This window comes from Herbaspirillum huttiense (assembly GCF_047300815.1).
GTDB classification, from domain to species: domain Bacteria; phylum Pseudomonadota; class Gammaproteobacteria; order Burkholderiales; family Burkholderiaceae_D; genus Herbaspirillum; species Herbaspirillum huttiense_A.
Genome location: NZ_CP178608.1, coordinates 3470719 through 3584213, shown reverse-complemented (window position 1 = coordinate 3584213; position 113495 = coordinate 3470719). Strand labels below are relative to the sequence as shown.

The following is a 113495-nucleotide window of genomic DNA, read 5'->3' as shown; positions in this document are numbered from 1 at the left end:
CGGCAAATTCCAGGAGTCGGCGGCAGCCAACCGGATCTTCTTCGTCGAGGGTATTTCCGGCGATGCTTCCAAGGTGCGCAACATCTTCGTCAACACCATCAGCGCCGATGGCAAGAACAGCGTGGTGGTCGCCAAGGAAGGCGAAACCACGGTCGATGCCGATGGCGAGAAGTTCGTCGTGATGGACAAGGGCCGTCGTTACGATGGCGCGCCCAGCCTGCCCGATTTCCAGATCGTCGATTTCGAGCGTTATGGCCTGCTCATCGGCAACCAGTCCCAGACTGCGGCCGGTGAGCGTTCGGCGCGTGCACTGCAGATGCGCGAACTGCTGGCCAAGCAGGACGGCTTTGCCCGCGGCGAACTGCTCTGGCGCATTGCGCTGCCGCTCATGTCGCTGGCGCTGATGCTGCTGGCCATTCCGCTGTCGTTCGTGAATCCGCGCGCGGGGCGCTCGCTGGGGCTGCTGGTGGCCTTGCTGCTGTTCGTGGTGTACAGCAACACGGTCAGCGTGTTCCAGGCCTCGGTGGCGCAGCAGCGCATGACCTTCATGATGGCCTGGTGGCCGGTGCACGTGATCGTGGCGCTGCTGGTGGTGGGCATGTTCGCCCTGCGCCTGAACATCAACCATCCCTATCACCCATCCCGGTTGTGGAGCCGAGTGCGCCGCGCCATGACGTTCCAGCGCGAGGCCTGAGATGAGAGTCATCCAACGTTACTTCACCTCCGAGATCACCCGCTCGGTGCTCTTTGCGCTGGCGGCCTTCCTGGCGCTGTTCGCCTTCTTCGAAATGATGGGCCAGCTGGAGCAGGTCGGCCGCAATGGCTACCAGCTGCAGCAGGCGGTGTTCTATGTGCTCATGGGGCTGCCCGGCAATGTCTATGAACTGATGCCTACGGCGGTGCTGATCGGCACCATCTACACGCTTTCGCAACTGGCGGCACGCTCCGAATTCACCATCATGCGCGTCTCCAGCATGTCTACCGGCATGGCGGCCAAGGTGCTCTTGCGCATCGGTGTGGGCTTTGCGGTGCTGACCATCGTGTTTGGCGAGCTGATCGCGCCCAAGGCCTCCGAATGGGCCGAGAAGCTCAAGCTGCAGGCACAGGGAGCATCGATGTCCTCGCAGTTCCGCTCGGGCATGTGGGCCAAGGACGTGATCAAGGACAAGGGGCTGGAAGGCAATGTCACCGGCAGCCGCTTCATCAACATCCAGACCGTGCAGCCGGATGGCCGCATCGAAGGCGTCAAGCTCTATGAGCTCGATACTGATTTCCACATGGCGCGCATGGTCACGGCCAAGAACGGCATGTACGAGGGCAATCACCAGTGGGTGCTCAACGATGTGGTGCAGTCGGATTTTACCGGCGGCCGTGACCGCAAGATCACCGAACCGGTCAAGAGCGTCAAGATTGCGCAGATGAAGCTGGTCTCGGAGGTGACACCGGAAATCCTCTCGGTGCTCTTCGCCGATCCGGACCGCATGTCGGCCTATGACCTGCTGGCCTACACCAAGCACCTGGAAGCCAACAACCAGCGTACTGACCGTTACGAGATCGCCTTCTGGAAGAAGATCGTCTATCCGCTGTCGATCTTCGTGATGCTGGCGCTGGCCTTGCCGTTTGCCTACCTGCATTTCCGCGCCGGTGGCGTGAGCCTGAAGATTTTCACCGGCATCATGATCGGCGTGTGCTTCCAGCTCATCAACAGCCTGTTTTCCCACCTGGGCCTGCTCAATACCTGGCCAGCCTTCATGACGGCGGCTTTGCCCAGTTTGCTGTTCATGGTGCTGGCCATTGGCGCGCTGTGGTGGGTGGAGCGGACCTGAGTGTTCGTTTTGCGATCCCGTTCATTTAGCCTGAAAGACTGTTGCACATCATGAGCCAAGCCACTTCCCAAAGCCTGATCCTGTTCGCCCACGGCGCTCGCGACCCCGCTTGGGCCGCGCCTTTCGAACGCCTGCGTGCGCTGACACAGGCAGCCATGCCGGGGACCAGCGTGGAGCTGGCCTTCCTGGAACTGATGCAGCCGGACCTGCCGACCGTGGCGGCGCGGCAGATCGCCGCCGGCAGCCGGCGCGTGACTGTCATTCCGGTGTTCCTGGGGCAGGGCGGGCACGTGCGCCGTGATTTGCCGGAATTGCTGGAGCAATTGCGCCAGGCGCATCCGGGTGTGGAAGTGCGCACCGTCGCTGCGGTTGGCGAGGATGAGGCGGTATTGCAGGCCATTGCGGCGTATTGCGTGGGGACGGTCAATAGCTGATCCGGCGGTCAGCAATCCTGGATGCGACGATGGCCCGGAAACGGGCCATTTTTTTTGCGTGGGCGTGAGCCCTTCAGAACAGGCGGGCGCCGTTAGGCACGGCCTGGTCGGGCTTGAACAACACTACCTCGCCCAGGGCGTCAGGAAAGCCCAGCGTCAGGACTTCCGACATGAACTTGCCGATCTGGCGCGGCGGGAAATTCACTACCGCCGCCACCTGGCGGCCGACCAGCTGCTCCAGCGTGTAGTGGGTGGTGATCTGGGCGCTGCTCTGGCGCACACCGATGCCCGGGCCGAAATCGATCTTCAGTTTGAACGCGGGCTTGCGTGCTTCAGGGAAGGCATCTGCAGCGATGATGGTGCCGATGCGGATATCGACCTTGAGGAAGGTCTCGAAATCGATGGCAGCAGCAGCAGGGGCCGCGGGGTCGTGGAGCAGGTGCATGAGCTTCAGTCCCGATCCGCCAGCGCCGGGCCGATCATCACCAGCACCGGCCCGCTGCAGGCCTGCAGCCCGGCTTCAAGACCAGCCAGTTGCAGATGGTAGATGTGCTGGTCAGGACGGCTGCAGTTCTCCACCACCACCACCGGCGTATCGGGCGCATGGCCCAGCGCCAGCAGGCGTTGCGCGGTGGCCGTGGCTTCGCGCCCGCCCATGTACTGCACCAGCGTATCGCCATTGGGCATGCGCACTTCATCCGGCTCGTCCACACCCGTGCTGGAGGTGAACAGCGAGACGCTGCGCGCAATGCCGCGCCGCGTGAGCGGACGCTTGGCGGCCGAGGCGGCTGCCAGTGCGGCCGTAATGCCGGGGACGATTTCGTAGGGGATGTTATTGGCTTCAAGCGCCCGCATCTCTTCATCGGCACGGCCGAAGAGCATGGGGTCGCCGCCTTTGAGGCGCACCACGCGGCGATACTGCTGCGCAGCTTCGACCAGCTTCTGGTTGATGACGGGCTGGGCCGTGGAACGCTGGCCGCTGCGCTTGCCGACCGACACCTGCATGGCTTGCGGGCACAGGGCCAGGATCTCTTCGGTGACCAGGGCATCGTGCAGCACGATGTCGGCCTGCGCCAGCAGGCGCGCAGCGCGTACCGTCAACAGGTCAGCGGCCCCGGGACCGGAGCCGATCAGCCACACCATGCCCGGGTGTTCCGGGCTGGGGGCGGGTGTATCGGGAGAAGGTGAAGTCGCTGCCTGTTGGGTGGCCATGGCCTGGTCGAAGAGACGATTGCGGATCGAAGGAAATTCAGTCGATCCGAATCATACCAGCGGCCACCGTCTGGTGGCTCACTTCGTCGATCAGGATGAAGGCACCGGTGGCGCGGATGTCCTGATAGGCATCGGCCGCGATGGGCTGCTGCACGTTCACGCTGATGCGGGCGATGTCGTTGAGCTTGAGCGTGTCGGCAGGACGGCGTTCCTGGGTGTTGATGTCCAAGAGCGTATCGACCTTGGCCACGCGCGCGGCTACCTGCTTGGTGGTGTGCTTGAGCCAGTACTTGCGGCGCAGGTCCAGCGGTTCTTCGGAGAGCCAGCACACATCCGCGTTGATGGTCTTCAGGATGGTGGACGGCTGTGCCTCGGCGGCCAGCAGGTCGCCGCGCGAGATGTCCAGGTATTCGTCCAGCAGGAGGGTCACTGACTGGCCGGCCGTGGCCGATTCCAGCGAACCGTCCAGGGTCTGGATGTCCTTGACGGTGGCGCTCTGGCCGCTGGGCAGCACCACCAGCTTGTCGCCCTTGGCCACCTTGCCGGCCTCGATGCGGCCCATGTAGCCACGGAAGTCATTGGCTTCATGGCCGTTGTGGCGTGCTACCAGCTGTACCGGGAAGCGGAAGGCTTCCTCGTGCGCATCTTCATAGACCGACAGCGACTCCAGCAGGGTGATCAGCGTCGGACCCTGGTACCAGGGCATGCGCGCGCTGGCCTCCACCACGTTGTCGCCGGCCAGCGCCGACAGCGGAATGGCGTGCACATCCTTCAAGCCCAGCTGCTGGGCGAACTGCTGGTAAGCGCCGACGATGCGGTCATAGACGGTCTGGTCGTAATCCACCAGGTCCATCTTGTTGACGGCCACGATCACATGCTGGATCTGCAGCAGGTGGGCGATGGTGGAGTGGCGCTTGGTCTGGGTCAGCAGCTCCACGCTGCCATTCTCGCCCAGCTTCACCTTGGACACGTCCACCAGGATGATCACCGCGTCAGCGGTCGAGGCACCAGTCACCATGTTGCGGGTGTACTGCTCATGGCCCGGGGTATCGGCGATGATGAACTTGCGCTTGGGGGTGGCGAAGTAGCGATAGGCCACGTCGATGGTGATGCCTTGCTCGCGCTCGGCTTCCAGGCCATCGGTGAGCAGCGACAGGTCCACCGTGTCGCCCACGGTGCGCTTGTGTTTGGCGCGCGAGATGGCGTCGAGCTGGTCGGCGAAGATGCCCTTGCTGTCGAACAGCAGGCGGCCGATCAGGGTGCTCTTGCCATCGTCCACGGAACCGGCGGTGATGAAGCGCAGCAGGCCGCGTTCGTGCGGTTGCGCGGAGGCCTGGGCCAGTTGTGCTTGGGTTGCGGCGGCGTTCATCAGAAATATCCTTCCTTCTTGCGTTTTTCCATCGAGGCTTCGGACGTCTGGTCGTCCATGCGGGTCGCGCCGCGCTCGGTAATCTGGGTCACTGCGGTCTCGGCGATGATGGCTTCCACCGAAGCGGCATCGGAAGACACCGGGCAGGTGCAGGAGATGTCGCCCACGGTGCGGAAGCGCACGACCTGCTTCTCCACAGTCTCGCCTTCGCGCGCCGGGGTGAGGTCGGTCAGCGGCACCAGCAGGCCATTGCGCGGGATCACCTCGCGCTCATGGGCAAAGTAGATCGAGGGCAGGGCCAGCTTTTCACGGGCGATGTACTGCCACACGTCCAGCTCGGTCCAGTTCGAGATGGGGAAGACGCGCATGTTCTCGCCCGGATGCACGCGGGTGTTATACAGGTCCCACAGCTCGGGGCGCTGGGCCTTGGGGTTCCATTGGCCGAATTCGTCGCGGAAGGAAAAGATGCGTTCCTTGGCGCGGGCCTTTTCTTCATCACGGCGTGCGCCGCCGATACAGGCGTCGAACTTGAATTCTTCGATGGTTTCCAGGAGCGTCACGGCTTGCGCAGCGTTGCGCGAATCGGTTTGCGGATTGCGCAGGCGCACGGTGCCGCGCTTGATCGAATCTTCCACCGAACGCACCACCAGGCGCTCGCCCAGTTCAGCGGCGCGGCGGTCACGGAATTCGATGACTTCCGGGAAGTTGTGGCCGGTGTCGATGTGCACCAGCGGGAAGGGGAATTTGCCGGGGCGGAAGGCCTTCTCGGCGATGCGCAGCAGCACCACCGAATCCTTGCCGCCGGAGAACAGCAGCGCCGGGTTGCTGCACTCGGCCGCGACCTCGCGCATGATGTGGATGGCTTCCGATTCCAGCCAGTCGAGGTGACGGTTGCTGGCGTTGTCCAAAAAGAGGGTGTCTACCGCAGTGTTCATGCCGGACCTTCCGATGCGTTGCTTGTTTTGCTTTGATTGAATCCTGGTTCAGTTGGCCGCATGCGCCTTGATGCGCACCAATTTGCCGTCGACCACGTGCAGGCCGCATTCCTTGGAGTCGGGATTCTCCCACCACCAGCGGCCGGCGCGAATATCTTCACCGGGCTGGATGGCCCGGGTACAGGGCTCGCAGCCGATGGAAGGGTAGCCTTGGTCGTGCAGAGGATTGTAGGGCACGTCGTTGGCGCGGATGTAGTCCCATACGTCCTGTTCGGACCAGTCGGCCAGGGGGTTGAACTTCTCCATGCCGTGGGCTTCGTCCCGTTCCTGCACGTGCAGTTCGGCCCGTGTGACCGATTGCGCGCGGCGCTGGCCGGTGACCCACGAAGCCTTGCCCTGCAGGGCGCGATTGAGCGGCTCCATCTTGCGGATGTGGCAGCACTCCTTGCGCAGTTCCACGCTGTCGTAGAAGGCGTTGGCGCCGTTCTTCTGCACGTAGGCTTCCACCGCTTCAGGCTGGGGGCGATAGGGCGCGACCTCGTAATGGTAGGTCTCGCGGATGCGGTCCAGCATGCCTACGGTTTCCTTGTGCAGGCGGCCGGTTTCCAAGGTGAAGATGCTGATCTTGTCCTGCAGCTTGCCGCGCAGGATCAGGTCGGTCAGCACCATGTCTTCGGCCGCCAGGCTGGAGGCCAGCGCCGCCGGGGCGTACTCGGCGGCGATGCGTTCCAGCGTGGCCTGGGTCTTGGCGATGAGGTCTTGCAAGCCTGGGGTAGCCATGGGCTGTCCTTCCTTCTTCACAATCTCGGTTCAGCGGTTCAGTCGGCGGTCTGCACGGTTTCGCGCTTGACGCGGCGGAACAGCGGGTTCTTCTCGTCCCAGGAGGTCTGGTACTTCTCGGAGAAGTCGGTCAGGCCCTTGACGGCATCGTGGATGTTCTTGTCGGCACGCACGGCGAAGGCGTCAAAGCCTACGCGCTGCATGTAGAACAGCTGGTCGCGCAGCACGTCGCCGATGGCGCGCAGTTCGCCCGTGTAGCCCAGGCGGGCACGCAGGTTGTAGGCGATGGAATAGCCACGGCCGTCGGCAAACTTGGGGAAGTCCACGGCCACGACCTTGAAGCTGTTCAACTGGCCCTTCAGTTCTTCGGCGCGCTCATCGCTGGCCAGCCAGACGCCAATCTCGGCGCGCGACTTCAGGGCATCGCCCTGGGCCTGCCATACCTTCAGCGGCACGATCACGCGGCCTTGCGGCACGGTCACGGTCTCTGCGGTGTCGCCTTCAGCCAGGCGCAGGACGGTCCAGTCGTCGCTGACGACGGTCTTGTTCTTGATGATTTCAGGCATTTGCGTCTTCTCCTGCGACATACTCGGCCGAACGGATCGGCGTTGCGTAAACGAATTCCTTGAACGGGGTCACACCGATGCGGCGCACGGTGTCGATGAAGCGTTCTTCTTCGGTGCGCTGCTTGACGTACACCTGCAGCAGGCGGTCGATCACGGTGGGCATCTGGGTGGCCGAGAACGAGGGGCCGATGATCTTGCCGATCGACGACTCGTTGCCCTGGGCACCGCCCAGCGACACCTGGTACCACTCGGAACCATCCTTGTCCACGCCCAGGATGCCGATGTTGCCCACGTGGTGGTGGCCGCAGGCGTTGATGCAACCGGAGATGTTCAGTTCGATGTCGCCGATGTCATGCTGGAAGTCGATGTTCTCGAACTTCTCGGCAATGGCCTGGGCGATCGGGATCGACTTGGCATTGGCCAGCGAGCAGAAGTCGCCGCCGGGGCAGCAGATGATGTCGGTCAAGAGGCCAATGTTGGGCGTAGCCAGGCCATGCGACTTGGCAGCCTTCCACAGCGCATACAGGTCGGATTGCTTGACGTCGGCCAGCACCAGGTTCTGTTCGTGGGTCACGCGCAGTTCGCCGAAGCTGTATTGATCGGCCAGGTCGGCCACGAAGTTCATCTGGTCGGCAGTGATGTCGCCCGGGGGCACGCCCGGTTTTTTGAGCGACAGGAGCACGGCGGCATAGCCGGCCTGCTTGTGCGCCTTGACGTTGCGCTTGATCCAGTTGGCGAAGCCACGGTCTTCGGCCTTCAGGCGTTCATATTCCGCATCTACCGCCGGCAGGGTGTCGTAGGCAGGGTCGGTGAAGAACTTGGCCACGCGCTGCAGTTCTTCTTCGGTCAGGGTGGAGGGGCCGTCCTTGATGTCGGCCCATTCGGCTTCGACCTGACGCGCGAATTCTTCAGGGCCGATGGCCTTGACCAGGATCTTGATACGGGCCTTGTACATGTTGTCACGGCGGCCGTGCTGGTTGTAGACGCGCAGGATCGCTTCGAGGTAGGACATGGCGTGCTTCCAGGGCAGGAAATCACGGATCACGCTGCCCAGGATGGGGGTGCGGCCCATGCCGCCGCCGACCAGCACGCGGAAGCCGACTTCGCCGGCTTCGTTCTTGATGACGTGCAGGCCGATGTCATGCACAGCAGTCGCGGCGCGGTCTTCGGCAGCGCCGCTGATGGCGATCTTGAACTTGCGCGGCAGGTAGGCGAACTCGGGGTGGAAGGTGCTCCACTCGCGGATCAGTTCGGCGTAGGGGCGCGGATCGACGATTTCGTCGGCGGCCACACCGGCCAGTTCGTCGGAGGTGGTGTTGCGGATGCAGTTGCCGGAGGTCTGGATGGCGTGCATTTCGACGCTGGCCAGCTGTTCCAGGATTTCAGGCGACTCTTCCAGCTTGATCCAGTTGAACTGGATGTTCTGGCGGGTGGTGAAGTGACCATAGCCGCGGTCGTACTTGACGGCGATCTCGGCAAACTTGCGCAGTTGATTGGAGGCCAGCATGCCGTAGGGAATGGCGATGCGCAGCATGTAGGCATGGCGTTGCAGGTAGAGCCCGTTCTGCAGACGCAGGATGCGGAATTCGTCTTCGGCCAGCTCATCGGACAGGCGACGGCGCACCTGGTCCCGGTATTGTGCAACTCGCTCTTTGACGATCAGGTGATCGTATTGGTCATAGCGGTACATCTTGTCTTCCCTGTTAACGTCTTATGGGCGACCGGATCAGGGTGCGCCCGATTGAAAATGAGCCTACCAAATCAGCTTGACTGCAACGCTCGTCAGCGTAATGGCCAGCAGGCCGCGCAAGAATTTCTCCGGCACCGCTCGCGCCGCGAGCGATCCGATGGTGATGCCCGGCACCGATCCCAGCAACAAGGTCACCAGCAGTTCCCAGTTGATCGAACCCAGCCACCAGTGGCCCAGCGCCGCAATCGCGGTCAGCGGCACGGCATAGGCAATGTCGGTACCGGCAATCTCCGCCGGAGACAGGCGAGGATACAGCAACACGAGCAAGGTCGCGCCCACGGCGCCGGCACCGATGGAAGAAATGGTCACCAGCGTGCCCAGCAGGGCACCGGCGGCGATGGTGGCGTTGGCCAGCGTGGCACCCTGCAGCTGGCGCTGCGGATGGGCATTGAGCCAGGCTTGCATGCGTGCGCGGAAGAGCAGGGCCACCACGGTCAGGAACACCGAGATCGCAATCGAATAGCGGATGGTCAGCGCAATGCCGTCACTGACGGCACCAAAATGCTTCAGAAGCAGGGTGGTCACGAGTGCAGCCGGCAGGGCGCCATAAGAGAGGCGGCGCACCACGTCCCAGCGTACCGTGCCCTTGAATCGGTGGGCCAGGGTGCCGGCAGTCTTGGTCGCGGACGCGAAAGCCAGGTCGGTGCCCACGGCTACCGACGGATGAATGCCGAACAGCAAGGTCAACAGCGGTGTCATGAGCGAGCCGCCACCGACCCCGGTCAGTCCGACCAGCAGTCCTACGGCAAATCCGCTTACTACATAAGAAACAGTCATAACACCTCGCCCATTAGTCTGCGAATCGTAATAAACTTATGTTTCAAACCAAACTACATAGTATTTATTTGCTTATATACGCCTTTGGCATATGGAAATGCGGCAAATGAAGCAGGCAGGGCAGGCGCCGGGCGCCGCCCGCTGACTACGTAGAAGCGAAGGAATTCCCACATGAATCTTCATCAGTTCCGTTTCGTTCGCGAAGCGGTAAGGCAGAACTTCAACCTCACCGAGGCCGCCAAGGCGCTCTACACCTCGCAGCCGGGGGTCTCCAAGGCCATCATCGAGCTGGAAGAAGAGCTCGGCGTGGACATCTTCACCCGCCACGGCAAGCGCATCCGTGGCCTGACCGAGCCGGGCCGGGCGGTGCTGCGCTCGGTGGAGCTGATCATGCAGGAAGTGGATGGCTTGAAGCGCATCGGCAAGGAATTTGCCGCCCATGACAGCGGCAGTTTCACCATCGCCACCACCCACACCCAGGCGCGCTATGCACTGCCCAAGGTGGTGCAGGCCTTCACCCAGAAGTATCCCAAAGTGCATCTTTCATTGCTGCAGGGTAACCCCAAGCAGATCACCGAGATGGTGCGCAACGACCAGGCGGACATTGCCATCGCTACTGAAGCGCTGGCGTCAGGCGAAGGCCTGGTCTCGCTGCCTTGTTATCAGTGGGAGCACGTGGTGGTGGTGCCGCCGGATCACCCCTTGCTGCAGTCCAAGAGCCTCACGCTCGAAGAGATCGCCGGCAATCCGCTCATTACCTATGACTCCGCCTTCAGCGGCCGCAGCAAGATCGACCACGCCTTCTCGCTGCGGCACCTGAAGCCCGACGTGGTGCTCGAAGCCATCGATGCCGACGTCATCAAGACCTACGTGGAGCTGGGCATGGGCGTGGGCATCATTGCCGGCATCGCCTTCGATGCCGAGCGCGACCGAGGCTTGCGTGCCATCCCTGCCGGCCACCTGTTCGGCACCAATGTCTCGCGCGTGGCCCTGAAGCAAGGCGCGTATTTGCGGGGATATGTCTATACCTTCATCGAATTGCTGGCCCCCACCCTCAATCGCAAGCTGATTGCGCAGGTCATGGAGGGGGAGAAGGACATGTATGAACTATAAGTCCCCGCGCTCATAAAGCGCACCAGCCGCAAGCAAAACGGCCGGATCCTTGCAGATCCGGCCGTTTGCGTTTGCAGCGCTCGGCGCAAGCCTTATGCCACCGCCGTGCGCTCCAGGTCGCGGCAGCCATCGAGCAGGAAGGACAAGCCCACCACCAGCACCAGTTCACCTTCGGCCGAACGGGCCGTGCCGGTGATGCCGGCGGTGTGGATGGCGGTCAGCGGCTTGATCACCAGGTCGGCCGTGCCTTCCACCGATTCCACGCCCAGGATGTAGGGATGGGGAACCGCCATGACGATACCCACGCGCTCATTGCCCGGCTCGTAGCCCAGCACGCCGGCCAGGGAGTTGACCGGCAGCGGACGGCCTTGGTCGCGCAGCACCGGGGCGCCGCCGACTTCGTCGAAGGTCTCTGGCAGTTCGACCACGCGCTCCACCACCGCCATCGGCAGGGCCAGCGGGGCACCGGCGCAGCGCACCAGCATGGTCGGGATGATCGACAGTTCGATGGGCAGGCGGATCGAGAACTTGGTCCCCTTGCCAATCGTGGATTCGATGCGGATGGTACCGCGGTGCTTTTCCACCGCCGTCTTGACCACGTCCATGCCCACGCCGCGTCCGGAGACGCTGGAAGCCACTTCCTTGGTCGAGAAACCTGGCAGGAACACCAGCTGCAAGGCTTCATCAGCGGTCAGCGCCTGGTGCTCGTTGATGAGGCCCTTGGCCAGCGCCTTGCTGCGCAGCATGTCGGGGTCCATGCCCTTGCCGTCATCGAAGACTTCGATCATGACGCTGCTGCCGGCCTGCCAGGCGTTGAGCGAGATGGTGGCCTTGTTGGGCTTGCCGGCGGCGGCGCGGTCCACTTCGATGCCGTGGTCCAGCGAGTTGCGCAGCATGTGCACCAGCGGGTCGTAGAGGCTGTCCACCACCACGCGGTCGACTTCGGTTTCGGCACCGGTGATGACCAGGTCCACGTCCTTGCCCAGGTCCTTGGCCAGTTCGCGCACCAGTCGGGGGAATTTCTGGAACAGGCGGCCCACCGGCTGCATGCGGGTCGAAAGCGTGGCGCGTTGCAGTTCGCTGGAGTAGCGCGAGGCGCGGCCCAGGGTTTCGGCCAGGGTCGACATGAGTGCCGCAGCGGTGCCTTCGAACTTGAACTGCTGCAGCTTTTCCAGCAGCACGGCCGCCTGGTTGGCCGCCTGCACCGATTCACCGGCCACTTCCAGCAGGGCATCCAGCTTGACGGCATCGATACGGATGCTTTCTTCCTTGGCTCCGCCTGGGGAGTCGGTGGAGCGGCGATTCTGCTGTGCCGGGGCGGCGGCTTTGGGCTCGCCATCGGCGGCAGCGGCCGGTGCGGCAGCAGTGGGAGCCGCCGCAGGCGCGGCCGGGGCGGCGCTGGCGCTGCTTTCGGCAGCCGCCGGGGCAGCCACGGCAGCACCGGGCACCAGCGCCTGGTACAGCGCGGGCCAGTCCAGTTCGCCATCCTTCATCACGCTGGCACTGCCATCGACGCTGGCCGCAGCAGCGGGAGCCGCCACAGGCGCGGCCGCGGGTGCCGCTGCCGCCGGGGCAGGCGCAGCTGCAGCCGCAGCGGGGGCCGGAGCTTCGCTCTTGCCTTCGATGGCCTGGGTCAGGATATCTTTGAGTTCAGCCGGCATCGAGGCCAGGCTGTCGGGTGCGGCGCCGTTGGACAATTCGTTCAACTGGTCGGCCACGAAGCCGCTGGCCTGCAGTGCCGCTTCGATGGCCAGGGGCGTGACCGGGGCCTTGCCGGTGCGCAGCGCATCGAACAGGTTTTCGGTCAGGTGGCAGGCCGACACCATGGCCGGCAGGTTCACGAACCCGGCGCCACCCTTGATGGTGTGGAATGCGCGGAAGACCGCGTTGAGGATTTCAAGGTCATCAGGATGTCGTTCCAGCGTCAGCAGGTGCTCTTCCACGTTGGTGGCGAGCTCCAACGCTTCAACGACAAAATCCTTGAGCATTTCGTCATCCATTAGAACCCCAGGCTATCGAGTAAGTCGTCCACATCGTCCTGACCCATGGCCGTGCCGCCGACGGACGGACCATTCATCAGGGTGACCGGTTTGTCGGCATCGATCTGAGCCTTGACTTCCGGCGGTGCATTGTCACGCAGCAACTGCGCCAGTTCGCGCTCGGCACTGGCGGTGATGGCCACGATCTTCTTGATCAGCTGGCCGGTGATGTCCTGGAAGTCCTGGGCCATCATGATTTCCAGCATGCGCGCCTTTTCGGCCTCGGTCGATTCCAGCACGGCGTTGGAAAACTTCTGTGAGTCGCCTGCCAGTGCCTTGAATTCGTCGATGCTCATCTGGCCGGCATAGAGTTTGGTCCAGCGGGCATTGATGTCCTTGGCTTGCTCCTGCAGGCGGTCCTGGGCGGGCATGCCCGAATCCAGGGCATTGAGCACCTTGTTGGCGGCCTGCTCGGTGAGGGTGGCGATGTGTTCCAGACGGCTCTGGGCATCCCCGATCTGTTCGGCCACGTCGGTCAGCGAACGGTCATAGCCCAGCTCGCGCATGGAGTCGTGCAGCAGGCGCACGATACCGCCCAGGCGTTCATACATGGGCTTGTCGCTCTGGTCCTCCTGTTCGCTTCCAGCCGCTTCCTCGGTGCCGGCGGCGGCCGCAGCCGCCGGTTCGGCGGTCATGCCCGGTAGCGTCTGCGAGGAAATTTCGTCAAACAATGCTTCCAGATCAACGTCGTCGCTCATGATTACTGATTCTCCCAACAAAGGTGTGCGCTCGTCGGCGCACTGCTGTGCAAAGTTGCCCGTAGGCGGATCTAATGCGTCGTTCCGGGAGGCACAGCCACCACCCCTGCCCCGATATCAGACAAATATCGGCAGCCAGAGGCAGTCTCTGAAGGCCCGCAGACCACGACAACGTTCAGGATGACAAGTAAGGCCGGCTGACTCGCAAAGGTCCACCGGTCGACGATGCCATGGCGCCGAGTATAGGACCGCTTGCGGCCATCTCATCGGCCAAACAGCGAGTGAAATCCCCCATTTGTTTCCATTTTTCGGCCCCAGCACGAAAAATGGATGAACACCACGATTCAAATGTTTTTCGATAGAAAAATCGAATTTGTTCTATATAACAGCACTGAGGATGAATTCTATCCGGCTTTTTCCTGAAAGCAATTGCACTTCCCCCGCTTGTGCTGATTTACATCATCCGGGGCATGCGGCTTGTGGCTGCCACGCTGCACGCCTACAATGGCGCGTTTTTGGTGCCCGCCGGCGTGTCCTCGCCGGCAGTTAAACGGGAAACACGCGCCGGTCCGCCTGTACAGAGCAGCAGGGCCGGCCAAGGTGTACTGCCCCCGCAACGGTAACCAGGTGCCGGTGACGATGCGCTGCGTCTCGCCGGCGAGACGCTCTTCCACGCCACTGTGTTTTTTGCGCGAAGCTTCACTTCGCCACATGGGAAGGCCGAGCGTCATGCCTGCAGTCCGGAGACCGGCCAGAACAGGAGGAGGCCGCACAGCCAATGCTGGTGCGGTTTTCCGTTGATTGCAGCTTGCGGGGAGGCAAGCCGCATTTATTCATTGCTTACTTTTTCATGCATATCGCTATTTTCCAGGCCCGCTGCGGCGGTCCGCGCCCCCGTTTTGCCCTGCGCACCGCCAGCGCGCTGATCCTCTCGGCCATTGCCGCCGCCGGCCATGCTGCCGATGCCAATACCCCATTGTCGGCCGTGGTCGTCTCGGCCTCGCGCTTTCCCAATGACCCGGCGTTTCCGCCGGTGGCGGCCACCGTGATTACCGCCGAGCAGATCCGCGAAGCCGGCATCGACAACGCCAATGAAGCCATCCGCAAGCTGGGTGGCGTCTACGGGCGCCAGAGCCTGTCCGGCCCGCGCGACTTCCCGCTGGACCTGCGCGGCTTTGGCACCAACGGCGATCAGAACATGGTAGTGCTGGTCGATGGCGTGCGCATTTCAGAGAATGAACTGGCCACGCCGCTGCTGTCGGCGATCCCCATCGAGACCATTGAACGCATTGAGATCGTGCGCGGCGGCAGCAGCGTGCTTTACGGCAGCGGCGCCACGGGCGGCACGATCCAGATCATCACGCGGCGTCCGCAGGCCAATGCGGTGCGCGGCACCCTGGTTGGCGAAGTCGGCAGCAACGGCCAGCGCGCCGGGCGGGCAGCGGTTTCGCGCGGCTGGGACAACATGTCCATCGACGCCAGCTATGCCAGGTCGCATGCCGACAACTGGCGCGACAACAGCAAGTCCAACCAGGAAAACCTCAGTACCACCGTGCAATGGTTCGCCAGCGACTGGCGTTTCGGCTTGCGCGCCAATCTCGCGCGCTCTGATTTCGGCCTGCCAGGCAGCCTGACGCAAGCGCAATATGAGGCCAATGCGCGCCAGACCAGCAAGCCGCTGGACCATGGCTCCTATGACAACGACAGCATCACGGCCTTCCTGGAGCGCCGCTTTGGTGCCTTCGACGTGGCGGCCGAGCTGTCGCATCGTGAGAAGATCTCGCGCTCTACCTATGTGAGCAGCGCTTCCACCGCGCAAGCCAATATCCGCACCACCCAGTTCTCGCCGCGCCTGCGCCACGTGCTCGACAGCGGCCGGTGGAAGAACGAGGCCATTGCCGGCGTGGACCTGGCCGAATGGAGTTCGGCCACCAATGCCAGCTATGGCAACAGCGATGCCTCCCAGCATTCGAAGGCGCTGTACCTGCGCGATGAAATCGAGTTCGACCGCAATGCCCGCCTTGCCGGCGGTGTGCGCCGCGAACAGTTCACCCAGCAGAGCGTTTCCGGTGCCTATGGCCGCAGCAGTGCGGTCAACGCCTGGGACTTGCAGGCCAGCTATGCGCCGCTGCCGCTGCTGCGCGGCTTCGTCAAGACCGGCCAGAGCTATCGCCTGGCCACCGCCGACGAGAACGGCTTTACGGCCTTGCCCAGCGGCGCGGTCCTGAAACCTCAGGTTTCGCATGACCTCGAACTGGGTGCGACCCTGGGCAATACGGCGCGCCAGGTGACGCTGCGCTGGTTCCGCCATCGCGTACGCGACGAGCTGTATTACGACCCCACCGCCAACGGCGGCTTCGGCGCCAACAGCAACCTGGCCCCGACCCGTCACCAGGGCGTGGAGCTGGAAGGGCGCGTGCAGCTGACTGAGACGCTCGCCTGGAATGCCACCTACCAGCACATCGACGCCCGTTTCGACCAGGGCGACAACAGCGGCAAGCAACTGGCGCTGGTGCCGGCCAATACGCTGTCGACCCGCCTGAACTGGAAGTCCGGACAGCAAAGCGCCGACATCGGCGCGCGCTGGGTGGACCGCCAGCGCATGGGCAACGACTTTGCCAACACCTGCGCGCGCATGCCGTCCTTCACGACGTTCGATGCCCGCTATGCGGTGCGGGTGAGCGCCTGGGAATTTGCCGTCACCGGCACCAACCTGGCTGATCGGAAGTATTACTCGCAGGCCTATGACTGCAGCGGCGGGTCGGTCTCCGGTATCTACCCGGAGGACGGACGGGCAGTAAAATTCACCGCCCGCTACGACTTCTGATGCTGACCTGACCCTGCCACCGATGCGACGTTACCTGCCCGTGCTGTGCGCCTTGCTGCTGCTGTCCCTGCTGGCCTTGTCGGCGGCAGTGCTGTGCGGCAGTACGGGCTGTTTGCGTCCTTCGGCTTCGGCCGACAATGTGGCGCTGCTGCTGTCGTTGCGCGTGCCGCGCGCGCTGACCGCCTTTGCGGTGGGCGGCGCGCTGGCCTTGTCGGGGGCGCTGATGCAGGTGCTGTTGCGCAATCCGCTGGCCGATCCCTACGTATTGGGCTTGTCGGGCGGCTCGGCGGCAGGAGCCTTGCTGGCCATGTTGGCAGCCCTGCGGCTGGGCTGGCCGGTGCAGGCCGTCACTGCGCCCGGGGCCTTGCTGGGCGCGGGTCTGGCGATGCTGCTGCTGTTCGGGCTGGTGCGTTCCTCGCTGCGGCATTTGGCGGTGTCGCCCTTGCTCTCCAGCCAGCGCCTGCTGTTGACCGGAGTGATGCTGGCCGCAGGGTTTGGCGCCGTCATTTCCCTGGCCTTGTCGATCGCACCGGATGCGCAGTTGCGCGGCATGGTGTTCTGGCTCATTGGCGACCTCGATGATGCGCGCCTGCTGCCGTTGGCAGCGCTGGTGCTGTTGCTGGCGCTGCTGTGGAGCTGGCGCCACGCGCCTTCGCTGAACTTGCTCGCGCGCGGCGACGCTTTTGCGCAATTGCTGGGCGTGCCGGTGCGGGGGCTGCGGGTGATGCTGCTGTGCGTGGCGGCGGCTTGTACTGCCTGCGCGGTGGCCATGGCGGGGACCATCGGCTTCGTCGGGCTGGTGGTGCCGCACGGCCTGCGGCTGCTGCTGGGCAATGACCAGCGCCTGCTGCTGCCGGCGTGCGTGCTGGCAGGCGGGGCGATGCTGGCCCTGGCCGACTTGCTGGCGCGCACGGTGGTGGCGCCTGTCCAGCTGCCGGTGGGCGTGGTCACGGCGCTGGTGGGGGTGCCTCTGTTCCTGTGGCTGCTGGCGAGGAGCCGCCCGTGATGCCCACTCCTCCTGTGCTCTTGCAGGCGCGCCAGCTGACTGTGCGTGCCGGGTCGCGGGCGCTTCTGCAAGGTTTGGATTGGCGTGTGCAGGCCGGAGAATTCTGGTGCGTGCTCGGGCGCAATGGCATTGGCAAGAGCACCCTGTTGCACTCGGTGGCCGGTTTGCATCCGTTTGAGGGTGAAGTGCTGCTGCAGGGGCAAGCCTTGTCGGCCTTCTCGCCATTGCAGCTGGCGCTGCAGCGCGGGCTGGTACTGCAGCACCAGCAGGATGCGTTTTCCCTGCCGGTGCTGGACGCCGTCATGGCGGGCCGCTTCGCCCACGGCGATGGTTGGGGTGGCCCCGGCGCCAACCTCAGCCTGGCGCGGGAAGCGCTGGAGCAGGTCGGCCTGGCCCATCTCGGCGCCCAGGATGTGCTGCGCCTCTCAGGCGGGGAGCGTCAACGCGTGGCGCTGGCGACCTTGCTGGTGCAGTCGCCGGAGATCTATCTGCTGGACGAACCGACCTCCCACCAGGACATCGCCGCGCAGTTGCAAGTCATGCAGTTGCTGCAAGGCCTGGCACAGCAGGGCAAGGCGGTGGTGGCGAGTTGTCATGACATTAATCTGGCACGGCGCTTTGCCTCTCACATTCTGCTGCTTGATGGCACGGATGCCCGGGCCGGCAGCGTGGACACCGTGATGCAGCCGGCCTTCCTGGCCGCGGCCTTCGGCTGCCGGTTTGATCTGCTCGCCAGCCAGCATGGGGTGGTCTTCGTGGCGAGGTAGCGGCGGCGCAAAGACGCAACGGTTGCAAACTGATTCATATTCTCGTACGGCAATATGTTGTATTTCAACAAAAAATCTGAAAAAGTCACCCGCAATCTCTTTACTGATATTTACGTATTCTCATCTCCCGATATAATTTCCCCCGGGGAAAACCCTGACGAAGTTCTGACAATTATTTAGGGAAATCAGGAATGAAAAAGAATATCGCAGCAGCAGTCGCAGCAATCGCAGCAATGATGGCCGCCGGTTCGGTGGCTGCACAGACCGTCGACAGCGGCGTGTACATCGGCCTGGAAGGCGGCATCGCCTCCATCAGCGCCATCGCCACCCCGACCAATGGCGTGAAGACCTCCGAAACCAATGAAGCCGCTGCCCTGCGCGCACTGGTTGGATATCAGATCAACAAGAACTTCGCTGTTGAACTGGGCTACTTCGCTACCGACGATTTCAAGCAAGACGGCACCAACCGCACCGGTACCGTGCGCTACAACGTCAAGGCTGACGTCAAGGGTGCCGATCTGTCCTTGATCTACAAGTTCACCGAATTCGTCCCGGGCCTGTACCTGAAGGCGGGTGCAACCCATTCCAAGGTCTCCGTGTCGTTGAACCAGCCGGCCGGCAACAGCAGCGGTTCGGTGACCGGTACCGGTTACCTGTTCGGCCTGGGCTATGAATTCGCCGTGGCACAGAACGTCGGCATCAACGTCGGCTACACCCGCTTCGAAAAGCTGGGTGGCGAAAGTGAAAACAAGATGAATCTGTACTCGGCTGGTGTGAAGTACAAGTTCTAAGCTTTGCCTGCAGGTTTGCGGGTCTTGAAATCCCTCCCTTGCGGAGGGATTTTTTTCGTCAAGACCCGATGAGTGCCGGTGCAGGGCTCAGGGCGCTGGCGCCGCAAGGCGTGCCTGCTCCAGCTTGCCGCAGACTTCTTGCGCAGCCTCCAGCACCCGGGGGCCGGCGCGGTTGAGCCAATCCGCATTGACCGTGTAGAGCTGTGCCTGGCGTACTGCGCGCAAGCGCGGGAATTGCTTCCAGCGCTCCAGCGGCTGGTCGCGCGCGTCGCCGGCCGTCAGGATCACCTGCGGATCGGCCGCCACGACGGCTTCCACGCTGACCGTGGGCGCCAGTTGCGGCAGGTCGGCAAAGATGTTGCGCCCGCCGCACAGGCGCAGCACGGACGACACCATGTGCGCTCCGTTGAGCGTCATCAGCGGCTGGCTCCAGATCTGATAGAACACGCTCACCGGGGCACGGCCGCGATACTGCGCTTCCAGCTGCTGCCAGCGCGCACGGAAGGCGGCCGCCGTCGCTTGTGCAGTGGCCTCGGTGCCGGCCAGCTGGCCCAGTCGTTCCAGCGACGTAGCGATCATGCCGAAATCGGCCGGCTGGCTCTCGAAGACGGGAATGCCCAGGCTGCGCAGGCGCGCCAGTTGCAGGGGTTTGTTGCCGCTGTGCCAGGCCACGACCAGATCGGGCTTGAGGCTGGCGATGCGCTCCAGGTCGAGCGCGTTGTAGCCGCCCAGGTTGGGCAGGCGGGCAGCTTGCGGGGGATAGTCGCTGTGATTGCTGGCACCGACGATCTGCTCGCCGGCGCCGGCCGCGTACAACAGTTCGGTGACATGTGGTGCCAGGCTGACGATGCGGCGCGCCGGCTGGGGCAGGGTGACGTTCTGTCCCAGGTCATCCTGGACGGTGATGCCGGCGTGGGCTGCGCCGGCCGCCAGCCATCCGGTGAGGGAGAGCAGCCAGGCCGCCAGCGCACGCATGGATCAGATTTCCAGGTTGTCGATCAGGCGCGTGGCACCCAGCTTGGCGGCCGACAGCACGACCAGCGGCGCGCCTTGTTCCATGTCGGCGGCCGTCGGCGGCTGCAGGTCGATGCGCTTGCGCACGGCCACATAATCTGGCTTCCAGCCACGGCCGGCCAGGCGTTCCATGGCCAGTTGCTCGACCAGGGCAACGTTGTGCTGGCCGCCGCGCACTTCATTGGCCACATCGTTGAGCACCTTGTAGAGCAGCGGCGCTTCGGCGCGTTCTTCAGCCGACAGGTAGCCGTTGCGCGAGGACAGGGCCAGGCCGTCGTCGGCGCGGTAGGTTTCGGCACCGACGATTTCGGTCGGCAGGGCGAACTGGCGCGCCATGTTGCGCACAATCATGAGCTGCTGGTAGTCCTTTTTGCCGAACACGGCCACGCGCGGCTGCACGCAGGAAAACAATTTCATCACCACGGTGGAGACCCCGGTGAAGAAGCCGGGACGGAATTCACCCTCCAGGATGTTGCCCAGGTCATTGGGCGGCTGCACGCGGTATTCCTGCGGTTCCGGGTACATGTCCTTTTCGGTGGGGGCGAAGAGGACATAGACGCCTTCCTTCTCCAGCTTTTCGACATCGGCCTGGAAGGTGCGGGGATACTTGTCGAAGTCCTCGTTGGGGCCGAACTGCAGGCGGTTCACGAAGATCGAGGCCACCACCGGGTCGCCGTGGGTACGCGCCAGGCGCATCAGGGACAGATGGCCTTCGTGCAGGTTGCCCATGGTCGCCACGAAGGCGGTGCGCAACTGGCCGCGCAGGTGGTCGCGGAGTTCTTCGATGGAGGAAATGATTTTCATGCGGATTCTCTGGTTACGGGCGGACCGTCGCGTGGCTTGTCGCTCAAGCCTGCGCAGTCCGGCCCCGGTTGCCGGTCGGCTGCGCCCGCTCAGCTGGGCGAGTACGACAGTCTGACATAGATGGGCGCGAAGGCTTCGGCCTGGGTGATTTCGATGAGCGTTTCCTTGGCCAGCTCAAGCAGGGCGATGAAGTTGACCACTACCACCGGTACCCCGCGCGAAGGATCGAAGAGGTCCGAGAACTCGACGAAACGCGCCGACTGCAAACGCCGCAAGATGCCCGTCATGTGCTCGCGCACGGACAGTTCTTCGCGGCTGATGTGGTGATGCTGGGTCAGTTTGGCGCGTTTGAGGATATCGGCCCAGACCGCTTTGAGGTCGTCGATGTCGACCTCGGGCCAGCGCGTGACCACGGTCTGCTCGATGTGGACCTGGGTGCGCACGTAGTCGCGGCCGACCTGCGGCAGCTGGTCCAGTTCCTGGGCGGCCAGCTTGATCTGTTCATATTCCAGCAGGCGGCGCACCAGCTCGGCGCGCGGATCTTCCGGCTCCTCGCCGGGCTCGGCCTTCTTGGCCGGCAGCAGCATGCGCGACTTGATTTCGATGAGCATGGCGGCCATCAGCAGGTACTCGGCAGCCAGTTCCAGGTTCTGCTTGCGGATCTGCTCGACGTATTCCAGGTATTGCGCGGTGACTTGCGCCAGCGGAATGTCGAGGATGTTGAAGTTCTGCTTGCGGATCAGGTACAGCAGCAGGTCCAGCGGACCCTGGAAGGCTTCCAGGAAGACTTCCAGCGCATCCGGCGGGATGTAGAGGTCATTGGGCAGCTGGAACAGCGGTTCGCCGTACAGGCGTGCCAATGCCACGCCGTCGATCACGTCGGGCGTGGTGTCCTGCTGGCCTGCGGGGGTGATGTCGATGGCGTCGGCGCTGGGTTCCGCGCCGGGCTGGCCGGCGGGGTCCAGGCCACCTGCTTGAACCGTCATGCGAACAGCTTAGTGGCTCTGGTAGACGTAGGGCTGCTGGGCCACGCGCGAAGCCTTGTCACGGGCGGACTTGTCCAGGTCCAGCGGTTCCTTGTCCCACAGCAGGGCGCGGCCGGCGCGTTGGGACTCTTCCAGCTTCGGGTTCTTCGTCTTCAGTTCGTCGATGAACTGGGTGATTTCAGATACGTAGGTGGTCTTTTTTCCGAAGAGCATGATATTTTCAGGCCAAATGTTACACAGAAGCCGTATTTTACCTTGTCTTCATCAGGGATAATCAATTACCTATGCGTGAACCCATCTTCACCCGCCTGCGTCGCCACGCCGGTCATTTCGGCGCTTTGCTGGCTGCTTTGGCCATGTTTGGCTGCGACCGCAACGGCAATCCCATTGAGGAGTTCGGTTTGGACAAGCTGCAAAAGGGTGTTTCCAGCGAAGCCGACGTGCGCGCCGTGATGGGCCAGCCCGATACCGTCTGGGAAGACGGTGGCGGGGCCAAAACCCTGGAATACCCCAAGGGACCGGAAGGCATCCGGACCTGGATGTTCCGTATCGGTGCTTCCGGCACCTTGATCGATTACACGCAGGTGCTGACGCAGGAACATTTCGACACCATTCGTCCCGGCATGAGTACCGAGCAGATCCGCCGCGAATTCGGCCGGCCGCGCACCGTGGTGCAGTTCACCCGCAAGAATGAGGAAGTGTGGGACTGGAAGTATCACTACGTGCACGAGGACCGGCTTTTCAACGTGCATTTCGACATCACCACCAAGCAGGTCGTGCGCACCTCGATTTCGGAAATCTCGGGCCACTGAACCCCTGCGGGTTCAGCGTATCCCCGCCCGCATGAACGACTGCACGAACTGCCGCTGGAACAGCAGGAACGCCAGCAGCAAAGGCGCAGAAGTCATCAGCGTGGCCGCCGTGATGATGGACCAGTCCACCCCCTGGTCGGTGGAGGAGAACACCTGCAGCCCCACCGTCAGCGGGCGCGATTCCACCGAATTGGTCACGATCAGCGGCCACAGGAAGTTGTTCCAGTGGGTACTGACCGAGACCAGCCCGAAGGCGATATAGATCGGCTTGGCCAGCGGCACATAGACCTGCATCAGGATCTGCCAGGCCGAGGCGCCTTCCACGGTTGCCGCTTCATCCAGCTCGCGCGGCACCGTCTTGAAGGTCTGGCGCAGCAGGAAGATGCCGAACGCCGAGGCGAAGTAGGGCAGGCCAATCGAGAGGATGGTGTCGCGCAGGCCCAGCAGGTTCATGGTCTGGTAGTTCTCCACGATCAGGATGTCGGGCATCACCATCAGTTGCAGCAGTACCAGCATGAACATCACATTGCTGCCCCGAAAAGTGAATCGGGCAAACGCATAGGCGGCCAGCGTGGCCAGCACCAGCTGCGCCGCCAGGATCATCGTCACCAGCAGGAAGGTGTTGAGGAAATAGCGCGGAAACGGCGCGGCATGCCAGGCGTTGGCAAAATTTTGCAGCGTCAGCGGTGCATCCGGCACGAAGCGGGTGGCGTAGGCGGCCGGATGGAAGGCCGTCCACAGCGCATACAGCAGCGGCAGCAGCCACAGCAGCGCCAGCACCCAGGCAGAGACGGTTTCCAGCGCGCGATGGCGCTCAGCGAAGGGTGAGGTAGGCGCGATCATTGGTAGTGGGTCCTGCGGTCAAGTACACGAAACTTCACCAGCGCAATCAGTCCCAGCAGGGCCAGCAGCACTACCGTCAGGGCTGCGGCGTAGGAAGAATCCCAGAAGGCGAAGCCAACTTCATAGATGTAGTACAGCAGCAGGGAGCTGGCATTGTCCGGCCCGCCCTTGGTCATTACCACGATGTGATCCACCAGGCGGAAGGCATTGATGAGCGCATTGATCAGCACGAACAGCGTGGTGGGCATGAGCAGCGGGAACTGCACGCGCCAGAAGTATTGCCAGCGCGATGCCCCTTCAAGTGCGGCGGCTTCGGCCAGCACCGGCGAGATCTGCTGCAGGGCGGCCAGGTAGAAGATCATGAAGAATCCCGCTTCCTTCCACACCGCCACCACCATCAGCGCACCCAGCACGGTTTGCGGATTGCCCAGCCAGTTGTGCGAGGGCAGGCCCAGCGCACCGGTGATCTGTTCCAGCAGGCCGTATTGCGGGGTATAGAAGAACAGCCAGATATTGGCCACCGCGATCATCGGCAGCACCGTCGGCGTGAAATAGGCCAGGCGCAGCACACCGCGCCCGGCCAGTTTCTCGTTGACCCACAGCGCCATCAGGATGGCCAGGGCGATGGCCAGCGGGATGGTGCCGAGGGCGAACCAGAGGTTGTTGCACAGGGCCTGCCAGAACACCGGGTCCTCCGCCATCAGCCGGTAATTCTCCAGCCCGACGAAGACCGACGGGCGGCCTCCCTTGGGCGTGGAGAAGAAGCTGTGCCAGAGCGTGGCCAGCGCCGGATAGTGCGTGAAGGCGATCAGCAGCACCATGGCCGGTGACAGCAGCAGCCAGGGCAGCACGGAGGAGGGCAGGCGTTTCATCGGCAGGCCTTGTGCAACGGACCGCGCTTAGCGGCCGTAGGCGCGCAGGATGCGCTCGGCTTCGCGCTGGGCATCCTTCAGGGCGGCCTCCGGTGTTTTGGTGCCGGACAGCGCTGCCTGCAGGTTGTCGTTCAGGGCCTTGGTTACGCGCTGGTTGTCGTGGGTGGACAGTTCAGCCACGCCATACTTCATCTGCTCGCGCGCCACGTCGGCGGCCGGGACGTCCTGCAAATATTTCTTCATTTCCGGGGTATCCCAGGCATCCTGGCGCGGGGCCACATAGCCGGTGGCAATGGACCACTGCGCCGCGCGCGCCGGTTCGGTGGCGAAGCGGATGAACTTCATGGCGGCCTGCTGCTCGGCCGGCGAGGTCTTGTTGAAGACGTAGAAGTTGCCGCCGCCGGTGGGGCTGCCAGGGTGCTTGATGCCCGGCAGCATGCCCACGCCGAAGGGGAAGCTGGCGTTGGTGCGGATGTTGGTCAGGTTGCCGGTGGTGGTCCAGACCATGGCAGCCTTCTGCTCCAGGAAGTCCTTGGGTGTGGTGCCCCACTCGATGGAGCCGGCCGGCATCACCTTGTCTTTGGTGGTCAGGTCGACCCAGTGCTGCAGGGCCTGCACGGCGCCCGGCTTGTCGAAGTAGGTCTTGGTGCCGGCGCTGTTCATGAGGATCGTGTCATTGGAAGCGGTCATGGCCTGGAACATCCAGTAGCCGAAGCCGGTGGAAGGAATCTTCACACCCCACTGGCTGACGTTGCCGGCGGCATCGCGCTTGGTCAGCTTCTTGGCGGCTTCCACCATCTCGGTCCAGTTGGCGGGGGCCTTGTCGGGGTTCAGGCCGGCTTCCTTGAACAGGTTCTTGTTGTAGTACATCACGATGGTCGAGCGCTGGAAGGGAATGCCCCAGGTCTTGCCTTCGGTCTGGCTGTTTTCCATGAAACCCTTGTAGAAGCCGTCGATCCACTTCTTGTCTTCGGCGCTGCTGGCCAGGCTGTCGATGGGGACGATGGCGTTCTCGTCGATCAGGGTGAAGAGGTCGGTCGAGAGCAGCACGGCCAGGGTCGGCGGGGTGCCGCCCTTGAAGGCGGTCAGTGCCTTGACGATGCTTTCCTGGTAGGTGCCGGCATAGATGGCCTTGACCTTGATGTCCGGGTTGGCCTTCTCGAAATCGGCCACCATGCTGTCGATGGTCTTGGTGACCGCACCGCCCACGGCGACCGGGTAATAGAAGCTGATCTCGACCGGATTGGCGGCCAGTACCGGTGCACAGAAGGTGGCCGAGACGGCCAGGGCGGCCAGGGACTTGAGGAAGGTTCTACGCATGATGCATCTCCATGAGGTGGAAGGTTGGCTTGCTGCGGAAATCGTCGTGGGGATCAGGAGCGGCGCAGGCCGCTCTCCTGGTCGAAGAAATACTGGTCGCGGGCGTCCCAGGCCAGGTGAACCGTTTCGCCCGGGTTGAACTGGTGTTGCCCCGGCGCGCGCACCAGCAGCGAGGCGTTGCCGATGCGGGCGCCGATGATGGTGTCGGCACCGAAGTATTCGACCGTCTCCACCAAGGCGGGCGCGGTGGCCTCGCTGGCCGCTGCCAGGCGGATGTGTTCGGGGCGCAGCCCGAGTTGCAGGGGTGTCTGGCCGGGCTCCTGCAACACCACGTTGCTACCGGCAATGGCCAGGCCTTGCGCATGCGCTTGCAGGGGCAGCAGGTTCATCGGCGGCGTGCCGATGAAGCGGGCGGCAAAGGCTGTGGCCGGCTGGGCGTAGAGATCGGCGGGCGCTGCGTCCTGTTCGATGCGGCCTTCACGCAGCAGGATCACCTGGTCGGCCATGCTCATGGCTTCGGTCTGGTCGTGGGTGACGTAGACCATGGTCATGTTGAGCTGCTGCTGCAGGGCGCGGATCTCGCGCCGCATTTCCTGGCGCAGCTGCGCATCGAGGTTGGAGAGCGGTTCATCCATCAGGCAGACCGGCGCATCGGCAATGATGGCGCGGCCCAGCGCCACGCGCTGCTGCTGGCCGCCGGAGAGCTGTGCCGGGCGGCGCTCCAGCAGGTGCGACAGGCCGAGAATGTCGGCCACGCGTTTCAGGCGCGACGCATGGCCTGCACGCGGCTCCTTGCGCACGCGCACGCCGAAGAGAATGTTGTCGCGCACGCTCAGGTGCGGGAACAGCGCATACGACTGGAACACCATGGAAATCTGGCGCTGGGCCGGGGGCAGTTGCGTGACATCGCGGCCGCCGATGTGGATGCTGCCGGAAGTGGGTTTGTCCAGTCCTGCGATCAGGCGCAGGGTGGTCGACTTGCCGCAGCCGGAAGGCCCCAGCAGGACGGTGAACTGCCCCGACTTGACCTCGAAATCGATGTTGCTCACCGCCTGGGCTTGACCCCAGTGCTTGCAGACGCCCTGCAAGGAGATGGCTGCCATGCTGGTTTCCTCGTGGAGATGCGATCACGCCGCCGCGCCGCTGCGGATCTGCTCCACCAGCAGGCGCGCGCTCGGTTCGTCGATGATCAGTTCGTTGATGAAGCCGCCGCGCAGTGCGGCCTTGAGGCCCGGCAGCTTGCCGGTGCCGGAGACCACGCACAGCGAATGCGCGGCGCGCGCAAAGCACGCCATGTCCGGGCCGCTGTTGCGGGCATTGAAGGCCACATCGCGCCAGGAGCCGTCGGCGCGGAAGAAGACGGTGGCGATGTCGCCGACCAGGCCTTCGTCGCGCAGGATCTGGCGTTCTTCTTCACCCAGATAGCCGGCGGTATGGATATAGCTGCCGGTGGCCTCGGCCCCGATGGAGAACAGCAGGATGGAGGCGCGTTCCTGCAGGTCGCGGATGGCCTTGATGCTCTTTTCTCGCCACAGCGCCGTGCGCGTTTCGGGATAGTCGAAGAAGGCCGGCACCGGCAGGTGATGGGCGCGTGCACCATAGTTCTGCGCAAAGCGCGAGACGATGGATTCGCTGAAGCTGTTGATGAAGCTGGCACCGCTGCCGGAACCATTCAAGGCGACCACGTCCACGTCATGCACGTGGCGCGGCAGCAGTTGGTCGGCGATCTGTGCCACGGTAGTGCCCCAGGCCAGGCCGATGACGGTGCCCGGCGTGACCAGGGAATTGACGTAGGCGGCGGCGTGGCAGGTGACCCGCTGCAGGGTTTCCTTGTCGGTGGCGGCGGCCGCCACCGGAACGACCTGGATCGACCGCAGCCGATAGTGATGGGCGATGGCCGCTTCCAGGCTGCCGGAGACCTGCTGCGGATCGTGCACGCGGATTTCCACCAGGCCACGGTCCAGTGCAAAGGACAGCAGGCGCGAGACGGTCGCGCGCGAAGTACCGATTTCGTCGGCAATCGCGGCGGTGGTCATGTTCTGGAAGTAGTAGAGCCGCGCTACGCGCACCGCCATGTAGGCAGTTTCCTGTCTATCCCCTTGGGCCATTGTTATTGTGCTTACCTGTGAATGTGAACTGATGGCGCATGCCCTTGGACTGCCCCCCGGCAGGCCAGGCCGGCTTGGCCTCCTGACAACGTTTTCACGATGGTAGCGAGCGATTGTTACCGCTTGATGAACAAACGTTCCAATTTGCCGAGGTGGCGGGGAGGCAAAAGAAAAGCGACGCACCAGGCGTCGCTTTCAAGGGGGATCACAGGAGGAGAAACATCAGTGCCGCATCACGCGCCGCATCACGATGGGCGGGGCTTCCTGCGGATTGGCGCGGGTGTATTCCAGTTCCGGCGCGATCTCGAAGCCGAAGGCGGCATACAGGTCCACCAGCTGCACCTGATCGGTGCGTACCGCCAGCCGCAATTCGCGCACATCGGCTGACTGGGCACGATGGATCAGGGCTTCCATCAGGTGCTGGGACAGGCGTTCACCCCGGAACGCCGGGGCGATGCCCATGCGGAGGATTTCCCAGACATCGCTTTCGGTGTCCAGGGGCAGCCAGCGCACCGAACCGGCAGGCGTCTCGCCACTGAGCAGGATGAAGGCGCCCCCATGCTGCAGGTCTTCCTGCACATGGTCGGGTGCTTCGCGGTGGCCCGAAGAACTGGGCGCAACCTTGTTGGCCCAGCTGTGACGGGTCAGTTCGGCGATCAGGCTGGCATCTTCCGAGGTGGCTTCGCGTATCACCAGGTTCATGACGTTCTTTCCTCCTGCACAGGCAAACGACAGCGATGGCCTTAGCGCACGCGCATGCCCGGCTCGGCACCCGGCCAGGGGTTGAGCACGTAGATGCCCGGATTGGCCTTCTCGTCCTTGGCGGAGGCGGCCAGCACCATGCCTTCGGAGACACCGAACTTCATCTTGCGCGGCGCCAGGTTGGCCACCATCACGGTCAGCTTGCCGACCAGTTCTTCCGGCTTGTAGGCCGAGGCGATGCCCGAGAAGACATTGCGGGTACGGCCTTCACCGGCGTCCAAGGTCAGGCGCAGCAGCTTGGTGGAGCCTTCCACGGCTTCGCAGTTGACGATCTTGGCGATGCGCAGGTCGACCTTGGCGAAGTCATCGATGGAGATTTCCGGCGCCAGTTCTTCGATGGCGCTTTCTGCCGCTGCGGGTGTGGCCGCAGGCGCTTCCGGCGCTTCGAACAGGGCATCGAGCATCTTGGGATCGACGCGCTGCATCAGGTGCGAATAGGCATTGATGACGTGGCCATCGGCCAGCGGCACGGCCACATCGTTCCACTGGAAGGGCTGGACCTGCAGGAAGGCTTCCACCTGGGCAGCCAGTTGCGGCAGCACCGGCTTCAGGTAGACGGTCAGGATGCGGAAGGCTTCGAGCAGGCGGCTGCAGACTTCGTGCAATTGCGCATCCTTGCTGCTGTCCTTGGCCAGTTCCCAAGGCTTGTTGGCGTCCACGTAGGCATTGATGGCGTCGGCTTGTTCCATCACCAGGCGCAGGGCCTTGCCGTATTCGCGCTGCTCGTAGAGGCTGCGGATCTCCTCGGCCACGCCGCGCAGCTTGGCCAGGAATGCGTCATCGGCAGTCGCCCACTGGGTGGAGACGCGGCCTTCGAAGCGCTTGGCGATGAAGCCGGCAGCGCGGCTGGCGATGTTGACGTACTTGCCGATCAGGTCGGCGTTGACGCGGGCGACGAAGTCGTCCGGGTTGAAGTCCACGTCTTCCACCTTCGCGTTCAACTTGGCGGCGATGTAGTAGCGCAGCCATTCCGGATTCATGCCGATATCCAGGTAGCGCAGCGGCGAGATGCCGGTGCCGCGCGACTTGGACATCTTCTCGCCGCTGACCGTAATGAAGCCGTGCGCGAACACGTTGGTCGGCGTCTTGCGGCCGGCGAACTTGAGCATGGCGGGCCAGAACAGGGTGTGGAAGTAGGTGATGTCCTTGCCGATGAAGTGATACTGCTCGGTCTTGTCATTGGCCATGAAGGCATCGAAGTCGCGGCCGGTCTTGACGAAGTAATTCTTCAGCGAAGCCAGGTAGCCGATGGGCGCGTCCAGCCAGACGTAGAAGTACTTGCCCGGTGCGTCCGGAATCTCGATGCCGAAGTAGGGCGCATCGCGGCTGATGTCCCAGTCGCCCAGGCCGCCTTCGCCGTCCAGCCATTCGCGGGCCTTGTTGGCCACTTCCGGTTGCAGGCGGTTGCTGTCCAGCGCCCATTCGCGCAGGAAGGCCACGCACTTCGGATCCGACAGCTTGAAGAAGAAATGTTCAGACGACTTCATCACGGGCGTGGCGCCCGAGAGGGTCGAGTAAGGATTCTTCAGGTCGGTCGGGGAATAGACCGCGCTGCAGTTCTCGCAGGAGTCGCCGTACTGGTCCTTGGTACCGCACTTGGGGCATTCGCCCTTGATGTAGCGGTCCGGCAGGAACATGTTCTTCACCGGATCGTAGAACTGGTCGATGGTCTTGGTGGAGATCAGCTTGGCCTCGTCGCGCAGGGCGCGGTAGATCTCCTGGGACAGTTCATGGTTCTCGGGGCTGTCGGTGGAGCTCCAGTTGTCGAAGGCGATGTGGAAGCCATCCAGGTACTGCTTGCGGCCGGCGGCGATGTTGGCCACGAACTGCTGCGGCGTGATGTTGGCCTTTTCGGCGGCGATCATGATGGGCGCGCCGTGGGCGTCGTCGGCACCGACGAAGTGCACCTCATTGCCCTGCATTCGCTGGAACCGGACCCAGATATCGGCCTGGATGTATTCCATGATGTGGCCGATGTGGAAAGCGCCGTTGGCGTAGGGGAGTGCGGTCGTGACGAAGAGTTGGCGAGGTGCGGAAGTGCTCATTGGCGATACGGACGATGCAAGTAGGTTAAGGCGCGTGCGCGCCGAAAAAGCAAGAAAGCTGCAAGAAAACTGCCATGAAAGAGGGGCATTCTATCAGCCACAGGGCCTTGGGCGCAGTAGTTGCTCCATTGCAATCAAAGTGAAGCTTAGTGCAAGGGTGGTTTGATTGCCGCACAGGGCGGGCCTGGCGCGATTGGTTTAGACTTGCGGGTTCTGAGCAAGGAGAACCAATGAGCATTACCGTGGAAGAGATCAAGGCGGCCCTGTTGCAGGTGATCGACCCCAATACCGGCAAGGACATGATCCGTGGCAAGGAAGCCCGCAACATCCGCGTCGAGGCTGGCCGCGTGCTGCTGGATGTGGAGCTGGGCTATCCGGCGGCCAGCCAGATTGCACCTATCCGCCAGCTGGTTGAAGAGGCGCTGGGCAAGCTGCCGGGCGTGACCGCAGTCGAGGCCAACGTCTACTTCAAGATCGTGGCGCACGCGGTGCAGCGCGGCATCAAGCTCAAGAGCAACGTCAAGAACATCATCGCCGTGGCCTCGGGCAAGGGCGGGGTGGGCAAGTCCACCACGGCGGTCAACCTGGCGCTGGCGCTGTCGGCCGAGGGCGCGCGCGTGGGTATCCTGGATGCCGATATCTATGGCCCTTCGCAGCCCATGATGATGGGCATCTCCGGCCAGCCCGAGACCAAGGATGGCAAGACCATGGAGCCGCTGGAAAACCACGGCCTGCAGGTCTCGTCCATCGGTTTCATGATCGATCCGGACGAGCCCATGGTCTGGCGCGGCCCCATCGTCACGCAAGCCCTGCAGCAACTGCTGGACCAGACCAACTGGCGCGACCTGGATTACCTGATCGTCGACATGCCGCCGGGCACTGGCGATGTGCAGCTGACCTTGTCGCAAAAGGTGCCGGTCACCGGTGCGGTCATCGTCACCACCCCGCAGGACATCGCTCTGCTGGATGCCCGCAAGGGTTTGCGCATGTTCGAGAAGGTTGGCATCCCCATCCTGGGGATCGTGGAAAACATGAGCATGCACGTCTGTTCCAACTGCGGCCATGCCGAGCCCATTTTCGGCGTGGGCGGTGGCGAGAAGATGTGTGCGGACTTCGGCGTGGACTTCCTGGGGGCCTTGCCGCTGACCATGGAGATCCGCCAGCAGACCGATTCCGGCAAGCCCACCGTGGTGGCCGATCCGGACGGCAAGGTGGCCGAGATCTACAAAGCCATCGCCCGCAAGGTGGCCGTGAAGGTGGCCGAGAAGGCGCGCGACATGACCAGCAAGTTCCCCAGCATCGTGGTGCAGAACGACTGATGTGCGCCCCGGGGCGGGCCGCCGGCATGGCGTGCCGCCCTGCAAAGGCGTTAAAATGACGCCTTTCCGAATTCCTTTGCTTGACCGATGGCCGGCCCTGGCATTCCAGGACCGGCCTGATTTTTACTCGCTATCATGACTGCCACTCAAGTTCGTACCCGTTTCGCTCCCAGTCCCACTGGCTACCTGCACCTGGGCGGCGCCCGCACGGCGCTGTTCTCCTGGGCCTACGCCCGTCGCTTCGGCGGCACGTTCGTGCTGCGCATCGAAGATACCGACGTCGAGCGTTCCACCCCGGAAGCGGTGCAGGCCATCATCGAGGGCATGCAGTGGCTGGGGCTGGAGCATGACGAAGGTCCGTTCTACCAGATGAAGCGCATGGATCGCTATCGCGAAGTGATCGGCCAGATGCTGGAGCAGGGCACGGCCTACTATTGCTACTGCACCCCGGAAGAAGTGGAAGCCATGCGCGAGCGCCAGCGTGCGGCCGGCGAGAAGCCGCGCTACGACGGCACCTGGCGTCCCGAGCCGGGCAAGACCTTGCCGGCGATCCCGGAAGGCCGCAAGCCGGTGGTGCGTTTCAAGAATCCGCAAGACGGGGAAGTCAGCTGGAATGATGTGGTCAAGGGCCCCATCACCATCTCCAACCGTGAGCTGGATGACCTGGTGATTGCTCGTCCGGACGGTACGCCGACCTACAACTTCTGTGTTGTGGTGGATGACTGGGACATGAAGATCACCCACGTCATCCGTGGCGATGACCATGTGAACAACACGCCGCGCCAGATCAATATCCTCAAGGCCCTGGGCGGCACGCTGCCCGAGTATGGCCACGTGCCGATGATCCTGGGTGCGGATGGCGAAAAGCTGTCCAAGCGCCACGGTGCGGTGAGCGTAATGGATTACCCGGCCCAGGGCTATCTGCCTGAGGCCATGCTGAACTATCTGGCGCGCCTGGGCTGGAGCCATGGTGACGACGAGATTTTCTCGATGCAGCAGTTCTGCGAATGGTTCGACCTGGATCACCTGACCAAGGCCCCGGCGCAATTCAATCCGGAAAAGCTGAACTGGCTCAACAACCATTACATCAAGCTGGCCGACAACGCTCGCCTGGCGGATCTGGTCCGTCCGTTGCTGCAGGCGCAGAGTGCGGTGTTCGAGGGCGCGCCTGATCTGGCGGCCGTGATTGCTCTGCTGAAGGATCGTGCCAATACCGTCAACGAGATTGCGGCTGCGGCGCTGATGTTCTATCGCCAGCCGGCCCCGGATGCGGCCCTGGTGGCCCAGCACATTACCGAGGCGATCAAGCCGGCGCTGGCTGACTTTGCCCAGCGCGTGGCGACGGTGGAGTGGAGCAAGGAAGCGATTGCGCCGATGATCAAGGAAGTGCTGGCTGCGCACGGCATCAAGATGCCGCAGCTGGCGATGCCGTTGCGGTTGATCGTGGCGGGGCAATTGCAGACGCCGGCCATTGACGCCGTGCTGCAATTGTTTGGCCGTGAGGCTGTAGAGGCACGTTTGGCGGCATATCTTTGAAAAAAAGAAATTATTTTTCAAAAATCTGTTGTCTTTTGAAAAGAGGTATTGCATAATCTCGCTTCTTCGCAACGGGGGTATAGCTCAGCTGGGAGAGCGCTTGCATGGCATGCAAGAGGTCAGCGGTTCGATCCCGCTTACCTCCACCAGCGACCCGCAGATGTTTGGCGGTGATATTTCAGGCGAAGCTTGAAGTGTAGAAGTAAGAAGTAATGTGAAGTACCTGCTTGTCCCCTTCGTCTAGAGGCCTAGGACATCACCCTTTCACGGTGAGTACGGGGGTTCGAATCCCCCAGGGGACGCCAGATTTCGATATCTGCGCTGTCACCCAGCAGGCAGCGCAGGTATGTAGCGGTACAGTGTCCCCTTCGTCTAGAGGCCTAGGACATCACCCTTTCACGGTGAGTACGGGGGTTCGAATCCCCCAGGGGACGCCAGGTTGTGAGGCAGTCCGGTTGCCGCCGGATTGTTGGAAAGTTGAAGTAGTCTGATTGATCAGGCTACCTTGAGGTTGGATAGTCTGTAGTTTGGGACTTTTCCTTTCGCAGGGGGTATAGCTCAGCTGGGAGAGCGCTTGCATGGCATGCAAGAGGTCAGCGGTTCGATCCCGCTTACCTCCACCAGCGACCCGCATGGAAATGTGGGGTGAATTGGCGGAAGAGCTGATTCGAGGAATGTTGTAGTTGTAACCGTTTTGTCCCCTTCGTCTAGAGGCCTAGGACATCACCCTTTCACGGTGAGTACGGGGGTTCGAATCCCCCAGGGGACGCCAAATAAAAAAGCCCGCGCAAGCGGGCTTTTTTATTTGGTGGCCCCTAGCGATGTGCTTGAGCACATCGCGGGGGGGATTCGAAGGGTTTCGCTTGCAAGCGAAACCGGGCCCGCGGCACGTGGGCGAATCCCTCGCTCGCGCAGCGAGCGTTAGCCTACGACTGAGCGCGCACGGAACGCAATCCAAGCCACCCCAGCCAGCTGAAAGCCCGCGCAAGCGGGCTTTTTTGTTTGGTGGCACCTAGCGATGTGCTTGAGCACATCGCGGGGGGATTCGAAAGGTTTCGCTTGCAAGCGAAACCGGGCCCGCGGCACGTGGGCGAATCCCTCGCTCGCGCAGCGAGCGTTAGCCTACGACTGAGCGCGCACAGAACGCAATCCAAGCCACCCCAGCCAACCGAAAGCCCGCGCAAGCGGGCTTTTTTGTCTGCTGGCACCTAGTGCATTTGTCTCTCAAGTAACATTTTCCCCCGGCATTTTGCGCTATCCTCCCGGCAAACCTCACCGCAGGAGCCTTCATGACCGCAGCCGCCCATCTCGACATCGACCCTCGTGGCCTGGCCACGCTGACCCTCAACCGCCCTGATGTCCACAATGCCTTCGACGATCAACTGATCGCCCACCTGATCGACCTCATCAACGAGGCGCGTGACGACAAGCGCACCCGCGTCCTGCTGCTGGCCTCCACCGGCAAGTCCTTCTCCGCCGGTGCCGACCTGGCCTGGATGCGCCGCATGGCCGACGCCTCGCGCGAGGACAATCTGCGCGATGCCCGCAAGCTGGCACTGCTGATGGAAACCCTCAACAGCTTCCCGGCACCGACGGTGGCCAAGGTCCAAGGCGCAGTGATGGGTGGCGGTGTCGGCCTGGTCTCGTGCTGCGACATCGTGGTGGCTTCCGAGGCGGCCTTCTTTGCACTTTCCGAAGTCAAGCTGGGCCTGGCTCCGGCCGCCATCAGCCCGTACGTGATCGCCAAGATGGGCGTATCGCAGGCGCGCCGCTTCTTCGTCTCTGGCGAGCGTTTCTCGGCCATCCGTGCCGCCGCCATTGGCCTGGTGCATGAAGTGGTGCTGGCCCAGGAACTGGATGCCAAGGTGCTGCAAGTGATCGATACCTTGCTGGCCAATGGACCACAGGCCATGCGCGCCGCCAAGCAACTGGTACAGGTCGCCAATCCGCTGCAGGTCACGCCTGAACTGGCGGAATATACGGCCGGCGTCATCGCCGACCTGCGCGCCTCCCCGGAAGGGCGGGAGGGCCTGCGCGCCTTCCTCGAAAAAGACGCCCCGGCCTGGACACGCGCTTCCTCTTCAGCAGGATAAACATGAAATCCATGCACGTAGCCATCGCCGGTGCCGGTCCGGCCGGATTGGCCATGGCGCTCTATCTCAAGCGCGCCGGCCACCGCGTTACCTTGCTGGAACGCTTCGTCACGGCCGCGCCAGTCGGTTCCGGCCTGATCCTGCAGCCCACCGGACTGACAGTACTGGAAGACCTGGGTCTGTTCTCGCGCATCGCCGCGCTGGGCCAGCGCATCGACCGCCTCTACGGAGCGGACGCCCTCAGCGGCAAGACGGTGCTGGATGTGCGGTATGACGCCGTACGCGGAGGACGCTATGGCATAGCGGTCCATCGTGCGGCCCTGTTCGGCGTCCTGCAGGAAGCGGCGCAGCGGGAGGGGATCGAAGCTGAAACCGGCCATGAGATCAACGGCCTGGAACAGGGCAGCGCAGGTGCCAGCCTGAGCACTGCGGATGGCCGCCGCATCGGTCCCTTCGATCTGGTCATCGATGCCAGTGGTGCCCGTTCGCTGCTGCGCCGCCACGCGCTCAATACCTGCGAGCCGAAGCGCCTGCCCTATGGAGCCTTCTGGGTTTCCTTGCGCGCCCGGCCTGGCCTGTCGTTCGGTGCGAATTCGCTGGTGCAGCGCTATCGTCGCGCCAGCACCATGATCGGGGTGCTGCCCATCGGCCGCCCGAGGCAGCAGGATGATCCCATGGTGGCCTTCTTCTGGAGTACCAAGCCGGACCAGGTGGAGCAGCTCAAGCAACGGGGGCTGCAAGCATGGAAGGAGGGAATTCATGCGCTGTGGCCGGAGTGTGAACCCTATCTGGCCCAGATCGATGGCTTCGAGCAGATGACGCTGGCGCGTTACGGCCATCACACCCTGCCTTCGCCGTATGGCCAGCGGCTGGCCATCATAGGCGATGCCGCCCACTCCACCAGCCCGCAGCTGGGGCAGGGGGCCAACATGGCCTTGCTCGATGCACGGGCGCTGATTCACGCCCTGCAGCAGTCCGATACGCTGCAACAAGCGCTGCCCCGCTATGCCGCTTCGCGCCGCCGCCACGTGCGGACCTTCCAGGCGATGTCGGCGATGTTCACGCCGTTCTACCAGTCCGATTCGGTGTGCTTGCCTTGGGTGCGCGACCAATTGGCGGCGCGCTTGTCGGTGGTGCCGCCTGCACCGCACATGTTGGCGCGGATGGTGGCCGGCACCTTGGTCGATCCCTTCACCTCGATTGGCTTGCAGGAGCGCGACTGGAACATCGCACCCCAGCCCTCGGCCCTGGGCTGATCGGGTTCAACCCGGGAAGCCATTTTCCTTCACTTGCGCTCTTCGCGGCAGAACAGGCGGCCGCGGCGCTGGCAGCGTTCGCGTTCCTCGGGCGTCATCGCTTCCCAGCGTGCCTGCATGAAGCGGCGCTTCTCATGCCAGCCGCCATGCCGCCCGCGAAAACCGCCGAACAGCACCCGGCACAGCACCAGCAATCCCAGCGCCCGCCAGAAGCCGATCTCGGCTACGCCCGGGAAGATCGGCGGCATCACCCAGTTCCACAGCAGCATCACCACCACGCCCAGCACCGGCACGCACAGCAGGCACAGCAGGAGTTTCACGCCCCAGCGGCGCGGATCACGCCCGCCACGGAAGCCACGATCGCGGCGCGCCGGGGTGGGGGGATTTTGAGGCATGTCGTTCTGATCCATTACATCTCCAATTCGTCATAAACCGCCTGCAAGCGCTCGCGCAGATGCAGGACTGCATAGCGCTTGCGCGCCAGCAGGGTATTCAAGCTGGTGCCACTGGCAGCAGCCATTTCCTTGAAACTGAGCCCATCGAGTTCGTGGGCGATGAAGACCTCGCGCTGCGCTGGCGGCAATTCGTCCAGTGCCGCCTGCAAGGCCTCGATCAGCGCCGCACGCGCATAGGCCGCTTCCGGACCGCCATCGCTGGCCGGCAGCACCAGGTCCAGCCGCCAGCTGTCTTCACCACCCTCGCCACCCTCGACTTGCTCGATGTCGTGCGCCTCGGGCAAGGGTTCTTCCTTCTTCTTGCGGAAGCGGTCGATGATGCGGTTGCGCGCCACCCGGAACAGCCAGGCGCTGACCTGCTCGATGGGTTCCGGCAGGCGGTAGGCCTGGACGAACTCATAAAACACTTCCTGCAGGATGTCTTCGGCCTCGCCGGCGTCAGCTACCCGGCGGCGAATGAAGCCGCCCAGCCGGCTGCGTTCGCGCATGACGGTGGCGGTGATCTCGCGGTCCTGGTCGCTCATCGGGGAGAGGGTGGAAATGGGCTGCATGCCCTGAAGACGGTTGTTCTCAGGGCATATTGTGGATCGGGTGGAAAAAAAGAGGGGAAACTGCGAAAGGGAAATGAAGAAACAAGCAAAACCAGCGCGTTTGCGCGGGGAGCCATGGCCCTGCAAGCCGCTCCCCGCCTGAGGGTCCAGTCCTTACAGTTCGATGCGCGTGCCCAGCACCTGCAGGAACTGCGCCAGCCACGCCGGATGTGCCGGCCAAGCCGGGGCCGTGACCAGCTTGCCGTCGGTGATGGCGGCATCCACGGCGATATCGGCGAATTGCCCGCCGGCCAGCTTCACCTCCGGCGCGCAAGCCGGATAGGCCGAGACCTTCTTGCCTTCCAGCACGCCCGCCGCAGCCAGCACCTGCGGACCGTGGCAAACGGCGGCGATCGGCTTGTCAGCCTTGGCGAAGGCTTGCACCAGCTCGATCACCTTGGGGTTCAGGCGCAGGTATTCCGGTGCGCGGCCACCGGCCACTACCAGCGCGTCATAGCCTGCCGCGCTGACATCGTTGAAGCTGGCGTTGAGGGCGAACTGGTGGCCGGGCTTCTCGGTATAGGTCTGGTCGCCTTCGAAGTCGTGGATGGCGGTTTTGATCTTGTCGCCTGCTTTCTTGCCGGGACAGACCGCGTGCACCGTGTGGCCGACCATCTGCAGGGCCTGGAAGGGCACCATGGTTTCATAATCCTCGGCGAAATCACCGGTCAAGAGCAGGATTTTCTTTGCAGCCATCGTCATCTCCTTGGGATAAGGCCGCCGGCGCGGGGAGGGACCGGGCGGCCGGGTTGAAACACACCTTGTTGCGGGCTGGCTTGGGCAGGATTCACTCCAGCCAGCGCATCCGGCGCGACTGTCCCATCAGGAAGTCGCGGTTGAGCTCCACGCAGTCGCGCAGGTAGCTCCACAGGGCCGATACCCGCGCCACATGGCGCTGCTCGCTGGAAGCCACCAGCCAGAAGGTGCGGGTGATGGCGATCTGTTCGGGCAGCACCGGCACCAGCTCGTCGGACCGCTGCGCCAGGAAGCAGGGCAGGATCGCCAGCGCCTGGCCGGCGCAGGCCGCCGTGTATTGCGCCACCACGCTGGTGCTGCGGAAAGCCCGGAAAGCGTCGGGTGCCACCGTATCCTTGTAGCGCAATTCTTCACTGAAGACCAGATCATCGATATAGCCGATGAAGTTATGTTGCGCCAGGTCATCCATGGTGTGAATCGGCGCGTGCCTGGTCAGGTAGTCACGTGAAGCATAAAGCTTCAGGACATAGTCGGACAGTTTTGTGACCACGTAATTACCCGACAGCGGCCGTTCGATCGACACGCTGATGTCGGCCTCATGCTTGGACAGATTCACGAAGCGCGGCATCGGCAGCATGTCCACCGTGATGTGGGGATTGCGGGCGCAGAAATGCGCGATGTGCGGCGCCAGCACGAAGGTGCCGAAGCCTTCGGTCGCGCCCAGCCGCACCTGGCCGGAGAGCTTGCTGTTGTGTCCGCCCAGTTCTTCGGTGGCGGCATAGAGGGTGCTTTCGACCTGCTCGGCATATTCCACCAGCCGGTAGCCGTCGGCGGTGAGCTTGTAGCCGTGGTTGTTGCGGTCGAAGAGCTGGCTGCCGACCTGCTCCTCGAAGCGCTTCATGCGGCGCGAGACGGTGGAGTGGTCGATGCCCAGCTTCTTGGCGGCATCCACCAGGCCCTGGCTGCGGGTGAGTTCGAGAAAGATCCTGAGGTTGTCCCAGTCCAGCATGTGGTCTCCATGGTTGCATCGCCGCCAATGTGCATCAATGCAAAAGCGTTTTGTCTTTGTGGTTATTGTATCGATAAATACGCACATGCAGAATAGCGGGGCCGTGATGCCGCCCGGGAAGACAGAGGCCAGGGGCGGCAGACGGCAGGAGACAACGGCAAGACCCGGCGTCCAAGAACGCGGGCAGGTCCGACAACAATCACAAGATCAAGGAGACAAGATGTCCAAGAACGCTTTCAGCCGTTCCCTCACGGCTGCGGCCGTGGCCTGTACGGTGTCGCTGGCCACCACCGCCATGACGGCTATGCCCGCTCGCGCCCAGGATGCCAACACGGTCAAGATCGGGGTGCTCACCGACATGTCCGGCCCCTACTCGGCCATGGGCGGCCAGGGTTCGGTAGTGGCCGCCAAAATGGCGGTGGAAGACTGCCTCAAGAATGAGTGCAAGGGCATGAAGATCGAGATTCTCTCGGCCGACAACCAGAACAAGCCCGACGTCGGCGTGACCCGCGCCCGTGAATGGCTGGACCGCGACAAGGTCGAGGCCATCGCCGATCTCACCAATTCCTCGGTGGCCCTGGCGGTGCAGAAGCTGGTCAAGGAAAAGGGCGGCATCGCCATGTACAGCGGCCCGGCCACTGGTGCGCTGACCACGGCTGAATGCGCCACCAACGGTTTCCACTGGATGTTCGACACCTACTCGCAAGCGGCCGGTGCCGCAGCGGCGCTGACCAAGCTGGGCAACAAGTCCTGGTACTTCGTGACGGTGGACTACGCCTTCGGCCATTCGCTGGAGAAGGATGCCTCCGATGTGGTCAAGGCCAATGGCGGCACGGTGGTGGGTTCGGTGCGCCATCCGCTCAATGCGTCTGACTTCTCGTCCTTCCTGCTGCAGGCGCAGGCCTCCAAGGCCCAGGTGATCGGGCTGGCCAATGGCGGCACCGATGTGGTCAACGCCATCAAGCAGGCCCGTTCCTTTGCCATCGGCGGCAAGGACCAGCGCCTGGTGGCGCTGCTGGTGTTCCTGTCGGATGTGCATGCGCTCGGGCTGGAGGCTGCGCAAGGCCTGGTCTATACCGATGGCTTCTACTGGGATTACGACGAGCAGACCCGCGCCTTCTCCAAGCGCTTCGAAGCGCAGTTCAAGAACATCAAACCAACCATGGTGCAGGCCGGTGTCTATTCCAGCGTCTACCAGTTCCTGAAGGCGCGGGCGGCCGCCAAGACCTCGGACTGGAAGGTCGTGGCGCAGAAGATGCGTGACATCCCGATTTCGGATGCCGTCATGCGCAACGCCTCCATCCGTCCGGATGGTCGCGTGATCCATGACATGTACCTGTACCAGGTCAAGACCCCGGCCGAGTCCAAGGCCCCGTGGGATTACCTGAAGCTGCTGTCGGTGATCCCGGCCCAGCAGGCCTTCCGTCCGATGGACGCGGCCTGCCCGCTGGTCAAGCAGTAATGCCTGTGGCCGGGAGCTGCTCCCGGCCTTGCTCTCCCCATCCTGTTCACCTCTTCACAATGGAAATTGCAATGAGCCAAGCCAACATCCCCAACGTTCCCCTGTACCTCAACGGTGAAAAGGTGCAGTCCACTTCCAAGGAGTGGCGCGACGTCCTGAACCCGGCCACCCAGGAAGTGGTGGCCCGCGTGCCTTTCGCAACCAAGGAAGAAGTCGACCGGGCCGTGGCCAACGCCAAGGACACCTTCAAGACCTGGCGCAATACTTCACTGGCGCAGCGCATGCGCATCATGCTGAAGTTCCAGCAACTGCTGCGCGAGAACATTGCGCCGCTGGCCGAAATGATCACCCGTGAACACGGCAAGACCCTGCCGGACGCCGAAGGCGAAGTCATGCGCGGCCTGGAAGTGGTGGAACATGCCTGCTCCATCACCTCGCTGCAACTGGGCGAACTGGCCGAGAACGTCGCCGGCGGCGTGGACGTTTATACGCTCTACCAGCCGCTGGGCGTGGGGGCGGGCATCACCGCCTTCAACTTCCCGGTGATGCTGCCTTGCTTCATGTTCCCCATCGCCGTGGCCTGCGGCAATACCTTCGTGTTGAAGCCCTCCGAGCAGGACCCGACTTCCTCGCTGTTCCTGGTCGAGCTGGCCAACCAGGCTGGTCTGCCGCCGGGCGTGTTGAACGTGGTGCATGGCGGCCCGGACGTGGCCAACATGATCTGCGACCATCCCGATATCAAGGCAGTGTCCTTCATCGGTTCCACCCATGTCGGCACCCATATCTATCGCCGCGCCAGCGAAGCCGGCAAGCGCGCCCAGTGCATGATGGGTGCCAAGAACCACTGCATCGTCTTGCCCGACGCCCCCAAGGATCAGGCCATCAACAACCTGCTGGGTGCGGCCTTCGGTGCGGCCGGCCAGCGCTGCATGGCCAATTCGGTGGTGGTGCTGGTGGGCCAGACGCGCGAATGGATTCCCGAGATCGTCGAACGCTCCAAGGCCATGAAGGTTGGCCCGGGCACCGACCGCAAGGCCGATGTCGGCCCGCTGGTGTCCAAGGCGGCCAAGGAACGGGTCGAACGCCTCATCGCCAGCGGCGTGGAGCAGGGCGCCAAGCTGCTGCTGGATGGCCGCAATTGCAAGGTGGCCGGCAGCGAGAACGGCAACTTCGTGGGACCGACCGTCTTCACTGGCGTGAAGCCCGAGATGGACATCTACGCCCAGGAAATCTTTGGCCCGGCCATGTGCATCGTCGAACTGGACACGCTCGATGAAGCCATTGCCTTCATCAACGCCAACCCGAACGGCAACGGTACTTCCATCTTCACCAGCTCGGGCTATGCGGCGCGCAAGTTCCAGAACGAGATCGACGTCGGCCAGGTCGGCATCAACGTGCCCATTCCCGTGCCGGTGGCCTACTTCAGCTTCACCGGTTCGCGCGCTTCCAAGCTGGGCGACCTCGGTCCCAACGGCAAGCAGGCCGTGACCTTCTGGACCCAGACCAAGACCGTCACCGCCCGCTGGTACGCGCCCGATGAAGAAGCCGGCCAGGTCAACACCACCATCACCCTGAAGTAAGGAGAGCAGCATGAGCGCCAACATCGTCTTCATCGGCCTGGGCAATATGGGATTGCCGATGGCGCAGAACCTGGTCAAGGCCGGTTTTTCGGTCAGCGGGCATGACCTGGTCAAGGCCAGCGTGGACAAGCTGGTGGAAGTCGGCGGCAAGACCGAAGCCGACTCCATGGCGGCCGTGGCCAAGGCCGACGTGGTCATCACCATGCTGCCGGCCAGCCGCCATGTGGAGTCGCTCTACCTGGGCGAGGCCGGGGTGCTGGCCTCGGCCAAGCCGGGCGCGCTCTTGATCGATTGTTCCACCATTGCTCCGGAAGCGGCGCGCAAGGTGGCGGCAGCGGCCAAGGCGCGCGGCTTCGAGATGCTGGATGCGCCCGTTTCCGGGGGCACCAACGGGGCGACGGCAGGCACGCTGACCTTCATGGTGGGCGGCAGCAAGGAGGCTTTCGAAGCCGCCCAGCCTTATCTGCAGAAGATGGGGAAAGCAATCTATCACGCAGGTGAAAGTGGCAGCGGCCAGACCGTCAAAGTCTGCAACAACATGCTGCTGGGCATCCTCATGATCGGGACGTCGGAGGCGATCCGCCTGGGCATGGCCAATGGCATGGATCCCAAGGTGCTGTCGGAAATCATGTCCAAGAGCTCGGGCCGCAACTGGACGCTGGAGGTCTACAACCCTTGCCCCGGCGTGATGGAAACGGCGCCGGCCTCCAAGGGGTATGCGGGCGGCTTCGGTGTGGATTTGATGCTCAAGGACCTGGGGCTGGCCGTGGAGAATGCGCTGGCCACCAACTGCGCCATTCCGCTGGGTTCGACGGCACGTAACCTGTACGACATCCACAGCATGAACGGGGCAGGCAAGCTGGACTTCTCCAGCATCTTCAACATGCTGGGCAAGGCGCAGTAAATCCGTATCACCCAGGCAGCAAAAAGGGACAGCCTCTTGCGGGGCTGTCCCTTCGTTTTTCTGCGTGCTGATGTACAGCTTATTTCTTCACTTCATCCTCGATGTGAGCGCGGATGATGTCGGCGAAACTGGCATCGGCCGTAAAGCCCAGCGCCTTGGCGCGCTTGGCTTCGAAGGCACCGGGCCAGGAATTGACGATGCGTTTGATGGCTTCGTCTTCCTTCCATTCGATCAACTGCACCACTTCCTTGCCGGCGACTTGTTCCAGGGCCTCGACCATGTCCTTGACGGTCACGCACAGGCCGTCGATGGAGAGGAAGCGGGCCAGGCCCAGGTCAGCGCCATTGATTTCATGGCCGTGGATCAGGTTGGCGATGGCCTGGCGCGGCGACATCAGCCACATGCGGGTATCGGGCGTGACCGGGCAGACCGAGGGCTGGCCATTGAGCGGTTCGCGGATGATGCCCGAGGCGAAGCTGGAGGCCGCCTTGTTGGGCGCGCCCGGGCGCACCGAAATGGTCGGCATGCGCAGCGCACGGCCGTCGATGAAGCCCTTGCGCGAATAATCCTGCACCAGCAGTTCGCCCATGACCTTTTGCGCACCGTAGGAGCTTTGCGGCATCAGCAGGGTGTTGTCGGGGACCACGGCCGGCAGTTCGCCGCCGAACACCGCCACTGAACTGGTGAAGACCACGCGTGGCTTGGTACCCAGGGCACGGGCGCGCTCCAGGATGACGCGGGTGGCGTCGAAGTTGATCTTCATGCCCAGGTCGAAATCGGCCTCGGCGTGGCCGCTGACGATGGCGGCCAGGTGGAAGATGGATTGCGTCTCGGGCGTGATGACGCGCTCGATCACGGCAGCGTCGGCGATGTCGCCGGTGACGGCTTCGATGCGCGGATCAGTGAAACCCTGGGCCGGAACCACGTCCAGCAGGGTGATGCGCTTGATCTCTTGCGGCTGGCCGTCGCGGCCGGTCAGGGTGCCGCGCTGCAGCAGCTGGCGCGCCAGTCGGCTGCCCAGGAAGCCGGCGCCGCCGGTAATGACGATATGCATATGTTCTCCTCGTGATCTGTCGTCGCAATAGGGGGATAGGAACGCTTGAGCGAAACCCGCGCAGCGCATTATAGCGGAAGTTGTAATACAACTTTGAGAATATGAAGCGGAAGTCACAAAAGCCCATGCCTGCGCGGTATCATGCGCGCCATGAAGACTTCCTCCTCCTCCAGGCCGCAGGCGTCGGCGCTCGCCACCATGGCCGCTGCTGCGCGCGGCAAGACCACGCTGGCCGACCATGTCACCAGCGTACTGGCACAGCAGATCCGCAGCGGGGAATTCGCCCCGGATGCACGCTTGCCTTCGGAGATGGAGTTGACCGAACGATTTTCGGTGAGCCGCACGGTGATCCGCGAAGCCATTTCGCGCTTGAAGTCCGAGGGGCTGGTCGGTTCGCGCCGGGGCAGTGGCACGGTGGTGCTGCCGGTGACGCAGGCCACGCCCTTCCGGCTGGACCTGAATGTGGATGATGGCCGCGACTCCATCCAGGCAGTACTGCGGGTGATCGAGCTGCGGCGCGGGGTGGAAGGAGAAATGGCCGCCCTGGCGGCACAGCGCCGCACGCGCGCGCAGAACCTGGCGATCCAGCAGGCCTTGCAGGCCATCGATGCGGCAGCAGCAGCGGGGCGCGATGGCGTGCAGGAGGATTTCGCCTTCCATGCTGCCATCTCCAATGCCTCGCACAACCCGCTTTATACCTCGCTGGTACAGTTCCTGAGCCAGTTCCTGCACGCCGCCATCCGTGTGTCGCGCATGAACGAAGCGCGCAGCAACGAGTTCGTGCAGCAGGTGCGCGCCGAACATGCGGCGCTGGCACAAGCGATCAATGATGGCAATGCCGAGGCTGCGCGGGCAGCGGCCTTGCGCCATATGGAGCAGTCGGCCCTGCGCCTGCAGGCGGCCGACAAGGCCTTCTGGGCCAGCGCGGAAGGACAGGCGGCGGCGCGGGACCTGGCGCGGGTGAGGGAAGGGGGATGAGCTTCAGGGTTCATCTTTTTCCCGTAAAACAGGCATAAAAAAACGCTGCACCAGGCAGCGTTTTTTTATTGGCATCGGCTAACGATCAGCCGCGCACGACCTTCTTGTACTCGTTGGTGCGGGTGTCGATTTCGATGTCGTCATCCTGGCTCACGAACAGCGGCACCATCACGGTGATCTGGTTGGCTTCGATGGCGTTTTCGATCTTGGCTTCCTTCAGGACGTTGCCCGAAGTGTTGCCCTTGACGGCCGGTTCCGAGTAGGCAACCTTGCGCACGATGGTGGTCGGCATTTCGACCGAGATGGCCTTGCCGTCGTAGAAGACAGCTTCGCATTGCATGCCGTCCTTCAGGTAACCGATGGCGTCGCCCATGTTCTCGCCTTCGATTTCGTACTGGTTGTACTCTTCGTCCATGAAGACGAACAGCGGGTCAGCGAAGTACGAATAGGTCACCGGCTTCTTGTCCAGCACCACGACGTCGAACTTGTCGTCGCCACGGAAGACGCTTTCTTGCGGGCTGTTGGTCAGCAGGTTCTTCATCTTCCACTTGTAGGTGAAGCCGGTACGGGAAGAACCGTTGACGTCCGAGCGCAGGACGATCATGGGCTTGCTGTCGACCATAATGATGTTGCCGACGCGGATTTCTTTTGCAAATTTCATAGCGATGTGTCGTGAAAAGTAGGTTTTTTCAAACTGTCAGTAGCCCACTGGTAAAACTTCTAAAACTTCACCGCAAGCCCACGTACGATTGAATTCCAAACTGCGTTAAAACGGTAGCCCGCTATTTTAACCCATTTTCCGCGCTCTTCCACTCTTCCAGGGCGAGCCGGCGGGCGAACCCGAGCAAATTGTCCATCCAGTCGCCATTTGCCAACAGCTTCTTTACCCATTGTTCAGCTTGGCCCGACAATGCCGGCAGCTCAGCCTGCAGCGTCTGCCATGTTGCCTGCCAGTCGAGCTCGCCCGGATAAGCGCTGTTCCAGGCCCGGTTGAGGTCGGTCGCGGCGGGCGTGGCCGGGTCGTAAATCTTCAGGAAGGCGTTGAGCTTGGTGTGGTGCAGGTTCTTGTCCTGGTGATAGATGTTCCAGACGAAGGGGCGGCCGGCCCATTGGGCGCGTGCGAAGGAATCTTCACCGCGCACGAAATTGAGGTCGCAGCTCCACAGCAAGCAGTCGTAATCGGTCTGCGCCACGAAGGGCAGCACACGTACCGTCAGTGCGCCCTGCGTGGCCACGGTGCCGGCGCGCATCGGTGCGCCCAGGAAGGTCTCGACCGCCGCGCGGCCCACGCCTTCCGGCACCAGGCAGGTGACCGGGAGGGGCGAGGCTTGCCAGGCCGCAAACAATTCGGCAATCGGGGCGTAGTCGTAGCAGAACAGCGAGACCTTGCAGGCCTGCGCTTCGGCCGCAGTCACGCCCAGCCCGGCCAGGAAAGCCGGGCCTTCATTGTGGGCCAGGAAGGCCTGCCGCCGGGCTTGCAGGTCGGCTTCGAAGCTGAGCCCGCCGGTTCGTTCATTGAAGCCGGGGAAGAAGAAATACTTGGTCAGCTTCAGCGAGCGATGCGGGGAGGGCAGGGTGTGGCAGCCTTCGACCCAGGGTTCGGCCGACAAGCCTTCCAGGTTGAACCAGACGGGCCTGGGCGATCGCTGCGCCATGGCTTCCACATAGCCGGGCGGGATCTCGCAGCCGAAGAATTCAATGACGATATCGGCCACATCGTCCGGCGCGAACTGACCGTCCTGGCCGCGCCAGTGCTGGATCGTCACACCGCTGAGCTCTTGGGTATCGGCTTGCGTGTCCACCGTCGGCCAGATGCGCCGGAAGCTCACCAGGTCATCTACCCACAGCCGCACCGCGAGCCCGTGCTCATGCGCCAGCTGCCGCGCCAGGCGCCAGCAGATGCCGATATCGCCATAGTTGTCGACGACCTTGCAGAACAGGTCCAGGGAGCGCAGGGGATTGGGGTGGGAATTCATCGATATGCAGGAAAATACGGGTGCAGGCCGCATGATACCGGCTTGCCGCGGGGACCGACGAAGCGAAATGAACAACACCGACAAATTTTTTCAAATTAAATAGCTTGCAATTCAATTTTGAGCAGTTTAATATGCAGCACATGGACAAGACGCACACAACGAATCTCCCGGACGCACTGATCGACGAAGCCCTGCTTCTCGACAACCAGCTGTGTTTTGCGATGTATTCGGCATCGCTGGCCATGACCAAGGCCTACAAGAAGATCCTGGCCCCGCTGGAGATCACCTATCCGCAATACCTGGTGATGCTGGTGCTGTGGGAAAAGGATGGCGTCACGGTCTCCGAATTGGGAGCGCGCCTCTTCCTGGATTCTGGTACGCTGACCCCGCTGCTCAAGCGTATGGAAAGCATGGGTTTGCTTCACCGCAACCGCGATGCGGGCGATGAGCGCCGGGTGGTCGTGAGCCTGAGCGATGGCGGCCGCGCGCTGCGTGAGAAGGCCAAGGCAATACCGCAGCAGATGAGCTGCATGCTGCCGGGGCTGGATCAGATCAAGGCGCTGGTGGTGGAACTGAAACAGGTCCGCAAGGGCCTGGTCGATGCCGAAGATGAATAAAAATGTAACAAGCTTTGTGTTTTAAATTGTGCGCAATAATATAGTTAATTATTTATATCGTTGACGCCTCCGTAGCGAAGACCGCAGCACCGGAAACATCAGCAATATCAGCAATATCAGCAAGACCGCAAGTGAAGCAGCAAGAGATTGGCAAGCCAGTGCTGACCGAAAGCGAATCTTTCGGCATCACACCCCTCAAACGTAGCCCGCAAGGGTGACGACAACCTGAACTTTGAAAGGAAATACCATGCCTTCGAACAAGATTGAAAAAGCCCTGTACACCGCCACCGCTACCGCCACTGGCGGTCGTGAAGGTTCGGCCAAGTCCTCCGACGGCGTCCTGGACGTCAAGCTGTCGACCCCCAAGGAACTGGGCGGCGCCGGTGGTAACGGCACCAACCCGGAACAGCTGTTCGCCGCCGGTTACTCGGCTTGCTTCCTGGGCGCGCTGAAGTTCGTCGCCGGCCAGGCCAAGGTGGCCCTGCCTGCGGATGCCAGCATCACCGGCAAGGTCGGCATCGGCCAGATCCCGGGCGGTTTCGGCATCGAAGCTGAACTGAACATCTCGCTGCCGGGCATCGACCAGGCCGTGGCGCAAGATCTGGTGAACAAGGCCCACCAAGTGTGCCCGTACTCCAACGCCACCCGTGACAACATCAACGTCACCCTGAACCTGGTGTAATGCCTGCAGGCCGGGCGGGAGCCGATGTGCTTCCTGCCTGCGCCGGTCAGCATGAAGGAAAACGCCGCTGCGTCCATCCGGTCGCAGCGGCGTTTTTTTTCATTTGCCGAAGGCGGATCAAAGTGCCGGACGTTCCTCCCGCAGCACGCCCAGCAGCAAGGTGCGCGCGATGCAACGATGGAAGGGCATGATCGCCGCGAGGTAGGCCTTGCCCAGCAGACGTTTGGTGCGTACTACCGTGGTCACGGTAAGCCACTGCTCTTCATCTGCCGCCTGGCTGGTTGCGGCCGGCGACTTTTCGACGCACAGCCGGAAATCCAGGTGGCGGTCATCCATTCCCATCACGACCCTGGCCGGCGCCGCCAGCAGCAAGGGAAACCCGGCCGGCCCGCCGCCATGGTCGCCGGCCTGCTTGAGGCCCAGCGGTGCCATCAGGCGGTCGCGCAAACGGATCAATGCGCTGACCCAGGCAGGCTGGGACGCCATCATGCGGGCCGCGATCTCGGTCGTATTCAATTTGGCCAGTTGCGGCGTGAGGCGGATGCGGTAACTGTCGGCAAAACCGGCACCTGGCAACAAGGCCCAGTGGCGCGGTGCGGGCGCAACTTCTTCGGTGTGCGAGGCAGGGGAGGCAGGCATGATGGTCTCCAGGCAAGTTGAAAAAAAGGCCGGCAGCGACGCTGCCGGCCTTGCTCCTGCGATCACTCGATCATGTGATCACTTGAGGATGCGATCCCCCGAGCCTATCTGCCGTTGCGCCGCTGCTTTTCCGCCGCACGGGCGCTGGCGAAGCGCTCGTGGGTTTCCTCGGCCTTGCGGCGGCCGAAGGCGTAGTTGGCTTCCAGCCACATGACGTTGATGATGCCGAAGGCCAAAGCCAGGCCGATACCGAGTATCCAGGCGAAATACCACATGATCTTCTCCTCGTTGCAGTTTGCGATTGCGCGTAATCAATACGCCGTGTGTTCGTTCTCGTGGATGTCGCGGGCGGTGACCTTGCCCTTGACCACGCGATAGACCCAGCCGGTATAGACGATGATGAGCGGCAGGAAGATCAGCACCATCCAGAACATCAGGCCCAGGGTTTTGTGGCTGGAGACCGAATCCCAGAGGGTCAGGCTGCTCTTGGCGTCCAGCGAAGAGGGCATGACGAACGGGAACAGCGACATGCCGGCGGTGAGGATGATGCCCGTCACCGACAGCCCGCTGGCGATGAAGGCCAGGCGCGCACTGCGCACCAGCGCCAGCAAGGCTGCCAGCACCGCACCGGCTACGCCCAGCACCGGGAACAGCTTGGTCACGGGCCACTTGGCGTAGTTGTCGAACCAGGCACCGGCGACCACTTCCACCGTCTTGGCCAGGGGGGTGAAGGCGCTGTTGGCGTCGGGCATGGAGGTGATGCGGTAGCCCGGCATCTGGGCTACCCAGAAGCCACCGGCGATGAACAGCAACACCGTCACCAGGGCGGCGCCGATGATGGTCTTGCGCGAACGTTCAGCCACGGCAGCGTCGGTCTTGACGAAGGCGAAGGCCGCACCGTGCATCAGCAGCATGGCCACCGACAAGAGGCCAGCCAGCAGGCCGAAGGGATTCAACAGGGCAAAGAAGCTGCCGGTGTATTCCACCCGCATGGTGTCGTCATAGTGGAAGGGCACACCTAGCAGCAGGTTGCCGAAGGCCACGCCGCAGATCAGGGGCGGCACGAAACCACCGATGAACAGGCCCCAGTCCCAGGCATTACGCCAGCGCGGATCGGCCACCTTGCTGCGGTAGTCGAAGCCCACCGGACGGAAGAACAGCGAGAACAGCAAGACCATCAGGGCAATGTAGAAGCCCGAGAAGGCCGTCGCATACACCAGCGGCCAGGCCGCGAAGGTGGCGCCGCCGGCGGTGATGAACCAGGTCTGGTTGCCCTCCCAGGTGGGGCCGATGGAATTGATCAGGATGCGGCGCTCGGTGTCGTTCTTGCCGGCGAAGGGCAGCATCATGCCCACGCCGAAGTCGAAGCCGTCGGTCAGGGCGAAGCCGATGATGAGTACGCCCACGAAGGCCCACCAGATCAGCTTGAGTGTTTCGTAATCGAAGATCATTCTGCTTTCCTCATTTTCTCTGGTGGCTTAGTGAGTGCTGCCGGCATGGGCAGCTGGGTTCAGGGGCGGCGGCAGGACATCGCCCGGGCCGTTGTCCTTGCCCTTGGTTTCCCAGTAGTACTGGCCGGTGTGCAGGCTGCTCGGGCCCAGGCGTGCGTACTTCACCATCAGGATCATCTCCACCACCAGCAGGAAGGTATAGAACAGGATGAAACCGGCCAGGCTGAAGTAGAGGCTGCCCGGCTGCAGCGAGGAGGCCGACAGGTGGGTCGGCAGGATGCCGGCAATGGTCCAGGGCTGGCGGCCATATTCGGCCACGATCCAGCCGAGTTCAGCAGCGATCCACGGCAGCGGGATCGAGATCACGGCCAGGCGCAGCAGCCAGCGTTGCGGCGCCAGCTGCTTCTTGGCCAGGAACCAGAAGGAGGCCGAGAAGATGAACAGGAACAGGAAGCCCAGCGCCACCATGCCGCGGAAGGACCAGAACAGCGGTGCGACCTTGGGAATGGTGTCGTTCACCGCCAGGCTGATCTGTTCAGGCGTGGCATCGACGACGTTGTTGGTGTACTTCTTCAGCAGCAGGCCGTAGCCCAGGTCCTTCTTGAGCTTGTTGAATTCGGCGCGGGCTTCGGGGGACTTGTCGCCCGCCTTCAGCTTGGCCAGCGCCGCATAGGCCAGCATGCCGTTGCGGATGCGTGCTTCGTGTTCCTTCTTCAGGTCCTTGATGCCCAGCACCTGGGTATCGGCCGAACGGGTGGCGATCAGGCCCAGCACATAGGGAATCTTGACCGCGTAGTCGGTGCGCTCTTCCTTGTCATTGGGCAGGCCGAACAGGGTCAGGCCGGCGGGGGCAGGGTGGGTATCCCACTCGGCTTCGATGGCGGCCAGCTTGACCTTGTTGACTTCACCGGCGGTATAGCCCGATTCGTCGCCCAGCACGATCACCGAGAGCGTCGCGGCCAGGCCGAAACCAGCGGCCACCGCGAAGGAGCGCAGCGCGAAGGCGGTATCGCGGGCCTTCAGCAGATACCAGGCCGACACGCCAAGCACGAACATGGAAGCCGTCACGTAGCCGGCGGCCACGGTGTGCACGAACTTCACCTGCGCCACCGGATTGAAGATCACGTCGGTCATGCTGACCAGCTCCATGCGCATGGTCTCGAAGTTGAATTCGGCGCCCACCGGATTGTTCATCCAGCCGTTGGCGATCAGGATCCACAGCGCCGACAGGTTCGAGCCCAGCGCCACCAGCACGGTGACCACCAGGTGCTGCTTGCGCGAGAGCTTGTCCCAGCCGAAGAAGAACAGGCCGACGAAGGTCGATTCCATGAAGAAGGCCATCAGCCCTTCGATGGCCAGGGGCGTGCCGAAGATGTCGCCCACGTAGTGCGAGTAATAGGACCAGTTGGTACCGAACTGGAATTCCAGGGTGATGCCGGTGGCCACGCCCATGGCGAAGTTGATGCCGAAGAGCTTGCCCCAGAAGCGGGTCATGTCCTTGTAGATCTGGTTGCCGGTCATGACATAGACCGACTCCATGATGACCAGGATCCAGGACAAGCCCAGGGTGAGGGGGACGAACAGGAAGTGATAGAGCGCCGTAACGGCAAACTGCAGCCGTGACAGCGAGACGACTTCATCGATGGGAACCATTTGTGTTACTCCGTTTGTTGTTTGGCGGACAGGTCTTGGTGCTGGTACTGCTGTTGTGCGGTGGCTGGCTGCGGGGTGGTGAAAGACAGCATGCGCTGCTCCACCCGCTGTACCGGCATCTGCATGTGCTTGGCTTCGGGATGGGCGAAGAAGGTCTTGGCCAGCACCGTGATGAGGGCGATCTTGACCACCAGCAGCAGGGTGATCTCCACCCCCAGCGGCAGCTGGGTCAGGCGTGGCCAGCGCCACGGGCGTTTGCGCAAGGATGAGGCGAGTTGCATGCGGATTACTCCTTTTCGTTGCTGCTGCCGCCGACGCGGAACTTGTCGCGCACGTCCAGCAGCTTCTTGACCTTGGAACCCATCTTCATCAACGACACCAGCGTTTCCGGTGAAAGACGCTGCACATCGTCGAACCAGGAACTGGAGAGTTCGATCAGTTCATACATCTCGCGCATGCGCTTTTGCACTTCCTTGTCGTCCTTGCTGCCGGGCGCTTCCAGCAGGGCGTCGCGCAGCATGGAGAGGGTCGGCTCGATCTCGCGGCGGCGGCGTTCCTCCAGCAGCACCTTGAAGATGTCCCAGATGTCGCCGGGCGGTTCGAAATATTCACGGCGATCACCGGGTTTGTGCAGCAGCTTCACCAGCCGCCAGGACTGCAATTCCTTCAATCCCATGCTCACGTTGGAGCGCGAAAAACTGAGGTACTCGGCGATCTCGTCAGCATTGAGCGCGCGCCCGCAGATGTAGAGCAGGGCATAAATCTGGCCCACGGTGCGATTGATGCCCCAGCGGCTGCCCATCTCGCCGAAGTGGCTGATGAAGCGCTGCATGAGCGGGCTGAGTACGTTGTTTTCCATGTCGAAGTCTTTTGAAATTTCAGTAATTACTGAAATTTAAAGCAATTGCTTGACCCATCGCAATGTCACGCACCTGTGTATTTGCTGATAACAGTTATCACGGATGAGAATGACGCGCGCCCGGCGCGCAAGGCGCGGGCGAGGGCCGTCTGCAGGCTCAGAGACTGACAGGGGTGAAGGCGCTTATTAACGTCTCTTCATGACGACATCGCGTCTTGTGAACTTCCCGGTTTCACAAGGACGCAGCCCTGTTCAGCATCATGTTGCGCTGCATGAACGTATTTTCACGCTTTCCTACAAAGCCAGAAGGATTTGGCTGATAGGAAACCTGATGCGGATCAAATAAGGTGCATTTGCAGCTCAGCCGTAGCGCGGAAAGGGGTTGGAAAACGACATCTCCGCCACGCTCCAGGTGAAGTACTGAGTGCAACTGAGGACGACTGAGTGCACGCGTCCACCGGGTTTCTTCACCTCGGTGGCGAGGGGCTGGCGGGCTGGGGTTGCCCGTGGCGCACGCGTGCTGCGTCCTCTTTTTCCAAGGATGAACATTTATGCTGGGTTTCGATTTCCGCGTGGCCAGGATCGTCTGGACCGTCTTCCTGGTGGCATTGCTGCTCTATGTCACCTATACCATTTCAGCCACTGTGCTGGTGCTGGTGTTTGCCGTCTTCTTCAGTTACCTGGTCTATCCGCTGGTGGAGCAGGTCGAGCGCGTGCGCCCGGCCAAGGTGCCGCGTGCGGTCTCCATTGCGGTGGTGTTCGTGCTGGCCATCGGCATCGTGGCGGTGGTGGCGACCATCTTTGGCGCGCGCATCCAGGAGGAAGCCTTGCGCCTGTCCGAGCAACTGCCGGCGCTGCTGCGTTCCAATGATGCGGTCTCCAAGATCCCGCTGCCGGGCTTTGCCGAACCGCTGCGCGCACGCATCCTCGGCTTCATCCGCGACCAGCTCGCCAACGGCACCGACCAGGCCATGCCGCTGGCCAAGCAGTTCGGGGTGGGCGTGATGCATGCGGCCAGCAACCTGATTTATCTTGTGTTGGTGCCGGTGATCAGCTTCCTGCTCATCAAGGAAGCGCCGGCCATGCGCGATGAAATCCTGTCCTGGATGAACCGTTCCAACCGCAAGCTGTGGGATGGCATCATCAAGGATCTCGACGTGCTGCTCTCGCGCTATGTGCGCGCGCTGCTGTTCCTTTCCATTGCTACCCTCGTGGCCTACAGCATCGCCTTCTCGCTCATGGGCGTGCCCTACGCCATGCTGCTGGCGGGCCTGGCGGCGGTGCTGGAATTCATTCCCTTTGCCGGTCCGCTGGCCGCCAGTGCAGCCGCTCTGGTGGTGGCCGGCTTCAGCGGTTATGACCACCTGCTGTGGCTGGTGGGTTTCATCGTCGCCTATCGGGTGTTCCAGGATTACGTACTCAATCCCTACCTGATGAGCGAGGGCGTGGAAGTGAGCCCGCTGATGGTGATCCTGGGCCTGCTGGCCGGTGACCAACTGGGCGGGGTAGCGGGTATCTTCCTGTCGGTGCCGGTGATGGCAGCCTTGAAGATCATCTTCACGCGCGCCTCGGCGGCTCAGAAGGCAAGACGTGCGGCCGAAGCGCGCGAGGCTGAGCTGGCGGCCCAGGCCGCACAGGAAGCGCTCAGGTCGGCAGAGGTGGCGGAGCCTGCAACTGCCCGGCCTGCGTTGCCGCCGACGGGAAGAACAAGCTGAAGCGGATCCAGCCCGGCTGCGGGCATTCAACGGCCGCCGTGCCTCGATGCAAGGCCATGATGGCCTTGACGATGGCCAGTCCAAGGCCGTTGGATTCAGTGAAGGCGCTGCGCGAACGGTCGCCGCGATAGAAACGGTCGAACATCCGCGCCATCGCATGGGGCGTGACACCCTCGCAGCGGTTGTCCACTAGGATGCGGCTGCCGCTGGCGTCGTTCTCGGCCTGGATGCGGATGACGCTGTCGGCCTCGCCGTAGCGCACCGCATTGATGACCAGGTTGTTCACCGCCCGCCGCCACATGTCGCGGTTGGCGTGGCAAGTACCCTGGGCCTGCAGTTCGAAGCGCAGGCCGCGTTCGTCGGCGATACCGTCGAAGTAATCGGTCACCTTGCCCAATTCTTCATGCAGGTCCAGCGCGCTGCATTCCACGGCCAGCGTCGCATGGTCGGCTTGCGCCAGGAACAGGATGTTCTCGACGATGCGCGAGAGCCGCTGCAATTCCTCCACATTCGATTCGAGCAATTGTTCATATTCTTCCAGGCTACGCCGTTGGCCCAGTGCCACCTGGCTCTGGCCCATCAGCACGTTGATGGGCGTGCGGATCTCGTGGGCCAGGTCGCCGGAGAATTGCGCCAGGTGGTCGTAGCCGGCTTCCAGCCGGTCCAGCATGGCATTGAAGGAGAGCGCCACGCGTCGCAACTCGGAGGGCATGCCGTCCTGCTCCAGGCGGGTGGAGAGCCTATCCGGCGTGATCTGGGCGGCGCGCTGGCTCATCGCTTCCAGCGGCTGCAGCCCGCGCCGCAGCAGCAGGAATCCCAAGAGCGAGGTCAGCAAGATGGCAGCGCCCGCCGCACCGGCAATGCGCCAGCGGTAGCTGTGCATCATGCGGCTTTCCTGCACCATCACATAGGCGGCCACGATCTCCACGCGGTCGCCGCCTGCGCCACCCTTGCCCACATCAGCCAGCGCCGAGACCCAGCGCACCTTCACGCCATCGGCGCGGTAGCTGGTCTGCAGGCTGGCCGAGCTGACCGGGCGTCCCACCGGAAGCGGGGTCATGTCGGGCGGCTGCAGGTGGTCGGGATTGCTCTGGATGAAGGGCGCTTCACCCTGGCGGCGGAAGATGCGCACATCCTGCTCATTGCCCATCATGCTTTCGAAGAGGGCCGGGCGCTGCTCCATCTGCTCGACGTTGTAGAGGTCGTGCATCAGGTTGCGGAAGTGTTCCACGCGCCCGATCAGGGCCTGGTCGGCCCGCTGCGAGAGGGCGACCCCGGCCGCGCGATCCAGGTAAAAACCTAGGCCGGTGACCACCAGCGCAGTCATCAGCGCGAACAGGGCGGTGACGCGGGAAGTGAGAGTCCAGCCGTGTACGGGTGTGGCACCGGCGTTCATGGGTTTTCCGAAAACATGTAGCCGACGCTGCGCACGGTGTGGATCAGTTTTTTCTCGAAGGGCGCATCGATCTTGGCGCGCAGGCGCTTGATGGCGACATCGACCACGTTGGTGTCGCTGTCAAAGTTCATGTCCCAGATCTGCGAGGCGATCACGGACCGTGACAGTGCCTCGTCCCGGCGCTTGATGAGCAGGTGCAGCAGCATGAATTCCTTGTTGGTCAGGGCGATATGAATGCCCTGGCGCGTGACCTTGTGGCGCACGTGGTCCAGCTGCAGGTCGGCGATCTCATAGACCTCGGCTTCGCGCGTGACGCCCCGGCGCAGCAGGGTGCGGATGCGCAGCACCAGTTCAGTGAAGGAAAAGGGTTTCACCAGGTAGTCATCCGCCCCCAGCTGCAGGCCGCGGATGCGGTCTTCCACCTGGTCCTTGGCGGTCAGGAACAGCACCGGCAGGTCACGCTTGCTACGCAGTGCGCTCATGACCTGCCAGCCGTCCAGGCCGGGCAGCATCACGTCCAGCACCACCAGGTCGTAGTCCTGTTCCAGTGCCATGTGCAGGCCGTCACTGCCGGTGCGGGCGAGGTCGACGGCATAGCCGGATTCGCGCAAGCCTTTGCGCAGGTAGTCACCGGTCTTGGGGTCGTCTTCGATTACCAGGATGGCCATGCTGTGGGAAACCGTGTGAAGTGGAATGGACGGGAAGTGCCGCTGCAAAGGCGGCCCGGATCGGAGAGAATGAACCGGAAAATGCACTCGATTCTAGCAATGGAGGGATTTTTCTTCATGACAAAATTGTCATCAAAATGCCACCCGGGCGTCACCGCGCCGCTTTTACCATGGCATCTCATCGGCGAGGTCCAGGCCTTGCCTCCGCTTTGCATTCACTTCCTTTTTTGCCGGAGCGCACCATGCTGATCAAGATTCGTCCCGACCAGATTGACATCCCGACCGCCTCCGAGATCACCCCGCGTGATCTCTACCTGTCGCGCCGCAGCTTCATGGCGCGCGTGGCGGCCGGTGCCGCGCTGGCCGGCGGCATGGGCGCGCTGCCGCAAGCCTTCGCCCAGCAGGGCAAGAAGCTGCCGGCCCAGCTCAATAACGCCTTCGCGGTCATGGACAAGCAGACCGCCTACAAGGACGCCACCAGCTACAACAATTACTACGAGTTCGGTACCGACAAGGCCGATCCGGCCAAGAATGCCGGCAGCCTGAAAACCAGCCCGTGGACCATCGACATCGAAGGCGAGGTCAAGAAGCCCATGACCCTGGACCTGGATGCCCTGACCAAGCTGGCCCCGCTGGAAGAGCGCATCTACCGCATGCGCTGTGTGGAAGGCTGGTCGATGGTGATCCCCTGGATCGGCTATTCGCTTTCGGCCCTCATCAAGAAGGCCGAACCCACGGGCAATGCCAAGTATGTCGAATTCGTCACCCTGGCCGACAAGAAGCAGATGCCGGGCTTGTCCACCCCCATCCTGAACTGGCCGTATCGTGAAGGTTTGCGCCTGGACGAAGCCAATCACCCGCTCACTTTGCTGACCCTGGGCATGTACGGCGAAGTCCTGCCCAACCAGAACGGCGCACCGGTGCGCATCATCGTGCCCTGGAAATATGGCTTCAAGTCGGCCAAGTCCATCGTCAAAATCCGCTTCGTCAAGGAAGAACCCAAGACCGCCTGGAATCTCTACGCCCCGCAGGAATACGGCTTCTACTCCAACGTCAACCCCAACGTGGACCACCCGCGCTGGTCGCAGGCCAGCGAGCGCCGCATCGGCGAGGACGGCTTCTTCGCACCCAAGCGCAAGACGCTGATGTTCAACGGATACAACGACGTGGCCAGCCTGTACACCGGCATGGACCTGCGCAAGTTCTTCTGAGGATCGGATCCGGCATGCAGCTCGCTCCCGCCGCCTTGCGCAATCTCAAGCCGCGCTCCGTGACGGGGCTGTGGTGGCTGTTCCTGGCCTTGGCCTTCATTCCGCTGGGGCGGCTGGTGGTGCTGGGCTTCACCGGCGGCCTGGGGGCCAATCCGCTGGAGTTCATCACCCACAGCACCGGCGACTGGACCTTGTACCTGTTCTGCATCACCCTGGCGGTGACGCCCCTGCGCAAGATCACCGGGCTGAACTGGCTGGTGCGCATGCGCCGCATGCTGGGGCTGATGGCGTTTCTGTATCTGTGCCTGCACTTCACGACCTTCGTCTGGTTCGATCACTTCTTCGACCTGGGCGAGATCTGGAAGGACATCGTCAAGCGGCCCTTCATCACCGTGGGCGTGCTGGCGCTGCTGCTGTCGATCCCGCTGGCCATCACCAGTACCAACGGCATGGTGCGGCGTCTTGGCGGCAAGCGCTGGCAGGCCCTGCACCGGTTGGTCTATGTCATCGTGCCGCTGGGCGTGTTGCACTACTGGTGGGACAAGGCTGGCAAGAACCTGATCGCCCAGCCGCTGCTGTTCGCGATGCTGGTCGGGGTGATGCTCGCCTTGCGGCTACTGTGGCGGCGCAGCGGCACATCGGGCACGGCGGGAAAGCCCGTGCGGCGCTGAATGCTTCACATCCTGTACGTTTGACCTGATCGTTCTCACCGATTTTCTGATTTTTTCCTGCCCTGTCGGAGCCTGCCATGTCCCTGTTCAAACCTGCCGTCCTGGCCTCTGCGGCCAGCCTTTGCCTGGCGCTGGCCAGTGCATCCACTTTCGCGGCCGAGGCGGCGGTGGCCGTGCCCGCCCCCAGCGGCAAGGCGATGCTGGCCTCCACTGCCAACACCGCCACCGTGGTCCTCGCGGGTGGCTGCTTCTGGGGTGTGCAGGGGGTGTTCCAGCATACCCAGGGCGTGTTGCAGGCGGTGTCCGGTTATGCCGGTGGCAAGGCTGATTCGGCCACCTATTCCATGGTCAGTTCGGGGACCACCGGCCACGCTGAAGCGGTGCAGGTGACCTACGATCCGCGCAAGATTTCCTATGGCCAGATCCTGCAGATCTATTTTTCGGTGGCGCATGACCCGACCCAGCTCAATCGCCAGGGCCCGGACCATGGCACGCAATATCGTTCGGCCATTTTCACCGCCAGCGACGAACAGGCCCAGGCCACCCAGGCCTACATCGCCCAGATCAATGCCGCCAAGGTCTTCAGCGCCCCCATCGTGACCCAGGTGACGCCGCTGCAAGGCTTCTACCGGGCCGAGGATTACCATCAGGATTACGCCACCCTGCATCCGAACCAGCCCTACATCGCCTACAACGACCTGCCCAAGATCAGCAACCTGCAGAAGATGTACCCGGCCATCTATCGTGCCGATCCGGTGCTGGTGTTCAAGCGCTGACGCAGTACCCCGGCAGGGATGAGACAATACGCGGGTTTGTCTCATCCCGCCTGCCATGAACGCCACTCAATCCCTGCGCCTCGCCCTCGACCATTTCCACCAGGATGACTACGCCGCCGCCGAACAAGTGCTGTTCGGCTTGCTGGAGACCCATCCCCGGCACAAGGATGCGCTGCAGCTGCTGGGCAGCGTGGTAGCGGCACAAGGGCGTTTCGAAGAAGCCGCCCTGGCCTGGCAGCAGGCCTTGCCGCTGGTCGATCCCGACAGCGAGGAGGCTCTGGCCCTGCGCTACCGTCTGGGCCGTGCCTTCTACGAGCTGGGTCGATATGAAGACAGCTTTTTGCTGTATCGCGACCTGATCGAGGCGGGGCATGAACGTCCTGAGTTCTTCGTCGCCGCCTCGGCCGCCTTGCAGGGCATGTCGCCCTCCGGCAAGAACGATGTTCAGGCGCTGGCCTTGCTGGAAGAGGCATTGCAGCGCAATCCCGATGTTCCCAATGCATGGCACCGCAAGGCGCAGCTGCATGAACGCGCCGGCCAATGGGAAGCCGCACGCGAATGTCTTCGCCAGGTGCTGCTGCGCTCCGATGAGCAAGCCCAATACTGGCTGGACGCGGGCCTGATCGAACATGCATCGGGTCAATATGAGCAAGCGCTGCGCTATTACGACCGCGCCCTCATCCTCGACCCCGACCTGGTGGATGCCCATGTCAGCCGTGGCACCACCCTGGCGCGCCTGCGCGACCACGAGGAAGCCATCGACAGCTTCCGCCGCGCCCTGCGCATGGACGCCGGCGATGCCGATGCCCACGTCAATCTGGCCCTGTCGCTGCTGGTGCTGGGCCGTCTGGAAGAAGCCTTGCCGCTCTACGAATGGCGTTGGGAAGGACGCGCGGCCGATCCTTATCGCCACGCCACCATCCCGCCCTGGAACGGCGCCAGCTCGCTGGCCGGCAAGCGCATCCTGCTGTGGGCCGAGCAGGGGCAGGGCGATACCATCCAGTTCAGCCGCTACGTGCAGCAGATCGTCGAGGCCGGGGCCGAGGTGGTGTTCGAGGTTCCGGAAAGTCTGTTCACCTTGATGCAGGGCTTGCCGGTGGCCCCGCGCATTGAGCTGGTGGCGACCGGAGGCGCATTGCCCGCCATCGACTATCAGTTGCCGCTGATGAGCCTGCCGCTGGTATGCAATACGACGATGGACAACATCCCGGCACCGGTGCCTTACCTGAACGTTCATATCGACCTGAAGCGGCAGTGGGAGCGGCAGCTCGACGCGCTGGCAGCGCGTGCGCCGCGGCAGGTGCGCGTGGGCATCATCGGCGCCGGCAACCCCGGCAACGTCAACGATGCGCGCCGGTCTATCCCGCTGGAGCGCTTTGCAGCATTGGCGAAGGCGCGTGACGGGTTGTCCTTCTTCGTGATCCAGCCCGATCTGCGCACCGCCGATGCGCAATGGCTGCAGCAGGCCGGGCCGCAGTGGCATGCCGTGGGGGAGGGCATTGGCGATTTCGCCGATACGGCAGCCGTGCTTTGCTGCATGGACCTGGTCATCAGTGTCGATACGGCAGCCGCCCACCTGGCCGGCGCGCTCGGCTTGCCAGTCTGGATCGCCTTGCCGTATGCGCCGGACTGGCGCTGGTTCCTGCAGCGCCATGACTCGCCCTGGTATCCGGCGGCGCGGCTGTTCCGCCAGCAGCGGGCAGGCGACTGGGACGAGGTCATCACCACCCTGCGCGCCGCCCTGGCGGTGGAGGCGTTTTCTTCCTGAGGGACCGCGCACCCCTCGCATCCCCCCGGCTGCAGACGTTCTTGGCAGGGTCTGCAGCTGTTCTTCATTAATGTTTGTAGTAATTCTCGAATTTTTTCGAGGATATATGAAGATTCCCGCACCAAGGGACAATTAGTTCACCCCGGTTCTTTCCGCGATCATCCAAGCCAATTCTCGTCTCCCGTCATCGCAGCCGGCCGGCTGCGCTGCCGCCTTTGCGGCTGCTGTCCGGCCAGTTTGCAGGTGCGTGAAGCATGGCGCCCGGCGCCGTCTTCCGGCCTGCCGCGAGACCTTCCTCCCTGGACGAGATCCAACCTGAAATGAGCGCAGATGAACCACATCCTCCCCCCCCGGCCGCGCGTGCCTCCCGCAGTCCTCCCCGATCCTGCCGTATCAGCGCTGGCGTAGCCGGCTGGCTGCGGTGATGGCGGTGTCCCTGGGCGTGCTGAGCCTGCCGGCCGGCGCCGTGACCCTGGGCGAACTGGTCAAGCAGGCCGCCTTCAACAATCCTGCTGCGGTAGCACGCCAACGCGCCGTCGATGCTGCTGCCGAGAGCATCTCGTCGGCCCGCTGGCAATTCTTCCCCACGCCATCGATGTCGGTCGAACGTGCGGGCATGACCAGTTCGCGCGACATTTCCTACAACGGCGACGACACCGTGGTCACCCTGCGCCTGCAGCAGACCCTGTGGTCGGGCGGCCGCCTGACGGCCCAGCTGGAACAGGCCGGGTTCAATCACGAGTCCGCCGAGGAAGCCCTGCGTGAACAGCGCTTCCGCCTGGCCGAGCAGGTCATTTCGCAATACAGCCTGTGGGTACGTTCGGACCTGGCCACTGAAGCCAACCAGAAGAACCTGAAGGCGCTGGAAGACTTCCTCGCGCAGAGCCAGCGCCGCGAGAAGGAAGGCGCCGCTGCACGGGTCGACGTGACGCTGGTGCGGGGCCGCCGCGAGCAGGCCCTGACCGATTTGCTGGCCTCCAAGGCCAGCCGGCAATCGGCGCGCCTGCAGCTGGAACAATTGGTGGGGCTGCCCCTGACTGATGAAGAATTGCGCGCCGACGTGAACCGGATGAAGGTCAGCGAGGACCTCCCCGCACTGACCGACAACATGCTCCAGAGCAGCCCGCTGCTCAAGCGCCTGCGCGCCGATGCCAAGGTGCAGGAGGCCGCCATCGCGATCCGCAGCGCCTCCTACTGGCCGGAAGTCTATGCCCGCCTGGAACACCAGCGCGGCAATTTCAGCGTGCCCCACACGCCCAATGCCAACCGTGCCTTCATCGGCATGCAGATGCAGCTGGGTGCCGGGCTGTCGCTGGGTTCCGAGGTCTCTGCGGCCAAGGGACGCTACCAGGCGGCCTTGCTGGCGGTGGATGCGGCGCGGCTAGAACTGATCTCGCAGATCGGCGCGACCTACACGGAATACCAGCAGGCCGAGGCGCGCTCGCGCAACCTGGAAGAGGTCAGCCTGTCGGCCGACGAGGTGCTGGCTTCCTATACGCGCCAGTATCTCTCCGGCCGGCGCTCCTGGCTGGACGTGATGAATGCCGTGCGCGAAGTGGTGCAGACCGAATTGCAGAAGGCCGATGTCACCGCCATGATCATCGCCGACGGCCGCAAGCTGCACCTGTGGGCTTACGGACTGGATCAGGTGCGCTGAGCTGGTCCGAACGAGGGGAAGGGCGCCGCCGCTGGCGCCCTCATGTCGCTGTGGCGAGAAAGAACATGAACAAAAAAGCGCATTTCAAGCGCGCCATCCAGCGCAACGAATTCATCGTCGTCTATCAGCCCATCGTGGCGCTGGCCGATGGCAGCTGCACGGGGGCCGAGGTCCTGGTCCGCTGGCAGCGCGACGATGGTGCACTGCTGGGCCCGGACCGCTTCTTGCCGGATGCGCAGCGCCACGGCTATCTGGCGGCGATCACCGATCTGGTGCTGGCGCGGACCATCGCCGACATGGCGCCGATCCTGTGCAGCCATCCGGGGTTGCACGTAGCCGTCAACATCCCGGCGCAGGACATCAACAGCGGACGCATCCTGAAGGCGATCGAGCGCCACCTGGCCGGCACCGGCATTGCCGCACGCCAGCTCTGGCTGGAAATTACCGAAGGCAGCAGTATGGAAACTGCCTCTTGCCGTGCCGTCATGGAACAGTTGCGAGGCAACGGCCATCTGCTCGCCCTGGATGATTTCGGAACGGGGTATTCCTCCCTGCGCTACCTGCACGAATTGCCCTGCGATGTGCTCAAGCTGGATCGTTCTTTCGTCACCAGCATCGGTACCGAACGGCCACCGCATCCGGTGCTCAGCTGCATCATCGACCTGGCCCGCAAGCTCAAGCTCAAGATCGTGGCCGAGGGGGTAGAGACTGCGGTACAGGCGCGCTATCTGGAACACGCAGGCGTCGATTATGCCCAAGGATGGCACTACGCAAGGCCCATGCTGGCGGCTGAGTTTGCCCGTCATTGCGCACTCAATACCTTGCTGTCTTGCGCGCCTCCAGCGCCGGCCGTGCAAGACGAACCGCTATCGGTAATGGCGCTGGACCCGTTATCTGCCCCTGCCTCCGCGGACTGATTCCTGCTGCCATGGATGGCGCTGGCAGATAGCGGGACGGACCAGTTTCTTCTTCCTGTGAACGCTTCTTCTTTCGTTGCTCACGTGTTAGTGATCGATGGCAGAAACTAACACTTAAGACATCATATGGACCGCACCATCGGACAATACTTAATCTTCATTTTGTTAGATAAAGTTACCTCCGCGTCGCTGTTCATGGTCTAGCGGCGACGCTGTCACCAGTGCTGACTGCATGTCGGATCAACAGGTGGCGAATGGCATCAAGCTCCCCTCGAATGCAATCTGGTTCGAGGGGAGTTCTCGTTTTAAAGCCGCGTATTTCAGGGTATTTCATCGATTGATACCTTCTTTTGATCTGAGAGAAAGAAGGGATATTCATTTCTCTTCGCCGGCGACCAGTCTTCTCTTTGTTTCTTCCCTCTGTGACTTCATCACGGGTCAGAAAACATCGTCATTTACTAAGTTTTTTGGTGTGTGGAAATATTTCCAAAATGAACTAAAGGACAATTAAATATTTCTATATTTTCAAAGATCATGAGCCTCATTGACGATCTGCCGCAGCGCCTGAATCCGGACTTGATCTCCCTCGGTTTTGCCCGTTTCTGCCGCGTGGCGAAGCACCATCGTTGACGTGATTCTGGTTGTTTCCGGTATCGCGTGACGCATCGTCCCAGGGGTTCTCTCCCGCTTTTCGCTCTCACTGTCGGTCAAGCCGAGTACGTCCGAAGACGCGCCATCGACAGTCCTTCCCGGGAAGGAAGGCCGATCGTCGCGACTGATATCAAACCAAACGAATCGCCATGAGAAAGAATATTCCTCCCCGTTCCAGTTCACCGCCTCCTGCCGGCATCGCGTCCGTGGCCGGTGCTGCCTGGCCGCGAGCCAAGCGCCTTGCCCGTCTGTCGGGAGGCTTGCCATGAGTGAACTGGCTTCTTCCCTTTCATGGGCCGTGACCACCGCCGCACGGCGCCACGGCGTGGTGATCGACAGCGTCCGGCTCAATACGGCCATCACGCAAGCGATGGTCAAGAATGGTATGGCGGGCATCGACATCAATAGCCTCTGCGCTGCCCTGAGCCTGCCCAAGTCGCAGCGTCTGCCCAAGCCGGACCGCGCGCAGCTGCCCATGCTGGGGGTCGTCGGCGACCGGGGCTGGGGCGTGATCGTCGACCAGCGTCCGGACGGACGCTGGATCTTCATCAGTGAAGAAGGCCATGCCCTGGTCAGCGACAGCGAACTGGGGGAGGGTGCCTACAAACTCGATTTTGCCGCCCTCGGCAACAAGCCGGACCAGCACGGCTTTGAGCGCGTGTTCAAAGAAGCGCTCGCCGAATACCGGCCCATCATCCTGGAAGTGGTCATTGCCTCGGTCGTCATGAGCGTCATTGCGCTGGGCGCCTCGATCTTCTCCATGCAGGTCTATGACCGCGTCATCCCGACCCACGGCGTGGCCACGCTGATCGTGCTGGCCATCGGCGTGTCGCTGGCCATTCTCTTCGAGCTGGGCATGAAGTTCGCGCGCTCCCACATCATGGACAGCGTGGTCTCCGGCCTCGATGCCAAGCTTTCGCAGGCGCTCTTCGAACGCTTGCTGTCGGTCCGCGTGGACCAGTTGCCAGGTTCCGTCGGCAGCCTGGCCGGGCAGTTGCGCGGATATGAACAGATCCGCTCCTTCTATACCTCGCAAACGCTGTTCACCCTGGTCGACTTGCCGCTGGGCCTGCTGTTCGTGCTGGTCATCGCCTTCATCGCCAGCCCCTGGATGGCGCTGGTACCGACCGTCTTCGGGTTGGCGGCCATCGGCATCGGCTACCTCTCCAACCGCAAGGTGGTGCGCCTGGCCGACAAGAGCGCGGCCGCCTCCAATCTCAAGACCGGCCTGCTGGTGGAGACGGTGGAGGGGGTGGAAACCATCAAGTCCGGTTCCGGCGGCTGGAAGTTTCTCTCGCGCTGGATCGACGTGAGCGCCGAATCCATCCGCAGCGACATGGCCATGCGCGCCATCGGCGACCATGCCGGCTACATCGCCGCCATGCTGCAGCAACTGAGCTATTCGACCACCGTCATCGTCGGCTCCTTCCTGGTCATCAACGGCCAGATCACCATGGGGGCGCTGATCGCCTGCTCCATCCTGGGCGGCCGCATCCTGGCCCCGGTGGCCATGATTCCCGGCCTGATGGTGCAGCGCGCACATACCAAGGCCACCCTGGCCGGACTGGAAAAGATCTACGCCCTGCAGACTGACCAGGGCAACGAACGCCAGTTGACCCCGGATACCGGCACCAGCGTGTGGAACTGGAGCTATACGCTCACGGCGGCCGACTGGCAGGCGCTGGGCGCAGATGGTGTCAATGGGGTGGAAAAGATCATCGGCATCCAGTCGCACAACACCGTCAAGGGCCTCGACTCCATCCGGGTGACGCATAGCGTCATGATCGATACCACCCCGCCCGTATTCACTGCGCAGCTGGCACTGGCCAGCGATACCGGCACGCCCGGTGACGGCATCACCAGCGTCGGCAAGGTTCTGGTCTCCGGATTGGAAGCCGCTGCCCGCTGGGCCTACAAGATCGATGGCGGCGATTATCAGCCGGGTAGCGGAGGCAGCTTCACCATCGCCGGGGATGGCGCCCACACCGTCAAGGTGCGCCAGACCGACCGCGCCGGCAACGACAGCGCGGAGCAGGTTCTGACGATGATCCTGGACACGGCAGCGCCCGCCAAGCTGAGCGCCACCCTGGCACGCGATACCGGCAGCAGCGGCCTCGACCGGCTGACCAACGATGGCACGCTCAACGTCAGTGGTGTCGAGAGCGGCGCCAGCTGGCAATACAGCCTGGACAGTGGCGTGACCTGGAGCAACGGCAGCGGCGGCAGCTTCAATATCAAGGGGGTAGCGGATGGTGCCGGCAATGTTGACGGCGCCAAGAAGGTGGTCGTGCGCCAGACCGACGTGGCCGGCAATGTCGGTGCCAACAGCGCCGCAGTCAGTTTCACGCTCGACACTACGCTGCCTGCCAAGCCCACCCTGGCGCTGGCCAAGGACAGTGGCAATACGAGCGACCGCATCACCAATGAGGGGACGGTCAACGTCAGCAAGCTGGAGTCCGGTGCCAGCTGGCAATATAGCCTGGACAACGGCACCACTTGGCAGGACGGCACTGCTGCCAGCTTCCGCTTTGCCGGCACCGCCGATGACGGTGGCGGCAGTGATGGTGCCAAGAACATGCTGGTCCGCCAGACCGATGCCGCCGGCAACGTCAGTCCCAACAGCGACAAGTTCAGCTTCACCCTGGATACGACTGCGCCCGCAGCCCCCGCGCTGGCGCTGTCGGTCGACAGCGGCAATCCGACCGACAAGATCACCAACAACGCCACCTTCAAGGTGAGCGGTGTTGAGGCCGGGGCGAGCTGGCAATACAGCCTGGACAGCGGTACCACCTGGAGCAATGGTTCAGGCACCAGCGTCAAGCTGTCCGGCCTGCCGGACGGCAACAAGACCATGATCGTGCGACAGATCGATGTGGCCGGCAACGTGGGCAACAGCAGCGATGCCGTCAGCATCACGCTCGATACGGCAGCGCCGGCCAACCCCGGCAACACCCATACGATCTTCGGTGTGTGATGTGAAGCAACGCACCGCAAGACATTGAGCAGCAAACGCATCGGTCCCCATCCGGGGCCGATGCCAGGCGCAAACAGGCGCACGGGCCGGCAGGGTCTCGTGCGCATCATTTCAAACCAGATGAAGGAGAAAACCAATGGCAGCCCCCACCGCAGATTCCGATGACCAGAACTTCTGGCCCGGTTACGTCGATTCCATGGTCAACATGGTGATGTACCTCTTGCTGCTGATCGCCATCCTGGCCATGGCCGTGATGTACTTTTCCATGCGCGCCCGTGACGAAGCCAAGGACAGCAAGGCGACCGAACTGGAGATGCCGGGAAAGCCCTTCCCCAAGGCGCTGCCCGGCCCCAACGTACTCACGCCGGTCAGTCCCAGTGCCGAGGAGCTGCATGCCCAGATTGAGCAGATGCGGCAGACGCTCAATAACAACGAGGTCCGCTACAAGGCCGATGTGGCCGAACTGAAGGAAAAGCTGCGCGAGAGCGACCAGCGCTTCAAGGCTTCGGGCCTGGCCAAGATCGAGAAGCCCAACCAGAAGGAACGCGGCAACAACATGAAGTCCACGCCCGAAGCCGACCTGGCCAAGGAAGGGACTTCCGAGCGTGTACTCAACGCCAGCGGCACGCCCGGCGCGCTGCCCACCGGCGTGGAGCAGTTTGCCTTGCGGCCCAGCGTGCTGATCGTGCGCTTCCGTCCAGGTACCGTGGACCTGAGTCCGGACGAAGCCAGGCGCATGAACGAGACCTTCATCAAGCACTTCGAATGGAACGCCAGCCTCGAACAGAACTTCACCATTTCCTCGGCAGCCGTGGAGGGCTTGTCGGAGTCCAACCGCATGGCCTTCTATCGCGTGGTGGCGGTGCGCAACCACCTGCTGTCCATCGGCGTGCCGGCGGCCCGTATCCGCCAGCGCATCGAACCGATCCCGGCGGCCCGCCAGAGTGGCACGGAAGGCCTGGAAATCCGTATCCAGAAAAGCGAATGAGGATGCCCGATGTCTGACGCCGCAAGTTCCATCGAGGAAGCCCTGGTCGGCAAGACCACCTATACGCTGGACGTGACCCAGGCCGGGACCGCCTTGCGCAAGATTCCCATCGAAACCATCCGGGACGTACGCAGCCTCGGCATCGACCTGTTGCTGGTGTTGCGCAGCGGCGGCCAGATCCTGCTGCGCGAGGGCGCGCTCGATGCGCTGGTGAACCCCAACCGGCGCCTGGAATTCAGTGATGGCGTACTGACCTTGCAGCAGATCTTCATGCAGAGCGAGCAGTTCGACTTCCTGAATCAATCCGGTTCCAGCCTCGGACACGACGCGCATGTGGCCGACGCCTTCAGCCGGCCCTTGCCGGAATGGATGTCCGGTTCGCCTTATCCGTTCGGAGGTTGAAGATGGATACGCCCATTGACGATGACAATGCGCCCGCCTACGCCGCCGGCGGTAGCAAGCAAGCCATTGGCGAGCGACTCAAAGCCACGCGCCAGCTGAGCGGTCTGAATCAGCGCGACTTCGCCAGTCGCCTGGGGACATCCGGGGCTTACATCAGCTGTGTGGAACTGGGGCACAGCATGCCGGGCGGACGCTTCCTGCGTTCGCTGCACCGGGAGTTCGACGTCAACATCAACTGGCTGCTGACCGGCCTGGAACAGGAGCTGCCGCCACGCCATGGCTTCCACGTCAAGGTACTCATCGGCGACTACATCCGCGCGACAGAACGCGGCAAGTCGCTGGTGATGGCGGTAGCGAGCTTCCTGGTCGCCAGGCGCGGCTGAAGGCCGCCGCCATCGGTCATTGCCGTGCTCGCCTTGCGGCGGCACGGCTCAGGATAGCGTCAGCAGCGCCGTGGGAAACAGGGATACGGGCGGAGCGAGCGGGTGCGTCCGTACAGAGGAGAGCATATGTTCAGTGAAGAAATCGGCGTGCGGATCAAGGAGATCCGGCTCGCACACGGCCTGAGCCAGCGTGAGCTGGGTCAGCGCCTCAGTACCTCCACCGGCCACATCAGCTGGCTGGAAGCCGGCAAGGCCATGCCCGGTGGAGAATTGTTGTTGCAGCTGTACCGGGAATTCGCGGTCGACCTCAACTGGCTGCTCACCGGCAGCGAGCCGGAAGTCCTGCCGCAGGACAGCGATGCCGACGTGCGTCAGCTGATCGACCATTACTGCCGCACCGATGTGCAAGGGCGCGAGATCATCCGCAGCCTTGCCAGCTACGCCGGCCGCACCGGCGCCTGACCGGGCATCCCGCGCTTGCTCATCTTCCCGCCGTACTGGCAGGCGAAGCCTGCGCGGCAGCCGCCCGGATGGCCGCGCTTGCCTGCACGTCGCGGTTCAGGCGCCAGACCAGCACCGAGGCCAGCAGCGTGGTGCCGACGATGACGTAACCCACCACGTCGAAATGCTGCAGTTGGCCATTCGGCCCCAGGGTGACGATATGCCCTGCCACGATCGAGGCCACACCGCCCGAGAGCTGCTGGATCGACGCACTGATCGCATTGAAGGAGCCGCGCTGGGTGGTTGCCGGCACGGACGATACCAGGGCCTGGAACGGGATCATGCGCGAGAAGATGCCCAGGAACAGCACCGCGTTCACCAGCACGATCATCGGCACCGTCACCGGCCCCAGGTGGGTGTAGATCAGCACCATGATGATGGACAGCACCGCACCGAAGACGAACACCCGGAACTTGCCCACCTTGTCGGCCGCGCGCCCGATGAGCGGACCGAAGGCGATGGTGCACAGGCCCGTCACCAGGTAGACCGTGGGCAGGTGATGCAGGTCGATGCCCAGGTTGCCGACCAGGTAGGCACTGCTGAAGGGCATGAGCATGAAGCCGCCCGTCATCAGGAGGGCCGTGGTGGCAAAGGCGGTCAGGTAGCGCGGCTCGGTGATGGTGTGATAAAGGTGCATCCACGCCGTGTGTTCCTGCGTGAGCTTGAGGTGGCCGTCCACCGGCTGCATCTTGAAGCTGACCACCACGCCCCCCACCGCGCCCAGCGCGGCCATGGCCAGGAAGGGGACATGCCAGTTCCAGGCATTTGAGAGAGTGAGCCCGATCGGAATGCCCAGCACCTGGCTGGCGGCGAAGGCGGTCTGGATGATCCCCATGACGCGTCCGCGCAGGTGCGGCGCGAACAGGTCGGTGGCGATGGCCAGGGTGATGGAGCCGATCACGCCGCCGAACAGGCCCGTGACGATGCGCGCCACCAGCAGGCTTTCGAAACTCTGCGCCAGGCCGCACCACACGGTCCCCAGCACGAAGCCGCTATAGAAGAACAGCAACAGTCGCTTGCGATCGAAGCGGTCGGCAAAGCCGGCCGTGAGCAGGCCGGAGGCGCCGGCGCTGAAGGCATAGGCCGACACCACCAGCCCGAACTGCTGGGGCGTGATCTGCATGGCCGGCATGATCACTGCGCCCAGCGGCGACATCAGCATGAAATCGAGAATGACCGCAAATTGCAGGAAGGCCAGCAGGCCGACCACGGTTTTCTGGTAGCGGGTGAACCCCGCCGGGGTGGAGGTACGGGTGGGGGGGCTGGGAGGGTGCTGACTCAAAGGAGCTCCTTGGCGTAAGGGGAGACCGGCCTTCAGGCCGGCGATGTCATCGCACCCTGGTACCGGGATCAGGGCGCTGTATCTGCGCTGACGGCTGGCCGCGCGCGATATTGTGCCGCCCAGGCCGCGCTGGTGCATCAGGATCAACGCGCCAGACCGGGCAGGGCGGGTGCAAGAGTAGGCGCAAGATCCGGCCAAGGCAAGTCGTTGATGTAAAGAGCGCATAGATCGTCAAGGCAGGATGAACTTGCTGCCAGGCACATCAATGACGAAGGGCGAGACCTCGCCGGCCTCGCCCTCGAACTGCAGGTCAGCTCTGCAGCGTTGCAACTTCACTTCCCCATCACTGCTTGAGCAGGCTGCACTTGGACTCCGCAACGGTGGTGAAGGCTTGTTCACCCGGGATGGTTTCCAGCAGTTTCAGGTAATCCCAAGGTTTCTTGGACTCAGCAGGCGACTTCACCTGGTAGAGATACATGTCGTGGATGTTGCGTCCATCCGCGCGGATATAGCCTTTGTTGTAGAAGTCGTCGATGGGGGCCTTCTTCAACTGCGCCATCACCTTGGTGGCGTCATCGGTGCCAATGGCTTGCACCGCCTTCAGGTAAGTCATCGTGGCCGAATAGGCGGCTGCCTGGTGCGTGCTCGGCATTTTCTTCATCTTCTGGAAGAAGCGCTCGGCGAACTTGCGCGAAGGCTCATCTTTGTCCCAGTACCAGCTGTCGGTCATCATCAGGCCCTCGGCATTGGCCAGCCCCAGTGCATGGATGTCGTTGATGACCATCAGCAGTCCCACCAGCTTCATGGTCTTGGTCACGCCGAATTCCTTGGCGGCCTTGATGGAATTGACCGTGTCTTCCCCTGCATTGGCCAGCCCCAGGATCTGTGCCTTGGAGGCCTGCGCCTGCAGCAGGAAGGAGGACAGGTCGGAGGACTGCGGCGGATGCTTGATCGAGCCCACCACCGTGCCGCCGCTGGCCTTGACCACGGCACTGGTGTCATTGGCCAGCGAATGGCCGAAGGCGTAGTCCGCCACCAGGAAGAACCAGGATTTGCCGCCCTGTTTGATCACCGCGCTGGCCGTGCCCTTGGCCAGGGCCACGGTGTCGTACTCGTAGTGCACCGTGTAGGGCGTGCATTCCTCGTTGGTCAGGCGCGCGGTACCGGCCCCGATGTTGATGTAGACGCGCTTCTTCTCGGCCATCACCTTGTTCATCGACAGGGCCGTGGCCGAATTGACGCCGCCGATCAGCATGTCCAGGCCGCGTTCGTCAGCCCATTCACGGGCGCGGGTGGCGGCGATGTCGGCCTTGTTCTGGTGGTCCGCCGAGAGTACCTCGATGGGTTTGCCCAGCACCTTGCCGCCATAGTCGGCCACCGCCATGCGGATGGCTTCCAGCCCGCCCAGGCCATCGGTGTCGGCATAGGGGCCCGACATGTCGGTGATGAAGCCGATGCGGACCGCCTCATTGGATACCTGGGCCATGGCCGGCCCGGCAAAAATGCCTGCGATGGCACAGGCGGCTGCCAGCTTGCGCAGCGTAATCGATGGGTTCATGCGCTTGTCTCCTCGTTGTTATTGGCCGCCGGGGCGGCTCGGGGTCATGCTCTCTGATCGGTACTTCAGCCGCGTCGCTCGGCCAGCAGCGACCTGGCGTAATCCACGCGCACATCGTGGCGCGCCACCATCTGCTGCACCAGCCACTCCATCTCGTGCGCTTCGGCGCCGGCGGCCAGCGCAATATTGCGCGCATGCAGGGCCATGTGGCCACGCTGTATGCCTTCGGTGGCCAGCGCGCGCAGGGCCGCCATGTTCTGCGCCAGGCCCACGGCCACTGCCACTTCGGCCAGCTCCTGGGCCGATTGCACGTCCAGGATTTTCAAGGCCGCGCGCGCCGCCGGATGGGTCTTGGTGGCACCGCCCACCAGGCCCACCGGCATGGGGATTTCCAGCGTGCCGACCAGGTCGCCGTCGGCCGCGATCTCCCAGTGCGTGAGGGACGTGTAGCGGCCATGGCGGCAGGCATAGGCGTGGGCACCGGCTTCCACCGCGCGCCAGTCGTTGCCGGTGGCGACGATGACCGGATCGATGCCGTTCATGATGCCCTTGTTGTGGGTCGCGGCACGGTAGGGGTCGACGGCCGCAAATTCATAGGCATCGACGATGCCATCGATGACTTCCTCGCCACTGTAAGCGTTGGTGGCCAGCACCTCTGCAGAAACCTTCACACGGGCCCGTGCCAACCGCAGGTCGGCCAGGTTGGAGAGGATGCGCAGCCGCACCTTGCCACCGGTGATTTCCTCGATATGGCCGGCCACTGCCTCTGCCATGGTGTTGACGGTATTGGCACCCATGGCATCGCGCACGTCCACGATCAGGTGGGTCACCACCATGGCCCCGCGCCGGGTATCCGGGAAGACGTGGACTTCAATGTCCCGGCAGCCCCCGCCCAGGTCGTTGAGCAGCTTGTCGCGGCTGTTGGCGATGTCGATGATGGCCTGGCGGTCCTTGAGGATGGCCAGCCGCGCCCCATGCGGATCGGTCACCCCGAGCAGCTGGATCTGGGCGCGCATGAGCGGCGTGCTGCTGGAGGTCTGGAAGCCGCCGCAGGCGCGCACCAGCTTGGCCATGAAGGAGGCGGCCGCCACTACCGAAGGCTCTTCGACGGCCATCGGTACCAGCACGTCGCGGCCGTTGAGCTGGAAATAGCCGGCTACGCCCAGCGGCAGCTGGAAGGTGCCGACCACGTTTTCGATCATGCCATCGGCCGTGGCCAGCGGCAGGCCGCCGGGCTGGCCCAGCAAGGCCTGCTCGGCTTCTCCCAGGCCGGCCAGGCGGGCAATTTCCGCCAGGCGCTGCGGCGGGGTCAGGGTGCGGAATCCGGGCAGTCGCGAATCGCCGGCGGAGTGGGTGTCACTGTGCATGCGCTTGTCTCTCTTTTGGTCGTGATATGAAGGCTCTTGAAAAGGCGCCGCTTGCAGTGGCCCTCTCCAGCGCTGGCAGAATAACAAGGGTGTACCATTGCGCATGGGTACAGTTGGCACCAACAGCGCGTCAACTGTACCCAGGACAATCCCTTTGCATTGCAGCAAGATTCGATCATCCATGGCCCCATCCCAGACCCTCACCCTGACCCAGACACTGGTGCAACTGATCCGCCGCCAGATCGCCGAGGGCGCCTATGCCCCCGGCAGCCGACTGCCCTCGATACGGGCGCTGGCGGACCAGCACGGCTGCGCCAAGAACACCATCGTCAACGTCTTCGAGGAATTGACGGCGCAAGGCGTGGTGGAGCCCCGGCGCGGTTCCGGCTTCTTCGTCTGTGCGACGCCGCCGCGTCCCAAGGAAGAAGAGGAGGGCAGCCTGAGCCGCGCCATGGACGTGGTCTGGCTCATGCGCGAGCAGTTGAAGCACGACCCCGGCCATTTGCGCCTGGGCGATGGCTTCCCGCCGGTGGAGTGGCTGCACGACGTGCGGCTGGACAAGTTCCACCAGAAGGTGGTGCGCACCGGCATGGGCGCGCTGTTCGGTTACGGCAGCCGCTTCGGCTACCTGCCGCTGCGCCAGCACCTGGTGCAGAAGCTGGCCCAGCATGGCATCGAGGCGGCCACCAGCCAGATCGTGCTGACCCATGGCGCCAACCAGGCGCTGGACATCGTGATCCGCAACTTCATCCGTCCCGGTGACCGCGTGCTGGTCGATGAGCCGGGTTACTACATGTTGTATGGCAAGTTGAAGCTGTCGGGGGCGCGCATCGTCGGCATCCCTCGCCACGCGGACGGGCCCGATGTGGAGGTACTGGAGCGCGAGTGGAAGCGCCCGGGCAAGACGCCGCTGTTTTTCACCCAGTCGCTGGCGCACAATCCCACGGCGTCCGACACCGCGCCCCACAAGGCCCACCAGATCCTGCAACTGGCCGACCGCTACGATGCCCTGGTTGTGGAAAACGACGCCTTCGCCGACTTCAAGCCCGCGACCGCACCGCGCATCGCCACCCTGGACCAGCTGCGCCGCACGCTCTACATCGGCAGTTTTTCCAAGTCGGTCTCGGCGGCGCTGCGGGTCGGCTTCATCGCCTGCCACCGGGACCTCGCCAGCGACCTGGCCGACATCAAGATGCTGGTGCACATGAGCAGTTCCGAATACTGCGAGCGCACGCTCGATGTGATCCTCTCCGATGGCCATTTCAGCCGCCACACAGCGCGCCTGCGCGACCGCCTGCAGCAGGCCACCGACGCCGCCTGCCGGCAGTTGCAGCAACTCGGCGCGGAGCTGTTCTGCGCGCCGCAGCAATCGATGTACCTGTGGGCGAAGTTTCCCGCCTTTGCCGACGCCAAACCATTGGCGCAGGCCTTGCTGGCGCACCACGTGGTGTTGGCGCCGGGCAGCATCTTTCATGTTGAACCCGAGCAGGCGGTGCCATGGTCACGCTTCAATGTCGGGCTGCTGTCGGATCCGCGCTTTGCCGCCGCGATGGCCGGCTTGCTGGATCGACAAGCCTGAATTCCCGCATGCTGGGGCGTTTGCCGGCGCATTTGCGCACGGGCCGGAAGAGAGCCGCCATTGCCCGTCTGTTCGAGGCTTAGTTGCCTTGTCCCGCTTGCCAGTGCGTGCCATAGTGCTCATCGATGGCAGTCGGGGACTGCCGTGGTGACAACAATAATCAAGATGACACTGCACAGGCGCCGCCCCGGAGCCTGTGCTCGGGACGGAAAAGACATGAATATCCTTGGCAACATGAACATCGGCAAACGCCTGACCTTGGGCTTTGCCATCATCCTGGCATTTTCGGCGGTGGTAGCGGGCATCAGCCTGTGGCGGCTGGAGCAGGTCTCAACAGCCACACGCGAGATGATGAACGATCCGCTCAGGACTGAGCGCCTCATGGGCGACTGGTACACCAACCTGACCGCCGGCATCCGCCGCACCCTGGCCATCGCCAAGAGCAGTGATCCGTCGCTGGCAGCGTATTTCGCGGAGGAATCCGCGGCCTCGACCAAGAGTTCCTCGGAGTATCAGAAGCAGGTCGAAGGCTTGCTGGTGACCCCCGAAGAGAAGGCGCTGTTCCAGAAGATCGGCGAGCAGCGCAAGGTCTACCTGTCCTCGCGTGACCAGATCGTCAAACTGAAGGCGGCAGGCAACGTGGAAGAGGCCATGCGCCTGCTCGACACGGTCTTCGTGCCGGCGGCCGCGACCTATCAGAAGCTCATGCGCGAGATGGTCGACATCCAGCGCAAGGACATCGACGACACCGCCAAGGAAATCGACAACATTGCTGCCCAGAGCCGCATCCTGATCCTGGTGCTGGAGGGTTTGATCCTGCTTTTGGGCATCGTGCTGGCGCGCACCCTGACGCTGGGCATCACCAAGCCGCTGCAGACGGCGGTGGTGGTGTCGCGCAAGGTGGCCGAGGGCGACCTGGCCACCGAGGTGCAGGTCAAGTCACGCGACGAGACCGGCCAGTTGCTGCAATCCCTCAAGGACATGAATGACAGCCTGCGCGGCATCGTCACCAACGTGCGCTCGGGCACCGACACCATCAGCACGGCCTCGGCCGAGATCGCCGCCGGCAACCTGGATCTCTCCAGCCGCACCGAGCAACAGGCCAGCTCGCTGGAAGAGACCGCCTCGGCCATGGAAGAACTGATCTCCACCGTGCGCCAGAACGCCGACAATGCACGCCAGGCAGCCCAGCTGGCGCAATCGGCTTCCAGCGTGGCCGAGCAGGGTGGCGGCGTGGTCAACCAGGTGGTCGATACCATGGGCGCCATCAACGCGTCCTCGCGCAAGATCGTGGACATCATCAGCGTGATCGACGGCATTGCCTTCCAGACCAACATCCTGGCCTTGAACGCTGCGGTCGAAGCGGCCCGCGCCGGTGAACAGGGGCGCGGTTTTGCGGTGGTGGCCTCCGAAGTGCGCTCGCTGGCCCAGCGCTCGGCGTCGGCCGCCAAGGAAATCAAGGAGCTGATCAATGATTCGGTGGAAAAAGTCGGCGACGGCAGCCGCCTGGTCGAGCAGGCCGGTGCCACCATGCAGGAAGTGGTCAGCAGCGTGCGCCACGTGACCGACATCGTCGCCGAGATCAGTGCGGCCAGTGCCGAGCAGACCAGCGGCATCGAGCAGATCAACCTGGCCATCACCCAGATGGACCAGGTGACCCAGCAGAATGCGGCACTGGTGGAGCAAGCGGCGGCCGCGGCTGCCTCCATGCAGAACCAGGCAGGACGGTTGGCACAGATGGTCAGCGTGTTCCGGGTCAGTGAAGGGGAAGCCCTGGTGCGGCGGGAGATCGATGTGACCCCGGCCAGCCCGACGCTGCCGCACTGAACACGCTTTAGCGCAGGCCCGCTCCGGGCTGCTTCCAGTAGTCCGGCTGCGCATAGGCATGCCGCAGAAAATCGACGAAGGCGCGAATGCGCAGCGGCAGGTGCTGCCGCTGTGCAAACACCGCATAGATGGAAGGGGCCGGGGCGGCGAATTTGTCCAGCACGGTCACCAGTTCGCCGGCCTCGATCGCCGCACCCACCTCCCACATCGAACGCCAGGCCAGGCCGCGTCCGGCCAGCGCCCAGTTGTGCAGCACCTCCCCGTCATTGCAGACCATGTTGCCCCCCACCTTGTAGACGCTCACCTTGCCGGATTGCTTGAGCGTCCAGCCGCGCTGGCTGCCTTCGCTGCTCATGGCCAGGCAGTTGTGGCGCACCAGCTCATCAGGACTGGCCGGCGTGCCGTGTCGGCGCAGGTAGGAGGGGGCGGCCACGATCACCCGATGGTTCTCGGCCAGCTTCACGCTCACTAGGTTGGAGTCCGTGAGGGTGGCGATGCGGATGGCCACGTCGATGCCTTCGCCGATCACGTCAGCAATGCGGTCGTTCAGGTTCAGCGTGAGCGTGACATCGCGGTGCTCGGCCAGGAAGGAGGGCACCAGCGGCGCCACGTGCTGGCGGCCGAAACCGGCCGGGGCCGAGATCAGCAATTGCCCGCTGGCGCGCGCGCTGCGCTCCGAGACAGCCGATTCGGCATCTTCCAGGTCGGCCAGGATGCGCTGGCAGTCTTCCAGGAAGGCCGCGCCTTCGTTGGTCAGCACAATCTTGCGCGTGGTTCGCTGCAGCAGTTTCACCCCCAGGCGCTCCTCCAGCGCATCCAGCCGCCGGCCGATCATGGCCGGGGCGATGCCTTCGGCGCGGGCTGCTGCCGACAGGCTGCCACGGGCGGCTACCTCGGCAAAGGTCGAAATCTGCTTGAACTGGTCCATGCTGTCCCCCTCCCAACGCCATGAAACTGGCGGCAAAGCCGCACCACAACTGGCGCAGCGCGTATCAGCCATTATCGGCTCACTTGTGACTAAAACGCAAAGATAAATTGATAAAAGCTTTCACTCATATCGATTTGGTTTAAATATACTGCGTACATAAAGTGTCTGATGCGATGCAAAAAGCTGCACGGTCTCAGGCACAATCATGAAAACAAGATCACCTAGTCCATTTTTCTTTTTGAGGAGTCCAGCATGACGCAACTGAAGCTGCCCACCGGCATGGAAATCTCCGGCGAGATCAAGCCGGGTTACGAGAACGTCCTGACCTTTGAAGCCCTGTCGCTGGTCGCCAAGCTCTCGCGCGCCTTCGAAGGCCGCCGCCAGGAACTGCTGGCCGCCCGTGCCGAGCGCGTCAAGCGCCTGGACGCCAGCGAGCGCCCCGACTTCCTGAAGGAAACCGAATCCATCCGCACCGGCGACTGGAAGATCGCCCCCATCCCCGAAGCCCTGAAGTGCCGCCGCGTGGAAATCACCGGCCCGGTCGAGCGCAAGATGGTCATCAACGCCTTCAACTCGGGCGCCGACAGCTACATGACCGACTTCGAGGATTCCAACTCCCCGGTGTGGGACAACCAGATCAGCGGCCAGATCAACCTGTATGACGCGATCCGCCGCACCATCTCGCTGGAATCGAACGGCAAGAGCTACAAACTCAACGACAAGATCGCCACCCTGGTGGTGCGTCCGCGCGGCTGGCACCTGGATGAAAAGCACGTCACCCTGGACGGCAAGCGCATTTCCGGCGGTATCTTCGACTTCGCCCTGTTCCTGTTCCACAACGCCAAGGAACAGCTGGCACGCGGTGCCGGCCCGTACTTCTACCTGCCCAAGATGGAGTCGCACCTGGAAGCGCGTCTGTGGAACGACATCTTCGTGATGGCGCAGAATGAAGTCGGCCTGCCGCAAGGCACCATCAAGGCCACCGTGCTGATCGAGACCATCACCGCTGCCTTCGAGATGGAAGAAATCCTGTACGAACTGCGCGAGCACAGCGCGGGCCTGAACGCCGGCCGTTGGGACTACATCTTCTCCTGCATCAAGAAGTTCAAGAACGACAAGGACTTCTGCCTGGCCGATCGCGCCAAGGTCACCATGACCTCGCCCTTCATGCGCGCCTACGCCCTGCTGCTGCTGAAGACCTGCCACAAGCGCGGTGCTCCGGCCATCGGCGGCATGAGCGCGCTGATCCCGATCAAGAACGATCCGGAAAAGAACGCCATCGCCATGCAAGGCATCATCAACGACAAGCGCCGCGACGCCACCGACGGTTACGACGGCGGCTGGGTGGCGCACCCGGGCCTGGTCGAAGCTTCCATGAAGGAATTCGTGGCCGTGCTGGGCGACAAGCCCAACCAGTTCGAGAAGCAGCGTCCGGATGTGGAAGTGAAGGCTGCCGATCTGCTGAACTTCCAGCCCGAAACCCCGATCACCGAAGCCGGCCTGCGCTACAACATCAACGTCGGCATCCACTACCTGGGTGCCTGGCTGGCCGGTAACGGCTGCGTGCCCATCCACAACCTGATGGAAGATGCGGCCACCGCCGAAATCAGCCGTGCCCAGGTGTGGCAGTGGATCCGCAGCGCCAAGGGCAACCTGGAAGACGGCCGCAAGGTCACCGCCGACATGGTGCGTGCGATGATCCCGGAAGAGCTGGCCAAGGTGAAGCAAGTGGCGGGCGATGGCCCGACCTATGACCGCGCCGCCAAGATCTTTGAAGAAATGTCCACTTCCGAGACCTTCGCAGAGTTCCTGACCCTGCCGCTGTACGAAGAAATCTGATTCAGATCCGCTTCAGTGCAAATGAAAATCCCCGCCGCTCGCAAGAGGGCGGGGATTTTTTTAAGCCCATCATTTCACTTTGCGAAAGTACGAAAGTGAAGGACGAAAAAAATCCCCGACGAGTCGGGGATTTTTTATCAGCTTGAAAGCTTAAGCAGCCGGAACGATGTTCGAAGCTTGCTTGCCCTTCGGGCCGGTGGTCACTTCGAAGGAAACGCGTTGGTTTTCCTTCAGGGACTTGAAGCCATTCGACTGAATAGCCGAGAAGTGAGCGAACAGATCTTCGCCACCTTCATCGGGAGTGATGAAACCAAAACCCTTTGCATCGTTGAACCACTTGACGGTACCAGTTGCCATTACGGACTCCTAAATTTAATTGATTGGGGCTTGCGCCCGGCTCTTTATCGTTACTCGGGAGGAATGACAGCGAAGAACCGCACTACCAGCTCGAATCCTAACGACGCGACGATTATACTCATTAAATCGAGAATGCAAGCCATTTTCGGCACGAAAGTTCAATTAAAAGTTTTAATGGTTTTTTTCGGTGCTTTAGATTTCCTTGCATGCCGGGAAATGGTGCAATCTGTTGCCCGCAATCCCTTGTCTGGTGCGGCTTTTGGCGTGTCAGGCGATGTCCTACGAGGCCATGTCCGGCACTTTCTGACAGGCCTTTTCAGCCGTTTTGGCGGTGGATCAGCACAACCGCTTCGGTGGCAATCCCTTCTTCACGGCCCAAAAATCCCATTTTTTCGTTGGTTTTCGCCTTGATGTTGACTTGCCCCTCAGAAATCCCGAGGTCGGCCGCGACGTTGGCGACCATCACCGGGATATGCGGCGCCATCTTGGGCGCCTGGGCGATGATGGTGGCGTCCACGTTGCCCACGGCATAGCCGGCGGCGGCCAGGCGCTTGGCGGCTTCGCGCAGCAGCACGCGCGAGTCGGCTCCCTTGAATTGCGGATCGGTATCGGGGAAATGGCGGCCAATATCGCCCAGCGCGGCAGCACCGAAGAGCGCGTCGGTGATGGCGTGCAGCAGGGCGTCGGCATCCGAATGGCCCAGCAGGCCCTTTTTGTGCGGGATGGTGACGCCGCCCAGGATCAGCGGGCGGCCTTCCACCAGGGCGTGGCAGTCATAGCCCTGGCCGATGCGGAAAGGGAAGGGGGAAGATGCGTTCATGCGTGCGGACCTTTCAGGAAGAATTCAGCCAGCGCGGCGTCCTGCGCCAGCGTGACCTTCAGATTGCGGGGGCTGCCCTCCACCAGGCGCGGACGCAAGCCCAGCATCTCGATGGCGCTGGCGTCGTCGGTGATCTCGCCCAAGCGGCCTTGTGTCTGCGCCTGCAGCAAGGCGCGCTGCAGCAGGGCATAGGGAAACATCTGCGGGGTCTGCGCCGCCCAGAGGCCCGCGCGCGGGACGGTCTCCTGCGAGCGGGCAGGGGCGCCGCCATCGCCGCGCTTCAAGGTATCGACGACCGGCACGGCCAGCAGGCCGCCGACTTCGTCATCTGCCAATGCATCAAGAAGACGATCCAGCAAAACCTCGTTCAGCCCGGGGCGGGCGGCATCATGGACTAGAACCCGGTCGGCATCGGCGACCTCGTCACGGATGGCGTTGAGGCCATTGAAGACGCTGTCCTGGCGCGTCGGCCCGCCTACCCGCAGGATGCTCACGCGTTGCAACAAATCTGGCGTCATCAGGGAGTCAATCCAGCCATCTTCGGTACTGACCACCACGAAGGTATGGGCGATACGTGGGTGGTCCGCGAAGGTCTGCAGCGCATGCAGCAGCATGGGCAGGCCCGCCAACGGCATATATTGCTTGGGGATCTGGCCGCCCATGCGCGCGCCCACGCCTGCGGCGGGGAGGAGCGCAAAGTGGCGGGGCGGGGAAGAAGCGGACTGCGAAGGGTTCATGCCATGCACCTGGCCCGGCGCCCGCCTGGGGGCGGCTTGCGATGGGGCCTTCGTTTATAATGGGAGGCTGAATTCTAATGCCAATCCCTTGCAAGCGACCGGCATTTTGCGGCGCTGCCAGCACGGCCGCCGCCACCGGGCCTGCGCCGTTGCCTTGTTCGATTCAAGTCCAAACCAAGCCGATCCTCCCGATCCTGATGTCTTTTGACCCGAAAAAAAGCCTGCCAAAGGCAGGTGTGCGTTTCCAGCCTCCCGCCGTGCACGGTTCCGCCGATGCCTATCTGCTGGCCCAGGCCGCGCTGGCCCTGAAGGCCGAAGGCCGCATGCTGGCCGTGGTGGTGGCCGGGGCCACCGATGCCCAGCGCCTGCTGACTGAAATCCCCTGGTTCCAGCCCAAGGAGGGCGAGCGCCTGCGCTGCCACCTGCTGCCGGACTGGGAAACGCTGCCCTATGACGCCTTCTCGCCGCACCAGGACCTGGTCTCCGAACGCCTGGCCACGCTCTATGAAGTGCAGTCCGGCCAATGCGACCTGCTGATCGTGCCGGCCACCACGGCCTTGTTGCGGATGGCGCCGCCGCAGTTCCTGGCCGCGTATACCTTCTTCTTCAAGCAGGGTGAAAAACTCGACGAGGGCAAGCTCAAGTCCCAGCTCACCCTGGCCGGTTACACCCACGTGGGCCAAGTGATGTCGCCGGGTGAATATTCGGTGCGCGGCGGGCTGATCGACATCTTCCCCATGGGCTCGGTGCTGCCGTATCGCCTGGACCTGTTCGGCGACACCATCGAGACCATCCGCACCTTCGATGCCGATACCCAGCGCTCGCTCTATCCGGTGCCGGAAGTCCGCCTGCTGCCGGGCCGCGAATTCCCCATGGACGAGGCCTCGCGCCTGGCCTTCCGCAATCGCTGGCGCGAAGTGTTCGAGGGTGATCCATCGCGCTCGGCCATCTACAAGGACATCGGCAACGGCATCGCCTCGGCGGGCATCGAATACTACCTGCCGCTGTTCTTCGAAGAGACGGCCACGCTGTTCCAGTACCTGCCGGCCAATGCCATGTTCGCCACCGTGGGCGACATCGAGCAAGCCATCAAACGTTTCTGGAGCGATACCCGCTCGCGTTGGACCTTCCTTCACGCCGACCGCGAGCGCCCGGTGCTGGAGCCGCGCGCCATCTACCTGGATGATGAAGATTTCTTCACCCTGCTGAAACCCCACGCCCGCTGGGTGCTCAAGACCGATGATGCGCCTTCGGCGATCTCGGCCCCGCTGCCCAATATCGCCGTGAACCGCCGTGCGGAAGACCCGCTGGTCAACCTGCGCAGCTTCCTGCTCAAGGGCGCCGAGCGCGTGCTCATCTGTGCCGAGAGCAATGGCCGGCGTGAAACCCTGCAGCAGTACTTTGCCGAATACGACCTGCATCCGGCGCTGTGCGATGACTGGAACGATTTCCTCGCCGGCAATGAGCCGCTGATGCTGGGTGTGGCCCCGCTGCACGCCGGCTTCGTCACCGCCGGCGGCCTGGCGCTGATTACCGAGACCGAGCTGTACGCCGGTAGCGGCCGCCGCGTGGGCAGCCGCAAACAGCAGGCCGCCACCGATGTGGAATACATGGTGCGCGACCTGTCGGAGTTGAAGATCGGCGACCCGGTGGTCCACAGCAGCCACGGCATCGGCCGCTACATGGGCCTGGTCAGCATGGACCTGGGGGAGGGCGAGACCGAGTTCCTGCATCTGGAATACGCCAAGGAGACCAAGCTCTACGTCCCGGTGTCGCAACTGCACGTGATCTCGCGCTATTCCGGCGCTTCGCCGGAAGATGCGCCGCTGCATGCGCTGGGCTCGGGCCAGTGGGAAAAGGCCAAGCGCAAGGCCGCCCAGCAGGTGCGCGATACGGCCGCCGAACTGCTGAACCTGTACGCCCGCCGCGCGCTGCGCCAGGGCCATGCCTTCCAGTATTCGGCACACGACTATGAAGCCTTCGCCGACAGTTTCGGTTTTGAGGAGACCGCCGACCAGGCCGCCGCCATCAATGCCGTCATCAAGGACATGACCGGCGGCAAGCCCATGGACCGCCTCATCTGCGGCGACGTCGGCTTCGGCAAGACCGAAGTGGCCTTGCGCGCCGCCTTCGTGGCGGTGATGGGCGGCAAGCAGGTCGCCATCCTGGCGCCGACCACGCTGCTGGCCGAACAGCATGCTGCCACCTTCGCGGACCGCTTCGCCAACTGGCCGGTCAAGATTGCCGAGCTGTCGCGCTTCCGCACCGGCAAGGAAGTCACGCAAGCCATCAAGGGCCTGGGCGATGGCACCATCGATATCGTCATCGGTACTCACAAGCTGCTGTCGGATGAAGTGAAGTTCTCGCGCCTGGGCCTGGTCATCATCGATGAAGAACACCGTTTTGGCGTACGCCAGAAGGAAGCCCTGAAATCGCTGCGCGCCGAGGTCGATGTGCTCACGCTGACCGCCACGCCGATCCCGCGTACGCTGGGCATGGCGCTGGAAGGCCTGCGCGACTTCTCGGTGATCGCCACCGCGCCGCAGAAGCGCCTGGCCATCAAGACTTTCGTGCGCGCCGAGCAGGAATCGACCATCCGCGAAGCCTGCCTGCGCGAGTTGAAACGTGGCGGCCAGGTCTACTTCCTGCACAACGAAGTGGAAACCATCGCCAACCGCAAGGCCGCGCTGGAACAGCTCTTGCCGGAAGCGCGCATCGGTATCGCGCACGGGCAAATGCACGAACGCGACCTGGAAAAGGTGATGCGCGACTTCGTGGCGCAGCGCTTCAACATCCTGCTTTGCACCACCATCATCGAGACCGGCATCGACGTGCCGACCGCCAACACCATCATCATGCATCGCGCCGACAAGTTCGGCCTGGCGCAGCTGCACCAGTTGCGCGGCCGCGTCGGCCGTTCGCACCACCAGGCCTATGCCTATCTGCTGGTGCAGGATGTGCAGGGCTTGTCCAAGCAGGCGCAGCGCCGGCTTGAAGCGATCCAGCAGATGGAGGAACTGGGCAGCGGCTTCTATCTCGCCATGCATGACCTGGAAATCCGCGGTGCAGGCGAAGTGCTGGGCGATCACCAGTCGGGCGAGATCCACGAGATCGGTTTCCAGATGTATTCGGACATGTTGAACGAAGCCGTGCGTGCCCTGAAGGATGGACGCGAACCGGACCTGGCCGCGCCGCTGTCGACCACCACCGAGATCAACCTGCATGCGCCAGCGCTGCTACCCAATGACTTCTGTGGCGATGTGCATGAGCGCCTGTCGCTCTACAAGCGCTTCGCCAACTGCGAGAAGGCCGATGCCATCGACGCCTTGCAGGAAGAACTGATCGACCGCTTCGGCAAGCTGCCCGATGCCGCGAAGGCCCTGATCGAAACGCACCGCCTGCGCATTGCCGCCAAGCCGCTGGGCATCATCAAGATCGATGCCCATTCCGAAGCGGCGCTGCTGCAGTTCGTTCCCAACCCGCCGATCGACGCCATGCGCATCATCGAGCTGGTCCAGAAGAACCGCCAGGTCAAGCTCAACGGCCCCGACAAGCTGCGCATCACGGCCAATATGCCGGACCTGAATGCCCGCGTGCAGCAGGTCAAGGCGACCATGAAGGCACTCACCGGTTGAGTGCTCTTCTGGCCGCGCTATAACGAATCCCATCGCACCCATGAATCAACAGAACAACATGAACCTGATCCTGCAAGCCCTCAAGCAACACGCCGTGCCGTCTTCCGCCATCGAGTCCATCGCTGCCCTGGCCGGTGGCCGCGCTGAGCGTATCGCAGACGACCGCGTACCGGATGCCGACGCTTGGCGCGTGGCTGGCGTGAGCCAGGACGATGCGCTCAAGGCCAGCATCGATGCGGCTTGCCTGCAGGCGCGCCTGGACTATGCCTTCATCGAAGAGGGCCTCAAGCTGACCGATTTCCGCCTGGTGGCCATGGACATGGATTCCACCCTCATCACCATCGAATGCATTGACGAGATCGCCGACATGCAGGGGTTGAAGCCGCAGGTGGCCGAGATCACCGAAGCTGCCATGCGCGGCGAGATCGAGTTCAACGAAAGCCTGACCCGCCGTGTGGCATTGCTCAAGGGTCTGGATGCGGGTGCGCTGCAGCGTGTCTACGATGAGCGCCTGCAATTGTCGTTGGGCGCGGAAAACATGCTCAAGGCAGTGCAGGCCGCCGGCCTCAAGACGCTGCTGGTCTCAGGCGGCTTCACCTTCTTCACCGACCGCATGAAGGCACGCCTGAACCTGGACTACACCCACGCCAACACGCTGGAAGTGGCCGACGGCAAACTCACCGGCAAGGTGGTCGGCGGTATCGTCAATGCCGACGAGAAGCGCGCGACGGTGGAACGCATCTGCCGCGAGATCGGTGCCGAACCGGGCCAGGCCATCGTCATGGGCGATGGTGCCAATGACCTGCGCATGATGGGCATCTCGGGCCTGTCGGTGGCCTTCCGCGCCAAGCCGGTGGTGCGTGCCCAAGCCAGCGTGGGCTTGAATTTCGTGGGACTGGACGGCATCTTGAACCTGCTGGCCTGACGTCAGGGCCGGTTTTCCCCTCACTTCAGGAGACCCGATGAACCAGGAATTGGTATTGGACCCACAGACCCAGACCGGCCGAGACCTGGTCTGGTGGCTTTATCTGGCGCATGCCGCCTGCCTGGTGTTTTCGCTGGGCATGCTGTCGTGGCTGCCCCTGATCGTCAATTACCTCAAGCGCGGCGACGTGCGCGATACCTTCCTCTACACCCACCATCGCTGGCAGATCCGTTCCTTCTGGTGGTACCTGTTCTGGCTGTTCGCCGGCGGCGTGCTGTGGGCGACGGTGATCGGCATCCCCCTGGCGATCCTGGTGTTCTCGCTGGCCTGGATCTGGAAAGCCTACCGCCTCATCAAGGGCTTCCTCGACCTGCAGAACAACAAGCCCATGCCGGTGTGATCCGGCCATCGGCTGATTTACTTGGTCAAACGGCACCTTCGGGTGCCGTTTTTGTTTCTTCCAGGCAAAGAAGCTTTGTGCAAGGGATAATAGTGATATTGAAAGATTTCAATGATAATCTCGAAGTATTACTAGATAGCACTAGAAAGCACCAGCGAACTTTCGTTCACGCGCGCCCCTCCGGGAGCGCCGGGGCGGGGCCGCTCACTCCAAAGGGGGAAACCTGCGCATGAAGAACTGGACGATCAAGCAACGCATCCTCGGGAGCTTCGGGCTCATCCTGCTGCTCATGGCCCTCATGGCCGGGATTTCGGCAGTCAACCTGAGCCGCATCGAGAAGAGCGCCACGGCCCTGCGCGAAGACTCCACCCCAGGCCTTTACTACAGCACCCAGATCAACGCCGCCTGGTACGAAAACCTGCTGATGACCCAGCAGATCATCCAGATCGATACCAGCGATGCCGAGCGCCAGGCCAATCTGGCCCTGCTGCGCCGCAATGCCGAGCGCCTGGACCGGCTGCAGGAGGATTACGACAAGACGGTCTTCAGCGATGGCGATCGCAAGCTCTTCGAGCAATTCAAGGAAACCCGCCAGAAATATCGCGCCATCGTCAGCGAGGTGCTGAAAATGGACTTCAGTCAGCGCGCCCCCATCGACAAGATCGTCAACGACCAGATCCGTCCGCAATGGCGCACCGGCTACCAGTTGACGCAGCGTATGGTCGAAACCAACAAGGCCATTGCCGATGACGCCGCCCAGCGCATCGGCGATGCCGTCAACTCGGCCCAGTTCACCCTGATGAGTGCGCTCATGGCCGCGCTGCTGGTGGCACTGGTATGCGGTTACTTCCTCATGCGCGCCATCAACGAGCCGCTGCAGAAGCTCATGGGCCTGCTCGACATCATGCGTTCGGGGGACTTCTCGCGTCGCGTGGCGCTGGATCGCAACGATGAATTCGGCATCCTCGGCAATGGCTTCGACCGCATGACCGATGAACTGACCGCGCTGGTCTCGCAGGCACAGAAGTCCTCGGCGCGGGTGGCCACCTCGGTCACCGAGATCGCCGCGACCGCCCGCCAGCAACAGGCCACCGCCGCCGAAACCGCCGCCACCACCACCGAGATCGGCGCCACCTCGCGCGAGATCCACGCCACCTCGCGTGACCTGGTGCGCACCATGAATGAAGTCTCGGTCGTCTCGGAACAGACTTCGGCCCTGGCCGGCAGCGGCCAGGCGGGCTTGACCCGCATGGGCGACACCATGCAGAACGTGATGGAGGCAGCCGGTTCGGTCAGTGCCAAACTGGCCATCCTCAACGAGAAGGCGGGCAACATCAACCAGGTCGTGACCACCATTACCAAGGTGGCCGACCAGACCAACCTGCTGTCGTTGAACGCCGCCATCGAGGCCGAGAAGGCCGGCGAGCATGGCCGCGGCTTCTCGGTGGTGGCCACGGAAATCCGCCGCCTGGCCGACCAGACGGCCGTAGCGACCTACGATATCGAAGTCATGGTCAAGGAAATCCAGTCGGCCGTGGCGGCCGGCGTGATGGGCATGGACAAGTTTTCCGACCAGGTGCGGCGCGGCATGCAGGATGTACAGACCGCCGGCGGCCAGCTCTCGCAGATCATCGCGCAGGTGCAGGCATTGGCGCCGCGCTTCCAGACCGTCAACGAAGGCATGCAGGCCCAGGCCAGCAGCGCCGAACAGATCAACCAGGCGCTGGTGCAGCTCTCCGAAGCGGCCCAGCAGACCGTGGAGTCGCTGCAGCAATCGAGCCAGGCCATCGACGAACTGAACGTGGTCTCCAACGAATTGCGCAATGGCGTCTCGCGCTTCAAGGTGACGGACTGAGCACCGTATCGGTCCAGCCCAGCGTACTCATGAGCCAGTCCCTGCATCTGCTGTTTTCCCTGGGGGAAGAGCGCTATGCCCTGCCCACCGCCGCAGTGGCGATGGTGCTGCCGCTGTCGCCCTGCAAATCGCTGCCCGGGGCACCCGCCTGGGTGGCTGGCCTGCTGCCGCATGGCGGCGGCCATGTTCCCGTGATCGACCTGTCCATGCTGGCGTTGGGTCGGCCCGCCCCCGCCCGTGCGAGCACGCGCCTGGTACTGGTGCATTACCAGGGCCGCCTGGCGGGACCGGTACTGCTGGGCCTGATCCTGGAGCAGGCCACCGATACCTTGCGCATCGACCCGACAGATTTCGCACCTGCCGCCATCCGCAATGAGGGCGCGCCTTACCTGGGGCCGGTCATGCCCTATCAAGGCCGTTTGCTGCAGCGGGTGGAAGTGGGTGACCTGCTTGATCCCGCCGCGTGCGCCTTGCTCTATCCTGAGGTGCCGGCATGAAAACCCTGCCGCTGATCGCCGACAAGCTCAAGGCCGCCATGGGACTGGACGTCGCCACCGTCGGCAGCAGCCTGATTGAGCGCGTGGTGCGCGAGCGTATGGCCGTGCTGGCCATCGACGACGACGGTCTTTATCTGTCACGCCTGCAGGCGTCGGCTGAGGAGCTGCAGGCCCTGATCGAACTGGCCGTGGTGCCGGAGACCTGGTTCTTCCGGGACCGCGAAGCCATCCTGGCCACAGCACGCCTGGCGCGCGAACGGCTGGCATCGCAGCCGGGCCACCCGGTGCGCATCCTGAGCGTGCCGTGCTCCACCGGTGAAGAGCCGTATTCGCTGGCCATGGCCCTGCTGGAGTCGGGCTTGATGCCGTCGCAGTTCGTCATCGAGGCCTACGACATCCGTACCCGCTCGCTGGAGATCGCTGCCGCCGGTTTCTACGGCCGCAATTCCTTCCGGGGCCAGGACCTCGGATTCCGGGATCGTCATTTCGTGCCGGTGGAGCAAGGCTGGCAGTTGAGTGCAGCGATACGCCAGCAAGTGCGCTTTGCGCCCGGCAATCTGCTGGCTCCGGATTTCTTGCGGCAGGCCGCGCCTTACGATTTCATCTTCTGCCGCAATGTGCTGATCTACTTCGAACGCGATGTGCAGCGCCAGGTCGTGGCCCTGCTGGAGAGCCTCATGCAGGCCGGCAGCGTGATCTTCGTCGGTCCGGCCGAAGGCGGCATCCTGCTCAGCCCGCGTCTGGAATCGGCCGGCATTGCCCTGGCCTTCGGTTTTCGCAAGCGGGTGGCGGCCGAGCGGCCGACCTGGCCGCGCGCGATACCGGTTGCGCCGCTGCCGCCGTTGGCTCCGCTCACGCCGCCGTCCCTTGCCATGGCCACTGTGAAGCCATCCACGCCGACTGCGGCGGTCCCGTTTTGCGCAAGCCGCCAGTCCTTGCTGGAGCGTGCGCGGTTGCTCGCCGATGAGGGACAGCTCGCGCAGGCGGCCGCCTTGTGCGAGCAAGCCATCACCGAGCAGGGGCCGAGTGCCGACGCCTTTTATCTGCAAGGCCTGATCCACGATGCCGGCGCAGATCCCGAAGAGGCCCAGCGCTGCTACCGCAAGGTGCTCTATCTTGAGCCCCGGCACCAGGCTGCCTTGCTGCAACTGGCCGCCTTGCTGCAGGCCCGGGGCGACGTGGCGGGCGCGGAGCGGCTACGCCAGCGCGCCGGCCGCGTGACGGCCAACGAGGAGCAGCATCATGGCTGAACGGACGGTGACATCCTCCGGGACGGCGCTGGATGCCTGCTGGAGCCGCATCGGTACCAAGGGCGATGGCAGTTGCCCCGAACTGGCGCATCACATCCGCTGCCTGAACTGCCCCACCTTCGCCCGCGCCGCCTTGCTTCAGCTTGATCGCGTGGAGGCCTCCGATGAGGTGGCGCAGCAGTGGCTGCACGCGGGCGTGGCGGTGGAAGAAGAGCAGGAAGATCAGACGGTACTGGCCTCGGCGCTGGTGGTGCGCATTGCGGGGGAGTGGCTGGCCATCGCCACCCCGGTGGTGCAGGAAGTGACAGGGACGCGGCCGCTGCACAGCCTGCCGCACCAGCGCAATAGCGCCATCGCCGGCGTGTTCAATATTCGCGGTGCTTTGCGCATCTGTGTGTCGCTGGCGCAGCTGTTCCAGCTGCCGGAGCAGACTTCGGCGCAGCATCTGCTGGTGGCGGCCCATGAAGGGCAGGTCCTGGTGTTCCCGGTGGAAGAGGTGGCCGGTGTGCACCGCTACCGGCACGACAGCCTGGCCCCGGTGCCCACCACGCTGGCGCAGGCGGCCATCCAGTACACGCGTGGGATGGTGGAGTGGCGCGGCCGTCCGATTGGCTTGCTTGACCATGAATTGCTGTTTTACGTACTCAACCGGAGCATGACATGAGTACGCCCGATCTCAGCCAGATGTCCATGCTGGACCTGTTCCGCTTCGAGGCGGAAAGTCAGATCACCCAGCTCAATACCAGCCTGCTGGCGCTGGAGCAGCAGCCGACGGCCGCCGAACACCTGGAAGCCTGCATGCGCGCCGGCCACTCGCTCAAGGGCGCAGCGCGCATCGTCGGCCTCGAAGCCGCGGTGAAGGTGGCCCACGTGCTGGAGGACTGCTTCGTCCTGGCGCAGCAGGGCAAGCTGCTGCTGGAGAAAAAACATATCGATGTCCTGCTGCGCGGGGCCGATCTGCTGGGACGGATCGCCTCGCCGCCGGACGGCGACGAGGCCTGGGCCGACCACGCCGGCAGCGCCGAGGTGCAGGCTTTCCTGCTGGCCTTGTCGGCGGTGATGAGTGGTGCAGACCCCGCCCCTTGGGCAGCGCCATCGGCCGCAATCCAGGAGGCCCGCGTCGCCGAGGCGGCCCCGCAGCCGCCATCGCCTGAGCCCTCGGCGGCAACGGTGGAGCCGCCGCAGCCCGCAGCAACGGCACCCATCGTCAACCAGACTGCCGCCGCGCGCGCCGTGCGCGTGAGTGCGGACAGCCTGGACCGCCTCTTGAGCCTGACCGGTGAATCGCTGGTGGAGTCGCGCCGCCTGAAGCCCTTCTCGGCCAGCATGCTGCGCATGAAGCGCGTGCAGCGCGAAGCCGTGCAGGCGCTGGACCTGCTGCAACAGAAACTGTCGACCAGCCAGCTCGATGAATTTGCCCAGACGACACTGGCCGAGCTGCGTGCACTGATGCAGACCAACCAGCAACTGCTGGGTGAACAATTGATTGCGCTCGACGCCTTCGACCGGCGTTCGGTCAACCTCTCGCAACAGCTCTATGATGAGGCGCTGGCCTGCCGCATGCGGCCCTTTGCTGATGGCACTGCCGGGTTTGCGCGCATGGTGCGCGACGTCGGCCATGCACTGGGCAAGTCGGTGCGCCTGGAGATCAGCGGCAACGCTACTCAGATCGATCGCGACATACTCGAAAAACTGGAAGCACCGTTGGGCCACCTGCTGCGCAACGCGGTCGACCATGGCATCGAGGACGCTGCTGCGCGCCGTGCCGCAGGAAAGCCGGAGCAGGGCGTGGTGCGGCTGGAGGCGCGCCACAGTGCCGGCATGCTCTTGATCGAGGTCACCGATGACGGGGCCGGCATCGACCTGGAGCGACTGCGCCGCACCGTGGCCGAGCGCGGGCTGTCCACTGAAGACGTTGCCGCGCGCCTGTCCGAGGCCGAATTGCTGGATTTCCTGCTCTTGCCCAGCTTCAGCCTGCGCGACACCGTCACCGAGATTTCCGGGCGCGGCGTCGGCCTGGACGTGGTGGCGGACATGCTCAAGCAGGTGCGCGGCACGATCCGTATCACCACGCGTAAAGGACTGGGCAGCCGGTTCCTGCTGCAGTTGCCGCTGACGCTGTCGGTGATCCGCAGCCTGCTGGTGGAGATCGCCGGTGAACCTTATGCGTTTCCGCTGGCCTACGTGAATCGGACCTTGCGTTTGCCGGCCGAGGCCTTGCAGACCCTGGAGGGCTATCAGCACTTCAGCCACGCAGGCCGACAGGTCGGCCTGGTCAGCGCACACCAGGTACTGCAGCGCGGCCAGTGGCGCGCGCGGGATGGCAACGTGTGCGTGGTGGTCATCGGCGAAGAGGAACACAGCTACGGCATCGCGGTCGATGCTTTCCTGGGCGAGCGCATGCTGGTGGTGCAACCGCTGGATGCGCGCCTGGGCAAGATCCCCGACATCCTGGCCGGCGCCTTGATGGAAGATGGTGCGCCCTTGCTGATCCTGGATGTGGCCGATCTGCTGCGCTCCGTGGAAAAGCTGACCGCCTCCGGGCGCCTGCAGACGGTCGGCCAGGAGGGCGCGGACCAGGCCGCGGTAACTGTGCGCAAAAAAGTGCTGGTGGTGGACGATTCGCTGACCGTGCGCGAGCTGGAACGCAAGTTGCTGGCCAACCGGGGCTACCAGGTCACGGTGGCAGTCGATGGCATGGATGGCTGGAACGCCGTGCGTGCCGAGCATTTCGACCTGGTCATCACCGATATCGACATGCCGCGCATGGATGGCATCGAACTGGTCACCCTGATACGCGGCGCGCCGCAATTGCAGGCGCTGCCGGTGATGATCGTGTCGTACAAGGACCGTGAAGAGGATCGGCAGCGTGGCCTGGCGGCCGGCGCCGATCATTATTTCACCAAGAGCAGTTTCCATGACGAAAGCCTGCTGCAGGCCGTCACGGATTTGATTGGAGAGGCCACAACGTGAAGATCGGCATCGTCAACGACACCCCCATGATGGTGGAAGTGCTGCGCCGGGTGATTGCCGAATCTGCCCGCCACGAATTGATCTGGATCGCCCGCGATGGCGAGCAGGCCGTGCAGATGTGCGCCTGGCAATTGCCCGACGTGGTGCTGATGGATCTGCTCATGCCCAAGATGGATGGCGTGGAAGCCACGCGCCGCATCATGCAGGACACCCCTTGCCCCATCCTGGTGGTGACCTCCGACATGGACACCAGCGCCGCCAAGATCTATGAAGCCATGGGCCATGGCGCCCTTGACGCCACCCAGACCCCCGCGCTCATCGGCGCGGCCGGCAAGCGCGATGCGGCGGCGCTGATCGAGAAGATCGACAATCTCGGACGCCTGAGTCCGGACGACATGGCCGCACCGGTGCGCCGCCCGGTGCGACCGCTGGCGCCGGCGGGCCACGGCGACCTGCCACCGCTGGTGGCCATCGGTGCGTCGGCCGGCGGTCCGGCGGCGCTCTCGACGCTGCTCAAGCAGATGCCGCACGGATTTGCGGGCAGCATCGTGATCGTGCAGCACATCGATGCTGCCTTTGCGCCCGGCATGGCCCAATGGCTACAGCAGCAGTCGGCCTTGCGCGTGCGCCTGGCGGTGGAAGGCGACTTGCCGCGCCGGGGTGAAGTCCTGCTGGCGGGCAGCAACCATCATCTGGTTTTCAAGGAAGGCAGCCGCCTGGGTTACGTCGAAGGTGCGCCCACCGACGTCTACCGGCCCTCGGTCGATGCCTTCTTCCACAGCATCGTGCGGCACTGGGAAGGCAAGGCCACCGGCGTACTTCTCACCGGCATGGGCCGCGATGGCGCAGCGGGCCTCAAAGCCCTGCGTGAGAACGGCTATCACACCCTGGCCCAGGATCAGAAAAGCTGCGCCGTCTACGGCATGCCCAAGGCCGCCGTGGCGCTCAACGCCGCCGTCGAGGTTCTGCCGGTCAGTGCCATGGCGGCACGGCTGCAGGCGCTGGCTGCAGCGTGACCCCATTGAAATGAAGGAAAGCATCATGAGCTCGGTGCAAGCAACCGACACCCCGGCCAGCGTCCCTGCATTGCCCGCCGACGACTACAAGATCATGGTCTTGCTGGTGGATGACCAGGCCATGGTCGGCGAAGCGATCCGCCGCGCCCTGGCCAGGGAAGACAATATCGATTTCCACTTCTGCACCCGCGCCGACGAAGCGCTGGCCGTGGCCGAGAAGACCCGTCCCACGGTGATCCTGCAGGACCTGGTGATGCCCGGCGTGGATGGCATGACCCTGGTGCGGCAATATCGTGCCAGCCCGGTGCTGGCCAATGTGCCGATCATCGTGCTGTCCTCGCGCGACGATGCCGAGATCAAGCGTGACGCCTTTGCCGGAGGCGCCAACGACTACATGGTCAAGCTGCCGGACGTGATCGAACTGGTGGCGCGGCTGCGCTATCACTCGCGCTCCTACATCAACCTGCTGCAGCGGGACGCCGCCTATCGCGCCCTGCGCGAGAGCCAGCAGCAGTTGCAGAAGACCAATTTCGAACTGCAGCGCCTGACCAATACCGACGGCCTGACCGGCATCGCCAACCGGCGCTATTTCGACGACTACCTGGGCGCGGAATGGCGCCGTGCACGGCGTGATGGATTGCATCTGTCGCTGCTGCTGATCGACGTGGATTTCTTCAAGCTGTACAACGACAACTATGGCCACGTGGCAGGTGACGCGGTGCTGCGGCAGGTGGCGCAGACCCTGGACAACAGCATCCAGCGTCCGGCCGACCTGTCGGCGCGCTTCGGTGGCGAGGAGTTTGCGATGATTTTGCCGCGCACGCCGCTGGAAGGCGCGCAAGCCCTGGGCCAGAAACTGTGCCAGCTGATCGAGGCCAACCAGGTGCCGCATGCCCGTTCCAGCATCAGCGACTGGCTTACGGTGAGCATCGGGGCCGCCTGCATGGTGCCCACCGAGCACCAGGAGATCAGCGAGCTGATCGAGATGGCCGACCGCCGCCTGTACCTGGCCAAACAGCAGGGGCGCAATCGCGTGGTCTGGCAGGATGGCTGAGCACACAATAAACAATCAGGCCGTCTGCAGCAGCGCTGCACCGGCCACTCCATGAAAACAGGGAAGGAAGCCAGCATGCGCACCATCGCCAGCCTGGAAGAACTGAAATCGCTGGCGGGCCAGGAAGTGGCCTGCAGCGAATGGATGGCCGTCACGCAGGAACAGGTCAATCGTTTCGCCGATGCTACCGGTGACCATCAATGGATCCACGTTGACTCCGAACGCGCCGCGCGCGAACTGCCCTACGGTGGAACGGTCGCTCATGGTTTCCTGACCCTGGCCTTGCTGCCTCGCATGCTCTCAGCGTCCATCAGCTTGGGCCCGGACGTGCGCATGCTGCTCAACTACGGACTGAACCGGGTTCGTTTCCCGGCCCCCTTGCCGGTCGGCCGCCGGGTGCGCGGCGTGATCCGCCTGGAATCCACCGAAGACATTCCGGGCGGCGTCCAACTGGCCTGGCTCATCACGGTCGAGTGTGAAGGATCGGACAAACCGGTGTGCGTGGCCGAATTCCTGGTGCGCCGCTACTGAGGGCCCGAGCCACGCCCATGCACGAGGTACGGCTCGCTTTCTCGCAGAAGCTCATGCGTTGTGTGGCCTGAGCGCATCGCTGCCGCATGCCTGCGTGGATTTTCGCGAAGGCCGTCGCCCTAACTTGTCATTCAGTGCTAATGTGCAAACATTTGGCAGGCCCCTTGTGGCACTGCCGCCGCGTCCTTGCTGAACCCGCCGCTCATGATGTCAGAACGACCCCTCCATCAGGTTGACGCCGATCCGGATTGCTCCCGGAAGGCGCTCGCCTTTCTCCAACAGACGTTGTCCTACATTGCCCGCGGTGCGCCGCTGGAGCAGTTGCTGGGCCGCATCGCCAGCGGTTTTTCGGCCAGCTATCCGCAACGCTCGCTGGCCATCTTCCTGTTTGACCGTCAGGCCCGGCGCATGACGGTGGGCGCGGCGCCGCGTCTGTCGCCGGCCTTCCTGGACGAACTGGGCCAGCTGGAGGTCGAGGACCCGGACACGGCGCCGTTCTGGAACGGCCTGACCGCGCTCAGCGCGCGCCACGCCCGCAAGCTGCTGGAAGTGCTGCCCTTACGCTCCTTTGCAGGCGAGGTGGCCGGGGTGCTGACCGTCTGTACGGCCACCGATGCCGAGGGCGATGCATCGCACCTGGAGCAGGCCTATCGGGATGCCGTCGGTGCGGCCGTCTCCATGGCCATGCTGGCCATCGAGCGCTCACTGGTGCCGGTGCATGCACGGGTCCAGAGCGAGCCGCCCGGCGAGGCCGACGAGCGCATGGCACTGGCCATCGAGGGTAGCGGCACCGGCATCTGGGACCGCAATGCCGTCACCGGGGAGATGTATTATTCGCGCGGCTGGAAGGCCATCCTCGGCTATGAGGACTGGGAGCTCTCCAGCCACCTGGAAGATGCCTACCAGCGCATCCATCCCGATGATCTGCCTTACGTACAGGAAACCATCCGCCAGCATTTCGCCTTGCGCTCCGACACTTACCAGGTGGAGCACCGCATCCGCTGCCGCGATGGCAGCTACAAGTGGATCAGCAGCCGTGGCAAGGTGGTGGCACGCGATGCCCAAGGCAATGCGCTGCGCATGATCGGCACCACCACCGACATCACCGAACTCAGGCGGCTCACCGACAAACTGGCCAAGAGCAGCCGCATGCTCGATTACCTCACCAGCGAGATCCCCGGCATGGTGTACCAGTTCCGGGTGCCGCCGGGCGAGCGCGGCCATTTCACCTACGTCAGTGAGGGCGCGCGCGAGACCTATGGGCTCACCCCCCAGCAGTTGCTGGAATCGCCGGACGTCATCGATACCATCCTCCATCAGGAAGACCTGCCGCTCTACCGGGCTTCGCGCAAGGCGGCGCTGGCCGGCGCCTCGCACTGGCTGCTCGAATTCCGCGTGACGCCACCCGGCCAAGGCATGCGCTGGCTGCGCGGCCAGGCACGCCCGCGCCGGCTGGAAGACGGCACCACGCTGTGGCACGGCTACATCAGCGACATCACCCAAAGCAAGGCCATCGAACTGGAGCTGCAGGAGTTCGCCCTCACCGATTTCCTCACGCAACTACCCAACCGCCGCTGCTTCATGCAGCGCCTGCAGGAAGAGTACAGCCGCATCCAGCGCGGGGTGAGTGATACCGCTGCGGTGCTGATGTGCGACCTGGATCATTTCAAGCGCATCAATGACAGCCTGGGCCATGCCGTGGGCGACCAGGTACTGAAGCATTTTGCCCAGGTCCTGCAGCGCCAGCTGCGCAAATCCGATGCCGTCGGACGGCTGGGGGGCGAAGAGTTTGCGGTCATCCTCTCCGGGGCCAACCTGCAGGCCGCCGCCGAATTTGCCATGCGCCTGCAGGCCAGCTTCGCCAGCCAACCGCTGCGGCACGAGGGGCGTGAAGTGGAGGTGACGCTGTCGATCGGCATCGCCCTGATGCAAGCCGATTGCGCGGGCCAGGAGCAAGTCCTGCGCGCCAGCGACGATGCCCTTTATCGCGCCAAGGAAAAAGGGCGCAACCGTTTCGAGTTTGCGCCCTTTGCCTGTCCCTGATGCAGGGTGCCGGGGCGGGCCTGAACGCCGCCCTCGGCCATCAACGATCAGCGTTTCTGGTACTGGCTTTTTCCGAACAGCAATTCCTTTGCCTTGTCGTCCTGCAGCGGCTTGCGCTTGTCGGCCAGCACGGTCACGCCGCGCTGCACGGCCGGACGCGCGCTGATGGCATCGAACCAGCGCTGGACGTTGGGGAAGTCCGCCAGATCGATGCCCTGGTTCTTGTGCGAGCGGGTCCAAGGGAAGCAGGCGATGTCGGCGATGGTGTAGTTCTCGCCGGCCAGGTAGGCGTGCTGGCCCAGCTGCTTGTCCATCACCTGGTACAGGCGGCGCGCTTCGTTGCTGTAGCGGTTCACGGCGTATTCGATCTGTTCCGGCGCATACAGGCGGAAGTGATGCGCCTGGCCCAGCATCGGCCCCAGGCCACCCATCTGGAACATCACCCATTGCAGCACTTCATATTTCTCGCGCACGGTCTCGCCCAGGAAGCGCCCGGTCTTGCCGGCCAGGTAGATCAGGATGGCGCCGGACTCGAACAGCGAGATCGGCGCACCGTCCGGACCATCGGGGTCGACGATGGCGGGGATCTTGTTGTTGGGTGAAATCTTCAGGAATTCGGGCGTGAACTGGTCACCGGCACCGATATCGATGGCATGCGCGGTATAGGGCAATCCGCATTCTTCCAGCATGATGTGAACCTTGTGGCCGTTGGGCGTGGCCCAGCTATAGACGTCGATCATGGCGTTCCTTTTTTGCGTGTCGTGTTGAGGGGGGAGGTCACGTTACGGAAAATGTTGACAAACAAGATGTGCGGTGGCCGTCTTACAGCCTGGACAGCCGGTCCAGCGCCAGTTGCAGCGTCTCATCCTTCTTGGCGAAGCAGAAGCGCACGATGCCCGATTCCTTGGGCGTGTTGTAGAAGGCCGAGACCGGGATGGCGGCCACGCCGATCTCGCTGGTGAGCCACTTGCAGAAGTCGGCCTCGGACTGGTCCGAGATGGCGTCGTACTTCACGCACTGGAAATAGGTGCCTTGCGAGGGCAGCAGCTCGAAACGGGTGTTGGCCAGTCCTGCGCGGAAAAGGTCACGCTTTCTCTGGTAAAACGCCGGCAAATCCAGGTACGGTGCCGGGTTCTTCATATACTCGGCCAGGCCATACTGCACCGGCGTATTGACGGTAAAGACGTTGAATTGGTGCACCTTGCGGAATTCGGCGGTCAGTGCAGCGGGCGCCGCCACATAGCCGACCTTCCAGCCGGTGACGTGATAGGTCTTGCCGAAGCTGGAATTGATGAAGCTGCGCTCGGCCAACTCCGGATGGCGCGCCAGCGATTCATGCGGCTGGCCATCGAAGACCATGTGTTCATAGACTTCGTCGGAGAGGATCAGGATATCGGTGCCGCGCACGATGTCAGCCAGCGCGGCCACGTCGGATGCGCGCATGACGCTGCCGGTCGGGTTGTGCGGGGTGTTGACCATGATCATGCGGGTCTTGGGCGTGACTGCTGCGCGGACCTTGTCCCAGGGGATGCTGTAACCCGCCGCGCCCACTTCCATCTGCACGAACACCGGGACCCCGCCGGCCAGCTCGATGGCCGGCACGTAGCAGTCATAGACCGGCTCGATCACGATCACTTCGTCACTCGGATGCACCGCGCACAGCACTGAGGTCAGGATGCCCTGGGTGGCACCGGCGGTGACCGTGATCTCGGAGAGCGGATCATAGCGATGGCCGTAGAGCAGTTCCACCTTGTCGGCGATGGCTTCGCGCAGCGGCAGCACACCGGCCATGGGCGGGTACTGGTTCAGGCCATCCTGCATGGCGCGGGTGACCGCATCCACCAGGGCCGGGTCGCAATGGAAATCGGGGAAGCCCTGTCCCAGGTTGACCGCGCCTTTTTCGCTGGCCAAGGCAGACATGACGGTGAAGATGGTAGTGCCCACCTTGGGCAGCTTGGTGACGATGTTGGGGGTGCTCATTGCAGCGGGCTCGTTCTTGTGATGATCGCAAGCCCGCTATTCTAGCCGCATTCGCGGCAGCCTTCAGGTGGCTGCATCAAGGAAGGCATCGGCGCGCCAGAGCTGGGGCGGCACGATGGCAAACAGGCCGCGCTTGACGGTGCGCTTGCCCAGCTTGAGGACCGCCTTGTCCTTGCTCACCAGCACGTGGGCCTGGCATTGCAGGGCCAGTTCGAGGAATTTCTGGTCGTCGCGGTCGGTGCAGACGGGCAGGCCAAAGGTATTGACCTGGGCCAGCGGCAGGCACTGCAGCAGGCGGTCGAATTCGGCGCAGATCGCGGGTTTGGTCTCGGGGGTGACCGGCAGATGCGGATAATCCAGCACGGCCAGCCACTCGCTGCGGCAATCCTCGCGGGTATAGGCCTCCACGGTCCCTTGTTCCAGCGCGGCCTGCAGCGCCGCCCAGCGCGGATCACGGAAGACGAACAGGTCCAGGCACACGTTGGTGTCCAGCACCACGCGCTGGCGCCTGGGCGCGGCGTCAGCGAGCGTGGCGGAGGGGAGGGAAGATGCAGGGGGGATGGATGGTGTTGCCTGGATGCTCATTGCTCTGAAAACTAGTTGTCGATGCCACGTTGTCCGGGCAGCGGCGCTTCCTGCTTGCCGAAGAGCTCGCTACCGGTTTCGAGCGCATCATACCCCTGATCGGTGACGCGCCAGAAATTGTGCATGTCCACCGCCGCCAGTCCGCGGTCATAAAGCAGGCGCAGGTGATGCAGGATCACCTCCGGCGCTACCTGGCCGGGCAGGGCACTCTGGATCTTTTCCACGTCGCCGTAGAGGGTGCCGAAGGATGCCAGTTGCTTCAGGATTTCGCCCATGAGGGCTTTGTCGCGTTTCATGATGTCCTCCTTGCCGATGGCCGGCGGGATCAGGCGGGCAGCCTGTGCAATTCGTCTCGCTCGTTCACCATAGACAGCGAAATGCCGCCAAAGTGCCGACAGTCTGACCAGTCAAAAACACGGTTTGACTGCTGCAGTGCGCTCCCGCCAGTGTGCATGCTGCCAGCCTTGTTGATTAACGGCAAGTCCGGCGGCGAACTTGAACATGCGCCCATTGCCTGCGCCAACCAAGCGCGCCGGCTCAGAATTGCTCCCAGTCCCCCTCATCGGTAGAGGGGGTCTTGCCTGCCTTGGCGCCCTTGGCTGCAGGAGCGGCGGGCAGTGCGGGGGGCGTGGCGACCGCGCGCACGGCCGGCTTGGGCTGCGGCCGGCTCTGCACTTTGGGTGACGGCACGGCAGGCCGCGCAGCCGCCGGTGCGGCGGTTGACGTGACATGGGCACGTTCCAGCTTGAACACGCTCACCAGTTCCGACAGCTTGCCCGCCTGGTCCTGCAGCGAGCCTGCCGCTGCGGCGGCTTGCTCCACCAGGGCGGCATTCTGCTGGGTCACCTCGTCCATCTGCGTGATGGCCAGGTTGACCTGTTCGATGCCATTGCTTTGCTCGGAACTGGCCGCCGTGATCTCGCCGACGATGTCGGTGACCCGGCGCACGCTGGCCACCACTTCAGTCATGGTGCTGCCGGCTTGCTCCACCAGGCGGCTGCCGGTGTCGACCTTGGCCACCGAATCATCGATGAGGCTCTTGATCTCCTTGGCGGCGGCAGCCGAACGCTGTGCCAGGGTGCGCACCTCGGAGGCCACCACCGCGAAGCCGCGTCCCTGTTCGCCGGCGCGGGCCGCTTCAACCGCAGCGTTCAAGGCCAGGATATTGGTCTGGAAGGCGATGCCGTCGATGACGCTGATGATGTCGACGATCTTGCGGGAAGAGGCATTGATGGCGCCCATGGTATCGACCACCTGCGAGACCACGCTACCGCCCTGGGTGGCCACGTCGGAGGCCGAATGTGCCAGCTGGTTGGCCTGGCGGGCATTGTCGGCATTCTGCTTGACGGTGGAGGTGATCTCTTCCATGGCCGAGGCGGTTTCTTCAAGGGAGCTGGCTTGCTGCTCGGTGCGGCTGGAGAGGTCGAGGTTGCCGCTGGCGATTTCGCGCGAGGCCGTGTTGATGGTGTCGGTGCCTTCACGTACCTGCGTCACGATGCGAAGCAGGCTGTCGTTCATGGCCTTGAGCGAGCCCATCAGGCGGCCGGTTTCGTCACGTCCGGCGGGCTGGATGTGTACTGTCAGGTCGCCTTCGGCCACCCGTTCGGCCACGTGCATGGCATCCTGCAGCGGACGCGAGACGATGCGTGCCACCCAGGTCGCCAGCAGCAGGCCCAGGCCGATGCAGGCCGCCAGCAGGATGCAGATCATCAGGCGCGAGCTCTCGTAGCGCTGCTGGGCTTCTTGGTCGGTCTTCTCGCTGGCGTCGATGTTGAGGGCGACCGCTTTGTCCATGTTCTCGAACAGGCGCAGGTAGACCGGGGTGACCTGCTTCAGGAGCAGCTCGCGCGCTTCGTCGATCTTCTGGCCGCGCACCAGCTTGGCCAATTCCTGATGCTGTTTGGTGAAGACCGCAAGGTCGGCCTTGATGGCCGTGAAGTAGGTGCGTTCGTCGGCCATGTTGACCAGCGGTTCGTACTTGTCGAGCGTCTTGTTGAGCCCGGCCAGCATGTCGCCGATGACCTTTTCGTTGGCTTCCACGTTGGCTTCATTGCCCGGCAGCAGGTGCTGCAGTTGCACGGTCCGTATCCTTGCCAGGGCGACCTTGGCCTCCAGGGGATAGCGCACGCTGGGCAGCGAGTTGGTGGCGATCTCGGTGGAAGCATCATTCACGCGCGACAGTTGCACGATGGAAAAGCCGCCGAGAATGGCAGTCAGCAGCAGGATGGCGGTGAAGGTCAGGAGGAGCTTGCGGGCGATGCGCAGATCGTAGAACCAGTTCATGGCGTGTCCTTGGTGTTGGATCGGTGGGATGCGGCGCGGCAATGCAGGCGGGAGCTTGGACGATGGCTGGCATGCGGGGATTGCCATGAGGTCCAACGCTTCAGTGTAGGAGCAGGGGGGCAGGGACCAAAGGCGCAACAGCCGGGTTTTTGCTGCCCAAATTTTCATATCGGGTGCGAAGCAGGCCTCACCACACGAAAGCGCCGCGCTTTGGGTATCATGGCGGCCACCTTGTCCCAACCTGATCAATGGATAACGCCTCATGCTGATTGTTTTGTCGCCCGCCAAATCGCTGGACTACGACACGCCGCCCACCACCGACCTGCACACCACGCCCGCTTTCGTGCCGCGCTCGGCGCAACTGATCGAAGTGCTCAAGACCAAGTCGCCGGCCGAGATCGGCAGCCTCATGGGCATCTCCGACCAGTTGTCGGTGTTGAACGTGAACCGTTACGCCAGCTGGTCGCGCAAGTTCACCACCAAGAACGCCAAGCAGGCCGTGCTGGCCTTCAACGGCGATGTCTACGAGGGGCTGGACGCCGGCTCGCTCAATGCCAAGCAGCTGGACTACCTGCAGAACCACGTGCGCATCCTCTCGGGCCTGTACGGCATGCTGCGCCCGCTGGACCTGATGCAGCCGTATCGCCTGGAAATGGGCACCAAGCTGGCCAATCCGGGCGGCAAGGATCTCTATGCCTTCTGGGGCAACGAGATCACTGAAGCGCTCAATGGGGAATTGGCAGCGCAGAAGGCACCGGTCCTGGTGAACCTGGCCTCGGAGGAATACTTCAAGGTGGTCAAGCCCAAGCTGCTCAAAGCCCAGGTGATCTCGCCCGTGTTCGAAGACTGGAAGGGGGGCAAGTACAAGATCATTTCCTTCTACGCCAAGCGTGCGCGCGGCCTGATGGCGCGCTATGCCGCCCAGAAGAACATCAGCCAGCCGGAAAAGCTCAAGGCCTTCGACGTGGACGGCTATGCTTTCGCGCCGGACGCCTCCACCGAGAGCAGCTGGGTATTCCGCCGCAAGCTCGAAGGCTGAACGCGCCACCACCCGGGGCAGGCAGCTTGCCTGGCCCGGACAACAAAAAACCCTCGCCATCTGCATGGCGAGGGTTTTTTTATGTTTGCTGGCGTACCGGACTTACCAGATCTTCCACCAGGGCTTGGCCTTCTGCTTGGGGCCACCGGTGTACCATGGGCTGTTGGGGTAGGTGGCCTGGATGATGCGTTCGGTGTCTTCCTTCAGCTTGGTCTGGCCCAGGGCTTCGTAGGAGCGCATCAGGATGAACAGCGCCTCTTCGTTAGCCGGGGAGTCCGGATATTGCTTGATGGCAGCTTGCGCACGGTTGGCGGCCGACACGTAGGCGCCACGGCGGAAGTAGTAGTTGGCCACGTGGACGTCGTACTGGGACATCGCATTGATCAGATACCGCATGCGGGCAATGGCGTCCGGGGTGTACTTGCTGTCGGGGAAACGTTCGGCCAGCAGCTTGAACGAATCGAAGGCGTCACGCATGGCCTTGGGATCGCGCTCGGTGTTGTCCTGGTCGGTGAAGGTGTCGAAGATGCTGGTGCGATCATTGAAGTTGATCAGGCCACGCAGGTAATACATGTAGTCGACATTGGGGTGGTTCGGGTGCAGCTTGATGAAGCGGTCCACCGCCGCCAGGCCTTGCGCCTGCTCGTTCTGGCGGTAGTAGGCGTAGGCGATGTCCATCTGCGCCTGCTGGGCGTAGGTGCCGAAGGGGTAGCGCGATTCCAGCTTCTCGAAATACTTGATGGCCTTGTCGTAGCCGCCGGCATTCAGTTCATCCTTGGCTTCCGAGTATAATTTCGAGGCAGACCAGCCGACCGTCTCGTCTTTTTGTTCCGGCAAGAGGCCGCAGGCGGTGAGCGAGAGGGCAAAACCGATGATGAAGAACTTCAATAAGATTTTGTGCATGACTCTTGTGTGCTTGTCTGGGACTATCAGTTGTGCATGGCGCCAAGCGCCTACCCGAGCCGGCTGCATCGATACCCGAAATACAATCAACCCGATCCGGCGATTATAGCTGATGTCACGTAAGAAACCCCTTCCGATTACAAATGGCGATGAGCCTGTAAAGACCGACCTCCCGCTGGAGGACGATTTCGATGACGGCGAGCAAGCCGGCGACGAAAGCGCCTCCGGCCTGGAGCCCTTGAGTTTCCGCCTGGATGACGAAGTCATTGGCCAGCGGCTGGACAAGGTCCTCTCTGGCCTGATGCCCGAATTTTCGCGCAGCCGCATCCAGCAATGGATCGAAGACGGCCATGTCACCGTGGACGGCGCGCCCGCCAAGGGCAAGATGACCATGCTCGGCGACGAGCTGGTGGAGGTGGCACCGCAATCGGTGCCGGCCGACCAGCCCTATGCTCCCGAAGCCATGGCGCTGGACATCCTGCACGAGGACAAGTCCATCATCATCCTCAACAAGCCCGCCGGCCTGGTGGTGCATCCTGCTGCGGGCAACTGGAGCGGCACGTTGTTGAACGGCCTGCTGCATCATTGCCCGGGCCTGGCCAACGTGCCGCGCGCCGGCATCGTGCACCGGCTGGACAAGGAGACCAGTGGCGTGATGGTGGTGGCCAAGACCCTGGCTGCCCAGACCGACCTGGTGCGCCAGTTGCAGGCGCGCAGCATGAAGCGCCAGTACCTGGCTCTGGTGTGGGGCCTGCCGCAGCTCTCCGGCACCATCAACGCCCCGATGGCCCGCCATCCGCGCGACCGCATCAAGATGGCGGTGTCGCAAAGCATGCGCGCCAAGCCGGCGGTGACCCACTACCGTCGCCTGGCCACCGGCGAGATCGACCGCAAGCCGGTGAGCCTGGTGCATTGCCGCCTGGAAACCGGCCGTACCCACCAGATCCGCGTGCACCTGCAGTCGCTGGGCTTTGCGCTGGTGGGCGATGCGCTCTATGGCAAGCAGCACCTGGCCTCGGTCTTCCCGCGCCAGGCCCTGCTGGCCGGACGGCTGGGACTGGTACATCCGACCTCGGGCAAGTTCCGCCAATGGGCCGCGCCCTTGCCGGCAGATATTGAAGCCCTGCTCAAGAGCGCCAACATCGATCCGGCCCTGGCGGTCATCCCCGAGATGAGCGAGGAAGCCGACCCGGTCCTGGGCGACTATGACGACGACGATGACGACTATTGAGCGAGCCCGCCCATGGAATTGCTGATTCCTGACTGGGCTGCGCCCGCCAACGTCGGTGCCCTGACCACGCTGCGTGCAGGTGGTTTCAGTCCCGCGCCGTATGGCGACGGGCAGGGCGGAGGCGGCCTGAACCTGGGCACGCATGTGGACGATGACCCGGTGCGGGTAGCGCGCAATCGTGCGCTGCTGCGGCGGTTGTTGCCGTCTGAACCCGCGTGGCTGACGCAGGTGCATGGCGTGGCCGTACTCGATGCAGCCGCCTTGCCCGATCAGCCCACGGCCGATGCCTGCATCAGCAGCACGCCCGGCGCGGTGTGCGTGATGATGACGGCCGATTGCCTGCCGGTGCTGTTCTGCGATCGCGCCGGCACGGTGGTGGGCGCGGCCCATGCGGGCTGGCGCGGACTGGCCGGCGGCGTGCTCGAAGCCACCGTGGCCGCCATGCGCGCGCGCGGCGCGCAGGACATCATTGCCTGGCTGGGGCCGGCCATCGGGCCGGAACAGTTCGAGGTCGGGGCCGAAGTGCGCGAGGCATTCATTGCGCAGCAGGCCGCAGCGCAACAGGCCTTCCGCGCTTATCCTGGCCGTCCCGGCAAATACCTGGCCGACATCTATCAGCTGGCCCGCCAGCGCTTGGCCGGTGTGGATGTGCACGAGGTCAGCGGTGGCGGACTTTGTACCGTGACCGATCCGCGTTTCTATTCATATCGGCGCGACAAGACCACCGGGCGCATGGGCTCGCTGATCTGGCTCAAGTGATGATGGCGGCTCCGCGGAGCCGCCATTTTTTTGATTCCTGATACTTCAGGCGTGGCGCTGCAAGGCCAGGATCAGCTCGCGCGTAGGTCCTGGCAAGCCTTCCAGCCCGCGTACGCAGATGAGCAGCTGGCGCCGGCTCCAGCCGTCCGTGAGCGGGACGGCGCGAATGTCCATGTGCGCCGCGCAGTCCTGGGCGGCCGTGGCCGGCATCACGGCCACGCCGACCTGATGCTCCACCATGCGGCAGATGCCGTCGAAACTGCGCAGCCGCACGCGGTATTGCAGGCGCCGGCCGGCGCGGGTGGCATGGCCGGAAAGGTGCTGCTGCAGGGCGCTGTCGCCCGACAAGCCGACGAAATCCTCTCCCAGCAATTCGTTGAAGGCCAGTGACTTGCGCCGTGCCAGCGGGTGCTTCTTCGAGAGCACCGCCACCAGGTGGTCCTGGCGGAAGGGATAGGTCTGCAGCGGCCCGCTGTCGGTGGAGTCGGCGATGATGCCGACATCGGCCACTCCATCGACGACCGCCTGCACCACTTCGTAGCTCAGTTTTTCTTCCAGTTCGATATCCGTGTGCGGATGCCGCGCCAGGAAGCGCGCCAGCACCTCCGGCAGGAACTCGGTCATGGCCGAGGTATTGCACAGCAGGCGGATATGGCCCTTCAGGCCCTGCGCATACTGTCCCAGTTCATCGCGCAGTTGTTCCATCTGCTGCGCCATCATGCGCGCGTGGTGGGCCAGGGCGCGGCCGGCATCGGTGGTTTGCACGCCGCGCCGGCCGCGCTCGAGCAGGGCCGTCCCCAGCGCATCTTCCATGTTGCGGATGCGCGCACTGGCCGAGGCCAGCGCCATGTGGGCGCGTTCGGCCCCGCCAGTGATGCTGCCACTTTCCACGATGTGCAGGAAAAGACGCAGGTCGGAGAGTTCGAAGCGGTGGCTCATCGGCGTACTGATGGAAGGGAAGAAAGGGGGCGCATCTTGACTTTGTGCCTTCGGCCAAGCCGAAGGCTGGCTAAGTGTATTCCACATTTCCAGCGCGGGCGAGGACTGGCAGACTGGGAAACCTTGCTACCCCGCTGTCTCGTCATCCCGGTGCCATTCCTGCCATGCCCAGCCTGCTTTCCCTCGTCGACATGAACGCCACGATGCTTGCCGTGAGCCTGGCCGTGTTCCTGCTGGCCGGCTTCGTCAAGGGCGTCATCGGACTGGGCCTGCCGACGGTGGCGGTCGGCTTGTTGAGCCTGGTGATGCCGCCGGTGCAGGCCGCGGCCTTGCTGATCCTGCCCTCGATGGTCACCAATGGCTGGCAACTGGCCACCGGCGGCGCTTTCCTGATGCTGGCAAAACGGCTGTGGACGCTGCTTGCAGGCGTGGTGATCGGCACCCTGGCCGGTGCCGGATTCATGCGTGCCGATGGGGGACGCCATGCCATCGTGGTGCTGGGGGTGGCGCTGATGCTCTATGCGCTAGCAGGCCTGGCGGCCTGGACGCCGACGGTCCACCCACCGCACGAACGCTGGTGGTCGCCCGTCGTCGGCCTGATCACCGGCCTGGTGACGGCCGCCACGGGCGTATTCGTCATTCCGGTGGTGCCGTACCTGCAGGCGCTGGGCTTGCCGCGCGACCAACTGATCCAGGCGCTGGGTTTGTCCTTTACGGTCTCAACGTTGGCCCTTGCGGTCAACCTGGGGCAGGGTGGAGCCTTCAGTGCAGGCGTAGGCTGGGCTTCGCTGATGGTGCTGGTGCCGGCCCTGCTCGGCATGGCGCTGGGCACCCGCGTGCGGGCGCTGGTGCGGGCTGCGACCTTCCGGCGCTGCTTCTTCATCGGCCTGCTGCTGCTGGGTGTGCACCTGGCCTGGCATCTGGCTGATCTGCTGGAGACCGGGCGATGAGCCGCGCCTCCATGCAAGCCTGCGGCTGGCGAATCGAAGGTCCCAAACAGCGGCAGGCCAATGAGGTCCACGTTTACGCCTGGCTCGATGGCAGCATGATTGCCATGCTTGATTGCGAGTTACGTGACAGCGGAGGGCTGAAGTTACGTATGGCCTATGTTTCCCCGCCCTGGCGTGGTTCGGCCGTCTTGCGCGACATGCTTGCCGTACTGAAACCCCGTTATCGCCAGATTGCCTTGCGGCGGGTGGCGCGGCACTAAGGCGTGCCACCCTCTTTTGCTGAGTTTTGCAGACCTGAGCCGAGGCATGATGCAGTGCGCAAACCGGCGCGGTGCGGGCGTCGCAAGCTCACGACGATGGTGCGCAGCGATCCCGTTTTTCTAAGTTTTCAGCCAGGCCGCTGCAGGCCGATGAGCTCATGCGCGTGGATCGCGCGGGGTCTCGCAAGTGGGCTCGGACTCGCGTTTAACGGAACCGTCATCGTTGATTTCTTCCTTGCGCTCGGCTGTCAATTTCTTCATCTTTTGACGATTCCGCTTGCGTTGCGGCGTACCCATCAGGTATAAAACGATGGTCAGGGGAATTATCCCGTACAGCAGGAAAGTGGCGACGCCAGCGACCGCCGACTGTTCGGTGATCGACATCATGAAGACGACGTAGAGCCATGCGATAGCGACGATGACCATGGTGAAATGCGCGTCGAGACAAACCGTAACGATACGCGAAAATTGCAGATCCGAGCATGAACAAGCAGAATCCGCAGCAACCCTCTCCCGATGTATCCGCGTGGCTGGCACAGATGTCCGATCCGAAGTTCTGGACCTCGCTGCAGTCCCAATTCCAATCCCAGTTCGAGCAGTTCAAGTCGCATTTGCCGCCCATGCCCGCGATGCCGGGCATGCCGCAGATGCCGGGCTTCCAGGGCTTCCCCGGCGGCGCCGTGCCGCCCGGCGCGGGACAGATCGATCCCACGGTCCTGCTCAAGCAGCTCGGCGAGCACGGCGCGACGCTCGATCCCGCCGATCTGGTGCGCCTGCAGCAGGACTACACCCGCGAATTCGGCGAGCTGTGGCAATCGGTGCTGGCCGCGAAGACGCCCGCCATCACTGATCGCCGCCTCTCCGCACCGGCCTGGCAGGAACATCCTTACTTCGCGTTCCAGGCAGCGGCCTACCAGTTGAATTCCCGCTTCCTGCTGGCACTGGCCGATGCAGTCAAGGGCACCGAGAAGGTGCGCCACAAACTGCGTTTTGCGGTGCAGCAGATGATCGATGCGATGTCGCCTGCGAACTTCCTCGCCACCAATCCGGTGGCGCAGCAAAAGATCCTGGAAACGCGCGGCGAGAGCCTCACGCAAGGTATCGCCCAACTGCTGGCCGACCTGCAGAAGGGGCACATCTCCCAGACCGATGAAACCGCCTTCGAGGTCGGCCGCGATGTGGGCGCCAGTGCCGGTTCGGTGATTTTCGAGAATGAGCTGTTCCAGCTGATCCAGTACGCGCCGCTGACCAAGACTGTCCATTCGGTGCCGCTGTTGATCGTGCCGCCCTGCATCAACAAGTTCTACATCCTCGACCTGCAGCCGCAGAATTCGCTGGTGCGCTATACGGTCGAGCAGGGGCACACGGTGTTCCTGATTTCCTGGCGCAATGCCGATGCCGCAGTGGAGACCGCCACCTGGGAAAACTACGTGGACGACGCCGTAGTGCGTTCCATCCATATCGTCCAGGAGATCAGCAAGCAGCCGCAGATCAATGCCCTCGGCTTCTGCGTCGGCGGCACCATCCTCTCCTGCGCGCTGGCGCTGCTGGCTGCGCGCGGTGAAGATCCGGTGGCCAGCCTGACCTTGCTGACGACCTTCCTCGATTTCTCCGACACCGGCGCCATCGACGTCTACATCGACGAGATGCAGCTGGCCCTGCGCGAGCAGATGATCGGCCAGCGTGGCCTGATGGCCGGGCGCGATTTCGCCAGCGCCTTCTCCAGCCTGCGTCCCAACGACCTGCTGTGGAACTATGTCGAATCCAATTACCTGAAGGGCGAAAAGCCCAGCGCCTTCGACCTGCTTTACTGGAATGCCGACAGCACCAACCTGCCGGGTCCGATGTTCTGCTACTACCTGCGGCACATGTACCTGGAGAACGCGCTCAAGGAACCGGGCCGCCTGACGGTGGGCGGCGAGAAGATCGACCTGCGCAAGATCAGCGCGCCGGCCTTCATCTATGCCTCGCGCGATGACCACATCGTGCCCTGGAAATCGGCCTATGCCTCGCTGGACCTGATCAATGCCGGCAAGCGCGGCAACAATCGCTTCGTGCTGGGCGCCTCGGGCCACATTGCCGGCGTCATCAATCCGGCCTCCAAGAACAAGCGCAATTACTGGGTCAACGACAAGGCCAAGGCTGGCAGCGATGCCGATGCCTGGATGGCCGGCGCTACCGAACACCCCGGCAGCTGGTGGGGCGAGTGGGCAGCGTTCCTGGCCAAGCATGGCGGACGCAAGGTGGCGGCACCCAAGAATCCCGGCTCGACGCGCTACAAGCACATCGAACCGGCGCCGGGACGCTACGTCAAGGCCAAGGCCGACCAGCTGGTGGCCTGAGACGAATCAGCCAGCCGGCCAGTACCACCGACAGAAGCCGGCGGCATTGATGAAAAGAGGGCGGTGACCCATGCGGGCCCGCCGACAGAGAGAGACGGCCGGCAGCGCGTCCGCGGCGCGGCAGGGCCTGACAAGACAAAGGAAAGTGCTTCACGCGAAGGACTTCCACCAATGCGGCGCACAGCAGACGCGAAAGAGGGGAGCAGGGCTTTCCCCAATAAATCATCATCCCAATAGGAGGCAGCACAATGAGCAAGCGTATCGCATATGTGACCGGCGGCATGGGCGGCATCGGAACCGCCATCTGCACCCGTCTGTGCAAGGACGGCTACACCGTGGTGGCCGGCTGCGGCCCCAATTCCACCCGCAAGGACACCTGGCTGGCGGCCATGCGCGCCCACGGCTACGACATCCATGCATCCGAAGGCAACGTCTCGGACTGGGAATCGACCAAGGCCGCCTTCGAGAAGGTGCGCGCCGAGATCGGCGAAGTGGACGTGCTGGTCAACAACGCCGGCATCACCCGTGACGGCCAGTTCCGCAAGATGAGCAAGGGTGACTGGGACGCCGTCATCGACACCAACCTGAATTCGCTCTTCAACGTCACCAAGCAGGTCATCGAGGGCATGTGCGAGCGTGGTTTCGGCCGCATCATCAACATCTCCTCCGTCAACGGCCAGAAGGGCCAGTTCGGCCAGACCAACTACTCCACCGCCAAGGCCGGCATCCATGGCTTCACCATGGCGCTGGCACAGGAAGTGGCCACCAAGGGCGTGACCGTCAATACCGTCTCGCCGGGCTACGTCGGCACCGACATGGTGCGCGCCATCCGTCCGGAAGTGCTGGAGAAGATCGTCTCCGGCATCCCCGTCAAGCGCCTGGGCGAGCCGGAGGAAATCGCCTCCATCGTCGCCTGGATCGCCTCGGCTGAAGGCGGTTACGCCACCGGTTCGGACTTCTCGCTCAACGGCGGCCTGTACATGGGCTGATGCTGTCTTGGACGGCCACGCACGCGGCAGTGCCGCAAGCGTGGCCGTTTTTACGTGTGCCGCAGGCTGGGATTTTGTCAGTCTGGCACGTCAGGGCTCCCCTTTTGCCGCTCTTCACCCCTATAATGGCTTGCGTTGCTGCCCTGCAAAATGAAGGCGGCAGACAGCAGAAGAGAGAAGAAGCAAGGAGAGGACAGCGCAATGTCCCGGACGCCCGCGGGTGAGGACTGCATCGAAGCCTCCCGCACCGCTGCAAACCAAGGCCGGCAAAACGGCTGCAATGAGAGAGACTGGACTTCAGATGACTACTGCAAAAAATTCGGCAGATCGCTTGATCAAGAAATACCCCAACCGCCGTCTTTACGATACCCAGACCAGTTCCTACATTACGCTCACCGATGTGAAGCAACTGGTGCTGGACAATGAAGAATTCACCGTGGTCGATGCCAAGAGCGGCGACGACCTGACCCGCAGCATCCTGCTGCAGATCATCCTGGAAGAAGAGTCGCACGGCGTGCCGATGTTCTCCAGCGGTGCGCTCTCGCAGATCATCCGCTACTACGGCCACGCCATGCAGGGCATGATGGGCAACTACCTGGAAAAGAATATCCAGACCTTCATCGACATCCAGAACAAGCTGGCTGAAAATTCCAAGGGTTTTTATGAAGGCAAGCCCTTCAGCCCCGAGATGTGGACCCAGTTCATGAACGTGCAAGGTCCGATGATGCAGGGCATGATGAGCAACTACATCGAACAGAGCAAGAACCTGTTCATCCAGATGCAGGAGCAGATGCAGAGCCAGACCAAGAACATGTTCGG

At 63.3% G+C, this 113495-nt stretch carries 105 protein-coding genes, 5 tRNA genes and 1 riboswitch (2 of these 111 only partly in view); of the genes, 59 read left to right on the top strand and 51 right to left on the bottom strand.

Annotated features, from left to right (window positions below):
* The 3 genes in view from lptF to ACLRDN_RS16445 are tightly spaced (at most 50 nt apart) and all read left to right on the top strand, a layout consistent with a single transcriptional unit that may run on beyond the window.
* Positions 1-694, top strand: partial view of an LPS export ABC transporter permease LptF gene (gene lptF, locus ACLRDN_RS16455; protein WP_413457156.1) — the 3' portion only. The gene continues 437 nt to the left of window position 1, outside the view; only the last 694 of its 1131 coding nucleotides appear in the window; its start codon lies beyond the left edge, outside the window; its stop codon occupies positions 692-694.
* 1 nt (position 695) lies between these two features.
* Positions 696-1826 (top strand): LPS export ABC transporter permease LptG, encoded by a 1131-nt coding sequence (gene lptG, locus ACLRDN_RS16450; protein WP_413457155.1) that lies wholly within the window; start codon positions 696-698, stop codon positions 1824-1826.
* 50 nt (positions 1827-1876) lie between these two features.
* A complete protein-coding gene (locus ACLRDN_RS16445; RefSeq protein WP_286869539.1) occupies positions 1877-2260 on the top strand; it encodes a sirohydrochlorin chelatase in 384 nt (127 codons plus the stop codon).
* Between the two features lie 73 nt (positions 2261-2333).
* Here the strand turns inward: ACLRDN_RS16445 and ACLRDN_RS16440 are convergent, their stop codons facing one another.
* The 8 genes from ACLRDN_RS16440 to ACLRDN_RS16405 all read right to left on the bottom strand — a co-directional run bounded on the left by ACLRDN_RS16440 (position 2334) and on the right by ACLRDN_RS16405 (position 9649).
* Positions 2334-2705, bottom strand: a complete 372-nt coding sequence (locus tag ACLRDN_RS16440; RefSeq protein ID WP_413457154.1) for a tRNA-binding protein — start codon at positions 2703-2705, stop codon at positions 2334-2336.
* Between the two features lie 5 nt (positions 2706-2710).
* Complete coding sequence (gene cobA, locus ACLRDN_RS16435) at positions 2711-3472, bottom strand: uroporphyrinogen-III C-methyltransferase (protein WP_413457153.1); 762 nt, start codon at positions 3470-3472, stop codon at positions 2711-2713.
* Positions 3473-3509: 37 nt separating this feature from the next.
* Positions 3510-4841, bottom strand: a complete 1332-nt coding sequence (locus ACLRDN_RS16430; protein WP_413457152.1) for a sulfate adenylyltransferase subunit 1 — start codon at positions 4839-4841, stop codon at positions 3510-3512.
* Positions 4841-5776 carry a sulfate adenylyltransferase subunit CysD gene (cysD, locus tag ACLRDN_RS16425; protein ID WP_034335061.1) on the bottom strand — a complete coding sequence of 312 codons (936 nt, stop codon included), beginning with the start codon at positions 5774-5776 and terminating at the stop codon, positions 4841-4843. The genes ACLRDN_RS16430 and cysD overlap by 1 nt, the downstream gene beginning before the upstream one ends.
* A 48-nt stretch (positions 5777-5824) precedes the next feature.
* Positions 5825-6556 carry a phosphoadenylyl-sulfate reductase gene (locus tag ACLRDN_RS16420; RefSeq protein ID WP_413457151.1) on the bottom strand — a complete coding sequence of 244 codons (732 nt, stop codon included), beginning with the start codon at positions 6554-6556 and terminating at the stop codon, positions 5825-5827.
* Positions 6557-6594: 38 nt separating this feature from the next.
* Positions 6595-7122, bottom strand: a complete 528-nt coding sequence (locus ACLRDN_RS16415) for a DUF934 domain-containing protein (RefSeq protein WP_413457150.1) — start codon at positions 7120-7122, stop codon at positions 6595-6597.
* On the bottom strand, positions 7115-8812 hold the full coding sequence (locus ACLRDN_RS16410; RefSeq protein ID WP_413457149.1) for a nitrite/sulfite reductase: 1698 nt from the start codon (positions 8810-8812) through the stop codon (positions 7115-7117). Before ACLRDN_RS16410 ends, ACLRDN_RS16415 begins: the two co-directional genes overlap by 8 nt.
* A gap of 63 nt (positions 8813-8875) precedes the next feature.
* Positions 8876-9649 (bottom strand): sulfite exporter TauE/SafE family protein, encoded by a 774-nt coding sequence (locus ACLRDN_RS16405; protein WP_039784894.1) that lies wholly within the window; start codon positions 9647-9649, stop codon positions 8876-8878.
* 171 nt (positions 9650-9820) lie between these two features.
* Here ACLRDN_RS16405 and ACLRDN_RS16400 point away from each other — a divergent pair, with 171 nt between their 5' ends.
* Positions 9821-10762: a CysB family HTH-type transcriptional regulator gene (locus tag ACLRDN_RS16400; protein WP_088753255.1), complete on the top strand. Its 942-nt coding sequence runs from the start codon at positions 9821-9823 to the stop codon at positions 10760-10762.
* Positions 10763-10854: 92 nt separating this feature from the next.
* Here the strand turns inward: ACLRDN_RS16400 and ACLRDN_RS16395 are convergent, their stop codons facing one another.
* The gene (locus ACLRDN_RS16395; protein WP_413457148.1) at positions 10855-12762 is read right to left on the bottom strand and encodes a chemotaxis protein CheA; all 1908 of its coding nucleotides are present in this window, start codon (positions 12760-12762) and stop codon (positions 10855-10857) included.
* Positions 12762-13499, bottom strand: a complete 738-nt coding sequence (locus ACLRDN_RS16390) for a protein phosphatase CheZ (RefSeq protein WP_413457147.1) — start codon at positions 13497-13499, stop codon at positions 12762-12764. Before ACLRDN_RS16390 ends, ACLRDN_RS16395 begins: the two co-directional genes overlap by 1 nt.
* A 499-nt stretch (positions 13500-13998) precedes the next feature.
* Positions 13999-14270, top strand: a riboswitch (cobalamin riboswitch).
* Positions 14271-14349: 79 nt separating this feature from the next.
* On the opposite strand from ACLRDN_RS16390, the gene ACLRDN_RS16385 reads away from it, so the two are divergent.
* The 4 genes from ACLRDN_RS16385 to ACLRDN_RS16370 all read left to right on the top strand — a co-directional run bounded on the left by ACLRDN_RS16385 (position 14350) and on the right by ACLRDN_RS16370 (position 18890).
* Complete coding sequence (locus ACLRDN_RS16385; protein WP_413457146.1) at positions 14350-16326, top strand: TonB-dependent receptor; 1977 nt, start codon at positions 14350-14352, stop codon at positions 16324-16326.
* Positions 16327-16348: 22 nt separating this feature from the next.
* The gene (locus tag ACLRDN_RS16380; RefSeq protein WP_413457145.1) at positions 16349-17332 is read left to right on the top strand and encodes a FecCD family ABC transporter permease; all 984 of its coding nucleotides are present in this window, start codon (positions 16349-16351) and stop codon (positions 17330-17332) included.
* Positions 17332-18099 (top strand): ABC transporter ATP-binding protein, encoded by a 768-nt coding sequence (locus ACLRDN_RS16375; RefSeq protein ID WP_413457144.1) that lies wholly within the window; start codon positions 17332-17334, stop codon positions 18097-18099. Before ACLRDN_RS16380 ends, ACLRDN_RS16375 begins: the two co-directional genes overlap by 1 nt.
* A gap of 191 nt (positions 18100-18290) precedes the next feature.
* Positions 18291-18890: an outer membrane protein gene (locus ACLRDN_RS16370; RefSeq protein WP_413457143.1), complete on the top strand. Its 600-nt coding sequence runs from the start codon at positions 18291-18293 to the stop codon at positions 18888-18890.
* A gap of 87 nt (positions 18891-18977) precedes the next feature.
* Here ACLRDN_RS16370 and ACLRDN_RS16365 read toward each other — a convergent pair whose 3' ends face one another.
* From ACLRDN_RS16365 to ACLRDN_RS16350, 4 genes are all read right to left on the bottom strand, one after another.
* Complete coding sequence (locus tag ACLRDN_RS16365; protein ID WP_413457142.1) at positions 18978-19865, bottom strand: cobalamin-binding protein; 888 nt, start codon at positions 19863-19865, stop codon at positions 18978-18980.
* Between the two features lie 3 nt (positions 19866-19868).
* Positions 19869-20708 (bottom strand): pantoate--beta-alanine ligase, encoded by an 840-nt coding sequence (panC, locus tag ACLRDN_RS16360; protein ID WP_413457141.1) that lies wholly within the window; start codon positions 20706-20708, stop codon positions 19869-19871.
* 89 nt (positions 20709-20797) lie between these two features.
* Complete coding sequence (locus tag ACLRDN_RS16355; RefSeq protein WP_134222841.1) at positions 20798-21694, bottom strand: segregation and condensation protein A; 897 nt, start codon at positions 21692-21694, stop codon at positions 20798-20800.
* Positions 21695-21703: 9 nt separating this feature from the next.
* The gene (locus ACLRDN_RS16350) at positions 21704-21907 is read right to left on the bottom strand and encodes a DUF3460 family protein (protein ID WP_034337181.1); all 204 of its coding nucleotides are present in this window, start codon (positions 21905-21907) and stop codon (positions 21704-21706) included.
* 71 nt (positions 21908-21978) lie between these two features.
* On the opposite strand from ACLRDN_RS16350, the gene bamE reads away from it, so the two are divergent.
* Positions 21979-22506 (top strand): outer membrane protein assembly factor BamE, encoded by a 528-nt coding sequence (gene bamE, locus ACLRDN_RS16345; protein ID WP_413457140.1) that lies wholly within the window; start codon positions 21979-21981, stop codon positions 22504-22506.
* Between the two features lie 12 nt (positions 22507-22518).
* Here the strand turns inward: bamE and ACLRDN_RS16340 are convergent, their stop codons facing one another.
* The 7 genes from ACLRDN_RS16340 to metG form a co-directional block, all read right to left on the bottom strand.
* Complete coding sequence (locus ACLRDN_RS16340; protein ID WP_209535709.1) at positions 22519-23349, bottom strand: carbohydrate ABC transporter permease; 831 nt, start codon at positions 23347-23349, stop codon at positions 22519-22521.
* Positions 23346-24221, bottom strand: a complete 876-nt coding sequence (locus tag ACLRDN_RS16335) for a carbohydrate ABC transporter permease (protein ID WP_209566932.1) — start codon at positions 24219-24221, stop codon at positions 23346-23348. Before ACLRDN_RS16335 ends, ACLRDN_RS16340 begins: the two co-directional genes overlap by 4 nt.
* A 27-nt stretch (positions 24222-24248) precedes the next feature.
* Positions 24249-25541 carry an ABC transporter substrate-binding protein gene (locus ACLRDN_RS16330; RefSeq protein WP_413457139.1) on the bottom strand — a complete coding sequence of 431 codons (1293 nt, stop codon included), beginning with the start codon at positions 25539-25541 and terminating at the stop codon, positions 24249-24251.
* A 53-nt stretch (positions 25542-25594) separates the two neighbouring features.
* Positions 25595-26644, bottom strand: coding sequence for an ABC transporter ATP-binding protein (locus ACLRDN_RS16325; RefSeq protein WP_413457138.1), 1050 nt, complete (start codon positions 26642-26644; stop codon positions 25595-25597).
* 24 nt (positions 26645-26668) lie between these two features.
* Positions 26669-27649, bottom strand: coding sequence for a sugar-binding transcriptional regulator (locus ACLRDN_RS16320; RefSeq protein WP_413457137.1), 981 nt, complete (start codon positions 27647-27649; stop codon positions 26669-26671).
* Between the two features lie 222 nt (positions 27650-27871).
* The gene (locus tag ACLRDN_RS16315; protein ID WP_413457136.1) at positions 27872-28351 is read right to left on the bottom strand and encodes a GNAT family N-acetyltransferase; all 480 of its coding nucleotides are present in this window, start codon (positions 28349-28351) and stop codon (positions 27872-27874) included.
* Between the two features lie 41 nt (positions 28352-28392).
* Positions 28393-30456 (bottom strand): methionine--tRNA ligase, encoded by a 2064-nt coding sequence (gene metG, locus ACLRDN_RS16310; RefSeq protein WP_413457135.1) that lies wholly within the window; start codon positions 30454-30456, stop codon positions 28393-28395.
* 230 nt (positions 30457-30686) lie between these two features.
* On the opposite strand from metG, the gene apbC reads away from it, so the two are divergent.
* From apbC to ACLRDN_RS16265, 9 genes are all read left to right on the top strand, one after another.
* Complete coding sequence (gene apbC, locus ACLRDN_RS16305; protein WP_134136079.1) at positions 30687-31775, top strand: iron-sulfur cluster carrier protein ApbC; 1089 nt, start codon at positions 30687-30689, stop codon at positions 31773-31775.
* 135 nt (positions 31776-31910) lie between these two features.
* A complete protein-coding gene (gene gltX / locus ACLRDN_RS16300) occupies positions 31911-33311 on the top strand; it encodes a glutamate--tRNA ligase (RefSeq protein ID WP_413457134.1) in 1401 nt (466 codons plus the stop codon).
* Positions 33312-33384: 73 nt separating this feature from the next.
* A tRNA-Ala gene (locus ACLRDN_RS16295) sits at positions 33385-33460 on the top strand.
* A gap of 80 nt (positions 33461-33540) precedes the next feature.
* A tRNA-Glu gene (locus tag ACLRDN_RS16290) sits at positions 33541-33616 on the top strand.
* Between the two features lie 56 nt (positions 33617-33672).
* Positions 33673-33748 (top strand) — tRNA-Glu (locus ACLRDN_RS16285).
* Positions 33749-33858: 110 nt separating this feature from the next.
* Positions 33859-33934: transfer RNA gene (locus tag ACLRDN_RS16280), tRNA-Ala, on the top strand.
* Positions 33935-34007: 73 nt separating this feature from the next.
* Positions 34008-34083 (top strand) — tRNA-Glu (locus ACLRDN_RS16275).
* A gap of 517 nt (positions 34084-34600) precedes the next feature.
* On the top strand, positions 34601-35404 hold the full coding sequence (locus ACLRDN_RS16270) for an enoyl-CoA hydratase-related protein (RefSeq protein WP_413457133.1): 804 nt from the start codon (positions 34601-34603) through the stop codon (positions 35402-35404).
* A gap of 2 nt (positions 35405-35406) precedes the next feature.
* Positions 35407-36660 (top strand): FAD-dependent oxidoreductase, encoded by a 1254-nt coding sequence (locus tag ACLRDN_RS16265; protein WP_413457132.1) that lies wholly within the window; start codon positions 35407-35409, stop codon positions 36658-36660.
* 29 nt (positions 36661-36689) lie between these two features.
* Here ACLRDN_RS16265 and ACLRDN_RS16260 read toward each other — a convergent pair whose 3' ends face one another.
* From ACLRDN_RS16260 to ACLRDN_RS16245, 4 genes are all read right to left on the bottom strand, one after another.
* Positions 36690-37070, bottom strand: a complete 381-nt coding sequence (locus tag ACLRDN_RS16260; RefSeq protein ID WP_413457131.1) for a hypothetical protein — start codon at positions 37068-37070, stop codon at positions 36690-36692.
* Positions 37070-37666 (bottom strand): RNA polymerase sigma factor, encoded by a 597-nt coding sequence (locus tag ACLRDN_RS16255; RefSeq protein WP_413457130.1) that lies wholly within the window; start codon positions 37664-37666, stop codon positions 37070-37072. Before ACLRDN_RS16255 ends, ACLRDN_RS16260 begins: the two co-directional genes overlap by 1 nt.
* Positions 37667-37819: 153 nt before the next feature.
* The gene (locus ACLRDN_RS16250) at positions 37820-38401 is read right to left on the bottom strand and encodes a DJ-1/PfpI family protein (RefSeq protein WP_413457129.1); all 582 of its coding nucleotides are present in this window, start codon (positions 38399-38401) and stop codon (positions 37820-37822) included.
* Positions 38402-38492: 91 nt separating this feature from the next.
* A complete protein-coding gene (locus ACLRDN_RS16245; protein WP_413457128.1) occupies positions 38493-39410 on the bottom strand; it encodes a LysR family transcriptional regulator in 918 nt (305 codons plus the stop codon).
* A 220-nt stretch (positions 39411-39630) separates the two neighbouring features.
* On the opposite strand from ACLRDN_RS16245, the gene ACLRDN_RS16240 reads away from it, so the two are divergent.
* From ACLRDN_RS16240 to mmsB, 3 genes are all read left to right on the top strand, one after another.
* On the top strand, positions 39631-40872 hold the full coding sequence (locus ACLRDN_RS16240; RefSeq protein WP_413457127.1) for an ABC transporter substrate-binding protein: 1242 nt from the start codon (positions 39631-39633) through the stop codon (positions 40870-40872).
* 71 nt (positions 40873-40943) lie between these two features.
* Positions 40944-42452, top strand: a complete 1509-nt coding sequence (locus ACLRDN_RS16235; protein WP_287019280.1) for a CoA-acylating methylmalonate-semialdehyde dehydrogenase — start codon at positions 40944-40946, stop codon at positions 42450-42452.
* A gap of 10 nt (positions 42453-42462) precedes the next feature.
* Positions 42463-43356: a 3-hydroxyisobutyrate dehydrogenase gene (gene mmsB, locus ACLRDN_RS16230; protein WP_413457126.1), complete on the top strand. Its 894-nt coding sequence runs from the start codon at positions 42463-42465 to the stop codon at positions 43354-43356.
* 79 nt (positions 43357-43435) lie between these two features.
* Here the strand turns inward: mmsB and denD are convergent, their stop codons facing one another.
* Positions 43436-44410, bottom strand: coding sequence for a D-erythronate dehydrogenase (gene denD, locus ACLRDN_RS16225; RefSeq protein ID WP_413457125.1), 975 nt, complete (start codon positions 44408-44410; stop codon positions 43436-43438).
* 141 nt (positions 44411-44551) lie between these two features.
* Between denD and ACLRDN_RS16220 the strand changes: the two genes are divergently transcribed.
* Positions 44552-45388: a FadR/GntR family transcriptional regulator gene (locus tag ACLRDN_RS16220; protein ID WP_413457124.1), complete on the top strand. Its 837-nt coding sequence runs from the start codon at positions 44552-44554 to the stop codon at positions 45386-45388.
* 85 nt (positions 45389-45473) lie between these two features.
* Here ACLRDN_RS16220 and ACLRDN_RS16215 read toward each other — a convergent pair whose 3' ends face one another.
* Positions 45474-46049 carry an elongation factor P gene (locus tag ACLRDN_RS16215; RefSeq protein ID WP_017451702.1) on the bottom strand — a complete coding sequence of 192 codons (576 nt, stop codon included), beginning with the start codon at positions 46047-46049 and terminating at the stop codon, positions 45474-45476.
* A 121-nt stretch (positions 46050-46170) separates the two neighbouring features.
* The gene (gene earP / locus ACLRDN_RS16210; protein ID WP_413457123.1) at positions 46171-47364 is read right to left on the bottom strand and encodes an elongation factor P maturation arginine rhamnosyltransferase EarP; all 1194 of its coding nucleotides are present in this window, start codon (positions 47362-47364) and stop codon (positions 46171-46173) included.
* 131 nt (positions 47365-47495) lie between these two features.
* Between earP and ACLRDN_RS16205 the strand changes: the two genes are divergently transcribed.
* Together ACLRDN_RS16205 and ACLRDN_RS16200 are read left to right on the top strand one after the other, a co-directional pair.
* Positions 47496-47981 (top strand): MarR family winged helix-turn-helix transcriptional regulator, encoded by a 486-nt coding sequence (locus ACLRDN_RS16205; protein ID WP_413457122.1) that lies wholly within the window; start codon positions 47496-47498, stop codon positions 47979-47981.
* A 247-nt stretch (positions 47982-48228) separates the two neighbouring features.
* Positions 48229-48663: an organic hydroperoxide resistance protein gene (locus ACLRDN_RS16200; RefSeq protein WP_039785041.1), complete on the top strand. Its 435-nt coding sequence runs from the start codon at positions 48229-48231 to the stop codon at positions 48661-48663.
* Positions 48664-48780: 117 nt separating this feature from the next.
* On the opposite strand, the gene ACLRDN_RS16195 is transcribed toward ACLRDN_RS16200, so the two are convergent.
* From ACLRDN_RS16195 to ACLRDN_RS16170, 6 genes are all read right to left on the bottom strand, one after another.
* Positions 48781-49302, bottom strand: coding sequence for a DUF2867 domain-containing protein (locus ACLRDN_RS16195; RefSeq protein WP_276842523.1), 522 nt, complete (start codon positions 49300-49302; stop codon positions 48781-48783).
* Between the two features lie 104 nt (positions 49303-49406).
* A complete protein-coding gene (cydX, locus tag ACLRDN_RS16190) occupies positions 49407-49577 on the bottom strand; it encodes a cytochrome bd-I oxidase subunit CydX (RefSeq protein ID WP_008330178.1) in 171 nt (56 codons plus the stop codon).
* Between the two features lie 36 nt (positions 49578-49613).
* Positions 49614-50753, bottom strand: coding sequence for a cytochrome d ubiquinol oxidase subunit II (gene cydB / locus ACLRDN_RS16185; RefSeq protein WP_413457121.1), 1140 nt, complete (start codon positions 50751-50753; stop codon positions 49614-49616).
* A gap of 27 nt (positions 50754-50780) precedes the next feature.
* Complete coding sequence (locus tag ACLRDN_RS16180; protein WP_413457120.1) at positions 50781-52406, bottom strand: cytochrome ubiquinol oxidase subunit I; 1626 nt, start codon at positions 52404-52406, stop codon at positions 50781-50783.
* 5 nt (positions 52407-52411) lie between these two features.
* Entirely contained in the window at positions 52412-52687 is a 276-nt protein-coding gene (gene cydP / locus ACLRDN_RS16175; RefSeq protein ID WP_287027655.1) for a cytochrome oxidase putative small subunit CydP, read from the bottom strand.
* Positions 52688-52692: 5 nt separating this feature from the next.
* Positions 52693-53265: a GbsR/MarR family transcriptional regulator gene (locus tag ACLRDN_RS16170; protein WP_088753293.1), complete on the bottom strand. Its 573-nt coding sequence runs from the start codon at positions 53263-53265 to the stop codon at positions 52693-52695.
* A 551-nt stretch (positions 53266-53816) separates the two neighbouring features.
* On the opposite strand from ACLRDN_RS16170, the gene ACLRDN_RS16165 reads away from it, so the two are divergent.
* Positions 53817-54980, top strand: coding sequence for an AI-2E family transporter (locus ACLRDN_RS16165; protein ID WP_413457119.1), 1164 nt, complete (start codon positions 53817-53819; stop codon positions 54978-54980).
* Here ACLRDN_RS16165 and ACLRDN_RS16160 read toward each other — a convergent pair.
* Together ACLRDN_RS16160 and ACLRDN_RS16155 are read right to left on the bottom strand one after the other, a co-directional pair.
* On the bottom strand, positions 54910-56376 hold the full coding sequence (locus ACLRDN_RS16160; RefSeq protein WP_413457118.1) for a heavy metal sensor histidine kinase: 1467 nt from the start codon (positions 56374-56376) through the stop codon (positions 54910-54912). The two genes, ACLRDN_RS16165 and ACLRDN_RS16160, sit on opposite strands and share 71 nt — an antisense overlap.
* Positions 56373-57044: a heavy metal response regulator transcription factor gene (locus tag ACLRDN_RS16155; RefSeq protein WP_121042020.1), complete on the bottom strand. Its 672-nt coding sequence runs from the start codon at positions 57042-57044 to the stop codon at positions 56373-56375. Before ACLRDN_RS16155 ends, ACLRDN_RS16160 begins: the two co-directional genes overlap by 4 nt.
* 242 nt (positions 57045-57286) lie before the next feature.
* Here ACLRDN_RS16155 and msrP point away from each other — a divergent pair, with 242 nt between their 5' ends.
* The 11 genes from msrP (at position 57287) to ACLRDN_RS16100 (ending at position 69904) form a co-directional block, all read left to right on the top strand.
* Entirely contained in the window at positions 57287-58255 is a 969-nt protein-coding gene (gene msrP / locus ACLRDN_RS16150) for a protein-methionine-sulfoxide reductase catalytic subunit MsrP (protein WP_413457117.1), read from the top strand.
* 14 nt (positions 58256-58269) lie between these two features.
* Positions 58270-58926 carry a sulfite oxidase heme-binding subunit YedZ gene (locus tag ACLRDN_RS16145; protein WP_413457116.1) on the top strand — a complete coding sequence of 219 codons (657 nt, stop codon included), beginning with the start codon at positions 58270-58272 and terminating at the stop codon, positions 58924-58926.
* 77 nt (positions 58927-59003) lie between these two features.
* Positions 59004-59702: a peptide-methionine (S)-S-oxide reductase MsrA gene (msrA, locus tag ACLRDN_RS16140; protein ID WP_413457115.1), complete on the top strand. Its 699-nt coding sequence runs from the start codon at positions 59004-59006 to the stop codon at positions 59700-59702.
* 55 nt (positions 59703-59757) lie between these two features.
* Positions 59758-61470 (top strand): tetratricopeptide repeat protein, encoded by a 1713-nt coding sequence (locus ACLRDN_RS16135; RefSeq protein WP_413457114.1) that lies wholly within the window; start codon positions 59758-59760, stop codon positions 61468-61470.
* Positions 61471-61894: 424 nt separating this feature from the next.
* A complete protein-coding gene (locus tag ACLRDN_RS16130) occupies positions 61895-63127 on the top strand; it encodes a TolC family protein (RefSeq protein ID WP_413457113.1) in 1233 nt (410 codons plus the stop codon).
* A 65-nt stretch (positions 63128-63192) separates the two neighbouring features.
* Entirely contained in the window at positions 63193-64044 is an 852-nt protein-coding gene (locus tag ACLRDN_RS16125) for an EAL domain-containing protein (RefSeq protein ID WP_413457112.1), read from the top strand.
* Between the two features lie 916 nt (positions 64045-64960).
* The gene (locus ACLRDN_RS16120) at positions 64961-67669 is read left to right on the top strand and encodes an Ig-like domain-containing protein (protein WP_413457111.1); all 2709 of its coding nucleotides are present in this window, start codon (positions 64961-64963) and stop codon (positions 67667-67669) included.
* Between the two features lie 136 nt (positions 67670-67805).
* A complete protein-coding gene (locus ACLRDN_RS16115; RefSeq protein WP_413457110.1) occupies positions 67806-68657 on the top strand; it encodes a vesicle formation protein in 852 nt (283 codons plus the stop codon).
* A 9-nt stretch (positions 68658-68666) separates the two neighbouring features.
* Positions 68667-69059 carry a hypothetical protein gene (locus tag ACLRDN_RS16110; RefSeq protein ID WP_413457109.1) on the top strand — a complete coding sequence of 131 codons (393 nt, stop codon included), beginning with the start codon at positions 68667-68669 and terminating at the stop codon, positions 69057-69059.
* A 2-nt stretch (positions 69060-69061) separates the two neighbouring features.
* Positions 69062-69442 (top strand): helix-turn-helix domain-containing protein, encoded by a 381-nt coding sequence (locus ACLRDN_RS16105; RefSeq protein ID WP_413457108.1) that lies wholly within the window; start codon positions 69062-69064, stop codon positions 69440-69442.
* Positions 69443-69568: 126 nt separating this feature from the next.
* The gene (locus ACLRDN_RS16100; protein WP_413457107.1) at positions 69569-69904 is read left to right on the top strand and encodes a helix-turn-helix domain-containing protein; all 336 of its coding nucleotides are present in this window, start codon (positions 69569-69571) and stop codon (positions 69902-69904) included.
* Positions 69905-69923: 19 nt separating this feature from the next.
* Here ACLRDN_RS16100 and ACLRDN_RS16095 read toward each other — a convergent pair whose 3' ends face one another.
* The 3 genes from ACLRDN_RS16095 to ACLRDN_RS16085 all read right to left on the bottom strand — a co-directional run bounded on the left by ACLRDN_RS16095 (position 69924) and on the right by ACLRDN_RS16085 (position 74150).
* Entirely contained in the window at positions 69924-71225 is a 1302-nt protein-coding gene (locus ACLRDN_RS16095; RefSeq protein ID WP_413457106.1) for an MFS transporter, read from the bottom strand.
* A gap of 343 nt (positions 71226-71568) precedes the next feature.
* Positions 71569-72783, bottom strand: coding sequence for an ABC transporter substrate-binding protein (locus ACLRDN_RS16090; RefSeq protein WP_413457105.1), 1215 nt, complete (start codon positions 72781-72783; stop codon positions 71569-71571).
* 65 nt (positions 72784-72848) lie between these two features.
* Complete coding sequence (locus tag ACLRDN_RS16085; RefSeq protein WP_413457104.1) at positions 72849-74150, bottom strand: hydroxymethylglutaryl-CoA reductase, degradative; 1302 nt, start codon at positions 74148-74150, stop codon at positions 72849-72851.
* A gap of 181 nt (positions 74151-74331) precedes the next feature.
* On the opposite strand from ACLRDN_RS16085, the gene ACLRDN_RS16080 reads away from it, so the two are divergent.
* Positions 74332-75729 (top strand): PLP-dependent aminotransferase family protein, encoded by a 1398-nt coding sequence (locus ACLRDN_RS16080; RefSeq protein ID WP_413457103.1) that lies wholly within the window; start codon positions 74332-74334, stop codon positions 75727-75729.
* Positions 75730-75945: 216 nt separating this feature from the next.
* A complete protein-coding gene (locus ACLRDN_RS16075; protein WP_413457102.1) occupies positions 75946-77556 on the top strand; it encodes a methyl-accepting chemotaxis protein in 1611 nt (536 codons plus the stop codon).
* Positions 77557-77563: 7 nt separating this feature from the next.
* On the opposite strand, the gene ACLRDN_RS16070 is transcribed toward ACLRDN_RS16075, so the two are convergent.
* On the bottom strand, positions 77564-78484 hold the full coding sequence (locus ACLRDN_RS16070) for a LysR family transcriptional regulator (RefSeq protein ID WP_413457101.1): 921 nt from the start codon (positions 78482-78484) through the stop codon (positions 77564-77566).
* 252 nt (positions 78485-78736) lie between these two features.
* On the opposite strand from ACLRDN_RS16070, the gene aceB reads away from it, so the two are divergent.
* Entirely contained in the window at positions 78737-80323 is a 1587-nt protein-coding gene (gene aceB, locus ACLRDN_RS16065; RefSeq protein ID WP_413457100.1) for a malate synthase A, read from the top strand.
* 150 nt (positions 80324-80473) lie between these two features.
* Here aceB and ACLRDN_RS16060 read toward each other — a convergent pair whose 3' ends face one another.
* The 3 genes from ACLRDN_RS16060 to ispD all read right to left on the bottom strand — a co-directional run bounded on the left by ACLRDN_RS16060 (position 80474) and on the right by ispD (position 82237).
* Positions 80474-80680, bottom strand: coding sequence for a cold-shock protein (locus ACLRDN_RS16060; RefSeq protein WP_006464465.1), 207 nt, complete (start codon positions 80678-80680; stop codon positions 80474-80476).
* Positions 80681-80996: 316 nt separating this feature from the next.
* The gene (gene ispF, locus ACLRDN_RS16055) at positions 80997-81500 is read right to left on the bottom strand and encodes a 2-C-methyl-D-erythritol 2,4-cyclodiphosphate synthase (protein ID WP_413457099.1); all 504 of its coding nucleotides are present in this window, start codon (positions 81498-81500) and stop codon (positions 80997-80999) included.
* On the bottom strand, positions 81497-82237 hold the full coding sequence (gene ispD / locus ACLRDN_RS16050; protein ID WP_413457098.1) for a 2-C-methyl-D-erythritol 4-phosphate cytidylyltransferase: 741 nt from the start codon (positions 82235-82237) through the stop codon (positions 81497-81499). Before ispD ends, ispF begins: the two co-directional genes overlap by 4 nt.
* A gap of 197 nt (positions 82238-82434) precedes the next feature.
* Between ispD and mfd the strand changes: the two genes are divergently transcribed.
* The 12 genes from mfd to ACLRDN_RS15990 all read left to right on the top strand — a co-directional run bounded on the left by mfd (position 82435) and on the right by ACLRDN_RS15990 (position 98416).
* Positions 82435-85872, top strand: a complete 3438-nt coding sequence (gene mfd, locus ACLRDN_RS16045; protein ID WP_413457097.1) for a transcription-repair coupling factor — start codon at positions 82435-82437, stop codon at positions 85870-85872.
* Between the two features lie 40 nt (positions 85873-85912).
* Complete coding sequence (gene serB, locus ACLRDN_RS16040) at positions 85913-86797, top strand: phosphoserine phosphatase SerB (RefSeq protein WP_413457096.1); 885 nt, start codon at positions 85913-85915, stop codon at positions 86795-86797.
* Between the two features lie 37 nt (positions 86798-86834).
* Positions 86835-87197 (top strand): DUF4870 family protein, encoded by a 363-nt coding sequence (locus tag ACLRDN_RS16035; RefSeq protein WP_413457095.1) that lies wholly within the window; start codon positions 86835-86837, stop codon positions 87195-87197.
* A 229-nt stretch (positions 87198-87426) separates the two neighbouring features.
* Positions 87427-89052: a methyl-accepting chemotaxis protein gene (locus ACLRDN_RS16030; RefSeq protein WP_413457094.1), complete on the top strand. Its 1626-nt coding sequence runs from the start codon at positions 87427-87429 to the stop codon at positions 89050-89052.
* A 29-nt stretch (positions 89053-89081) separates the two neighbouring features.
* Positions 89082-89549 carry a chemotaxis protein CheW gene (locus tag ACLRDN_RS16025; protein ID WP_413457093.1) on the top strand — a complete coding sequence of 156 codons (468 nt, stop codon included), beginning with the start codon at positions 89082-89084 and terminating at the stop codon, positions 89547-89549.
* Entirely contained in the window at positions 89546-90799 is a 1254-nt protein-coding gene (locus ACLRDN_RS16020; RefSeq protein ID WP_413457092.1) for a CheR family methyltransferase, read from the top strand. The genes ACLRDN_RS16025 and ACLRDN_RS16020 overlap by 4 nt, the downstream gene beginning before the upstream one ends.
* Positions 90792-91463, top strand: coding sequence for a chemotaxis protein CheW (locus ACLRDN_RS16015; RefSeq protein ID WP_413457091.1), 672 nt, complete (start codon positions 90792-90794; stop codon positions 91461-91463). Before ACLRDN_RS16020 ends, ACLRDN_RS16015 begins: the two co-directional genes overlap by 8 nt.
* A complete protein-coding gene (locus tag ACLRDN_RS16010; RefSeq protein ID WP_413457090.1) occupies positions 91460-93772 on the top strand; it encodes a hybrid sensor histidine kinase/response regulator in 2313 nt (770 codons plus the stop codon). Before ACLRDN_RS16015 ends, ACLRDN_RS16010 begins: the two co-directional genes overlap by 4 nt.
* Entirely contained in the window at positions 93769-94788 is a 1020-nt protein-coding gene (locus ACLRDN_RS16005; RefSeq protein ID WP_413457089.1) for a chemotaxis response regulator protein-glutamate methylesterase, read from the top strand. Before ACLRDN_RS16010 ends, ACLRDN_RS16005 begins: the two co-directional genes overlap by 4 nt.
* Before the next feature lie 25 nt (positions 94789-94813).
* On the top strand, positions 94814-95842 hold the full coding sequence (locus ACLRDN_RS16000) for a diguanylate cyclase (RefSeq protein WP_413457088.1): 1029 nt from the start codon (positions 94814-94816) through the stop codon (positions 95840-95842).
* Positions 95843-95917: 75 nt separating this feature from the next.
* Positions 95918-96373 carry a MaoC family dehydratase gene (locus ACLRDN_RS15995; RefSeq protein ID WP_413457087.1) on the top strand — a complete coding sequence of 152 codons (456 nt, stop codon included), beginning with the start codon at positions 95918-95920 and terminating at the stop codon, positions 96371-96373.
* Positions 96374-96658: 285 nt separating this feature from the next.
* Positions 96659-98416, top strand: coding sequence for a diguanylate cyclase (locus ACLRDN_RS15990; RefSeq protein WP_413457086.1), 1758 nt, complete (start codon positions 96659-96661; stop codon positions 98414-98416).
* Between the two features lie 47 nt (positions 98417-98463).
* On the opposite strand, the gene ACLRDN_RS15985 is transcribed toward ACLRDN_RS15990, so the two are convergent.
* The 5 genes from ACLRDN_RS15985 to ACLRDN_RS15965 all read right to left on the bottom strand — a co-directional run bounded on the left by ACLRDN_RS15985 (position 98464) and on the right by ACLRDN_RS15965 (position 103264).
* Positions 98464-99156, bottom strand: a complete 693-nt coding sequence (locus ACLRDN_RS15985) for a glutathione binding-like protein (RefSeq protein ID WP_034331528.1) — start codon at positions 99154-99156, stop codon at positions 98464-98466.
* Positions 99157-99238: 82 nt separating this feature from the next.
* Positions 99239-100396, bottom strand: coding sequence for a pyridoxal phosphate-dependent aminotransferase (locus tag ACLRDN_RS15980; RefSeq protein ID WP_413457085.1), 1158 nt, complete (start codon positions 100394-100396; stop codon positions 99239-99241).
* A gap of 63 nt (positions 100397-100459) precedes the next feature.
* Positions 100460-100981 (bottom strand): putative toxin-antitoxin system toxin component, PIN family, encoded by a 522-nt coding sequence (locus ACLRDN_RS15975; RefSeq protein WP_413457084.1) that lies wholly within the window; start codon positions 100979-100981, stop codon positions 100460-100462.
* Positions 100982-100992: 11 nt separating this feature from the next.
* On the bottom strand, positions 100993-101277 hold the full coding sequence (locus ACLRDN_RS15970; RefSeq protein ID WP_413457083.1) for a hypothetical protein: 285 nt from the start codon (positions 101275-101277) through the stop codon (positions 100993-100995).
* Positions 101278-101518: 241 nt separating this feature from the next.
* Positions 101519-103264: a methyl-accepting chemotaxis protein gene (locus ACLRDN_RS15965; RefSeq protein ID WP_413457082.1), complete on the bottom strand. Its 1746-nt coding sequence runs from the start codon at positions 103262-103264 to the stop codon at positions 101519-101521.
* 262 nt (positions 103265-103526) lie between these two features.
* On the opposite strand from ACLRDN_RS15965, the gene yaaA reads away from it, so the two are divergent.
* Positions 103527-104303, top strand: coding sequence for a peroxide stress protein YaaA (gene yaaA / locus ACLRDN_RS15960; RefSeq protein WP_413457081.1), 777 nt, complete (start codon positions 103527-103529; stop codon positions 104301-104303).
* 102 nt (positions 104304-104405) lie between these two features.
* On the opposite strand, the gene ACLRDN_RS15955 is transcribed toward yaaA, so the two are convergent.
* Complete coding sequence (locus ACLRDN_RS15955; protein WP_413457080.1) at positions 104406-105206, bottom strand: outer membrane protein assembly factor BamD; 801 nt, start codon at positions 105204-105206, stop codon at positions 104406-104408.
* A 112-nt stretch (positions 105207-105318) separates the two neighbouring features.
* Between ACLRDN_RS15955 and ACLRDN_RS15950 the strand changes: the two genes are divergently transcribed.
* Complete coding sequence (locus tag ACLRDN_RS15950; protein ID WP_413457079.1) at positions 105319-106437, top strand: RluA family pseudouridine synthase; 1119 nt, start codon at positions 105319-105321, stop codon at positions 106435-106437.
* A gap of 12 nt (positions 106438-106449) precedes the next feature.
* Entirely contained in the window at positions 106450-107196 is a 747-nt protein-coding gene (gene pgeF, locus ACLRDN_RS15945; protein ID WP_413457078.1) for a peptidoglycan editing factor PgeF, read from the top strand.
* 45 nt (positions 107197-107241) lie between these two features.
* Here the strand turns inward: pgeF and ACLRDN_RS15940 are convergent, their stop codons facing one another.
* Complete coding sequence (locus ACLRDN_RS15940; protein ID WP_413457077.1) at positions 107242-108135, bottom strand: LysR substrate-binding domain-containing protein; 894 nt, start codon at positions 108133-108135, stop codon at positions 107242-107244.
* A 164-nt stretch (positions 108136-108299) separates the two neighbouring features.
* Here ACLRDN_RS15940 and ACLRDN_RS15935 point away from each other — a divergent pair, with 164 nt between their 5' ends.
* Positions 108300-109085, top strand: coding sequence for a sulfite exporter TauE/SafE family protein (locus ACLRDN_RS15935; protein WP_413457076.1), 786 nt, complete (start codon positions 108300-108302; stop codon positions 109083-109085).
* Positions 109082-109345: a hypothetical protein gene (locus ACLRDN_RS15930; protein ID WP_413457075.1), complete on the top strand. Its 264-nt coding sequence runs from the start codon at positions 109082-109084 to the stop codon at positions 109343-109345. The genes ACLRDN_RS15935 and ACLRDN_RS15930 overlap by 4 nt, the downstream gene beginning before the upstream one ends.
* 156 nt (positions 109346-109501) lie before the next feature.
* Here the strand turns inward: ACLRDN_RS15930 and ACLRDN_RS15925 are convergent, their stop codons facing one another.
* A complete protein-coding gene (locus ACLRDN_RS15925) occupies positions 109502-109771 on the bottom strand; it encodes a hypothetical protein (protein ID WP_413457074.1) in 270 nt (89 codons plus the stop codon).
* A gap of 56 nt (positions 109772-109827) precedes the next feature.
* Here ACLRDN_RS15925 and phaC point away from each other — a divergent pair, with 56 nt between their 5' ends.
* From phaC to phaR, 3 genes are all read left to right on the top strand, one after another.
* Positions 109828-111687: a class I poly(R)-hydroxyalkanoic acid synthase gene (gene phaC / locus ACLRDN_RS15920; RefSeq protein WP_413457073.1), complete on the top strand. Its 1860-nt coding sequence runs from the start codon at positions 109828-109830 to the stop codon at positions 111685-111687.
* A gap of 248 nt (positions 111688-111935) precedes the next feature.
* Entirely contained in the window at positions 111936-112676 is a 741-nt protein-coding gene (locus tag ACLRDN_RS15915; RefSeq protein ID WP_413457072.1) for a 3-ketoacyl-ACP reductase, read from the top strand.
* 301 nt (positions 112677-112977) lie between these two features.
* Positions 112978-113495: the 5' portion of a polyhydroxyalkanoate synthesis repressor PhaR gene (gene phaR / locus ACLRDN_RS15910; RefSeq protein ID WP_008329998.1), read on the top strand. Its footprint extends 49 nt past the window's final position; 518 of the gene's 567 nt are visible here — the first part of the coding sequence; its start codon is at positions 112978-112980; its stop codon lies off the right edge, out of view.

Coding starts and splice junctions, on each gene's coding strand:
- cydB (WP_413457121.1), bottom strand. CDS start 50,753: ATGATCTTCGATTACGAAACACTCAAGCTGATCTGGTGGGCCTTCGTG.
- ACLRDN_RS15985 (WP_034331528.1), bottom strand. CDS start 99,156: ATGATCGACGTCTATAGCTGGGCCACGCCCAACGGCCACAAGGTTCAC.
- ACLRDN_RS16070 (WP_413457101.1), bottom strand. CDS start 78,484: ATGGACCAGTTCAAGCAGATTTCGACCTTTGCCGAGGTAGCCGCCCGT.
- ACLRDN_RS16060 (WP_006464465.1), bottom strand. CDS start 80,680: ATGGCAACTGGTACCGTCAAGTGGTTCAACGATGCAAAGGGTTTTGGT.
- ACLRDN_RS16205 (WP_413457122.1), top strand. CDS start 47,496: ATGCAGCACATGGACAAGACGCACACAACGAATCTCCCGGACGCACTG.
- ACLRDN_RS16170 (WP_088753293.1), bottom strand. CDS start 53,265: ATGGAAAACAACGTACTCAGCCCGCTCATGCAGCGCTTCATCAGCCAC.
- ACLRDN_RS16380 (WP_413457145.1), top strand. CDS start 16,349: ATGCGACGTTACCTGCCCGTGCTGTGCGCCTTGCTGCTGCTGTCCCTG.
- ACLRDN_RS16255 (WP_413457130.1), bottom strand. CDS start 37,666: ATGCAGCCCATTTCCACCCTCTCCCCGATGAGCGACCAGGACCGCGAG.
- ACLRDN_RS16080 (WP_413457103.1), top strand. CDS start 74,332: ATGGCCCCATCCCAGACCCTCACCCTGACCCAGACACTGGTGCAACTG.
- mmsB (WP_413457126.1), top strand. CDS start 42,463: ATGAGCGCCAACATCGTCTTCATCGGCCTGGGCAATATGGGATTGCCG.
- ACLRDN_RS16405 (WP_039784894.1), bottom strand. CDS start 9,649: ATGACTGTTTCTTATGTAGTAAGCGGATTTGCCGTAGGACTGCTGGTC.
- ACLRDN_RS16265 (WP_413457132.1), top strand. CDS start 35,407: ATGAAATCCATGCACGTAGCCATCGCCGGTGCCGGTCCGGCCGGATTG.
- ACLRDN_RS15975 (WP_413457084.1), bottom strand. CDS start 100,981: ATGAGCATCCAGGCAACACCATCCATCCCCCCTGCATCTTCCCTCCCC.
- yaaA (WP_413457081.1), top strand. CDS start 103,527: ATGCTGATTGTTTTGTCGCCCGCCAAATCGCTGGACTACGACACGCCG.
- mfd (WP_413457097.1), top strand. CDS start 82,435: ATGTCTTTTGACCCGAAAAAAAGCCTGCCAAAGGCAGGTGTGCGTTTC.
- ACLRDN_RS16315 (WP_413457136.1), bottom strand. CDS start 28,351: ATGAACCTGGTGATACGCGAAGCCACCTCGGAAGATGCCAGCCTGATC.
- ACLRDN_RS16250 (WP_413457129.1), bottom strand. CDS start 38,401: ATGGCTGCAAAGAAAATCCTGCTCTTGACCGGTGATTTCGCCGAGGAT.
- ACLRDN_RS16120 (WP_413457111.1), top strand. CDS start 64,961: ATGAGTGAACTGGCTTCTTCCCTTTCATGGGCCGTGACCACCGCCGCA.
- ACLRDN_RS15925 (WP_413457074.1), bottom strand. CDS start 109,771: ATGGTCATCGTCGCTATCGCATGGCTCTACGTCGTCTTCATGATGTCG.
- ACLRDN_RS16100 (WP_413457107.1), top strand. CDS start 69,569: ATGTTCAGTGAAGAAATCGGCGTGCGGATCAAGGAGATCCGGCTCGCA.
- ACLRDN_RS16320 (WP_413457137.1), bottom strand. CDS start 27,649: ATGGCCCAAGGGGATAGACAGGAAACTGCCTACATGGCGGTGCGCGTA.
- ACLRDN_RS16220 (WP_413457124.1), top strand. CDS start 44,552: ATGCGCGCCATGAAGACTTCCTCCTCCTCCAGGCCGCAGGCGTCGGCG.
- ACLRDN_RS16085 (WP_413457104.1), bottom strand. CDS start 74,150: ATGCACAGTGACACCCACTCCGCCGGCGATTCGCGACTGCCCGGATTC.
- ACLRDN_RS16420 (WP_413457151.1), bottom strand. CDS start 6,556: ATGGCTACCCCAGGCTTGCAAGACCTCATCGCCAAGACCCAGGCCACG.
- serB (WP_413457096.1), top strand. CDS start 85,913: ATGAATCAACAGAACAACATGAACCTGATCCTGCAAGCCCTCAAGCAA.
- msrP (WP_413457117.1), top strand. CDS start 57,287: ATGCTGATCAAGATTCGTCCCGACCAGATTGACATCCCGACCGCCTCC.
- ACLRDN_RS16385 (WP_413457146.1), top strand. CDS start 14,350: ATGCATATCGCTATTTTCCAGGCCCGCTGCGGCGGTCCGCGCCCCCGT.
- ACLRDN_RS16325 (WP_413457138.1), bottom strand. CDS start 26,644: ATGGCAGCCATCTCCTTGCAGGGCGTCTGCAAGCACTGGGGTCAAGCC.
- ACLRDN_RS16165 (WP_413457119.1), top strand. CDS start 53,817: ATGCTGGGTTTCGATTTCCGCGTGGCCAGGATCGTCTGGACCGTCTTC.
- ACLRDN_RS16430 (WP_413457152.1), bottom strand. CDS start 4,841: ATGAACGCCGCCGCAACCCAAGCACAACTGGCCCAGGCCTCCGCGCAA.
- cobA (WP_413457153.1), bottom strand. CDS start 3,472: ATGGCCACCCAACAGGCAGCGACTTCACCTTCTCCCGATACACCCGCC.
- ACLRDN_RS16200 (WP_039785041.1), top strand. CDS start 48,229: ATGCCTTCGAACAAGATTGAAAAAGCCCTGTACACCGCCACCGCTACC.
- ACLRDN_RS16445 (WP_286869539.1), top strand. CDS start 1,877: ATGAGCCAAGCCACTTCCCAAAGCCTGATCCTGTTCGCCCACGGCGCT.
- cydP (WP_287027655.1), bottom strand. CDS start 52,687: ATGCAACTCGCCTCATCCTTGCGCAAACGCCCGTGGCGCTGGCCACGC.
- ACLRDN_RS15965 (WP_413457082.1), bottom strand. CDS start 103,264: ATGAACTGGTTCTACGATCTGCGCATCGCCCGCAAGCTCCTCCTGACC.
- ACLRDN_RS15955 (WP_413457080.1), bottom strand. CDS start 105,206: ATGCACAAAATCTTATTGAAGTTCTTCATCATCGGTTTTGCCCTCTCG.
- metG (WP_413457135.1), bottom strand. CDS start 30,456: ATGAGCACTTCCGCACCTCGCCAACTCTTCGTCACGACCGCACTCCCC.
- ACLRDN_RS16160 (WP_413457118.1), bottom strand. CDS start 56,376: ATGAACGCCGGTGCCACACCCGTACACGGCTGGACTCTCACTTCCCGC.
- ACLRDN_RS15930 (WP_413457075.1), top strand. CDS start 109,082: ATGAGCCGCGCCTCCATGCAAGCCTGCGGCTGGCGAATCGAAGGTCCC.
- ACLRDN_RS15970 (WP_413457083.1), bottom strand. CDS start 101,277: ATGAAACGCGACAAAGCCCTCATGGGCGAAATCCTGAAGCAACTGGCA.
- ACLRDN_RS16110 (WP_413457109.1), top strand. CDS start 68,667: ATGTCTGACGCCGCAAGTTCCATCGAGGAAGCCCTGGTCGGCAAGACC.
- earP (WP_413457123.1), bottom strand. CDS start 47,364: ATGAATTCCCACCCCAATCCCCTGCGCTCCCTGGACCTGTTCTGCAAG.
- cydX (WP_008330178.1), bottom strand. CDS start 49,577: ATGTGGTATTTCGCCTGGATACTCGGTATCGGCCTGGCTTTGGCCTTC.
- ACLRDN_RS16010 (WP_413457090.1), top strand. CDS start 91,460: ATGAGTACGCCCGATCTCAGCCAGATGTCCATGCTGGACCTGTTCCGC.
- ACLRDN_RS16235 (WP_287019280.1), top strand. CDS start 40,944: ATGAGCCAAGCCAACATCCCCAACGTTCCCCTGTACCTCAACGGTGAA.
- ACLRDN_RS16340 (WP_209535709.1), bottom strand. CDS start 23,349: ATGATCGCGCCTACCTCACCCTTCGCTGAGCGCCATCGCGCGCTGGAA.
- ACLRDN_RS16125 (WP_413457112.1), top strand. CDS start 63,193: ATGAACAAAAAAGCGCATTTCAAGCGCGCCATCCAGCGCAACGAATTC.
- phaC (WP_413457073.1), top strand. CDS start 109,828: ATGAACAAGCAGAATCCGCAGCAACCCTCTCCCGATGTATCCGCGTGG.
- ACLRDN_RS16335 (WP_209566932.1), bottom strand. CDS start 24,221: ATGAAACGCCTGCCCTCCTCCGTGCTGCCCTGGCTGCTGCTGTCACCG.
- ACLRDN_RS16075 (WP_413457102.1), top strand. CDS start 75,946: ATGAATATCCTTGGCAACATGAACATCGGCAAACGCCTGACCTTGGGC.
- ACLRDN_RS16115 (WP_413457110.1), top strand. CDS start 67,806: ATGGCAGCCCCCACCGCAGATTCCGATGACCAGAACTTCTGGCCCGGT.
- ACLRDN_RS16015 (WP_413457091.1), top strand. CDS start 90,792: ATGGCTGAACGGACGGTGACATCCTCCGGGACGGCGCTGGATGCCTGC.
- ACLRDN_RS16400 (WP_088753255.1), top strand. CDS start 9,821: ATGAATCTTCATCAGTTCCGTTTCGTTCGCGAAGCGGTAAGGCAGAAC.
- ACLRDN_RS15935 (WP_413457076.1), top strand. CDS start 108,300: ATGCCCAGCCTGCTTTCCCTCGTCGACATGAACGCCACGATGCTTGCC.
- ACLRDN_RS16105 (WP_413457108.1), top strand. CDS start 69,062: ATGGATACGCCCATTGACGATGACAATGCGCCCGCCTACGCCGCCGGC.
- ACLRDN_RS16375 (WP_413457144.1), top strand. CDS start 17,332: ATGCCCACTCCTCCTGTGCTCTTGCAGGCGCGCCAGCTGACTGTGCGT.
- ACLRDN_RS16000 (WP_413457088.1), top strand. CDS start 94,814: ATGAGCTCGGTGCAAGCAACCGACACCCCGGCCAGCGTCCCTGCATTG.
- msrA (WP_413457115.1), top strand. CDS start 59,004: ATGTCCCTGTTCAAACCTGCCGTCCTGGCCTCTGCGGCCAGCCTTTGC.
- ispD (WP_413457098.1), bottom strand. CDS start 82,237: ATGAACCCTTCGCAGTCCGCTTCTTCCCCGCCCCGCCACTTTGCGCTC.
- ACLRDN_RS16395 (WP_413457148.1), bottom strand. CDS start 12,762: ATGGATGACGAAATGCTCAAGGATTTTGTCGTTGAAGCGTTGGAGCTC.
- ACLRDN_RS16030 (WP_413457094.1), top strand. CDS start 87,427: ATGAAGAACTGGACGATCAAGCAACGCATCCTCGGGAGCTTCGGGCTC.
- ACLRDN_RS16135 (WP_413457114.1), top strand. CDS start 59,758: ATGAACGCCACTCAATCCCTGCGCCTCGCCCTCGACCATTTCCACCAG.
- ACLRDN_RS16355 (WP_134222841.1), bottom strand. CDS start 21,694: ATGACGGTTCAAGCAGGTGGCCTGGACCCCGCCGGCCAGCCCGGCGCG.
- ACLRDN_RS16270 (WP_413457133.1), top strand. CDS start 34,601: ATGACCGCAGCCGCCCATCTCGACATCGACCCTCGTGGCCTGGCCACG.
- ACLRDN_RS15950 (WP_413457079.1), top strand. CDS start 105,319: ATGTCACGTAAGAAACCCCTTCCGATTACAAATGGCGATGAGCCTGTA.
- ACLRDN_RS16155 (WP_121042020.1), bottom strand. CDS start 57,044: ATGGCCATCCTGGTAATCGAAGACGACCCCAAGACCGGTGACTACCTG.
- gltX (WP_413457134.1), top strand. CDS start 31,911: ATGACTGCCACTCAAGTTCGTACCCGTTTCGCTCCCAGTCCCACTGGC.
- aceB (WP_413457100.1), top strand. CDS start 78,737: ATGACGCAACTGAAGCTGCCCACCGGCATGGAAATCTCCGGCGAGATC.
- ACLRDN_RS16020 (WP_413457092.1), top strand. CDS start 89,546: ATGAAAACCCTGCCGCTGATCGCCGACAAGCTCAAGGCCGCCATGGGA.
- ACLRDN_RS16330 (WP_413457139.1), bottom strand. CDS start 25,541: ATGCGTAGAACCTTCCTCAAGTCCCTGGCCGCCCTGGCCGTCTCGGCC.
- apbC (WP_134136079.1), top strand. CDS start 30,687: ATGAGCATTACCGTGGAAGAGATCAAGGCGGCCCTGTTGCAGGTGATC.
- bamE (WP_413457140.1), top strand. CDS start 21,979: ATGCGTGAACCCATCTTCACCCGCCTGCGTCGCCACGCCGGTCATTTC.
- ACLRDN_RS16415 (WP_413457150.1), bottom strand. CDS start 7,122: ATGCCTGAAATCATCAAGAACAAGACCGTCGTCAGCGACGACTGGACC.
- ACLRDN_RS15980 (WP_413457085.1), bottom strand. CDS start 100,396: ATGAGCACCCCCAACATCGTCACCAAGCTGCCCAAGGTGGGCACTACC.
- ACLRDN_RS15940 (WP_413457077.1), bottom strand. CDS start 108,135: ATGAGCCACCGCTTCGAACTCTCCGACCTGCGTCTTTTCCTGCACATC.
- ACLRDN_RS16240 (WP_413457127.1), top strand. CDS start 39,631: ATGTCCAAGAACGCTTTCAGCCGTTCCCTCACGGCTGCGGCCGTGGCC.
- ACLRDN_RS16090 (WP_413457105.1), bottom strand. CDS start 72,783: ATGAACCCATCGATTACGCTGCGCAAGCTGGCAGCCGCCTGTGCCATC.
- ACLRDN_RS16215 (WP_017451702.1), bottom strand. CDS start 46,049: ATGAAATTTGCAAAAGAAATCCGCGTCGGCAACATCATTATGGTCGAC.
- ACLRDN_RS16390 (WP_413457147.1), bottom strand. CDS start 13,499: ATGAGCGACGACGTTGATCTGGAAGCATTGTTTGACGAAATTTCCTCG.
- ACLRDN_RS16350 (WP_034337181.1), bottom strand. CDS start 21,907: ATGCTCTTCGGAAAAAAGACCACCTACGTATCTGAAATCACCCAGTTC.
- ACLRDN_RS15915 (WP_413457072.1), top strand. CDS start 111,936: ATGAGCAAGCGTATCGCATATGTGACCGGCGGCATGGGCGGCATCGGA.
- ACLRDN_RS16365 (WP_413457142.1), bottom strand. CDS start 19,865: ATGCGTGCGCTGGCGGCCTGGCTGCTCTCCCTCACCGGATGGCTGGCG.
- denD (WP_413457125.1), bottom strand. CDS start 44,410: ATGCATATCGTCATTACCGGCGGCGCCGGCTTCCTGGGCAGCCGACTG.
- ACLRDN_RS15995 (WP_413457087.1), top strand. CDS start 95,918: ATGCGCACCATCGCCAGCCTGGAAGAACTGAAATCGCTGGCGGGCCAG.
- ACLRDN_RS16025 (WP_413457093.1), top strand. CDS start 89,082: ATGAGCCAGTCCCTGCATCTGCTGTTTTCCCTGGGGGAAGAGCGCTAT.
- ispF (WP_413457099.1), bottom strand. CDS start 81,500: ATGAACGCATCTTCCCCCTTCCCTTTCCGCATCGGCCAGGGCTATGAC.
- ACLRDN_RS16370 (WP_413457143.1), top strand. CDS start 18,291: ATGAAAAAGAATATCGCAGCAGCAGTCGCAGCAATCGCAGCAATGATG.
- ACLRDN_RS16195 (WP_276842523.1), bottom strand. CDS start 49,302: ATGCCTGCCTCCCCTGCCTCGCACACCGAAGAAGTTGCGCCCGCACCG.
- ACLRDN_RS16410 (WP_413457149.1), bottom strand. CDS start 8,812: ATGTACCGCTATGACCAATACGATCACCTGATCGTCAAAGAGCGAGTT.
- ACLRDN_RS16145 (WP_413457116.1), top strand. CDS start 58,270: ATGCAGCTCGCTCCCGCCGCCTTGCGCAATCTCAAGCCGCGCTCCGTG.
- ACLRDN_RS16245 (WP_413457128.1), bottom strand. CDS start 39,410: ATGCTGGACTGGGACAACCTCAGGATCTTTCTCGAACTCACCCGCAGC.
- panC (WP_413457141.1), bottom strand. CDS start 20,708: ATGAAAATCATTTCCTCCATCGAAGAACTCCGCGACCACCTGCGCGGC.
- pgeF (WP_413457078.1), top strand. CDS start 106,450: ATGGAATTGCTGATTCCTGACTGGGCTGCGCCCGCCAACGTCGGTGCC.
- ACLRDN_RS16440 (WP_413457154.1), bottom strand. CDS start 2,705: ATGCACCTGCTCCACGACCCCGCGGCCCCTGCTGCTGCTGCCATCGAT.
- ACLRDN_RS16260 (WP_413457131.1), bottom strand. CDS start 37,070: ATGGATCAGAACGACATGCCTCAAAATCCCCCCACCCCGGCGCGCCGC.
- lptG (WP_413457155.1), top strand. CDS start 696: ATGAGAGTCATCCAACGTTACTTCACCTCCGAGATCACCCGCTCGGTG.
- ACLRDN_RS16130 (WP_413457113.1), top strand. CDS start 61,895: ATGGCGGTGTCCCTGGGCGTGCTGAGCCTGCCGGCCGGCGCCGTGACC.
- ACLRDN_RS16035 (WP_413457095.1), top strand. CDS start 86,835: ATGAACCAGGAATTGGTATTGGACCCACAGACCCAGACCGGCCGAGAC.
- cysD (WP_034335061.1), bottom strand. CDS start 5,776: ATGAACACTGCGGTAGACACCCTCTTTTTGGACAACGCCAGCAACCGT.
- ACLRDN_RS16180 (WP_413457120.1), bottom strand. CDS start 52,406: ATGGTTCCCATCGATGAAGTCGTCTCGCTGTCACGGCTGCAGTTTGCC.